Genomic DNA, 112,664 nt, shown 5'->3' with positions numbered 1-112,664 from the left:
ACGCGGCCGGCGCGCTCCGCTTCCAGGTCCCGCCAGAATTTCAGGCCCCACGGGAGCAGCACCAGGGCCACACCGCCAAGGACTGCCACGGAGGCAAGGAGCGCCAGCCAGGTCTGCTCCCAGGAGCCGGAGCCGGACACCATCACCAGTACACCGGCCACCACCAGGGCGAGCCCGGCGGCGAGCCTTGCCCAGCCGCCGGCCTGGTCCGCCTTGGTCTTGTCGAGGAGGCCCGCCCGGCGGGTTTCATCCAGCTGCATCCAGGCGATTGCCGCCCCGCCAAGGATCGCGGCGGCGGGGATCAGCGTCCCCAGGGGGACGTCGACGCCCAGCATGCGCGCGATCAGGATTCCGCCTGCCAGCAGGAGACCGGCTCCCAAGAGTATTTCCTTGCCGTACGGCATGCTCCGGACCCGGAACCACGGCGCGCCGGCGCCCGACCCGGCGGAGGTCCCGCCGTCGGTGCCGCCGGAAATCGCGGCGCCCGGGCCGCCGGAGGTGATGCCGGTGGTGGCTGCCGCACCGGCCGCAACGCCGGACGGAACGGCCGGTGCCGGTGCGTCGTTGAGGGCGGCTGTGCCAGGGAAGGTGGCTGCGGCGGGCACTGGCCCGGGCATGAAATCCGGCGGCACCGGCAGCGGCGCCGGGGCGCTGACGGCCGGGGCAATGGGCGAGGCCGGACGGCGTGCGTTCCGTTTCGCGTTCTCGTCCGAAGTGGGAACCATGATCCAGAGCCATGCGTAGAAGGCCAGCCCGGCTCCGCCTGCGAGCGCTGCCACCACCATGCCGATCCGGACCATCCGCACCGACCAGCCCAGGTGGGCGGCCAGGCCCGAACAGACGCCTGCGATCACGCGGTCGCTGCTGCGGACCAGCGGGGGGCGGGTCATGGCGGTTGTCATGTGTCAATCCAAACATGGATCAGGGTTCCGCACGCCTGATTCCGCACGGAACCGGGGGTCACTCAGGGACGGCTCAGGGTGTTCCCCAATAGAGCGCGGCGGCCGCGGACGGCAGGATCGAAGTATGAACTCGCACAATGCATACCCCGATGAAGATCCGCTGCCGTCCGGCCGTCCCGAGTCCGGGACCGGTGCCGGCACTGATTCCGGCTCCCCGTCCGGAACCGGCTCCACGCCCGGCTCCACTCCCGGCGCTGACTTCCCCGGCGGGCCGCCGCCGCTGTATCCGAACGCGCAGCTCCCCGGCGCCGGGTTACCCGGCGGCCAGGCCCCCGGCGCACACTCGGCCGATACCCGGTACGCCTACCCGCAGTCCCAGCCCCAGAACTTCTTCAACTGGGTCCGGAGCCACGGCATTCAACGCGGACAGGACCGCTGGATCGGCGGCGTCGCCAGCGGCATAGCGCACCGGCTGGGCGTCGACCCGCTGATCGTGCGCGGCGTCTTCATCGTCCTGTCGATTTTCGCCGGCATCGGCGTACTGCTTTACGGCATCGCCTGGGCACTGCTGCCGGAGCCCGACGGCCGCATCCATGTCCAGGAAGCCGGGGCCGGACGCTGGACCACCGGCATGACCGGAGCCCTCATCACCACGGTGATCGGCTTTCCCAGCCTGGGCAGCGGCTTCTGGGGTTGGGAGCGGAACGGGTTCGGCGGCTTCTTCTGGACGGTCTTCTGGATAGCAGGCGCCGTCTACCTCATCTACTACCTCTCGCAGCGGGACAAGGCCTCGAACGGAGCACCTCTCATGAATACCAGCACAGATGCGGGCTCCGCTGCCGGCGGAACCTTCGCAGCGACGTCCCCGGCAGGAACCTCCTCCCCGGCCCCCGGCGGCTCCTATGAGCCCGGCTCGTACACGGGCGCACCATACTCCGGCGGCTCCTACTCCGGTGCCCCGTACACCGGCGGACCGTACGACGGCGGCGTTCCCGGCTCGGGCGGCTACGGCGCCACCCCGCCTTACGGCGGCGGCTACGGCGGACCGTCCAAGTCCGCTCCCAAGGCTCCGAACGTTGGCCCCGGCGCCCCCGCCGTCGCGGTGACGGCAGGCGTGGCCCTGCTGGTGGGCGGCGGAATCAAAGCACTCGAAGCCCTTAACGTCATCAACCTGGGTGACGCCACGAACGCCGTGGTGTGGGCCAGCGGTGCGGCCATCCTGGGTCTCGGCATCCTGATCGCCGGCCTCAGGGGCAGGACCTCCGGAATCCTCGGCTTCTTTGCAGTGGTGGCGCTCATCATCGGCGGCATCTTCAACGTGGTACCCAACGGCGACCGCTTCCGTTTCCAGGACGCCAACTGGAACCCGGTCAGCATCGAACAGGCACGGGAAGGCTTCAACATCACGGGAGGAAGCGGAACCGCTGACCTGACGCGGCTGAACCTCACGCCGCCGCTGGGCACCGACGTCGTCATTCCCATGGACGTCACGGCAAGCAACCTGACCGTGGTCATTCCGGACACGGTTCCCGTGGAGATCCGGGCGGACATGACCCTGGGCAACCTCAACGAGGGTTCGCAGAACCATGGCGGCATGACGTCGCAGCAGAGCAACTACAACACCGACAAGCCGGGGGCCGCGCTCATCCTCAAGATCGACGGCACCATGAGCAACATCACCATCCAGGAAGGAAACTGACATGAGCAGTTACGAACCTGCCCCGGACACTGCCCCGCAGGGACCAACACAGCATGCGGAAGCGGCCCAGCAAGCGGAAGCGTCACGGGGCACAGGAGCGCGGCACGGCGGACCGTCGCCGGCACGGGTGGGCACCGTGGTCTGGGGCCTCATCGTCCTCGCGCTGGCTGCGTTGATCATCATCGGCCAGCTCGGGATCGTGGCCCTCAACGGAACCTACGTACTCATCGGATTGATGATCGGTGCCGGCGCCGCCCTGGTGATAGGCGGGCTCCTCTCAGCCCGCGGACGTGACAAAGAAACCACAACAGGGAAGTCTTGAGGCATGGATAAGTTCTTCAGCATCGTCAGGGGCTTCGGCCTGAAGCGGGGACCACAACGGTGGCTGGGCGGAGTGTGCGGAGGGATCGCCGCGAAGCTCAACGTGGACGTCGCCTTCGTCCGGATCGCGTTCCTGCTCCTCAGCCTCCTGCCCGGTCCGGCCTTCGTCTTCTACCTGGCGGCGTGGCTCATCCTCCCGGACCAGCGAAACGCCATCATCCTCCAGTCGTTCCTGGACAAACGATCGATCAACTGACCTGACCAAGCAGTCAAAGGACCCCTGTTCCCTCCGGAACGGGGGTCCTTTTTGTTTGCCATAGAGCGAGGGCCTTTGTAACCAGTTTGTGTCGTAACCCACACTCACCACTAGAATCTAGGTGAGCTCAGCGTGGCGCTCTGCCTGTACACCCTCTCACCAGGATTTGAGCCGAGACATGAAAATTGGAATTCTCACCAGCGGCGGCGACTGCCCCGGACTGAACGCCGTGATCCGCGGCGCCGTCCTCAAGGGAATCGCCATCCACGGCCACGAATTCGTGGGATTCCTCGACGGCTGGCGCGGCGTCGTCGAAGGCGACATCATCCCCATCCCCCGCACCATGGTCCGCGGCATCGCCAAGCAGGGCGGCACCATCCTCGGCACGTCCAGGACCAACCCGTTCGAAAACGGCGGCGGCCCCGAGGTCATCAAGGCCCACATGGACCGGCTCGGCATCGACGCCATCATCGCCATCGGCGGTGAAGGAACCCTGGCCGCAGCCAAGCGGCTGACCGACGCGGGCCTGAAGATCGTCGGCGTCCCCAAGACGGTGGACAACGACCTCGACGCCACGGACTACACCTTCGGCTTCGACACTGCCGTCCAGATTGCCACCGAGGCCATCGACCGCCTCCGCACCACGGGTGAATCGCACCACCGCTGCATGATCGCCGAGGTCATGGGCCGCCACGTGGGCTGGATCGCCCTGCACGCCGGCATGGCCTCGGGCGCCCACGCGATCCTCATTCCGGAGCAGAAGGCCTCCATGGACCAGATCACCGAGTGGGTGCAGGAAGCCCACGCCCGCGGCCGCGCGCCGCTGGTGGTCGTGGCCGAAGGATTCGTTCCGGAGGGCCAGGAAGCACCGCACTCCGAGCGCGGCCTGGACACCTTCGGGCGCCCGCGCCTGGGCGGCATCGCCGAGATGCTGGCACCCGAACTCGAAGCCCGGACCGGCATCGAGACCCGCGCCACCGTCCTGGGCCACATCCAGCGCGGCGGCGTCCCCTCCGCGTTCGACCGCGTCCTGGCCACGCGCCTGGGCATGGCCGCCATCGACTCCGTGGTGGACCACCGCTGGGGCACCATGGTGTCGCTGAACGGCACCGACATCGTCCACGTCGGCTTCGACGCCGCCCTGGGCAACCTCAAGCGCGTCCCGCAGGACCGGTACGACGAAGCTGCCGTCCTCTTCGGATAGGCAGCGTTCGGATAGGCCGCACCGCGGACGGACAGCTGGGGCCCCTGCGGCACGGGCCCTCAACAGTCCGTTCGCGCGTCCCTCTGCTGGGTAGGGTTGAGGCATGACTCTCGACCCCGGCTCCGCAGACATCATCCAGCTGGCCTGGGCCCGCCACTTGGGCCTTGACGACGGAGCCTTTGCCGCAGTGCGGAAGCTCGACGCCGATGCGGTCGTTTCCGGGGCCGGCCAGCTTGCCGCGGGCACACGGATCACCCGGGCGGACGAGTCCCGGAAGTCCGTGGATTTTGTGCGTTTGTTCGGGGTCTCGGCCCTCGTGGGACCGCAGTGGGCGCTCGACGCCGCCGCGGACATTCCCGACGAGGAACTCGCCCAGCACGTGACGCTCCTGACCATCACCCGGCAGCACGGCGGCCACGGCCAGGGCGCGGCCGCCCTCTTTTTCGCCGATGACCTCCCCCTGCGCCAGCCGGCCGAGGAGCTGACCGTCTCGCACGGGAATCCCGAGGCCATTGAGCTGGAAGGCCTCTGCCCGCCCGACGACGTCAACGAGGTGGGGCTCTCCGATCTCGAGCACCGGTTCACCATCCTGCGTGATGACAACGGCCGCAAGGTTCCGGTGGCCTGCGGCGCGTACTCCGAATGGGAAGGCATCCTGGCCCAAATGGGCGTCCTGGTGGACCCTGACTGGCGGCGCCGCGGACTGGGTTCGCTGGCGGCGTCCATCGCTGCCCACGAGGCACTCGCGGCGGGGCTCACCCTGCAGTGGCGTTCGGACGTCAGTAACAAGGGCGCCCTGTCGATCGCCCGCAGCCTCGGATTCTCAACCGGCGGCATCCACACCCGCGTCCTGCTGGGCTGACCCGGGTCAGCGCGACGTTGCGTCCGCTGCCCCGGCCCCGGCTCCGGCGTCGTCGGAGGCCGGCACGCTGACGGTGCCCCAGCCCTGAACCGGCTTGGGCTTGGCGAAGAACAATGCAACGGCAGCGCCCAGCAGGATCACCGCAGCAGGAAGCATGATGGACTGTCCCATCGCCGTCGAGAACCCCTCGTGCAGTGCCTCCGGCAGTGATCCGCCGAAGGCCATGGGGCTGGCCGTGCCGGAGGCGCCCTGCGCCGCCGGCAGCTCTGCCGCGAGCCTCGACTGGATGAGGACGGCGATGGCGGCGCTACCCAGCACGGCGCCGATCTGACGCGTGGTGTTGTAGACGCCCGAGCCGGCGCCGGCCTGGCGCGGCGGCAGGTTCCGGGTGGCCGTGGAGCTCAGCGGCGCCCAGATGCCCGCGTTCGCGAACCCGAGTACCGCACTGGGCAGGAGGAACAGCCAGATCGGCGTCTCCGGGTGCATCAGGGCAGAGTTCCAGAACAGCGCCACCGACATCAGGACCAGACCGGCTGCCGTGATGTATTTCGGGTTGACCCGGTCAATGATCTTGCCCACCACAGGCGCAAGGCCGCCGGAAATGAGCGCCATCGGGACCATCATCAGGGCAGACTGCGTGGGTGTCAGTCCCCGGACAATCTGGTAGTAGAAGATCAGCGGCAGGGTGAACGAGGTGACGGCGAAGCCCACCGTGGTGATGCCGATGTTCGCCAGGGAAAAGTTGCGGTCCTTGAACAGCGAGAGCGGCAGGAGCGGCTCCCCTTTGTTAAACCGCTGCCATAGGACGAACCCTGCCAGGACTACAACCCCGGCGATGATCAGGCCCCACACCGTGATGGGGCCGGTGATCGTTCCCCAGTTGTACGTCTCGCCTTCCTGGATGCCGAAGACAAGAAGGAAGAGCCCGACGGCGCTGAGCAGCACGCCGGGGATGTCGAACCGGTGCGGGTGCGTGCTCAGCGAAGGAACGAAGCGCAGGGCCAGGATGAAGCCGGCGATTCCGACCGGCACGTTGATGAAGAAGATCCATTCCCAGCCGAGGCCGTCCACCAGGACACCGCCGAGGATGGGGCCCACCAGGGTGGCCACACCGGCGGTGGCACCCCAGATTCCCATGGCCGCGCCGCGCCGGTCCGGCGGGAAGATCCGGGTGATCACTGCCATGGTCTGGGGCGTCATGATGGCGGCGCCGAAGCCCTGGAGCACGCGGGCCAGGATGAGGGTCTGGACGTCGCCGGACAGCCCGCACCAGAGGGACGCGAGGGTGAACACCACCAGGCCGGTGAGGTACAGCTTTTTCGGTCCGAACCGGTCACCCAGCCGGCCGGTGATCAGCAGCGGCACCGCGTAGGCCAGCAGGTAGGCGCTGGTCACCCAGATAACGGAGTTGATGTCCGCGTTGAGGCCTTCCATGATCCGCGGATTGGCCACCGAGACGATGGTGGTGTCGATCAGGATCATAAAGAAGCCGATCACCAGGGACCAGAGTGCCGGCCACGGCCTAGCTACGTTTTCCATGTAAATCCTTCAGGTGTGGTTGTTTGTGTTCCGCTACCACGGGAGTTCCCCGGAGCGGAGCTGGTCCTGCAGGCTGCGTATCCAGCCCATTTCGGACCTCAGCATGGTTTGTTGGTACTCGAGGTCGATCCAGTACTTGCGTGCGACGTCCTTCTTCAGGACGGCCGCCTCGCCCTTCTGCAGGAATTCCAGCTGGCCCTGCAGCAGCACCAGCCGGCGGTCCAAGAGCTCCAGTACGACGGCGGCAGGCAGGTTGTAGGCCTCGGCGACGGCCAGCGGGAACGACGGGTATTCATTCACAGGTTCGGCGAGCATGTCCTGCAGGCGCGCCGTCAGGGCCTCCCGGCCTGCGGGCGTGATCCGGTAGGTGGTCCGTTCCGGCCGGTTGCCTTCGCGGTCCGTTCCGGCTGTTTCCACGAGCCCGCGCTCCTCCAGCCGGCCGACGGCGTGATAGAGCGTTCCGGGGCGCACCTTGACCAGCCGGTCTTCGTGCCTGGCCATCAGGAGCTGGTACATCTCGTACGGATGCATCGGCTCCTCGACCAGCAGCGAGAGTGCAGAGATTCCGAGCGGCGTCAGCGGGGCAGATCGGGGCATGGTTCCGTTCACTCCCCCGTGTTCCATGGCACGTGGTGTCCACGGCCAGCAATTATTCCGCTCCAACTATTCCACATGGAATAGGCGGGTGCAAGAAAGCCCGCGGGTGCAGGACCCGCGGGCTTCCAGGTGCTTTGTCGCCTCAGCCCGTGGTCAGCCCAGCAGGGTCTGGATATCGGATCGGGCAAACATCTCCGCCGCTGCACGGGCGGAAGGCGTTCCGGCGTCCGGGTCAGCGCCCGCCCCCAGGAGCGCCTCGGCCACGTCGGTGTAGCCCTTGAAGGCGGCTCCGGCGAGCGGTGTCTGGCCGCGGTCGTTCACGGCGTTGGCATCCGCGCCATGCTGCAGGAGCAGTTGCACCGCCGGGGCATGCCCGTGGTATGCCGCAAGCATCAGCAGGGAGTCGCCGGCCGAATTGGTCATGTTGGCCGGGGCCCCGGCGTCGAGATAGCTGCCCAGCAGTGCTGCGTCACCCTGCCGCGCCGCGTCAAAAAGCGCGTGGGCAAGGGCCAGGGTTTCGTCGTCGGGCCCAGCGGCGCTGTTGTCCCCCGGGTTGCCGTTCCCCGGGTTGTCAGACTTCGGAGTGTCAGTCATCGGTGTGTTCCTTTCAGGAATCCGGTCTGGCGGCCCACCACCTGGCCGGCGTCGGGAGCCACGATGACTTCCTGCGCGGCCGTGTAGGGTTCGTCGCCGTCTACAACCGTCAGTATTTCATCCGGAGAAACGGAACGCTTTATGACGGCAAGTGCGATCGGACCCATTTCATAGTGCTGCACCACGGAGGTCACTGTTCCCACCTTCCGCTCACCCAGGCGGACTTCGCTGCCCACCGCGGGAAGGGTGTGCTGCGAGCCGTCCAACTGGAGGAACACCAGGCGCCGCGGCGGGTGGCCCAGGTTGTGCACGCGGGCGATCGTCTCCTGGCCCTTGTAGCACCCCTTCGCCAGGTGCACCGCGGTGCGCAGCAGGTCCAGCTCATGCGGGATGGTCTTGTCGTCGGTTTCCGCGCCAAGGCGGGGGCGCCAGGCGGCGATGCGCAGCGCTTCCGATGCCCAGACGCCGGCCAGCGGCCGGTCACCCACGGTGGCCTCGAGATCCGCGGCCGGTACCAGGTATTCAAACCACGGCCGCTCCATGCCGGGGTGGGATTCCTCCCCGACAACTGAGTAGGCGTAGCCGCCGGCGCCCACGTGCGGCCAGGGGTCCGCCCACACCAGCAGGTCCGGCCATTCCTCAACCCGCCGGGTGGTTCCAATGACCGCCCAGTCGTCGGATACATCCGCAATCTCCACCCGCAGCATGAACTTCATCCGGTTCAGCCACTCGGCCAGCGGTGCCGCTTCGGCGGCCTCCACGATCAGCCAGGTGGTCCCGCCGTCGTCAATCACCCGCGCGTCGAACTCAATACGGCCCTGGACGCTGAGAAGCAGCAGTTCGCTTGATTCCCCCGGCGCAAGGTTGGTGACCTGCTGGGATGACAGGGTGTTGAGCCAGCTCAGGCGGTCCGGACCGGTGACGGTGACCACGCCGCGGTGGGAAAGGTCGACGACGGCGGTGCCGGCCGCCAGCGCACGCTGTTCCCGCAGCGGCTCGCCGTAGTGGGATGCGACGCCGGTGTCCGCGCCGCCGGCTTCAACGGCGCCAGGGCGCGACAACAGGGGGCTTTTGGTAGTCATATGTAGTAGAAGTCCTTAGGGGCTAGCGGTATTCCGGATTCTCGAAGTCGAAACGTGTCCCGGCCTTCCATTCCTCCGGCAGGTTGCCGTACGCCGGGATCCCGCCGGCGTCCTTGAGCGTCCTCGCCAGGTGCAGCAGGTTCCACGTCATGAACGTGGTGTTGCGGTTGGTGAAGTCGCTCTGCGGACCGCCGGACCCCTCATCCAGGTAGCTGGGGCCGGGCCCCACGGGGCCGATCCAGCCGGCGTCGGCCTGCGGCGGGATGGTGAACCCGATGTGCTGCAGGCTGTAGAGGACGTTCATGGCACAGTGCTTGATGCCGTCCTCGTTGCCGGTGATGAGGCAGCCGCCGACCTTGGGGTAGAACGCCCATTGGCCTTTTTCGTTGAGTTGTCCGGAGTGCGCATACAGTCGTTCGATCAGCTTTTTCGTCTGGGACGAGTTGTCACCCAGCCAGATGGGGCCGGCCACCACCACAATGTCCGCTTCCTTGACGGCAGGGTAGAGTTCCGGCCATTCGTCGGTTGCCCAGCCGTGCTCGCGCATGTCCGGATACACGCCGCTGGCAATGTCGTGGTCGACGGTCCGGATCACCCGGGTGGCAACGCCCTGCTTCTCCATGATGAGGCGGCTGACCTCGATCAGGCCGCCCGTGTTGCTGGTCTCAGGAGATTTTTTGAGGGTGCCGTTGAAAAAGACGGCCTTCAGATCGCCGTAATTTGCTCTATTGCGCTGATCGGGCTTACCCGGGTCCGGCTGCTGGCTGTTCACGGTCTTGCTCCCTGCACTCGTTGCGGACAACAAAAATCAGTGAGACCTGCCGGCCGGGCTGTCAGGGCCCGGCCAGCCTTAGGACACCTTGCTGAGGATGGCCGAAGCGTGCGCTTCCAGTCCGCCGCCCGCGGTGGAGCTCTTCCCGCTGGCCACATCCCAGCGCCAGAGGAGCTTTCCTTCCACCAGGCCGAAAATCCTCGTGGCGGCCGTGTACTCCTTCGAGTGGCTTCCGCGCATCACCATGTCGGTGCTGAGGTGGATCTGCGGGCCCTTGATCTGGCCGTAGTACAGCTCGGAGATCCCGCCGGGGTGTGAAATGGAAACGGAAATGTCGAATCCGCCGTCGCTGTTGCGCAGCGCTTCGACTTCGTCGGCGCTCTTGAGCACAGGAACGATGTCGGCCGGGATCAGCCCCGGTCCGCCGTCTTCCTCCCGCTGCTTCCGCTCCAGCGCCCAGAACCCGGTCTCCACCGTCAGCGGCCGGAGCCTGGTGCCTTCATCGTCGGTCAGCCAGCTCTCGGCGCGGTACTGGAGGTACGGCAGTCCGTTGTGCGTGAAGGACACGTGCTGGAAGAAGTGCTCGGAATCCTCCTCGCCTGCCCCCAGGCGTCCACTGCCTTCCCACTCACCAATGAGCCAGGACAACGGGACGAGCTCGGGGGTGAGGTCTGTTGGAATTTCAATCGGCACAGTAACTACCTCCGCAGACAACTAACTCTGAACTGGTATTACTTCTGGCCCTTGAAGAGGCGGTAAACCACGAAACCTGCGAACCACGCCATGGAAATACTGGCAATACCAAGCAGGACAAGGAAGAAAATCTCAAATGCAAGTACGGACATGATGCCATCCTAACGCGTTAGTAGATGAGTAGTTTGTCTATGAAGTAGGCGAGCGAACCCACCGCCGCGACGGGCGCGAGGCCCATGCCAAGGGCGGCTGGAAAGTTAATCCGGTCCCCGCGGAGTATAACCAGTCTGCGCAGGCTGACGAGAACCGCACCCACCGCAACACCCACCACGGCGGCTGGTATTACGGCGATGTTAGAGAAGACCAGGCCTGCCAGCGGAGCCGAGAGGCCCGCCAGCACAATGCCCAAAGGTGCCACGATCCGGTCCGGCCAACGGATGAGACCGGCCAGCAACGCAAAGGCGGCACTGACGCCGGCTACCAGCAACATTTCCTTGACGCCGTTGAACCTGGACGCCGCAATCCACCCGGCGCCCAGGCAGGACAGGAGTACGCCGGCGCTCGAACCCAGCGTTGACTCCAGCCGCTGTGCCTGGCCCGTGCCCCGCAGGAGCTGCATCAGGAAAACGGCCATCACGCCGGCGGCGATAAAAGCCGGCGTCCAGTCGAGGAATCCCGGCGCCGGGACATAGGTGGCGGCTACTGCCGACCCGACCCCGGGGAGCCCGATGATTGCCGCGAGGGTTTTCTTGGCGGGAATGTCCAGGAAGTGGGGCCAGCCGAAGCCGACAGCCAGCGCCACGAGGATTGCCACGCCGAGCAGCACTTCCGCTGAGGCGTAGGCACCGCCGATGAAGACAGCAAGCCCGGCCAGCCCTATGGTTCCGATGGTCCACGGCTTCACTATTTACCCGCGCTCACTCTCTGCTGACGTCGTCGCTGCCTCCAATCCTGCCTTATGTGACCTGCTTATGTCGCAAAACGCTCATTGAAACCGGCCGGATCAGTGTCTGTTTAGAGGCGATTGGGTATACTCAAAGCTCAGCTACGCTTCCTTCGGAGGATGCGGGCCCGGCGGAAATTTCCGGCTGGCCGGTACCGACGCTGGGAGCCAGTACCGGCCGGTGAAAGCCCGGTTCAGACGCCCAATGATGCGCGGACAGCCCCTTGGAGGAACAATGTCGCACATCCTGCTACTGACGAACAGCACCGGGTCATCGGTGGACATTCTGCCTGCCTTGGAACTACTCAACCACCGCGTGCACATTCTCCCGGCCGAGCCCACCGCCCTGCTGGAGACCGATCCCTGCGATGTTGTCCTGCTGGACGCCCGCAAGGACCTGGTCGGAGCGCGGTCCCTCACGCAGCTACTCAAGGCCACCGGGCTCAGCGCACCTTTGATGCTGATCCTCACCGAAGGCGGCATGGCAGCCGTCTCCTCAGCGTGGGCCGTGGATGACATCATCCTGGACTCCGCAGGACCGGCTGAAGTTGAAGCCCGGATCCGGCTCTCGGTGGCCCGCGCCGTTCCCGAGCAGGAAGACACCCCCACCGAAATCCGGGCCGCCGGAGTCGTCATCGACGAAGCAAGCTACACGGCCAGGGTCAACGGTGCACCCCTGAACCTGACGTTCAAGGAATTCGAACTCCTGAAGTACCTGGCGCAGCACCCCGGCCGCGTGTTCACGCGCCAGCAGCTGCTCACCGAAGTATGGGGCTATGACTACTACGGAGGCACCCGCACCGTGGACGTCCACGTCAGGCGGCTGCGCGCCAAGCTGGGCGCGGACCACGAAAACCTGATCAGCACCGTGCGCAACGTGGGTTACCGGCTGACCCTGGTGCGGCAGCCCGAAGAGGAACTGACAGAGGCCTAGCCACACAAGAAGCCAAGCCAAAGAAGAAGCCCCGGACCAGCGGTCCGGGGCTTCTTCTTTGGCTTCTCAGCCTGCAGTGGAGGACATACGGGTCGAACGTATCGAGGCCACCCCAGTGGTGGATCCCCCTCAAATCCCGCTTCAGGAAGCCGGACCAGGTAATGACTATACGTGCCTGATCCCGCCTCATCAAATCGGCGCCAATCCCTCCGCCTCCCGGACGGGCCGTATAGCCTGTACACCATGAGTCCTGCGCATCCCGAGAACTGGCCCGTGCTCGTCGTCAAAGGCGGAGTGGACGACGATCTGCTCAGGGACTTCGCCGCCCTGGCCGCAGCCGCCGAGGAGTCGGACGGGAACCCTCCCCTGTCCGAACAGACCTTCGTGACGCTTCGCGCCGGTGAATCCGGCAGCCACTCGCTGCTGAGCCTGGCTCTCTACGCACCCGATGAGGACTCCGATCCTGCCACTGCCCAGGACCTGGCGGGATTCGCCGTGGTGGTGGAGGAGCCGGACGGCACCGGCGTGCTGGAGATCGCTGTTCACCCCAGCTACCGGAATCAGGGAGTGGGCGACCGGCTGGTGGCCACGCTGAAGGCATCGCGCGGTTTTGACGGCCTCACGGCCTGGTCCCACGGCGACCATGAGGCCGCCGCGGACCTCGCAGCCAAATACGGTTACGCCCCCATCCGGGAACTGTGGAAGATGCGGCTCACCACAGCGTCCGCGGAACTGCCCGACGCCGCCCTCCCGGACAACGTGACCCTGCGCGCCTTCGCTCCCGGCCAGGACGAGGAAGCCTGGTTGGCGGCCAACAAGGCCGCATTCGCGCACCACCCCGAACAGGGCAACATGACGCGGCAGGACCTGGAGGCCAGGATGGCCGAGGACTGGTTCGATCCGGCAGGTTTCCTCCTGGCCGTCGACCCGTCCGACCGGATCCTTGGCTTCCACTGGACCAAGGTGCACCCGCGCCACGGCACCCATCCGGCGATCGGTGAAGTCTATGTAGTGGGGGTGGCCCCCGAAGCCCAGGGCATGGGACTGGGCAAGGCCCTCACCCTGGCGGGCATCAAATACCTGCACGGGAAGGGCCTGCACGCGGTCATGCTGTACACCGATGCGGACAATGCACCGGCTGTTTCGCTGTACCGCCGGCTCGGCTTCACCCGGTGGGATGCCGACGTGATGTACGGACCCAAAAACGCCGGTTAATCCAATCGGCTGACGCATGCATCACGGTCCAGGAAATCTACGTATCCCCCGGATCGAATGCTTGTAAGGTTGAAGGTAAACCGCGCCAGCTAAAAGGAGTGACCATGCAACCGGAACCTGCCGGAATCGCCACGTCTGAGGCCAAGGTGCTGCCGGTGCGCGCCCGCTTCGGATCCTCGGAGGTGCCGGCTTCCCGCGCCACGCAGGACCGGATCGACATTCCCGAGTTCGCGCCCAACCCCGAGCCCGCGGGCGACATCAGCCCCGACCGGTTCCTGGACCGTGAACTCAGCTGGCTGGCCTTCAACGCGCGGGTGCTCGAACTTGCCGAGGATCCCGATCTCCACCTGCTGGAGCGGGTCAGCTTCCTCTCCATTTTCGCCTCCAACCTGGACGAGTTCTTCATGGTCCGCGTGGCCGGACTGAAGCGCCGGATCGCCACCGGCCTGGCCGTCCCGTCACCGGCGGGCCTGAGCCCCATGCAGGTGCTGGACCAGATCGGTGACGCCGCCCATCGCCTCGCGCAGCGCCATGCACGGGTCTACGCGGAACAGATCCGGCCGGCACTGGCTTATGAGCACATCCACCTGATGCATTGGGAAGAGCTCGACGACCAGGCCAAGGACCAGCTCAGCGCCATGTTCGCTGAGAAGGTCTTCCCCATCCTGACCCCGCTGGCCGTGGACCCGGCCCATCCGTTCCCGTACATCTCGGGGCTGTCCCTGAACCTCGCGGTGGTGGTCCGCAACCCGGTCAGCGACAAGGAGCTCTTCGCCCGCGTCAAGGTTCCGGACCAGCTGCCGCGCCTCATTTCCATCGACGGCCCGCGCGCCGGATCGGTGCCAGGCCGGGTGGCCCGGTTCATCGCCCTCGAAGAAGTCATCGCCGTCCACCTCGACCAGCTGTTCGCCGGCATGGAGGTCCTGGAACACCACACCTTCCGCGTCACCCGCAACGAGGACGTTGAGGTCGAAGAGGACGACGCCGAGAACCTGCTGCAGGCGCTCGAAAAGGAGCTGCTGCGGCGCCGGTTCGGTCCGCCCGTGCGCCTCGAAGTCACCAACGACATCAACCCGAACATCCGGGCCCTCCTGATCCGCGAACTGGGCGTGGAGGAGTCCGAGGTCTACTCCGTGCCTGCACCGCTGGACCTGCGGGGCCTGTCCGTCATCGCCGGCATCGATCGTGCTGACCTGCACTACCCGAAGCACGTGCCCCACACCTCGCGGTACCTGAACGAATCCGAAACGTCCAAGGCTGCCAACGTGTTCGCCGCGATGCGCCGCCGGGACATCCTCCTGCACCACCCGTACGATTCCTTCTCCACGTCCGTCCAGGCCTTCCTGGAACAGGCCGCGTCGGACCCGAAGGTGCAGGCCATCAAGCAGACCCTGTACCGCACCTCCGGTGACTCCCCCATCGTCGATGCCCTCATCGACGCGGCTGAAGCAGGCAAGCAGGTCCTGGCCCTGGTGGAAATCAAGGCCCGGTTCGATGAACAGGCCAACATTTCCTGGGCGCGGAAACTGGAACAGGCCGGTGTGCACGTGGTCTACGGCATCGTCGGCCTGAAAACCCACTGCAAGCTTTCCCTCGTGGTTCGCCAGGAAGTGGACGGCCTGCGGCGCTACTGCCACATCGGCACCGGCAACTACCACCCGCGCACAGCCCGTTATTACGAGGACCTCGGGCTGCTGACGGCCAACGAGCAGGTGGGCGAGGATCTCTCCAAGCTCTTCAACCAGCTCTCCGGCTATGCTCCGAAGTCCACGTTCAAGCGGCTCCTGGTGGCGCCCCGCTCGGTGCGTTCCGGCCTCATCGACCGGATCGAGAAGGAAATCCGCAACGCCAAGGCAGGCATTCCGGCCAGGGTGCAGATCAAGGTCAACTCCATGGTGGACGAGGCGATCATCGATTCGCTCTACCGTGCGTCCCAGGCAGGCGTAAACGTTGACGTGATCGTCCGCGGTATCTGTTCGCTGCGCCCCGGCATCCCCGGGCTCAGCGAAAACATCACCGTGCGCTCGGTCCTGGGACGGTTCCTGGAGCACTCCCGGGTCTTCGCCTTTGCCAACGGCGGCGAACCGGTGGTGTACATCGGGTCCGCCGACATGATGCACCGCAACCTTGACCGCCGGGTGGAGGCGCTCGTCCAGCTCACCAGCGGCGACGACACGTCCTATGTGCTGGACATGCTCCGCCGCTACATGGACCCGGGAACGTCCAGCTGGCATCTGGACAGCCAAGGCGAATGGACCAGGCACCACCTCGGCGAGGACGGCAAGCTTCTGGAAGATGTCCAGTCCTGGCTCCTCGCTTCACGTTCCCGCCAGCGCCAGACGATAAGGCGGTAGGACACTGGCCTCGAAGAGTGACTCCACAAGCGAAGTCAGCAATGACACGGCGAACGACACGCTTACTGCGGACCAGACGGACCACCCCGGGGAACCCATTGCCGTCACCGCAGCGGGTGCGCTTCCTTGGCGCGTCAACAAAGACGTGCTCGAGGTCCTGCTGATTCACCGGCCCCGCTATGACGACTGGTCGTGGCCCAAGGGCAAGATCGACCCCGGTGAGACCATACCGGAGTGCGCCGTCCGCGAGATCGAAGAGGAGATCGGGATTACGGCCACCCTTGGCATACCCCTTCCTCCCATCCACTACCACGTGTCCGCCGGCCTGAAGGTGGTCCATTACTGGGCCGTTGATGTGGACGGCGCCATGCTTCGTCCCGATGGCAAGGAAGTGGACAGCGTGATGTGGTGTTCACCCGAAAAGGCTGCAACCCTGCTGAGCAATCCCGGTGACATAGCGCCGCTCGAGCACCTGGTGGCGGCCCATGCCCGCAAGGAACTGGACACGTGGCCGCTGCTGGTGGTCCGCCATGCCAAGGCCAAGCCCCGCTCGTCCTGGACCAAGGCGGAGGGGGACCGTCCGCTCGCGGCCACCGGACTGAGGCAGGCGCAGGCCGTCGGGCGGCTGCTCCACGTGTGGAAGCCCCTTCGGGTGCACTCGAGCCCGTGGCAGCGCTGCGTCGCCACGATTGCCCCCTACGCCAAGTCCGCGGATGCCAAGGTGAAACTGCACGACGCCTTGACGGAACACCGCCATGCCAGGAGCCCGAAAAAGACGGCGGCCGTGGTCGAAGCACTCTTCGACAAGCAGCGGGCCATCGCCCTGTGCACCCACCGGCCCGCACTGCCCACTGTCATGTCGCAGCTGGGTGAGCACATGAACGGCCGGCTGCGCGCGATGCTGCCCACCGCGGACCCGTACCTGGCGCCCGGTGAGATCATCGTGTGCCATGTGGCGCGCGGCAACAGCAACAAGATTGTGGCAGTGGAACAGTTCAGGCCCTTCGACGACTGACTCGACGACTGACAGGACGGACAGCGCGGCGGCTGCCGGCCACCCCTGACGAAACCAGTCTTGACCCGGACTTCTTTGTATCAAATACTTAGTACATTGATGCAAAATCTGGGGGGATTTATGCCGGTCCAATTTGAACTGCCGCCGATGCTGCTGCTGGGACCGCTGGTCGCCGCCGTCGTTCTTTACATCATCCTCAGGTGGGTGGTGTGGGAACCGCGGATGGGCGCCTCACCTGAAACTGTTTCCCAGCACGCGCTCTGGGTGGGCGTCATCGGCTGGATGGCGAGTTCACTGCAGGGCGCCATGAACATCGGGATCATTCCGGCAACCTCCGTCAGCAGCCCGGTCGTCAGTCCGTCCCTGACCACCCCGGAGACGATCTTCCCCGCCCTTGCCTGGCCGGTCCTAGGCACGCTCGGCGTCCACGCGCTGGGCCAGCTCAGCTATCCGCGCCCCAGGGGTGCCCGCCGGAAGGCTAGCCTCCACGTGCGGCACGTGCGGGATTTCCTTCCGCTTCCGCTCGCCTGGACCACCCTGGCCGTCGTCATCGCTGCGGCCGCCTACATCGCTTGGGCCGCGACACTGCCGGGGTTCGATGCGTTGCCGTACGGGACAGTGGCTGAAGGCCCGCAGGTCTATCGCACGGTGGGCGGCGACGGCCGCATCCCGGGCACTACTCTGGCGGCATGGCTGGGCGGAGCCCTGGCCGTGCTGGCCGCAGGAACGTGGCTTGTGCTGCTGCTGATCGGCCGCCGCCGCCAGCTTGAGCAGCTGACCGAGCTCGACAATTCACTGCTGCGGACCATCGCCATGAACAGGCTGCTGCGGACCGTCGCCACGGTGGCCTCCGGGCTCGCCGTCATCGCCGGAAACTACGTTGCCCGGCCGGACCCCGCCGCAGGCAGCACATCGTGGACGAATTTCGCAGGCCTGGCGGGAGTCGCCGTGCTGCTGGCCATGCTGCTGTGGTCGCCACCCAAACTGGCGGGCACTGAAGCGGCCGCCGCGGCCCTGCGGAACGCGAAGCACGGGAATTTTCGGTCCGCTCCGCATCCGGCAACCAGGCTGGTGGTGTCCATCGGTGCCGCGCTGGGCGTTGCCACTGCCTTGCCGCTGTTCGTAGGGGTCTTCCTGGTTCCGGCCATCGTGGCAGCCGGCCCGTGGGGTCCCGCGGCCTTCGTGGCAGTGGTGGCGGGGCTGGTGCTGGTGGTCCTTGCCGGCGGAGAGCTGCTGCTCGAGCGCAATTACGCGAACCCGGCGGAACCGCGGACCTGGCCGAGGCAGCCGGTGGGTCCGGCGCTGCTCACCACCCTCATCCTCGCAGTGCTCGCCTTCGTGGCAGCCCTGGCGGTGGCAGCGGCCGGGAACTCCCTCCTCGGTTGGGACGCCGGCTGGACCATGCCGGCAATCTTCGGCCTTGCGGGAACCGGCCTCGCGGTCCCGGCGTTCCTCGCCACCCGCGGGCGGCACGGCATCCCGGATGCTCCCGCCGGACTCGACGCCGCGCTGCGGGCCATCACCGTGAACCGGATCGCGCGGACGCTGTCGGCCATGTTCATGGCGCAGGCAGCCATGGCGCTGCTGGTGAACAGCCACGCATGGGCGGCCGTTTTCGGGGTGGCGTTCGTGCCGTCCATTCCCTGGTTCCCGGCAACACTCGCCGGCACCGTCCTCTCCTTGGCGGCGATCGCCACCGCCCTCGTGCCGGTACGGCCCCGGACCGGATCCGTTGCCCGTCCGGTTCCCCGGCCGGGCAAGGACCGCGTCACATGACGGCCGGCATCGCTGTTGACCTCCGTTCGGCGGTGCCGCCGTATGAGCAGATCCGCCTTCAGGTCACCTCCCTGATTGCCGTGGGCTCCCTGGCCGCCGGCACGCGGCTGCCCAGCGTCCGCAGCCTGGCGGCGGACCTCGGCATCGCGGCGGGAACCGTGGCTCGGGCCTACAAGGAACTCGAGCAGGCCGGCCTGATCGAAACGCGGCGGCGGAACGGCACCGTCGTCGTCGGGATGCCCGACGCCGGCCTGCCCTCGGACGGTGCCGTTACCGCGGACCTGATTGCCGCCGTCGACCGCTATATCGCGAAGGGCCGCACCGCGGGCCTGGATGACGGCGCGCTCGAAGGCATTCTGCGTGTGAGACTCGGCCTCAGTAGACTGGAACAGTGAGCATCCCAACGCCCTATGAAGACCTCCTGCGTGACGTCCTTGCCAATGGCACGCACAAATCTGACCGCACCGGCACCGGCACCCTCAGCGTGTTCGGCCGGCAGATGCGCTTTGACCTGAGTCAAAGCTTCCCGCTGGTCACCACCAAGCGCGTGCATTTCAAGTCCGTGGCCGTGGAACTGCTGTGGTTCCTCCGCGGTGAAACCAACGTGAAGTGGATGCAGGACCAGGGCGTCACCATCTGGAACGAATGGGCCGATGCCGACGGCGAACTGGGCCCCGTCTACGGTGTCCAGTGGCGCAGCTGGCCCACCCCCGACGGCGGCCACATCGACCAGATCGCCGAGCTGGTGGAGAACCTCAAGTCCAACCCGGACTCGCGCCGGCACATTGTTTCCGCCTGGAACGTGGCCGAACTCCAGGACATGGCGCTGCCGCCGTGCCACGCCTTCTTCCAGTTCTACGTTGCGGACGGCAAGCTGTCCTGCCAGCTGTACCAGCGCTCCGCGGACACGTTCCTGGGCGTCCCGTTCAACATCGCCTCCTATGCTCTCCTGACCTGCATGCTGGCCCAGCAGGTGGGCCTGGAGCCGGGTGAGTTCGTCTGGACCGGCGGCGACGTGCACATCTACGACAACCACATGGACCAGGTGCTCAAGCAGCTGAAGCGGGAACCGTACGAATATCCGCAGCTGAAGATCCTCCGCAAACCGGACTCCATTTTCGACTACACGCTGGACGACTTCGAAGTGGTCGGCTACCAGCACCACCCTACGATTAAGGCGCCGATCGCAGTATGAGCACCGACAACGCCATGGATCCCCTGGCCTTCACTGAAAAAATCGCCGACGCCACCACCGGAGTGGGGCTCGTCTGGGCCCAGACCACGGCAGGCGTCATCGGCAAGGACGGCGACATGCCGTGGCACCTGCCCGAGGACATGAAGCACTTCACCCGGCTGACCAACGGGCACCCGGTCATCATGGGCCGCAAGACCTGGCTGTCATTCCCGGACAAGTACCGTCCGCTGCCCGGACGCACCAATATTGTGGTGACGCGGCAGGAAGGCTGGGGTGACACGCCTGAGGCACAGGGCGCACTCGCGGTGAAGTCGCTGGACGACGCGCTCCTGGAATCCCAGTTCGCCCCCGGCCACGAAACCGTGTGGGTCCTCGGCGGCGGGGAAATCTTTGCGCAGACCCTGGACATCGCCGACGTCGCGGTGGTGACGTTCATCGATTCCGAGACCGACGGCGACACGTATGCGCCGGAGCTCGGCTACGAATGGAAGCTGACAGCCAGTGAGCCCGCCACGGGGTGGCTGACGTCCGCCACCGGTACCCGGTACCGGTTCACCATGTGGCGTCGGACCGAGGCCTAGGAAAATGCTGAAGAAACCGGAAACACTCTTTGTCCTGGGCTACATGCTGCTTCCGCTGCTGGCCCTGCTCTCCGCGATCGTGGGGCTCACCATGATCCTGGGCGGCAACAAGATCGCCGGGGCCATCGTTCTGGTGGTGGTCACGCAGGCGTTCGCTTTTGGCGCCTTCTACGCCCTGCGCCTCCGCAAGGCCGCAGTGCTGGAACAGCACGACGCCGAGTAGCCGCTCGGGCGGCACGCGGCACCCGCGATGGGGAGGGCAGCCCATCGCGGGAACTGGGGTTTGACCATTAGAGTAGGGCCCGCAGCCGGACCATTATCTGCTGTTCAGACATTCATTGGGGGATGATGCCTTGTGGCAGGGAATTTGTGGGGCGCGGACGTTGCCCAGCTTCGGACGCTCGCGCAGCAGTTCGGAAAGACGTCCGACAGCCTTCTCCAGCAGTCGACGCAGTTGACCAACCAGATCAACAACAATCCGTCCTGGAAGGGCCAGGATGCAGTCCAGTTCCGGTCCGACTGGAACGGCAGCCACCGGGCACTGCTCCAGCAGGCGGCCTTTGCACTCAAGCAGGAGTCCAAGAAGCTGCAGGCCCAGGCCGACCAGCAGGAAAAGGCGAGCGTTGCCGGAGGTGGCGGCGGCGTGCAGGCCGGCGTGTCCGGTTCGAACGGTGGCGCGGGCGAAGGAGCCAGCCCGTGGGGTCCTGGCTGGATTTCGGACGGAAATTCCGACTTCCGCGGTGGCTGGGATGCCTATAACGGGGTCCTTGGACTGAAGGCAGTTCCTTTGGGGCTAAGGGACATAAGTCGGTTTGTGGTTCTGCACGGTGAAAGTGTCACTGATTTGCTGATGGCTGGCGACGGCTTCGCCGCCGTTAAGCAGTTCATCAACAAGGATCTCTGGGAGGCCGCGGCCCGTTCAGACGACCTTCGGGGCGTTTTTTCCGGTACCGGAGACCTGCTCAGCGGTAAATTCGGCGACTTCGCCGGGATGGCACGCGGCACCGGAGCAGCGGAGATGGGGCCGTGGGCGAAGTTCGGGCTGAACTCCGCCGGACACGTACTTGGCGGGCTAAGCGTTGGCCTTGATGGTCTGGACACCGTCAACGCAATCCGCAGTGGAGAGACTGGGGACGCAATGAAGTCAGGCCTCAAGACCGCACTTGGCGTCGGTTCGTTCTTCCCTCCCCCCGTGGGGGTGGCCTGCATGGTGGCCGGCGGCGCCTGGGCGGCGGTCGAACTGATCCCCGGAGCCAAGGATACGATCGACGATGCCTTCGACATGGTTGGAAACGTTTTCGAGGACCTTGGCGAGGGCATCGACGACACCGTCGAGGACCTTGGCGAGGGCGTCAGGAACTTTTTCGGCTTTTAGGCACAGCTCTCTCATAGGATGAAAATCATGACTATCGCACAAACGACCGTGGACACGTCCATAGGATTTGGCCTGGCTGAAATGGCCTACCTGCTGCAACTGCAATCGACGGCCGGTTCGAAGACAAGCGCCTCGTGGTTACGCCTCAGCGAAGAGTCAGAAGACGTGGACCTGATTCGGGCCGGCTTGTCTTCACTTATTGCCCGCGGTCTGGCATCTGCCAAGGGAACCGCCGTCGAATTCGATGCGCGTGGCGATGTTCTCGCGTACACCCTGGCCAGCGCATCGAAATGGACGCAGCTGGATTTGCTTCTGGATGCCAAGCGCGGCGACTCGGTCCTGCATGTCGAGTCGGACCGGACCAAACTGATCCTGCAGCCGAGGACGATGATGAGTTGGTTTGCGCTGCCTCAGGACCCGGGCATCTCCGCGGAAGCAGCTGAAGCCATCATTATCAAAACCCATCTGGATCAAAATCCGGGCGGTGGCGTCAGAGTCCGCTGCGGACTCCACCCCGGCTCCCGACAGATGCTGGTCCGCAAGGCGGACGGCTGCTGGATTCACGCCGTTGCACTGGACGACGTCGTTGGACCCGAGGTATTGGCCAAGAGCGGAGACGAGCTCACGGAAGCGCTGGCCGCCTTCAGGTCAGCCGCCTTCAGGACAGATGAGGAAACAACCGATGGCAACTGAGCCGACAGTACGCACAGCGGTAGTGAACCGTCCTTACTACTACGCCACCAGCATGGAGAAGACCGTCTACGCCTACACGGCCGCCGAATGGGGTATTGGCGGGTCGCAGCCCAGCGGCAACTATTCGGTTCACACCACCACCGGCCTATACGTAGTCACCATCCTGATGACCGTACCCGCCATATTTTCGCCGGTCCTCCTCGTGATCGCGGTGGCAAACCTGAACATCATTGTTGGCCTGCTCGCGCTCGTGTGCACCGTGCTGTTTACGGGAGGGTGGCTCCTCGGAATCAGCAACCTTCGCCGGGAGCGGCGGGCGTCCAAGCAGCGACAGCTCAAGGGGCTGCCGAAGCCCCGCTTCGCCCTCACCGACGACCAGGCCCGGGACTGGTTTGAATCCCGCCCGTCAGGCATTGCCATCACCCGTGAGAATTTTCCCGACAGCAAACGTCCGTTTCCGGGTGAAGCGATGTAGTTGAAGGCTCGTCTACGGACAGCGGTGCCCCCGTCGTTCGTTCCTGTCGCCGCTCAGGAGTGACGTAACCGACTGCGCCGTGCCGGTTCCGAAGTCTAAACTGGTCGAATGACTACTGCAGCTACCCCCTCCGTCGGCCTGGTCGGATGGCGCGGCATGGTCGGCTCCGTCCTGATGCAGCGCATGCAGGACGAAGGCGACTTCGCCAACATCAACCCGGTGTTCTTCTCCACCTCCAACGCCGGAGGTGCCGCCCCGACTCTTGCCGGTGCCGCCGCAGGCGCGGCCGGCAAGCTCGAGGACGCGTTCGACGTCGACACGCTGGCCAAGCTGCCGATTATCGTCACCGCCCAGGGCGGCGACTACACCAAGCAGGTCCACGGCGAGCTGCGCAGCCGCGGCTGGGACGGCCTCTGGATCGATGCCGCCTCCACCCTGCGCATGAACGACGACTCGATCATCGTGCTGGACCCCATCAACCGCGACGTCATCGACAAGGGCCTGGCCAACGGCACCAAGGACTTCATCGGCGGCAACTGCACCGTGTCCTGCATGCTGATGGGACTCGGCGGCCTGTTCAAGAACGGCCTCGTCGAGTGGGGCACCTCCATGACGTACCAGGCTGCCTCCGGCGGCGGCGCCCGCCACATGCGCGAACTGCTCAGCCAGTTCGGCACGCTCAACGCCGAGGTCAGCTCGGAACTGGACGACCCGGCGTCGGCCATCCTGGAAATCGACCGCAAGGTCCTGGCGCACCAGCGCACCGACATCGACGCGACCCAGTTCGGCGTCCCGCTGGCCGGCTCCCTGATCCCCTGGATTGACGCGGACCTGGGCAACGGCCAGTCCAAGGAAGAGTGGAAGGCCGGGGTTGAAACCAACAAGATCCTGGGCACCTCGGACGAGAACCACATCATGATGGACGGCCTGTGCATCCGGATCGGCGCCATGCGCTCGCACTCCCAGGCCCTCACCCTCAAGCTCCGCGAGGATCTCTCCGTGGCCGAGATCGAGAAGCTCCTGGCCGAGGACAACGAGTGGGCCAAGGTGATTCCGAACACCAAGGAAGACTCCATGGCAGGCCTCACCCCGGTGGCCGCTTCCGGCACCCTGGACATCCCCGTGGGCCGCATCCGCAAGATGGAGATGGGCCCGGAATACATCAGCGCCTTCACCGTGGGCGACCAGCTCCTGTGGGGCGCCGCCGAGCCGCTGCGCCGCATGCTCAACATCGCCACGGGCACGCTCTAGCCGAGGAACTTCACGTACCTCGCGGCCTGCAGCTCAAAGGACCTTTGGGCTGCAGGCCGCAGTCCGTTAACGGTGTCGAACGGTTCGGGTACGACGGCGGCGGTCCGGCCGCTGCCTTTCCGCGCCCAGGTGCCGATCACCTCGCCGCCGGCCACGATGGTCTTCTTGAACACTCCGTTGCCGCCGGGGACTACCTTCTGGGCGTGGTCCGGCGGAAGCACCAGTGACCGGTCCGTGTATCCCAGCAGGAACTCGTCGAACCCCGGCAGCACCAGCAGGGAGCGCTGGCCGGGAACGCCGTCGTCGAGCAGCGCCGCGGTGGCTGGCGCCATCCAGTAACTGGCTCCCTCGAACTCCAGCTCAACGAGCTGGTCCTTTACCGCGGCCAGCGCGCTGCGGACCTCCGTCACCGGGGTGTTCGACCACCAGGCGAAGTCGCGTTCCGTGGCCGGTCCGTGGCTGAGCATGTACCGCAACGCCAGCTCGGCGATGCCCTCGGCGCGGTCCAGTTCCCGGGATTTCGGAATCCACTCGTCGAACGCCTTGATGAGCTGCTGGTTCCCCGCGAGCGGTCCCTGCACGAGCCACGCCCGCTGGCACAGGACCCCCAGCAGGTGGATGCCGCGCTGGCCGGCCGTGGACTGTCCCGCGGCTTCAAAAGCCGCGAAAAGTTCCTGGCGGGTGGCCGCTCCGCCGCCCGAGACGCGTCCCAGAGCGGCCTCGCGGGCAACGTCCACGTCGCGGGCGTCAATCTCCAGTTCACGGTGACGCCCGCCCATCCCGCGCAGCATGCGGTCTGCCGTGATGTCCAGGATCCACCGCAGGTCCTCAGGGGCCAGCAGGTGAAGCGTCCCGCGCATGGGCCAGGAGCGGACAACCAGCCCTTCATCCAGCGCAGCCCGGACAGTGTCAACGCCGGCGTTGGGGACCCTCAGCCCCACGGCCCACAGTGCCGCCTGCAGGTCCTGCGCCTGCATGGCCGTCATCCACCGGACGGCCTCCGGCGCCGTATCGAACCCCGGCGCCAGCAGCCCCTGCGCGGCCAGGCGCAGCCTTCCGATGACGTGGCGGGTGACCCTTGTCCTGACCTTCTTCCGTGCGCCAACTCCCATAACCCCATCGTAGGTCGCGTGCCGGGTGGTGCGGGCCTGTAGCCCCCGGGCAGTACACCGCAGGCTCCCAGCCGTTTTACAGCCGGGGTCCCTACGCTGGGTGGATGACCATCGGAGAGCTCTGGCCGCAGCTGCGGCCCCTGTGCCGGGCCCTTGCCCTGCTGGGCTGGGTCACCACTGCCGCCGGAATGGCAGCCGGGCTCTCCATCGCCGTTGCCGGCGGAACAAGCCTCTCCCCCACCGTGCAGGCCCTGCAGTTCTTTTCCGCGGTGAGCATGGGGGTTGCCGTCCTGAGTTTTGTCGCGGCCGCCCTGCTCCAGCCCCAGCACCGCGGCTGGCGCGCCGTAGACCACGAGGGCGGCGGCGGAGCCCCTGAACCGGGCACCGAGATGCCGCCGACGGTCAGGAGTTTCCTGCTGGCCGCCTTCGCCCTGCTGGCCGGCGCCGTGGTGTTCGCCTGCGCCGGGCTGGTCCTCCGCAACGGCCCCAGTGCGCAGTCCGTGGCGTTTTGCCAGGTGTTCCTGCTGGGAGCCGCGGCTTCGGGGTTCACGTTCATGCTGTTCAGCAAGGTAGTCCCGCGCCACAGCGGGAACTGAGCGGCCAGTCCCTAAAGCTCGATGCCGATCAGTAGCGGTTCCGGGTGCAGTTCGATGCCAAAACGTTCGACGACGCCGGCCCTCACCTCACGTGCCACGGCCACCATGTCGGCCGCGCTCGCACCGCCCCGGTTGGTGATGGCCAGGGTGTGCTTGGTGGACAGCGAGGCCCGCCCGCCGGAGACGCTGCCGGCTTCCATCCCGTATCCCTTCCCGAAGCCGGCGTGGTCAATCAGCCATGCGGCGGACAGCTTCACCAGCCCGTCAGCTCCGGCCGGGTACCGGGGGGCTTCTGCGGGGAGCGAGTCGGCCGCTTCCGCGGGGACGATCGGATTGGTGAAGAACGACCCCGTGGAAAAGGTGTCGCGGTCCGCCGTGTCCAGGACCATGCCCTTGGACGCCCTGAGCCGCAGGACCTCGCGGCGCACGTCGTTGGAGTACGCCCTGTTCCCGGGCTCGACGCCCAGGGACTTCGCCAGCTCCGCATACCTGATGGGGGCGCTCATCCGTCCCAGCGGCAGCTGGAACTCGACCGTGAGCACCACGAAGCGCGGTGAACCCTGGACCGTGGTCTGCTTCAGGATCGAATCCCGGTACCCGAACTTCAGCTCCGAATTCGTGAACGTACGGACGGCGTTCCGTTCCCGGTCCCAGGTCCGGACCGCGGCAATGGTCTGGGAGACGTCCGAGCCGTAGGCGCCCACATTCTGCACGGGCGTGGCACCGGTGGACCCGGGGATGCCGGAAAGTGCTTCGATTCCGGACCATGCGTGGCGCACGGCATGCTCCACGAGGGCGTCCCAGTTGTGTCCGGCCTGGACCACCACGGCGACGCCGCCGCAGGAATCCTCTGCGGTGACGGTGAACCCCTCCGAGGCGATCCGGAGCACCGTGCCGGGGTACCCGTCGTCGGAAATCAGCAGGTTGGACCCGCCCGCGATGATCAGCAAGGGCTCACCGGCGGCGTCTGCGGTGCGGACGGCGTCGATAATTTCCGGCTCCGTGCGAGCTTCGATGTAGTTGCCGGCGGGACCGCCGACGGCGGCAGTGGTCAGGTCGGAAAGCAAAGTCTGGGTCACCTGTCCAGCCTATCGGTCATTCGGAACGGACCGGGATTCAGGGAAGTTTCCGGGCCACCGGGGAGAGCAGGAAACTGACCACGAGCATCACCATCACGGCAAGCAGGGAGTGGAGGATGCCCACGTGTTCGGCCAGCAGCCCCAGGAGGGGAGGCCCGCACAGGAACGCGCCGTAGCCGATGGTGGACACCACGGAGACGCGGGCGGCGGCCTTGACCGGGTCATCGGCGGCCGCGGACATGCCGACGGGGAAGCCGAGGGAAGCACCGAGGCCCCAGACAGCCAGCGCCACGAAGGCCAGCCACGGCACGGGTGCGAACACGAACAGCCCCAGGCCCGCCACTGCCAGCGCAGCGCACCAGCGCATCACGGGAACCCTGCCAAAGCGGTCCAGGACCAGGGTGCCGGCAAAGCGGCCGATGGTCATGAAGGTGACGAACAGCCCGTAGCCTGCTGCTCCGGCAGCGTCCGTCTGACCGTGGCCGTCCGCCAGGGCAAGTGCCACCCAGTCGCCGGCAGCCCCTTCGGCAAGTGCGAGCCCGAGGACCAGGACGCCCAGCAGCAGCGTGCGCTTGTCGCGCCAGGCCTGGGCGATCAGGCGTTTGTTGTCCAGCGGCTGCTCCGGGACGGCGTCCGTCTGCCGGACGATCGGAATGGGCCCGGTGGACGGGTCCTCGAAGGTGTCTGTCCCGGAGGCCTTGAACGGGCGTTCGCCCTGGACCGGCGTGATGTCCGCACGGAACCAGGAAGCGGCGGTTGCCACCGAGCCGGCCACCAGGAGGCCGCCGGCGGCCAGGTGCCAGAACACGGGAATACCGGCGCCCGCGGCCCAGGCGCCGAGCCCGGCCCCGGCCACCGTCCCGAGGCTGAAGGACCCGTGCAGCCGGGGCATGATGTGCCGGCGGACGGCGCGTTCCACGGCGGCGCCTTCGACATTGGACGCGGTGTTCCAGCTGGCGGTGCCCAGCCCGATGATCGCCAGGCCTGCGGCGACGGCCACAGGGCTGGCGAGTACCGACGTGCCGAAGCCGGCCAGCAGCAGCCCGACGCCCACCATGATGCTGCCGATCCGGATGGTCCGTTTGGAGCCCAGCCGAAGGACGATAAGCCCCGAAGCCGATACCGAGAGGAAAGAGCCGGCGGTCATGCAGAGGAGGAGCAGTCCGATGGTGCCCGGCGTCAGGTCCAGTCCGTCCCTGATGGCCGGGAGCCGGGACACCCAGGTGGAAAACGCGATTCCGCTGGCCCCGTAGGCCACCACCACGGCGTTCCGCCAGTGCGTGACCTCGGCAGACGGGACGAAGACGTCCTTGGTCACGGCAGCATCACGGTCACTGGTCACGCAAGCCTGACGACAGCCTGGGCCTTCACAAGGACCTTCTGTCCGGCGTAGACCACGGTGAGGTCCACGCGGACGGTGCCCGCATCGGCGTCGAGCGCGCCAACGGCGCCACTGACCTCGATGAGGGCCCCCGGTTCCTCCGTGCCGGTGGTGTCCGTGACCAGGACCGGCTTGGTGAAACGGGTCTGGTAATCGACGACGGCGGCGGGGTCCCCCGCCCAGTCGGTCACCAGCTGGACTGCCGCCCCCATGGTGAACATGCCGTGGGCAATAACGCCGGGCAGGCCCACGCCGGTAGCGAAGGCTTCGTTCCAGTGGATCGGGTTGAAGTCGCCGGATGCGCCGGCATACTTCACCAGATCCTGGCGGGTGACGGTGATGCTGCGGCTGCCGATGTCCTGGCCGACGGTGAGATCCGTGAAGACGGGGGCGATGGATGCTGTGCTCATGGTTACTGTCCCTCTCCGCGGACCAGGATGGACGAGGTGGTGGTGGAGACGGCTTCCCGGGAAACGCCCGAGCCGGCTGTGCCGTCGCCGGTGAGGACGAAGATTTCTGACCGCGTGGTGATCATCGCACCGCCGCCCATGGCGCGGACACCGTCCACGTGCAGCTCTGCCACGAGCCGGTCGCCGGCAACAATCGGGCGGTGGTGGATAAAGCGCTGGTCTGCGTGGACCACCCGGGAGAAGTCAATGCCGGACTCCGGATCCTCGATCAGCTGGGCGTCTGCGCGCTGGGCAATGATGATGGCGAAGGTGGGCGGCGCCACGAGGTCGCGGTGTCCAAGGGCTTTGGCTGCTTCCAGGTCGAAGTGCGCGGGATGGGTGGCCTTGACCGCCCTGGCGAACTCGCGGATCTTCTCGCGGCCGACGTCGTACACCTCTGCGGCAGGGTAGCTACGGCCCTGCAGATCCGGATTCATAGTCATGGCCTCAAGCCTATCGCTACCCGCCGCAGGGCCAGCGGCCTGTTACACGGGAGGGATCTGGCGGTATGGCGGTATGCCCGAGGCAGCGGTATGATGAATTCATCATTTCATCAACTCATGCGGGGGCCTGCCACCCGGCTGCCGCAAGAACCAGTCGACAGCGGGTCCCCATGATTTCCCCGGCACAGGCACCTTTGTATGAAATCAAGGCCAACCTCTTCAAGGCCCTGGCCCACCCGGCACGCATCAGGATCTTGGAACTGCTCTCGGCCGCCCCGGACAGCGCAGCCCCGGTCAGCTTCCTCCTGGCCGAAACAGGGCTGGAGGCCTCACACCTTTCCCAGCACCTGGCAACGCTGCGCCGGCACAAGGTGGTGACCTCGGTCCGGTCAGCGAACGCCGTGACGTACCGCCTGGCCCACCCCAAGATCGCAGAACTCCTGGCCATTGCCCGCACGTTCCTGCTGGACACCCTGGCGGACACCAGTGAACAGCTCCGTCTGGCCCAGGAGTTGCCTGGCGGGCATCTGGCCGGGCCTGGCGGACATCTTGCCGGGCCGTCCTCGTGATCGGGCTGCGCACACTGCGGGCCTTCCTGCCGTCCCGCCGCGACTACGACGGGCTGCGGTCCTCGTGGAAGTCGGACCTTACGGCCGGCATCACCGTCGGGATCGTCGCACTGCCCCTGGCGCTTGCCTTCGGAGTCAGCTCGGGCGTGGGGGCGGAGGCCGGGCTGATCACGGCGGTGGTTGCCGGGCTGGTGGCCGCTGTCATGGGCGGGTCCAATGTCCAGGTGTCCGGCCCGACGGGCGCCATGGTGGTGGTCCTCGCCCCCGTGGTGGCCAGCCACGGAGCCGGCAGCATTCCGATAGTGTCGCTGCTGGCCGGGCTGATGGTCTGTGCGCTGGGCATCAGCGGACTGGGCCGCGCCGTGGCCTTCATCCCCTGGCCCGTCGTGGAGGGTTTCACCCTCGGAATTGCCGCCATCATCTTCCTCCAGCAGGTTCCGCTGGCCACGGGAACAGAGGGCATCCCGGGCCACAACACGCTCGTCGCGGCAGTCGAATCTGCCTCGCGGGCGGCGCTTCCCACCGTCCTCCAGACCCTCGCCGTGGTGGCCGGAGTGGCGGCCGTCATGTTCGTGGCACCGAAAGTGCACAAGTCACTGCCCGCCAGCCTCACCGCCGTGCTGCTGGCCACCCTCGCCGCAGAAATGCTCCACCTGGACATTCCCCGGATCGGTGCGCTGCCGCATTCCCTGCCGGCCCCTGCAGTTCCGTCGATCGACCCCGCCGCCTTGGGGGGCCTCCTGATGCCCGCGGTATCCATCGCTGCCCTGGCTGCCATTGAATCGCTGTTATCGGCCCGGGTGGCTGCTGGACTGGTGGGGCCCGACGGGAGGCCCGGCGGCCGCTACAGCCCGGACCGTGAGCTCAGCGGACAGGGGCTGGCGTCCATCGCCGCCGGCCTGTTCGGCGGAATGCCCGCGACCGGCGCCATCGCACGCTCCGCCGTCAACGTCCGGTCCGGGGCAAAAACGCGGCTGGCCGCCGTGGTCCACGCGCTGGTGCTGCTGGCCATCATCTACCTCGCCGCCGGGATGGTGGGGCGGATTCCGTTAGCCGTGCTGGGCGGAGTCCTGATGGTCACTGCGACGCGGATGGTTTCGCCCCAGACAGTACGCGCCATTCTCCGCTCCACCCGGTCAGATGCGGCGGTTTTCATCCTCACAGCCCTGATCACCGTGGCCTTCGACCTGATCGTGGCCATCCAGATCGGCCTGGCCGCCGCGGCACTCCTGACCCTGCGCAAGTTTGCCTCACTGAGCGGTGTCCGCCGGGAAACCATTACGGGCGCGGCGTCCGCGGGCGACTCCCGCATCGCAATCTTCAGGCTCGACGGCGCCATGTTTTTCGGGGCGGCGGAACGGATCCTGCAGGAAATCAGTGAGGTCAAGGACATCCAGGTGGCCATCATCCGGCTGTCCCAGGTGCGGATGCTGGATGCCACGGGCGCGCATGCGCTGGTGGAGGTCATTTCAGCGTTGGAACTGCGCGGGATCACCGTTCTGCTCAAGGGCGTCCAGCCGGAGCACTTGGAACTGGTGACGAACGTGGGTGTGATCCGGTCCCTCCGGCACCACAAGCATCTGTTCACCTCGCTGCCGGCGGCCGTGGAGCACGCCCGGAGCCATGTCCTGCGGAACGCCGCCGCTACCGCTTGAGGTTCTTCCGGATCTGCTGGCTACGCACCACGATCCCCACCACGTGCAGGATCAGGCCTGCGCCGATCACGGGCAGGGAGGCCACGGCGAGGCCCTGGTTGCCGGACGTGTTGCCCACCAGGTTGAGGACAATGCCAACGGCGATCAGGCCCATGGCACTGAAAACGAGCACTTTGTAGGCGGTGGACGCGGTGGCCCAGAATTCGTTCAGCACCGTCCTATTCTAGGTGCCGGGCCCGTTCCAGGTGCCGGGCGCGCGTGCGGGGATCAGAACAAAGACTCCTGCACCGCCGGCACCTCCGAGGAGTGGTGGTCTCCGAGCTCCACGGTCCGCGCCTTCAACCGGCCGAGGTTCACCACGAACTCCAGATCGGCGCCGTCCAGCGCGGCCACGGCGATGCTGCCGCTCACTGCGGCAATGCGGAACCCATGTGCTCCGGCGTCCAGGTCATGCGGGTAGGCGTGCCGCGGCGCCGGCGTGCACGCGGCGTCGGCCAGTCCCGGACGGGCCCACCGCTCGTCCACAGTTTCGAAGCCTTCGACGCCGGCGCGCACCAGGACTGCGCGTGCCTCACCGGCCAGCCGCCGGTTCAGTGCGTCCAGTTCGACGGCGGGTGCCGGGGCCACCAGCGAAGCGGCCTTCGGCGCCGAACGGACCTGCTGCGGCAGGCCGGCCTCGCGGGTCAGCATGTCTTCAAGAATCCGGACCACCCTGCCGTCGTCCGCGCGCGCCACATAGCGGGCAACCACCGCCCCCTGCTCGGCCAGCCGGTTCCACTTGCGCAGGTTCGAGGCTGTGCCCACCTTGCTGGCACCGTTGGCGAACGTTGCCACATACAACCAGTGCTGCTGCATCAGGTAGGCGCGAAGCCCCTGCGGGACACCGCCGCCGCGGTGGAAGTCGTGGATGAGCCGGAAATCGTCCACCACGAAGCAGCGCTCGCACTGGCTTCCTTTGACGGCCGGCGCCTTGGCCGGGCAGGGAACGTGGTCCCGGCGGGCCGGCCCGTGAACCTTGTGGTGCCCCAGGCAGGACTTGCCACCGGCGGCGACCCGGAAACCCAGCCGGCTGCCGGCGTCGAGCTCCAGCTCCCGGAAACCGCCGGAAGGATCCTGCAGCCGCATGACCGGCGTCCCGCCGTCGCGCTTTCCGGACGGCGCGCCTTCCGCGGAACCGGGCGCCGGCGGAAAACCGGGCGGGGCACCATCCCAAAAGACCCCGTGCACCAGATAACGGGTATCGGTCACGGGGTCTCCTTTGGCTGGGGGTGCCGGGGGCGTTAGAGCGCCGGCTGCACCCCAAAGGCTACCGCGAGCTTCATGATCTTCTCGGCGCGGCCCAGTCGCGGCAGGTCGGAACCGTCGCGGATGACGCGGCCGTTGGCCTCGAAATCGGCCATGAAGTCCGTGGCCCAGGCGACATCGGACGGGGTGGGGCTGATGACTTCGTTGATCACGTGGGTCTGGTCGATGGCCAGGCAGAGCTTGCCGGTCATTCCCATCATCACGGTGATGCCCGTCTGCTCGCGCAGGATCGGGTGGTTGGTGCCGACGGTGGGGCCGTCGATGGGGCCCGGGAGGTTGCCCACGCGGCTGGCAACAACCAGTTTGGCCCGCGGGTAGGCCATGGCCTCGGGGGTGGCCGCCATGCCGGTGTCGCGGCGGAAATCGCCGGAACCGAAGGCCAGCCGGAACGCGCCCTGGGCCTTGGCAATGTTGTTGGCTTCCTCGATGCCCACGGCGGACTCCACGAGCGGAATCACGGGGGTTTTGCCGTCCATGCGGTGGAAGGACTCGGTGACCTGGTCCGCGGACTCGGTCTTGGCCAGCATGATGCCGAGCAGGCCCGGCGTTCCGCGCAGCCCGGCGAGGTCCGCAGCCCAGAACGGGCTGGTGGCGTCGTTGATGCGCACCCAGGCCCGGCCGCCGGCGGTCAGCCAGTTGATGACGTGCTCGCGGGCGGTGTCCTTCTGCGAGGGGTCCACCGCGTCTTCGATATCCAGGATGATCGAGTCCGCGCGCGACACGGCCGAGACGTCAAACAGCTCGGGCTTCATTGCGTTCACCAAAAGCCACGAACGGGCAATTTCGGCGGGGATGTTTCGTTCGGGCCGTGCGGTGTCGACGGCAGCGGAGGTAGAGGTGGTCATACTCCTACCGTATCCGCCCGGCATGCCCTAACGCGAAGTAACAGCTGTCCGCCCCGGAACAATACCGCGAACAATACGACCAAAATCCGGGACGTCCGGCGCGTCAAAGTCCTTCACGGGCCGTTACGGGGCGAAACCGGGCGTCTTGTGACCCGGCATTTCGTCCTGTTTCCGCTCATTTCCGCGGGTTTCCCGGCGTGACAGCAGCGCTTTTTTTGGCCGGAAAGGTGCGCTTACATCGTTCCAGCGGCAGGCAGACACGCACCGCTGATTCACTCCAAACCTCCCCCGATGCTTACAAAGGATCCCCGAATGAAACGACACCTGACCATCATGAGTGCCGCGGCCGCCGTCGTCATCGCGATGACGGTGTCGGGCTGCGGGGGCAGCGCCGAAGCCGGTGCCGGTGCCGCCGCCGGCGCCACCGAGGTGAAAGAGCTCCGCTACCAGGGCTGGGCCAACACCGTGACGCTCCCCGAACTGGCCCAGGACCTCGGCTACTTCGGCGACGTCAAGCTCAACTGGGTGGGCAACACCATCAGCGGCCCGCAGGACATCCAGTCGGCAGCCACCGGGCAGACGGACTTCGGCGGTGCTTTCGCCGGAGCCGTGGTCAAGCTCGTGGAAGCGGGCGCCCCGGTGAAAGCGGTCATCAACTACTACGGCGAAGACGAGAAGACGTTCAACGGCTTCTACGTCAAGGAAGACAGCCCCATCCGCACCGCCCGGGACTTCATCGGCAAGAAGATCGCGGTGAACACGCTGGGCGCACACGCGGACGCCGTCATCAACACGTACCTGCAGAAGAACGGCCTGAGCGCCGAGGAAATCAAGCAGGTCCAGCTGGTGGTGGTCCCGCCCAACGACACCGAGGAAGCCATCCGCCGCGGCCAGGTAGACGCCGGGTCGCTGGGCAGCATCCTGCAGGACAAGGCAATCGCCAACGGCGGCCTGCGCTCGGTGTTCAGCGACGCCGAACTCTTCGGCACCTTCGCCGGCGGCCCCTACGTGCTGCGAACCGACTTCATCGCCAAGAACCCCAACACCACCCGGACGTTCACCACAGGGGTGGCGAAGGCCATCGAGTGGGAACGGACCACGCCGCGTGAGGAAGTCATCGCCCGCTTCACCAAGATCCTGCAGGAACGCGGACGCAACGAGAACCCGGCCGCCCTGCAGTACTGGAAGAGCGTGGGCGTTCCGGCCAAGGGCGAGATCAAGGACGAGGACTTCACCCGCTGGGGCAAGTGGCTCAAGGACACCGGAATCGTCAAGGGCGAGCTGGACCCGAAGAAGATCTACACCAACGAGTTCAACGGGCTGGTGAACCCGTGAGCCACTCCTCCCCCGCCACCCATGCCGCCACCCGGGACAGCGAAAGGACAGCCATGACGCCGAAAATCAGCCTCCGGAACGTCACCAAGGAATTCGCGGTGCGCCAAGTCAAGACCAGCGGGAAACTGCACAGCCGGAAACAGACCGGCCCGTCCGTGCTGACCGCCCTGGAAGACCTCAGCCTGGACGTCGCCGCCGGCGAGTTCCTCACCCTCGTGGGGCCCAGCGGCTCCGGCAAGACCACCCTGCTGGACCTGCTGGCCGGCCTCTCCCGGCCCACCTCGGGCAGCGTGCTGGTGGACGGCAAGGAAGTGACAGGCCCGGGCCCGGACCGCGCCGTCGTCTTCCAGCAGTACGCACTCTTCCCCTGGCGGACCGCCTCCGCCAACGTCTCCATCGGGCTCGAGAACTCCGGCCTGTCCAGGAAGGAACGGGCCGCGAAGGCCAGCGAATTCCTGGACCTGGTGGGGCTGGCAGGGTTCGAGGACCGCTACCCGCACGAACTGTCCGGCGGTATGAAGCAGCGCGTGGCCATCGCCAGGAGCCTCGCCTATGAGCCGGACATCCTGCTGATGGACGAGCCGTTTGCCGCCCTCGACGCGCAGACCCGGGAGCAGCTCCAGGACGAGCTGCTGCGGATCTGGAAGGCCACGGGCAAGACCATCGTGTTCATCACCCACGGAATAGACGAGGCCGTCTACCTCGGCCAGCGGGTGGCAGTCCTCAGCGCACGCCCGGGCCGGCTCAAGGAGTTCGTGGACATCAACATCCCGGACCGCGACGGCGAGGACGACGTGCGCTCCCATCCGGCGTTCGTCGAACACCGGCACCAGGTCTGGTCCCTCCTGCACGACGAGGTCCGGCTCGCGCAGGGCTCCGGACACCGCAAGATCCTGCCCGACGGAACAGCCCCCGACGAACAACCCAAGGAAAGGAGCGCTGCCTGATGAGCGCTGTGTTGACCCGACCGCCCGAGGCGGCTGCCGCCGTCGACCCTTCCCCGCGGACCGGACCCTCCGGTCCGGAAAACGGACAACGCCCGACGCCGGCGGGCAGGCTTGCTGCCCTGGCCGGGATCGCCGGACGGGCGGGCTGGAAATCGCTCGCCGTGCTGCTGTTCCTCGCGCTGTGGGAGCTCGGCCCGACCTACCTCGCCAGCCCGTCCACCCGGGTGTTCCTGCCGCCGCTGCACGAAGTGCTTGCTGCCGGTGCGAAGCTGGTGGAGAACGGACAGCTGCAGAGCCACCTGCAGGCCAGCCTCACCCGCTCGGTGTCCGGTTTCAGCATCGCGGTGGTGTCCGCCGTCGTCCTGGGGCTGCTGATCGCCTGGTACGGCTGGCTCAGCTCGTTCCTCAACCCGCTGCTGGAACTGTTCCGCAACACGGCCACGCTGGCGCTGCTTCCCGTGTTCACGCTGCTGCTGGGCATCGGCGAGGAATCGAAGATCACCATCGTGGCCTACGCGGCGTTTTTCCCGGTGCTGCTGAACACCATCGCCGGTGTCCGGACCGTGGACCCGCTCCTCATCAGGGCCGCGAGGTCCCTGGGGCTGAACAGCTTCCGGCTCTTCCAGAAGGTCATCCTGCCCTCGGCTGTTCCGACGATCTTCACCGGCATCCGGATGGCCGGCACGTCCTCCATCCTGGTGCTGATCGCCGCCGAAATGGTGGGCGCCAAAGCCGGGCTGGGCTACCTGATCGTCAATTCGCAGATGAGCTTCCTGATTCCGGACATGTACGCCGGCATCCTCACCGTCTCCGTCCTGGGCCTGGCGGTCAACGTCCTCCTCGTTGCCCTGGAGCGGCACTTCTCCCGCTGGCGCACCGCCGTCGGCTCCGGAAACTGACCGTTTCACCCGCGGCCTCTCCGCACTATCCGTCACCGCACCATCAACCAGTAAGGAATAAAGCAATGACCACCATCACCGAAACCAAGCTCGAATTCGCCAAACTGGGCTCCCGCATCGGGGCTGAAATCCGCGGCCCGGACCTGAGCGGGGACCTGTCCGCGGACACCGTGGCCCGGATCCGTGAGGCCCTGAACGAACACAAGGCCCTGGTGTTCCGCGAGGCGAACATCCTCACCGACGAGGCGCAGGTGAAGTTCGCCAGCCACTTCGGGCCCCTGACCAAGGCGCACCCCACCGTGGCCTCCGTGGAGGGTGAAGAGAACGTCCTGCCCGTGGACAGCGAGAACGGCTCCGCCAACAACTGGCACACGGACGTCACGTTCGTGGTCAACCCGCCGCAGGCATCAACGCTGCGGAGCATCGACCTGCCGGCGTACGGCGGGGAAACCTTGATCGCGTCCTCGGCCGGAGCGTACGCCGACCTGCCGGAGGAGCTGCGGAACTTCGCGGACACCCTGTGGGCCATCCACACCAACGACTACGACTACTCGGTGCCGAAGAACCTGGAGCACCAGAACGCCGAGGAACGCCGCAAGGAGTTCACGCGCCTGAAGTTCGAGACCGCCCATCCGGTGGTCCGGGTCCACCCCCTGACCGGCGAGCGCGGATTGTTCATTGGGGGCTTCGCGCAGCGGCTGCGGATCGTGGGCCTGTCCAACACCGAGTCGAAGGACATCATCAGGCTGCTCCAGGCCTACGTCACGCGTCCGGAGAACGTGGTGCGGGTGAACTGGGAGCCGAACCAGCTGGTGCTCTTCGACAACCGCATCACCCAGCACTACGCCCCGGACAACTACGACGGCCAGCCGCGCAAGCTCAACCGCGTCACCATCGCCGGCGACATTCCGGTGGGCGTGGACGGCAAGCAGAGCCAGGCCCTGCAGGGCGACTCCACCACGTACTCGGTGGTGGCGCCGCTGTAGGAGCTCCAAGCCCAACTAGGTCGCAGTTAATGTCGTTTTGAGCCCTGATAACGACATCTGCTGCGACCTAGTTGGGTTAAGCGGCGTTTAGGGGATGTTGCTCCCCCGGGCCGTGACCCACAGCCGGTACCACTCGGCGCGGGTCATGGCAGCGGCAACCCGGGCCGCTCCGGCGCAGGCACGGATGCGGTCCGGGTTGGCCGAACCGATCACGGGCGCGATCCCGGCCGGATGCCGCATGAGCCACCCGAGGAGGATCGCCTCCCTGGTGGTCCCCTTGGCCTTCGCCATCTCCGCGACGAGCACCGCCGTGGCGGCCTCTGCCGGCGTAGGGCTTTCCGGCGGAGCTCCGCTGTAGTGTCCCTGGGCCAGCGCCCCGTAGGCCTGAAGGGTGATTCCCTGCCGGCTGCAGAACTCCACAGTGCCGTGCGGGAAGCTGTAATCCAGCCCTTCACCGTGGTTCACCAGCACGGTGCTTTCCAGCCAGGCCCGCTTCAGCAGGCTCATTTCCAACTGGTTGGCCACCACCGGGGTTTCCAGGTGGTCCTGCAGTGCCTCGATCTGCGGGGCCGACATGTTGGACACCCCCACCTGCCGCACTTTGCCCTCCCGCATTAACTGCCCGACGGCGGACGCCACCTCGGCGGTGTCGGCCAGCGGGTCGGGGCGGTGTAGCAGGAGGACATCCACGTAGTCGGACTTCAACCGCTTCAGGCTGCCGTTGACCCGCTCGAGGATTCCCTCGCGGCTCAGGTCGTAGTGTGTTTCGAGTCCCTGCTCGTTGAGCCGGATCCCGCACTTGGTCTGGAGCCGGATCCGTTCCCGCAGCCCCGGTGTGATCGCCAGGACCTCGCCGAAGACCGCCTCGGACTTGCCGCCGCGGTAGATGTCGGCGTGGTCGAACAGCGTGATGCCTGCGTCGAGGGCGGCGTCGATTGCGGCGGCCGCCTGCTCCACGTGCTCAGCGGCGTAGGGCTCGGCGGACCAGCTGCCGCCCAGGCCCATGCAGCCGTAAATCAGTTCCTGGGTACGGGATGGAGCGTAGTGTTCACTCATTGCGTCACTCTTTCATGAGCTTGGACAGAAGCACAGGTGGCGGGACCCGGCCGGGTCCCGCCACCTGTGCATAAGTCTCAGTTGTTAGCGCAGCCAGACGGTGGTGTTGCCGGGCAGCAGCTTCCCGTCCAGCGGTGCGCTGCTCAGCAGCACCTCACCGGCCGGGAGCTCCACCGGCTCGGCACCGAAGTTGGTCACTGACTGCCAGCCGCCGTGGCGGGTGAACTGCAGCACCTTGGGGTTGCCGGTTTCCACCCACTCCAGTTCCTCGGCGGTCTGCAGTTCGCGGCGCAGCTTCAGGGCCTTGCGGTACAGCTCCAGGGTGGAGCCCGCCACTCCGTCCTGGGCGTCGACGGCGTACCGGCCGAACCAGGCCGGCTGGGGCAGGTGGGACCGGCCTTCGCCGAAACCGAAGGACGTGCCCTCCGTGGCCCAGGGCAGCGGCACGCGGCAGCCGTCACGGCCGATCTCCACGCCCTTGTTGCGGAAGAAGGACGGGTCCTGGCGCTCCGAGTCCGGAATCTCTGCGACTTCCTGCAGGCCGAGCTCCTCGCCCTGGTACAGGTAGGCCGATCCCGGGAGGGCCAGCATCAGCAGGCTGGCCGCACGGGCGCGGCGCAGGCCCAGCTCGACGTCCAGTTCCTCGGCCGGTGCGCCGGCCAGCAGCCAGCCCTTGCCGTCCTGGCCCTTGGCGTGGACGCCGCCTCCCATCGGCAGGCCATAGCGGGTGGCGTGCCGGACGACGTCGTGGTTGGAGAAAACCCACGTGGAGGAGGCGCCGGTGGCCGTGGCTTCGGCGAGGTTCCGGGTGATGATTTCGTGGAACTCGTCGGCGTCGAAATCGGCCTGCAGCAGGTCAAAGTTGAAGGCCTGCCCCAAACCCTGGGGGCTGGCGTAGCGGGCGCGGCGGGTGGCGTGCACCCAGGCTTCGGCGACGGCGGTGCGCGGCGGGTTGTACTCGTTGAACACCTCGCGCCATTCGGCGTAGATCTCGTGGACCTCGTCGCGGTCCCAGAACGGGTGCGAGCCGTCGGCGAAACCGTCGGTCCCCGTGTTGGCTTCAGTGAGTTCGACCTTGGAGAGCAGCGGCTCCGTGAGGTCCTTGGTGAGGGCGTGCGCCACGTCCACGCGGAAACCGTCCACGCCACGGTCGGACCAGAAGCGCAGTGTCTTCAGGAAGTCGTCGCGGATCTCGCGGTTGGACCAGTTCAAGTCCGGCTGTTCCTTGGCGAAGATATGCATGTACCACTGGCCGGGGGTGCCGTCCGGTTCAGTGATGCGCTCCCAGGCGGGACCGCCGAAGACGGAGTCCCAGTCCGACGGCGGCAGCTCGCCGTTCTCGCCCAGGCCGTCACGGAAGATGTAGCGCTCGCGGGCAGCAGAGCCCCGCGGGGAGGCCAGCGCTTCCTTGAACCATTCGTGCCGGTCGGAGGAGTGGTTCGGGACGATGTCCGCGATGAGCTTGATGCCGGCTTCGTGCAGCGCGGCGGACATTTCGGCGAAGTCCTCCAGGGTGCCCAGCTTGGGGTCCACGTTGCGGTAATCGTCAACGTCGTAGCCGCCGTCGGCGAGCGCCGACGGGTAGAACGGGCTGAGCCAGACGGCGTCGATCCCCAGTTCCTTCAGGTACGGAACTTTGGCCGTGATGCCCTTGATGTCGCCCAGGCCGTCACCGTTCGAATCCGAGAAGCTGCGCGGATAGATCTGGTACACGGAGGCCTGGCGCCACCAGTTGGGATCGGCTGCGAGGTTTGAATCGGACAGGGTTGCCAGAGTGGCGGTGGTGGACAAAGGAGATTCCTTTTCTGGTGTTGGTTGTTCTTTGGCAAAGGGAAAGATGGATGAGTGCCCGGTAGGTGCGTCCTACTTCACTGCGCCCCGCATGACTCCGGACAGTACCCAACGTTGGGCAAGGATGTAAACCACCAGCGTGGGCGCCATGGCCATCAGGTAGGACGCGAAGGCGAGGCTGTAGTTGGTGTTGAATTCGCCCTGGAACAGCATCTGCACCACCGGCAGGGTCTGCAGCGCGGGATCCGCAATCAGCATCTGCGGCAGCAGGAAGTCGTTCCAGGAGCCGAGGAAAGCGAAGATCCCGACGGTGGCGTTCATCGGAGCCAGCAGCGGGAAGATGATCTTGCGGAACACCTGCCACGTGGTTGCGCCGTCCATGCGGGCCGACTCCTCGAGCTCCACGGGGATGGAGCGCACGAAGGCGATGTAGAGCAGGGTGTTGAACGAGATGCCGCCGAGGACGTGCAGGAACACGACGCCGGCCGGGTTGTCCAGGCCGAGCAGGGCAGTCTGCTTGATCAGGGGCAGGATGATCACCGGGAACGGGATGAACATCGCGGACAGCAGGTAGACGAAGGAGCCCCGGAAGAACCGGTGGTTCCAGTTCCGCGCAATAGCGTAGGCCACCAGGGAGCTGCTGGCCAGCGAGCCGAGGACGCTCAGCACGGTAACGAACGCCGTGGACATAAAAGCCCGCGGGAAGTTGGTGGCCACGTAAGCGGCGGCGAAATTTTCCCAGTTCATCGGGTTCGGCCAGGCGAGGCCCGTGCCGGTGCCGATCTGGTCCGGGGACTTGAGCGCCATGGCAACGGTGAAATAGAGCGGCAGCAGGACGGTCAACGATGCGGCCAGCATCAGCGCGGTGAGCCACCAGTTGATCTTGAAGCCCTCACGGTTGGACCGGCGGTGGCCGCGGACGGGGGCGTCCGCCGTCCGCTGTTTGGGAGCGGCAAGTGTGGATGCGGTCATTAGAGTGAAACCCCCCGGCGCTGGATGAGGCGCAGCTGGATGACGGAGATCAGCAAGGTGATCAGGAAGTAGATGACGGCGTTCGCCATCTGGTAGGAGTAGTCGCCGCCGGTGAAGCCGGAGAAGATGCGCATGGCCACGGACTGCGTTGCCATGCCGGGGCCGCCGCCGGTGAGGCCCACGATGATCTCGTAGGTTCCGAGGAATCCCTTGAAGCCGAGGATCACATTGATTACGAGGTACCCCATGATCAGCGGGAGCGTCAGGCTGAGGAACTGCCGGAAGCTGCCGGCGCCGTCGAGGTCCGCGGCTTCGTAGACCTCGGAAGGCACGCTCTGGAGGCCTGCCAGGTAGATGATGGTGGCGCCCGGCGCCGCCTGCCACACCGTGACGAGCACGATGGCGAGCCAGGCAAGGTTCTCGTTGGCGAGGATGCTCGTGGCCAGCGGGGTGACGCCGAACCGTTCGGCCAGCACGGGAAGCGTGTTGGAGAACAGGTAGTTGAACACAAAGGAGACGATCAGGGCGGAGAGCACCATGGGGATGAAGAACACGGTGCGGATGCCGGTGCGCCATTTGATCTTCGCATTGAGGCCCAGCGCGATCGCGAGGGCCACGATGTTCACCACCACGGTGGTGGTCAGGGCGAACACAAACGTGAAGATGTAGGACTGCAGGACAGCGGGGTCCTTGAAGATGTTGACGTAGTTCATCAGCCCGATGAACTTCCAGTCGCCGTAGCCGGCGTAGTTGGTGAGGCTGAAGAAGACGCCCACGAGTGCCGGCAGGGTGATGAAGAAGGCGAACAGCGCCAGGACGGGCACCACCATCCAGTAGTACGTGGGGTCGATCCTGCTCCTGGACCGGACGGTGCCGGCGGCCGACGCGGGGCTATTGGGTTCTGCGGGAGGGGCTGTCTGGGCCACCCGGGATGTTGTAGTCATTGAGGCTCCTGGAGTCGGGTGGGGGTCAGACCGCGGTACGCTCGGCGACGCGGCGCCATTCGTCGTCGAGGGCGGCGAGGAACTGCTCGCCGTTCTTGCTGTACACAAAGGACTGGATGTAGTTGTTCACGGGCACCGACGGCGGGAAGTAGGTCACAGCGCCCTGGAAGTAGCGCGCCTCCTGCACCGCCGCGTTCAGTCCGCTGATCTGCGGATTGCTGACGGCGGGGGCGTCCTTGAGCGGCGAGAATGCCGCGTTCTTCTCGTTGTACGTGTTCACCACGGACGGTTCCAGCAGGTAGTTGACGAACCGCTGTGCCGCAGCCATGTTGGGCGTGTTCCGGGTGATGGAAAGCGCCATGTCCACGTTCACGCGGGCCTTGGTGTCCTCCGGGTTGTTGGTCACCGGCAGCGGGAAGCTTCCCAGCCTGATGTTCTTGTTGGCCGCCACCAGCTGTGACAGCGCCCACGGACCCTGCAGGTACATGGCCGCCTGCCCCTTGGCGAATGCCGCGTTGCCGTCCGCGTAGTTCTTGCTGGCCGCGCCGTTCTGCGAGAACGAGGCGAGCTGGAGCATCCTGGGGAGGGCCGGGCCGAAGCTGTTGGCAAACGATTCGGGGGCATCGCTCGTGATCCTGGCACCCTTGGCGTAGAGCTTCGTGAAGAATTCCCCGACATCCAGCGCCCCGCCGGACGCGTAGTCGAACATGCCCTGGGCGAGGGTCCACGGGTCCTTGTACGTTCCATAAATCGGCGCGATGCCGGCGGCTTTGAACTTCTCGCAGGCCGCGACGAATCCGTCCCATGTGGTGGGGACGGAGACGCCCTGCGCCTCGAAAATGTCGCGGTTGTAGATGACGCCGGCTGCCGCAAGCGAGAACGGCAGGGCACTGGTCTCGGTCCCGTTGTACCGGCCCCAGGAGTTGACGAGCTCCTGCATCTTCGGATCGATGGTTTTCGCCACGGGCATGTCCGAGAGGTCGGCGAAGATGCCCTTCTTGACGAAGTCGGCGGTGGCCTGGGCGAAGCCTCGGGTCACAACATCCGGCGGGTCGTTGCGGACGAGGCCCGGAACAAAGTTTCCCTCGTTGAAGTCCTGGACCACGCGGATGTCCGGATTCAGCGCCTCGAAGTCCTTGATCACCTGGTTGAAGTAGTCCACCACTTCGGGCTTGTTCTGCATGAAACGCAGCGTGGTGGTTCCGGTCTGTGCCGCGGGCGATGCGCCGCAGGCGGACAGCGGAACCATCAGGGCTGCTCCGGCGAGGCCGGCGGTCCGGAGCAGGGAACGCCTGCTGAGCAGCGATGCGGGCAGGGCCGCGTTCACAGGGCGGGGGCTGACGTGCGGTGGCGGCTGGGCTGTGCTTGCGGTGCGGGCTGGCAGTGCTTCAGGGTGCGGTTCACAGTTGCTCCTTTGCAAAAGGCTGAGTGAAGGGCTGGAGGTAGAGCCTGCAGTCGGCGGCCGTCCGGTCTACGTTGCTCTAAGTTTATATGGAATCTAAATTTAGTTCCTCAAGTATTATGTGGTGCAAAGCACAGAGAGGTCAACACCATGTCTGAAATGACGGCGGCAACGCCCCAGCTGCTGCGGCGTGTGAGCGCCGGGGCAGTGCTTGAATTCATGCGCGCTTCCCAGGCGGTGACGGTCACGGAGGTCATGGACGCCACAGGGCTCACCCGGGCCACCGCCATTGCCGTCTGCGAGGACCTCATGCAGCGCGGCTGGATCAGGGAGCTGGAAAACCAGCGGGCATTTGGCGGCTACCAGAAGGGCAGGCCGGCGCGCCGGTTCGAGCTCAACGAGCGCGCCGGGTGCGTCCTGGGCATGGACGTGGGCATTTCCAAAGCGACGGTGGTGGTGTCCGATCTCCGCGGCAAGGCCCTGGGCAGGTCCAGCCAGCCCTTCGCCGGTGCCGAGATCACGGCGGAAGAACGGGTCGCCGTCGTCGACCGGACCGCCCTGATGGCCCTCCGCAGCGTGGGCGCCTCCCCCGACTCCGTGCTCGCCGTTGGTGCCGGAATCGCCGCACCCGTGGACCGCAACGGCGATGTGCTGGTGACCCAGCACTTCTGGGGACTGTTCGACGTGGGCCTGCGCTCCGCGCTCAAGGACCTGCACGGCTGGACAGTCCTCCTGGAAAACGACGCGAACCTCGCCGCACTGGGTGAGCGCTGGCGGGGTGCGGCGGCCGGTGTGGACGACGTCGTCGTGATTCTCGCCAGTGAACGCCTCGGTTCGGGAGTGATCGACGGCGGGCGGCTGCTGCACGGCCGTGCCGGCGGCGCAGGCGAGCTTGCATTCCTTGACATGGTGGAGGGGGTCGGAGACACCTTCGGCATCGCTGCCCTGGCCCGCACCTGGGCCGCCGAAGCCCTTGCCGGGAAGGCCAGGACCTCGCTCCGGCAGCACGCAGCCGACGGCGTCGAGGCGGAGCATGTTTTTGCCGCTGCCTCCGCCGGGGATGCCGTTGCCCTGGACATCCTCGACCGGCTGGCGGACAGGATGGCCAGGGTGATCGGGGCCGTGGCCACCATCATCAACCCGGAGCTGGTGGTGATTGGCGGCGCCGTGGCGAACTCGGCAGGCGTGCTGCTGGGGCCGATCGCTGAACTCCTGCCCGGGTACACCGCCACTCCCCCGGCCGTGGCGGCGTCCCCGCTGGGCGACTCGATCGTGACCGTGGGTGCCGTCCGTTGCGCCCTGGACTTCGTGGAGAAGAACACGCTTGACCTGGAGCTCGCGGCACCCGCCTAGCCAACGTCCGCGCTGGTCCTACTCCGGCATGATCATGGTGCGCAGATCCAGCTGGCGCAGCACGCGGTCCGCCACTTCCGGGTCCATGTCCGGTTCGTTCCGGGCAGCCACCACTTCCTGGCGGGCGGCATCGAGCGCAACGGTCTGCACGGCAATGGCCAGCTCCCGCCCGCGCCGGCGCTTCTCGTCCAGGGATTCGTTCCGGAGGCTTCCATCCAGCAGTTCGGCGTGCAGCCTCGTCATCTTTTCCTTGACGAGCGCCACCTTCTCCGGCGGGAGCTCCTTGACGAGGTCGTTGTCCTTGAGGGCGGCGATGGCGGCCTGCTGGGCGCGTTTGGCCAGGACCCGGGCCGCGTCCCGTTCCTCCGAACCGTCTCCGGTGGCCTTCAGGACTTTCATCAGCCAGGGCAGTGTCAGGCCGGGCAGCACCAGGGTGGCCAGCAGGACCGCGCAGGCGATGACCAGCAGCTGGTCCCGGGCCGGGAACGGCGTGCCGTCGGCCAGCGTCAGGGGCAGCGCGAGGGCAAGCGCCAGGGTGGCGAGGCCCCGCATGCCGCACCAGGTCAGGATGAGGACTTCCTTGGCGGATGCGGGCTGCAGCAGGTTGCTGTTCTTCCGCGCCGAGGCCGCCAGCACGGCCAGCCACAGGAACCGGACCGCAAACACGATCACGCACACCACCGCCGCGGTGCCGATCATGCCGTAGATCTCCGTACCCTCGTCGTGGATGACGTGGCGGATTTCCAGCCCCACCAGCCCGAAGGCCAGCCCGGTCACCAGGAGCTCCACCACGTCCCAGAACGCCGTGCGGGTGACCCGTTCAGCGGCGTCCTGCGGCCTCGAGTGCCGCTTCATCTCCAGTGCGGTAACCACGACGGCGATCACGCCTGAGGCGTGCACCTCTTCCGCCAGGATGTAGGCGGCAAACGGCACCACCAGGGTGACCGCGCTGCGCGCCACCATGGAGGTCACCAGCCGTGTGATCAGCGCCGTGACCCAGCCCATGGCGATGCCGACCAGCACCGCAACCGCAGCCCCCACCACAAACTTGAGGACGACGTCGGGCCCTATCCTGCTGCCCGAGACGGTGGCCGCAACGGCGGCCTGGAAGATGACGATGGCGGCGGCGTCATTGAAGAGGCCCTCGCTTTGCAGGACCGTGATGAGCCGCCGCGGCATGTGCACGCGGCCGGCCACGGATTCCACGGCCACCGGGTCCGGCGGAGCCACCATGGCCCCCAGTGCGATCGCGGCGGGAATTCCGATGCCCGGGATCATCAGCCAGGCCGCCCCTGCCACGGCAGCGGTGGACACGACCACCAGGGCCACCGCGAGCATGATCAGCGTGCGCCAGCGGACCCGGAAGACGGCCCAGGAGCTACGTTGGGCCGTCGCGAACAGCAGCGGCGGCAGGAAGATTGGCAGGATCAGCTCCGGCGAGATGTCCATTTCCGGAAAGCCGGGGATGAAGGTCAGCGATGCCGCCAGGATCAGCATGAGCACGGGATAGGGCAGCCGGAGCTTGTCCCCCAGACCCACCGCCACCACTGTGGCAAGCAGCAGTCCGATAATCAGTGCCAGCTGGTCCATAGGCTCACTCTCCCCGAAGTGGAGGCGCCGCAGTGCTCTGCAGGCGCCTCCACCACGATATCGGGTGCGCGCCGGTGGCTACTCTGTGTTCAGTGGGCGGGGCCTACTGCGCCGGCTGCAGTGCTGCTGCGACCGGCAAGGTGCCGTCCCGGAACTCGATGGTTCGTCCGGCGGTGTCCGGCAAGCCCAGGACCGCGGCCGTCACGAGTGCCACGTTGGCCCTTGACGTGGCGGTGCCGGCGGAGGTGTCCGCCGGATCGACGTCGATGAGGCCGTTGCCGGGACCGTCCGTCAGCGTGCCGGGGCCCAGGACCGTCCAGGACAGGTCCGTGCCGCGGAGGTGCTGGTCCGCGGCGGCCTTCGCCTCGGCGTAAGCGTGGAAGCTGTTGTCCGCCGGGACTCCGTGGTCCGGTCCGGCACCGAAGTACGACACCATGACGTAACGCCCGACGCCGGCCTCCGCCGCCGCTTCCATCGAACGGATGGCCGCGTCCCGGTCCACCGCATAGGTGCGTTCGGGGCTGCCCCCGCCGGCACCGGCGGACCACACCACGGCGTCCTGGCCTTTGAGGGCGGCGGCGAGTTCCGCCGTCGTCGAGTGTTCAACGTCCAGGACCGACGGCGTGGCGCCCGTTGCCGCGACGTCCTCCGTATGGTCCGGGTTGCGGAAGAAGGACGTGACGTCCTCTCCTTCCGCGGTGAGAATCCTGGCCAGTTCCAAAGCCACTTTGCCGTGGCCGCCGATGATTGCGATGCGCGTCATTGACCCAGCTTACGAGTACCTGAGGCTGAGGAGCATGGTCTTCAGCTGCGCATACCGTTCGCTAGCCATCCATTCCCTCGCGGCATCGGGCGTCGCGAAGACGGGCTGTTTCTCAAAGTCGAACACGACAGATGCCGACATGACACCGTTGGGCAGGCGGATCTGGTTGGTGCCGGAGGTGTCCTGGGTGGGCAGGAATTCCTGCGCCAGCCTGACGTCCATGAAGTAGTAGGCGGGGGTGCTGTCCGCGGGCCCGGTGGGGTCCGGCATTCCGAGATAAGTCACGGGAAGGATCTGGTCAGCGGCGAAACCGAACTCGGCAGGGTTCCCTGATGTGTCCGTGATGCCGGGTACGGGCGCATGGTCAAGAACGGTGCGCTTAACGCTGCCTGCCGCCCCGTCGCCGTACATCCCGCTGAGGACCCGGGCCACCTCCGCGCCGGTGTCGTCAGTCACCACCGCGACGACGGCCCCGGCCTTCGCCTCCTCAGCCAGGTATGGTCCCTGTTCCGTCCGGACGCTCCACTCGCGCGGGTGCGAAAAGGACAGGTGCCCGTCAGGGAAGGCGAAGGTTCCGAGGGCTGCGGGCTGGGCGGGCGCCGTTGCCTGTGGTGTCGGCGTCGCCGCCGTTGGCGTCGCAGCCGTTGGCGTCGCCGCCGGGCTTTCCGATGAGGTGACGGTGGCGGCCGGCCCTGGCGCGGACGTCACCGGGCCGAGGTTGGTGGCCGCCAGCACACCGGCGGTGACGGCGGCAGCTGCCAAGGTGATCACGCCGGCCAGCCGGGCGCGCCGCAGCCTGCGTTCCTCGAGCGAGGCTGCTCCGGCCGGGAGGCGGTCGCTGAATGCGGCCGGCCCGGACAGCATCCGACGCAGCGCCGCTTCGCCGTCCGGGGTGGATGGATCGTTGCGCACGGGATCGGTCGCGGAAACCATGTTCTTGATCGGATCCATTTCAGGCACCCATCCTCTGTGTGATCGATTCTGCGCCCGCAGGCATGTTTTTCCGGAACGCCGCCCGCGCCCGGTGCAACCGGACTTTGGCGGCGGACTCGCTGCACCGCAGCACACCGGCGATCTCCGCCGCGCCCAGCCCGTCCCAGTAAGCAAGCTGGAGAATGTCCCGGTCCTTCTCCCGCAAACCGGCCAGGGCATCATGCACGGCCAGGTTTTCGGATCCGTCTCCGAAACTCAGGACCGCCGTGGCACGCAGCTTCTCCTGCAGCGCCCGCTGGCGGTCACGGCTCCGGTACGCATTACCGATCAGGTTCCGGGCAATCGTCAACAGCCATGCGATCCCGGGGCACTCCTCGTCGGATTCTTTCTGCCACACCACCCGAAAGACATCGGCAGCGATTTCCTCCGCCACCTCCGGGGATTCCACCCTCCGGCGCACGAACCTAAAGACCGCTGGATAACTGTCTTTGTGTAACGCGATAAACGCCAGTTCACGCTCGGAAAGCACGATATCCCCCTGATGAGTAGTCCTGAGCCGCCGTCTATCCGTATTGTTTCCGGCCAGCTGCCGCCCGTTACGCACGACTCAGGAAATCTTGCGCCATCCCCGGGCCGGCGCTGTCCAGAACTGCGCCGGGTCACCGCTGCCCGGGTCACCGCTGCCCGGGTCACCGTGGCGAGGGAACCGGACCGTTGCCGGGCGCAGCCCGCCGCGTGACGACGAACTGCTGTGCCAGCGTCCAGAGGTTGGAAATGGTCCAGTAGATCAGGACACCGATGGGGAAGATGATCCCGCCGGCCCCGAAGACGACCGGAAGGATGTAAAGAATCATCTTCTGCTGCATCAGCACAGGACCCGTCGGGACTTCCTCGGACGGGGTCCTGGCCATGATCAGCTTCTGCGTGAAGAACTGTGCTGCCGTCATGGCCAGGATCATCACGATCGAGAGCGTCCAAACGGCCACCACGTTGCCGCCCGCAGGTGTGCCGTGAAGCACGGTGGCGGACAGCGGAGCATCGAAAATGCTGGACTGATCGAACTGCACCACCTGCTCGTGACTCATGGTGCCGATGCCTTGACCCTGAGCCGCCGCAGTGGAGATGCCGGAGAGCACCTGGAAGAGGGCCAGGAAGAAGGGCGTCTGGATCAGCAGGGGCATGCACGCCGAGAACGGGTTGGTTCCGTGCTTCTTGTACAGCTCCATCTGCTCCTGCGCCATGGCCTGGCGCGACAGTTGGTCGGTCTTGCCCGTGTACTTGTCCTGCAGCTTCTTCAGGTCCGGTTGCAGGCGGCGCATGCGGCGCTGGGCGTTGACCTGTTTCAGGAACACCGGGATCAGCGCGGCGCGGATGACCAGCACCAGCCCGACGATGGAGAGCGTCCAGGTCCAGCCGCTGGCGGCCTGCATGCCCAGGGTTGCCAGCCCATCGTGGAAGCCCACCATGATGACGGACACCAGCCACTTGAACGGAAGCATGATCGCTTCAATGAAGTCCACTGAGTTCCCCGTCCGCCAGTTGCTGCAAAGCTACTGCGAATTATGGCGCTTGTCACGGTGCGGGCCTGCGGCCCGGCCGCCCGCCGGGACGGGAAGGGAAATCTGCACGGACCGGAACGGAAACCAGGAAAGCCCCCGGAATCTTGTGAATTCCGGGGGCTTGTCCTGTAGCGGTGGGGAGGCTCGATCTCCCGACCTCACGATTATGAGTCGTGCGCTCTAACCAACTGAGCTACACCGCCACGAATGAGAAAAACCTGCATCAAGCCGGTCAAAAACCGCCTTGACACAGGCCCTCATTCAGAGCCCCCCACCGGAATCGATCCGGTGACCTCGTTCTTACCAAGAACGCGCTCTACCACTGAGCTAGGGGGGCAACGAGTAAATACTCTACCGGAAGATTCCGCTCCCAACAAATCGGCGGCGCCACAGCCCGTCGGTGCGGACAAATCACCGGAAAAGCGCGTAAAACAGGGCCAAAAGCTGCCCGGCGGCCCTGGCTAAGGTGCCGCGAGGACGGCCCGCCGGTCCGATGTGACGAAGCGAACACTGACGGATTCGGGGACCGGTTAAACGAAAACGGGCCGGCTCGAAAGCCGGCCCGTTTTCAGTGCCTGGTGCTGCTAGGGCTTACCACTTGCCCTTGCGGTTGAAGTCGCGGTGTCCGCCTTCGTTGCCGTGGCGGGGCTTGCGTGCGCCGTCGCCGTGGCCGCCGAAGCGGGAGTCGCTGGCCTGGCCGCGGTTGGCACCGCTGTCGGCGCCAACGCTGCGCTCCGAGCGGTCGCTGTAGGAGCGGCCGCCGCGGTCAGCGGAGGACCGCTCGCCGTCGGACTTCCGGAATTCCTTCTTGAACCCGCCGCTGCCCTTGAAGTTGCCGCCGCGGTCACCGCCGCCGGAGTACCCGCCGCGGTCGCCGCCACGGTTGCCCTGGTAGCCGCCACGCTCGCCGCCGCCGGACGGCTTGCGGCCGTTGTCCAGCTCGAGGTGGATCAGCTCGCCGCCGATCCGGGTGCGGGACAGTGCGCGCAGCTGCTCGGGGCTCAGGTCTGCGGGGAGCTCCACGAGGGAGTGGTCCGAGCGGATATCGATGCCGCCGATCTGGGCCGAGGAGATGCCACCCTCGTTGGCAATGGCGCCCACGATGGAACCCGGCATTACGCGCTGACGGCGTCCGACGGCGATCCGGTAGGTTGCGTTGCCCTCGGTCAGGGTGCGGGTCGGGCCGCGTGAGCCGAAGCCGTCCTTGGAGCGCTCGCGCTTCTGGAACTCAGGAGCCGCAGGCAGTTCCTTGACCAGGAGCGGCTGGCCGCCCTGGGCCATGACGGCGAGTGCAGCAGCGATCTCCGAGGCAGGCACATTGTGCTCTTCCTCGTAGGAGGAGATGAGGTCGCGGAACGCCGCAACGTCCTCGGACTCGAGGGTCTCCGTGATGCGCTCGGCGAACTTGCCTAGGCGCAGCGTGTTCACGGTCTCGGCCGTGGGCAGGTGCATCTGCTCCACCGGCTGGCGGGTTGCCTTCTCGATGGAACGCAGCAGGTACTTCTCCCGCGGCGTCATGAACAGGATGGCGTCGCCGGAACGGCCCGCACGGCCGGTGCGGCCAATGCGGTGGACGTAGGACTCGGTGTCGTGGGGAATGTCGTAGTTGACCACGTGGCTGATGCGCTCCACGTCGAGGCCGCGGGCCGCGACGTCGGTGGCCACCAGGATGTCGATGCGGCCTTCCTTCAGCGCATCCACAGTGCGTTCGCGCTGCTGCTGCGGGATGTCGCCGTTGATGGCGGCAGCCTGGAAGCCGCGGGCCTTCAGCTTGTCAGCCAGGTCCTCGGTGGCCATCTTGGTGCGGACGAAGGCGATGACGCCGTCGAACTCTTCGACCTCGAGGATGCGGGTCAGCGCGTCCAGCTTGTGCGGGCCCATGACCTGCAGGTAGCGCTGACGGGTGTTGGCGCCGGTGGTGGTCTTCGACTTCACCGAGATCTCGGCCGGGTTGTTCAGGTACTGCTTGGACATCCGGCGGATCTGGCTCGGCATGGTGGCCGAGAAGAGCGCGACCTGGCGGTCAGACGGGGTCTGCTGGAAGATCTGCTCGACGTCCTCGGCGAAGCCCATGCGGAGCATTTCGTCGGCCTCGTCCAGCACCAGGTACTGAAGTTCGGACAGGTCCAGGGAACCCTTGGAGATGTGGTCGATCACTCGGCCGGGCGTACCGACGACAACCTGGGCACCGCGGCGCAGGCCGGCGAGCTGGGGGCCGTAGGCGGAGCCGCCGTAGACGGGGAGGACGGTGAAGTCGTCGATGTGCTTGGCGTAGGAGGTGAAGGCCTCGGCGACCTGGAGCGCGAGCTCGCGGGTCGGAGCGAGGACCAGGGCCTGCGTCTTGCGGGACGGGCCGTTGAGGTCGTGGAGCTCGGCCAGGCGGGACAGTGCCGGTACTGCGAATGCTGCAGTCTTACCGGTTCCGGTCTGGGCCAGGCCCACGACGTCGCGGCCTTCGAGCAGCAGCGGGATGGTTGCTGCCTGGATGGGGGACGGCTTCTCGTAGCCGACGTCCTGCAGTGCGGCGAGGACACGGCCGTCGATGCCGAGGTCGGCGAAACGGACGCCTTCTTCTTCGCTCTCATCGTCGCTGGACGGGTCAGCCTTGGGTGCTGCCTTCGGGGCCTCAGCGGCAGGCGCTTCGGCGGCGGGGCGTTCTTCAGCGGCGGGCGCTTCGGTAACGGGAGCTTCGACGGCGGGCGCTTCGGCAGGTGCCGGGGCCTCGGTGAAGACGGGAGCGGAGCCGGCTACGGGAGCAGCGTTCTCGGGGGTCTCTACGGCCGTCTCGGCAGTTGCTGCTTCGGCCGTGGCGTCGTTGTGATTTTCGGGCATAGGGAAGTTTTCCTCATCCATAGGGGGCCAGGCGGCACAACCCGAGGTGAGCGGAGCCGCAGTGCATGTGCCGTTTGGACGCCGGGCAGACATTGACCGGCCGGTCACGTAGAAGTCCGGCGCTTTCGCAATCCCGTGGCAGGACTTCCCGCTGCATCTCTTGGCTGCTATCCCAGCAGTCTGTACAGCGTTTTCTTTAGCCGGCTCTCCCTATGAAAATGCCCGCATCGCTTGTGCGGGCCCCAACACTTGCCAGTCCTGCCTCAAAAATTGGGCAGGAATAAGGGATTTCCGGAGTGGGGGATATTTCAAGTGTAAGGCATGCTTCCGCGTTGCACTAACCCGCCAGCCATCCAGGGGCGGTGACGTTGCGCACACCGCCTGCCAGGGGTCCTGCAGGGCTAGACGCCCAGGCGCCGCTGAAGCTTCTCGAATTCGTCGTGATACTCCGGCTGCAGGCGGATCTCCCCGTCCGCATCCGCATCACGCAGCGCTTCCACATCCTCGATGGTGGGCTCGCTGAACCACTTGCCGATGGTCACGCCGTGCTTGGGAACGAACAGCCGGTGGATGTGGTCCCCGGCCCGGATTGTCCCCGGCTTGATGACGCGGAGGTAGGTGCCCACCCGGCCGGCCGCCGTAAAGCGCTTCACCCACTGGGGCTCGTCCATGCGGCGCTGGAACGTGGCACAGGGAACGCGGGGAGATGTCACTTCCACTTCGACGTCGAGGCCGATCTTCCACCGTTCGCCGATCACGGCCGTGGTGGTCCCGATGCCGGCCACGCGCAGGTTCTCGCCGAACACCCCCGGCAGGAGGTCCCGTTGCAGCTCCCCCACCCAGTAGTCGGCGTCATCCTGCGAATAGGCATACAGCGCCTGGTCCACGCCGCCGTGGTGGATGCGGCTTGCCTGGATGTCCCCGTGGAGTCCGAGCTTGTGCACCTTGACCGGACCATCGACGGCACGTTTGTCGATGGCCGTGACGCCCACGCTCCCCTCATCACTCAGAAGCTGGTGTACCCGGCAGACGGCAAGCACAGATGCGGTGTCCATGGCTACAGTCTAGGTTCTTCGGCCCGGATTGCCGCGGGCACTGTCCCGCCCGCCCGGGACCCTGTGTCAGGGATCGAAGCGGTAGCCCATTCCGGCCTCCGTGTGCAGGTGGCGCGGCCTCGCCGGGTCCTGCTCCAGTTTGCGCCTCAGCTGGGCCAGGTAGACGCGAAGGTACTGGGTTTCTTTGGCATACGCCTGCCCCCACACCTGGGTGAGCAGCTGCTGCTGGCTGACCAGCTTCCCGGCATTGCGGACCAGGAGCTCGAGGATGTTCCACTCCGTGGGCGTGAGCCGGACTTCCTGCCCGTCCCGGACCACCTTCCGGGCGGCAAGGTCCACCACGAAGTCCGCCGTCTCCACCGTGGGCGCCTCGCGCTGTGCCGGCGAGCGCCGGGAAGCGGCCCGCAGCCGCGCCAGCAGCTCGTCGAGGCCGAACGGCTTGGTCACGTAGTCGTCCGCGCCGGCGTCGAGCGCTTCCACTTTGTCCTCCGACGCGTGGCGGGCGGACAGCACAATGACGGGCACGGAGCTCCACCCCCGGATTCCCCGGATGACGTCCACACCGTCCATGTCCGGCAGCCCGAGGTCCAGGACCACAATGTCCACCGGGTGCTGGGCGGCCAGTTTCAGCCCGTCTGCGCCGAGGCCCGCGGTGATGGCCTGGTAGCCGTGGGCGCGGAGGTTGATCTGCATGGCCCGGGCCAGCTGGGCTTCGTCTTCGATGATCAGTACCAGGGTCACGGCAGCGGACCTTCCCACAGCGGCAGGGTGACCACCATGGTCAGCCCGCCGCCCGGCGTCGGCTCCGCCGCCAGGGTTCCTCCCATGGCTTCGGTGAAGCCGTTGGCAACAGCCAGGCCCAGTCCGATCCCCACGGCCCGGCCACCGCCGGTGCGCTGATAGTCGTTGAGCCGCTGGAACGGCTGGAACATGTCCATCACGGCGGCCGGGGCCACGCCTGAGCCGTGGTCCACCACGCGGAACTCGCCGGCCGGCCTGCCGCCCAGCGCGATCCCCTCCCCCGCACGGGCCGTCAGCACCACATCGGCCTCCGGCGCGTATTTGAGTGCGTTCTCCACCAGGTTCGCCACCACCCGCTCCAACATCCCGGCATCGGCCTCCACCCGCGGGAGGTTGGGCGGCAGTTCCACCCGGATCCGTGCCGCGGGCAGGCCCCTGAGCGCGTCCGGCAGGACGTCCGCCCAGCCCAGTCCGCGCAGGAGCGGGTTGACCGAATCAGCCGTAATCCGGGACATATCCAGCAGGTTGCCGATCAGGTGGTCCAGGCGGTCGGCCGAGTCCTCGATGGTGGCGAGCAGTTCGCGCTCGTCTTCCGGGGAAAACTTCACATCCTCCTGGCGAAGGCTGCTGACCGCCAGCTTGATCCCGGCCAGCGGGGTGCGGAGGTCGTGGCTGACCGCCCGCAGGATGGACGTGCGCATCTTGTTGCCCTCGGACAGGCGCTGATTGTCCTCCATGCTCGCCACCAACTGCCGCCGTTCCAGGATGGCCACCAGGAACGCTCCGAAGGCGGCCAGCATCCGCTGGTGCTGGCCGGTAAAGGGCTGACCGGCCGGCGGCCCGCCGTTGATCAGCAGCGTGTACCGGGAATCGACGACGACGGCGTGGTGGGCGGCCGCGCGGGTCACCGGCGGGCTGGACCCGGCGCTGGCAAGCACTGTCTCCCCGGCGTTGCTGTCCGTCCCGCGTCCAGGACCGCGGATGCCGGCGGCTTCCGGTGCGCGGGAGCCGCCCGGGGCGCTTCCGGCCACCAGCGTGACGGCATCCACTCCCAGCCGGCTGCGGACCTTCTCGAGGAATGTTTCCAGGCTGCCGTCGGAACTGAGGATCCGCAGGGAGAGCTCGCTCAGCGCTGTGGCTTCGGCCCCGGATCTCGCGGCTTCCTGTGCGCGGCGGCTCGCCAGGCCGACGGCCAGGGCCACGCTGCAGGCCACTGCCAGGAACACCAGGAGGGTGAACAGGGTGGAGGGATCGGCGATGGACAGCGAACCTACCGGATCGGCGGAGAAGTAGTTGAGGAGTGTTGTGCCCAGGACCGCTGCGACGACGGCGGGCCAGAATCCCCCGATCGCGGCCACCGCCACGGCGACCGCGAGGTGGAGCAGCATGATGATGGCGAAATTCCGATATCCCGCGAGCGTCACCAGGACTTCCACGGCAGGCGGCAGCACGGCAGCAAGCACCATGCCGAGGAGGAAACGGCGCCGCCCGATTCCCTGGAGCGCAGAGCGTGCCCTCCCGGAACCCGCCGTGTGGGGACCTGCCGTCCCGGAACCTGCCGTGCCCGGACGTGCTGGCCGCGAACGCGGCGTCGCGGACCCGCCGGGGCCGGATCGGGCGGCGCCACCGCGGGCGGATTCAACTGCTGCCATGGCTCCATCTTGGCATGGGCAGTTCTCCCCCGTTTTCCGTTAACAGCACCTCGGTCCAGGCACTAGGCTGACTTCAGGATTTACACAGCTGTGTCTTGCCGGGACGGCCTTCCCGCACGTGCTTCGACGCCGTGGCCGGTCACAGATTGAGCATGGACAACCAAGGGGGACCCATGGAACCGCAGGACCCGAACCAGGATCCTTCAAAGGATCCAACGAAGGATCCGAAGAACACCCGTTCCGGGCAACAGGACGGCACGCCGGCAGGGACCGACGGTCCCGAAGGCCCCACGCCAGGCTGGATGACCGCCCCCGAGGATTTCACGCCGCAGCCCCACGATCCCGCCACAGGGCAGCTGCCGCCCTGGCAGGTGCCCAAACCGGAGCTTCGGCCGGAACTGCTCAACGATTCCGCGGCTGGCGGCCGGACTGCCGAAGCCGGAAAGCCGGACGCCGGGAGGAAGGCCGGGCGGCGGCAAAAGAGCGCGGCTTCAGGGCAGGGTCCCCTGCCGGGACCGGGGATGCCCGGAGCGCCGGGTACCGGCCCGGGCCCTGTGATCGACCCCTTCGAACACGAGCGCGAGCGGGAAGCAGCGGCACGCAAGAAGCGCTCGCAACGCCGTACCGTCGTCGTCGGCCTCGGCGTCACTGCCCTGCTGGCAGGGACCATCACCGCCATCGTGGCCAGCAACGAAGCGGAGGCCGACTACGCGCAGGTCTGCTTCAACGACGAAACCGGCGAGCGCGTGGATGACGCCCAGTGCGACAACAGCAGCAGCGCCGGCCGGAGCTCCGCCATCTACGCCTGGTACTTCTACTCCCGCGGCTCCAGCGTCCCGGCCGTCGGGCAGAACCGCTCGCAGTACCCCAGCTTCACGAAGACCGCGCCGCAGGGGGCGAAAACGTCCAAGGGGTACAGCACCAAGGGCGGCACGGTCAGCAGGGGCGGCTTCGGCAGCAGCTCCAAGGGCGGAAGCACGGGAGGCTAGGCGTGAAGAGACTGAGTGCAACCCCCAGGCCCGACTGGAAGCAGAAGATCGAGGAACAGGGGCTCGTCTTTTCCACCACCACCATGCCGGACGGCAAGAAGATCGAGTACTGGAACGAATCGGCCTACTACGAATTCACCATGGACGAGGTGGAAACCCTCGAGAAGACGGCCGAGGACATGCACCTGATGTGCCTTGAGGCGGCCAAGTACCTTGCCACCGGAGCCATGGGCAATATCGGGATCGGGCCGCAGGCGCTCGAGCTGGCCGCCGAGTCCTTGCAGGCCGGGGACATGGACATCTACGGCCGCTTCGATTTCGTCTACGACGGGCACGGCGGCCCCGCCAAGATGCTGGAGTACAACGCGGACACCCCCACCGGGCTGATCGAGGCTTCGGTGGCGCAGTGGTTCTGGCTGCAGGACGTGTTCCCGGAGAAGGACCAGTGGAACGGCATCCACGAAGCCCTGATCCGGCAGTGGAAGAAGCTTCAGTACCGCACCGGCATGAGCACCCTGCACATCGCCCATTCCGAAGCGGAGCAGTCCGGCGAGGACTGGATGACGGCAGCCTACATGCGCGACGTCGCGGGACAGGGCGGCTGGACCACCATCGGCATCAACATGTCCGATATCGGCTGGGACCCCAACCTGAAACGCTTTGTGGACCTGGACAACTTCATGATCAGCACCATCTTCAAGCTGTATCCGTGGGAGCTGATGATGAAGGAGCCCTTCGGCCAGCGGCTGCTCCAGCGCGCCCACAATCCGCGCTGGGTGGAACCGGCCTGGAAGATGCTCCTCTCCAACAAAGCATTGCTGGCGGCCCTGTGGCACCTGTATCCGGAGCACCCGAACCTGCTACCGGCGTATTTGAACGAGCCCGGGCCGCTGAAGGAATGGGTGGCCAAGCCGCTGCATGGCCGCGAGGGGGACAACATCAAGATCCATGCGGCCGGCATCAACCTGGAGCAGCCAGGCGGCTACGGGCGCGAAGGCTGGTGCTACCAGCAGTTCCATTCGCTGCCCGATTTCGACGGGAACCACCCCGTCCTGGGTTTGTGGGTGGTGGACGGCGAGTCCGTAGGCTGCGGCATCCGCGAATCCGACGGTCCCATCACCGATTACTTCTGCCGGTTCGTCCCCAACACCATCGACGCCCCGGCCCCTCTTTCAGTCCAGGCCGCCTCGGCCTCCTCCAGCAAAGCAGGTATTGCACTATGAGCACAGGGAACTCGACGGCGGGAGTTAAGTCCGGTGGCCAGCCGGCAGTTCCGTCCAAGGGGCTGCGTGCCGGCATCCTGGACCTGGGCGACTCCGTCATGCTTGGCCTGGCTTCCACGGCTCCTGTCTATTCGCTGGCGGCCACGCTGGGCCTGATCGTCGCAGTGAACGGCAACTACACGCCGCTGATCCTGCTCCTGGGCTTTGTGCCGGTGCTCTTCATCGCCTACGCCTTCCGGGAACTGAACAGCGCCATGCCGGACTGCGGCACCACCTTCATCTGGGCCCGCCGGGCATTCGGCCCGTGGGCGGGGTGGCTGGGAGGCTGGGGTGTTGCCCTGGCCGGCATCGTGGTGCTCGCCAACCTGGCCCAGGTGGCCGGGCAGTACCTGTGGCTGCTGATCGGCGACGGTTCGCTGGCCGAAAACGACCTGCTGGTGACGGCCACGGGAGTGGTGTTCATCATCTTCATGACGCTGGTGAACTACCGCGGCATCCGGCTCGGCGAGCACGTCCAGCGGGTCCTGACCTACGTGCAGTATGTCTCGCTGGGCATATTCGCGCTGGCGATTGTCTTCCGGATTACGGGCGGGGCACCCGAGGGCCAGGCTTTCGACATTGAGTGGTTCAACCCCGCAGGCGCCTTCGCCGATCCCGGCGCAGTGGTCCACGGCGCCCTGCTGGCACTCTTCATCTACTGGGGCTGGGACACCTGCTTGGCTGTGAATGAAGAGACGGAGAATCCGGCCACGACGCCCGGCCGCGGCGCCGTCATCTCCGCCTTTGTCCTCATGGCCATCTACGTCTCGGTGGCGCTGCTGGTGATGATGTATGCCACGGTGGGCACGGACGGCATCGGCCTCGGCAACGCCGAGAACCAGGACGATGTCTTCCTGGCCATGAAAGACGTTGTGCTGGGCCCCTGGGGCTGGCTGATCGTGGTGGCGGTGCTGGCGTCGGTGCTGTCCTCGACCCAGACCACCATCCTGCCCACCGCCCGCGGCACGCTGTCCATGGGTGTCCACGGCGCTCTGCCGGCCAGGTTCGGCGAAGTCCACCCGCGCAACCAGACGCCGGGGTTCTCCACGCAGGTGATGGGGGCCGCCGCGGTCGTGTATTACGTGGCCATGAGCTTCCTCAGCCAGAACCTGCTCTCCGACTCGATCAGCGCCATCAGCCTGTTCATCGCGTTCTACTACGCGCTGACCGGCTTCGCGTGCTTCTGGTTCTTCCGCGGGACGCTGCGCGATTCCGCCCGCAACCTGTGGTTCCGCGGCCTCCTGCCGCTGCTCGGTGCCCTGATGCTGACCGCCGCGTTCTTCATCTCCGCCGTTCAGATGTGGGATCCCGCCTACGGCGACACGGAGATCTTCGGCGTGGGCGGCGCCTTCGTCAGCGGCGTGGTGCTGCTGGCTCTGGGCGTCGTGCTGGCAGTGGTGTGCCGCTTCGCCCCGGCCACCCGGGACTACTTCCTGGCGAAGCGGCCGGCGCCCAGCACGCTGTAGCCGCAGCCGGATGAAGCCTCGCGAAAGGCGTAAGCCGTAGGATGCTCCAATGAGCAACGCCGCTGACCTGCCCTCTGTTTCGGACACCTCCGATGTCCTGGCCCTGGATGCCCTGCTGACCGCCGAGGAGCTTGCGCTCCGGGAACGGATCCGCGATTTCACGGAGCAACGGATCAAGCCGGACATTGCCCGCTGGTATGACGACGCCGTCTTTCCGCTCGACCTGGCCCCCGAACTGGGCGAGCTGGGCGTGCTCGGCATGCACCTGGAGGGGTACCGCTGCCCGGGACGGTCCGCCGTCGAGTACGGCCTGGCCGCAATGGAGCTTGAGGCCGGGGATTCCGGGATCCGCACCTTCGTCTCGGTCCAGGGTTCCCTGGCCATGACGGCCATCCACCGCTGGGGCTCGGAGGACCAGAAGCAGGCATGGCTCCCCCGGATGGCCGCCGGCGAGGTGATCGGCTGCTTCGCCCTGACCGAACCCTCGGCGGGTTCGGATCCTTCCTCAATGACCACCGTCGCGCGCCGGGACGGCTCCGGGGATGACGCCGGGTGGGTGCTCGACGGCGCCAAGCGCTGGATCGGGCTCGCATCCGTTGCCGGCGTGATGGTGGTCTGGGCCAGGACGGACGACGGCATCCGCGGCTTCCTTGTCCCGGCCGGAACACCCGGGGTCACCGCCACACCGATCGGCCGGAAGCTTTCGATGCGCGCCTCGATCCAGTGCGACGTGACGTTCGACGGCGTGCGGCTGGGACCGGAGGCCCTGCTGCCGGGTGCCCGCGGCCTGCGCGGCCCCTTCACCTGCCTCAACGAGGCGCGGTACGGGATTGCCTGGGGTGCGATGGGGGCCGCCCGCGATTCCTACGAGGCCGCGCTGAAGTACTCGCAGGACCGGCTCCAGTTCGGCAGGCCACTGGCCGGGTACCAGCTCACCCAGGAGAAGCTGGTGAACATGCTCCTGGAGATCCAGAAAGGCACCATGCTGGCGCTGCACCTGGGCCGGCTCAAGGACGCCGGCACGCTGAAGCCGGAACAGATCTCCCTCGGGAAGCTGAACAACGTCCGCGAGGCGTTGGCCATTGCCCGGGAGGCCCGCTCCATCCTGGGAGGCAACGGGATCACGCTGGACTACTCGCCGCTGCGGCACGCCGCCAACCTCGAGTCGGTGCGCACCTACGAAGGCACGGACGAGGTCCACACACTGATCCTCGGCCAGCACATCACCGGCATCGGCGCCTTCCGATAACCCCGCTCCCACCCAACTAGGTAGCAGCAGGTGTCGTTTTGCGGGCCCATAACGACACCTGCTGCTACCTAGTTGGGCTGGGACGCGAGTGCGCGAGCCTAGGCCGAGAAGCCGCCGTCGGCCTTGATCAGCTGCCCGGACACCCAGCGGCCCTCGGGCGAGAGCAGGAACGCCACCGTTCCGGCCACATCGGCTGGGGTTCCGAGCCGCCCGCCGGGCTGGCGCCGGCTGAGCTCCTCGCGCAGCTGTTGGTCCATCCAGCCGGTGTCCACGGGGCCGGGATTGAGCACGTTTGCCGTGATGCCCAGCGGACCCAGCTCCCGTGCCGCGGCAATGACGGTCCGGTCCAGCGCCCCTTTGGACGCGCCGTACGGCAGGTTGAACGCTGTGTGGTCACTGGTCAGCGCCACGATCGCGCCGCCGTCGTGCGCCGCCTGCCGGGCAAAGGCAGCGATCAGCTGCCAGCTGGCCCGGGTGTTCACGGCGAAGTGCCGTTCCCAGCTTGCCAGGGAGGTGTCCAGGATGCCGGAGTCCACGGACTCGGCGTGGCTGAGCACCAGCCCCTGCAACGTGCCCGCCTGCTCCGCTACCGACTCCATGAGCCGGTCCACGGCCTGGGGATCCTCCAAGTCCGCCGGAAGGGCAAGCACGCGGGCGCCGGTGGCTTCCAGCTCCGCTGCGAGGCGTTCGACGTCGTCCGGCTGGACTCCCCAGGGCATCCGGGAGTCGTAGTCCTGCCAGTACGTCAGGACCAGGTCCCAGCCGTCGGCAGCCAGGCGCCTGGAGATGCCGGCACCGATTCCGGCGAGGCGGCCGACGCCCGTCACCATTGCCGTCCTGTTCATGCGGGCACGTCAGCCAGGGAACCACGCCGGAGCACCACGAGCCAGCAGGCCAGGATGGCCACCGCGCAGAAGACGCCGGCGCTGGAGGCCATGAGCCAGGGCTCGGGCACCTGGAAGTCCAGGTTCTCCGCTCCCAGCGCTTCGCCGATGCTCTTGGGCGAAAAGAAGAACACGATGATGGATGCCCCGAGCACACCGCCCATGACCCAGCGGGTTGCCCGGTAGCGGTGCGGTGTCTCGCGGAGGGTCCAGGCGAAGGCCGGAAGCACAGCGGCCATCCAGACCCAGTGATGGGACCAGGAGACGGGGCTGATGAGCAGCATGGTGAGCGCCGTCGCGGAAATCGCCACCACTCGGGCGCCCTGGTCGCTGGCAGCCTTGATCACCAGGGCACCCCCGCCCGCCACCAGCAGGCTGAGCAGGAGCCAGGGAACGGTGACGCCGGCTTCGGGAACCCCGAAATGCAGCAACGCGCCCTTGATCGAGAGGTTGTCCACATAGCCCGCCCCGCCGATCCTGGACGTGTCGGGGAGGATTTCCAGCCAGAACGTGAACGACTCCGCCGGGCGGACCAGCCAGCCCAGCAGCACGGTGAACGCGAACCCGCCGGCCATGTTGAAGAGACCGCGCCAGTCCTTGCGCACCAGGAAGTACAAGCCGAAGACCAGCGGCGTCAGCTTGATGCCGGCGGCCATGCCCACCAGGAAGCCGCGGCCCGGGAAACCCTGGTTCCAGCGCTGGTTCCCGGCCAGGAGGTCGGCGGCCATGAGCCCCATGAGCAGGATGTTGATCTGGCCGAACGCCAGTGTCTCGCGCCAGGGGCCCAGGTTGATGACGGCGAGCAGCAGGATAACGGCGCCCCACCGGTTGCGGGTTGCCTTGAACCCGGCGCCTCCGAAGGTGCTGCGCCAGTCCTGTTTGGCGCTCCAGTACCTCACGCCGCGCACGGCGACCCACACAGCAACGGCCGCCCCGGCGGCGTTGAAGAGCATCAGGGCCGATTCCTCCGGCAGCCTGGCCAGCAGGCCGAACAGCAGCGCGGCGAACGGCGGGTACGTGAAGGGCAGCTCCGGCCCTCCGGCCCAGCCCACGGTCCTGCTGTAGAGGTCCGACGGCGACTGGCCGGCTTCGTTGAGGATCTTGCCGCCGTGCCAGTAGACGCTGAAGTCCAGGCCCTGCTCGCCCCAGGCGTCAAGCCTTGAGGACATAAAGACGGCAGTAGCCAGGATGGCCAGCAGCGTCACCAGCTCCCCGGGGATGCCCAGCACCAGCCGGCTGCGATACCACGCTGCGGTGCTTGGAGCGGCGGTTCCTGGTGCGGTGGTCCCCGGCGCTGCGGTTCCCTTGCCGGCGTCGAGCTCTTTTTCGGCGTCGAGCAGTGCCATCCGTGTCCCCAAACATTTGTTCCTGCAGAGCGGCGCCACTGTAGGCGCGTTGAGCGCGTATCGCGATGTTGTGCCGGCTGACTCGCGCCGGATCAGGCGCGTCCTCCCCACATCCTACTGAAGCAGCGGGCCCGTCCGCTGTTACCCAGCCCCGGCGTGGCACCGCACTCAGTGCTCAGTGTTCAGCACTCAGTGCGCAGCGGTCAGTGCTCCGCAGCCCTGGCCTCCACCAGGACCGGTTCCCGCGCTCCGGCGTCCTTGCGGATGGTGGCGCTGATGACGGCGGCAATGGTGCACATGGCGGCAGCGCCGAACCAGGCGTAGGTGTACTGGCCGGTGGCGTCACGGATGGCGCCGGCGGCCAGTGCGGCGGCGGCCGCGCCGAGCTGGTGGGCGGCGAACACCCAGCCGAACACCACACTGCCGTCGGCGCCAAAGACCTGGCGGCAGATGGCGGCGGTGGGCGGAACGGTGGCCACCCAGTCCAGTCCGTAGATCACCACGAACACGATCATGCTGGGCTGGACCGTGGCGCTCAGCAGCAGCGGCAGCACCAGCAGTCCGATGCCGCGGAACTGGTAGTACACCGCCAGCAGGATCCGCGGGTTGAAGCGGTCTGTCAGCCAGCCGGAGGCGATGGTGCCCACGATGTCGAAGATGCCGACGACGGCGAGCAGGCCCGCCGCGGTGGTCTCCGCCATGCCGTGATCGTGCGCGGACGGGATGAAGTGGGTGCCGATAAGCCCGTTGGTGGTGGCACCGCAGATCGCGAAGCCGGCCACCAGTGCCCAGAATGTCCGGACCTTGCTGGCGCGTTTGAGCACCTGGAGTGCGCGGATTGCCGCGTTCCCGGCGGGGGCTGCGGCTTCCCCCGGCACAGTTGAACCAGTCTCGGGTGAACCAGTCGCGGTTGACCCCGCCGCCGGTTCCGTGCCCTGTTCCGGGGCGGCGTCGGCGCCGTAGGGCAGCACACCGGCGTCGGCGGGTGAGTTCTTGAGGAATTTGAGCACCAGCGGCACCACCGCGAGGGCGCCGGCGGCGATGAGCAGTGATGCCTGCCGCCAGCCGGGATCCTGCGCGAGCATGGCGATGAAGGGCAGGAAGACCAGCTGCCCCGCGGCGCTGCCGGCCGTCAGGATGCCGATCACCAGGCCGCGGCTCTTGCTGAACCAGGTGTTGGCGATCGTGGCGGCGAAGACCAGGGCCATGGACCCTGTGCCCAGTCCGATCAGCAGCCCCCAGGTCAGCAGGATCTGCCACGACTGGTTCACCAGCACGGTCAACGCACTGCCGGCGCCGATCAGCACCAATGCCACAGAGGTCACGGCGCGGATGCCGAACCGTTCCATGAGCGCGGCGGCGAACGGCGCGGTGAGGCCGAACAGCACCAGGTTGATGCTGACGGCCGCGGAAAGCACCGTGGTGGACCAGCCGAATTCGTTCTGCAGCGGCACCATCAGGACGCCGGGGGCCGCCCGGAAGCCGGCGGCGCCCACCAGTGCGAGGAACGCAACAGCGGCCACAATCCACGCCGGGTGCAGCTTGCGGCGTGTCCGTTTGCCGGGTGCGGGCTGCAGGGCTGTCTCGGGGGCGTTCATGCTGCGGGTCCGTTCTGTGAAAGTGCGTCGCGGGCGGGAGGCGGGGCGGCGGTGGCAAGGCGGACCGGCTCCGGCGTTCGGGTGAGGCTGTGCCAGCTGGTGTTTTCGGCCGTGAGCCGTTCGCCGCAGGCCGTGCAGCTGTCCGCGGAGGTGGTGCGCTGCCCGCACCTTGTGTGGATGACAAACATATGAGCCTGTTCGGACGGCGCCGGGAGGTGTTTTTCGGCCCAGATCACGACGGCGTTGAGCACCGGCAGGGCGTCCTCACCCTTCTCGGTGAGCACGTATTCCTGCCTGGTGCGGCCGCCGTCGTCGTACGGTTTGCGCTCCAGCAGCCCGGCGTCCACCAGGCCCGCGAGGCGTTTGGTGAGCACGGAGTCGGCCACCATCAGCCGATTCTTCATGGCGTCGAAGCGGCCGTTGCCGAAGAAGACCTCGCGGAGCACCAGCATGCTCCAGGGGTCGCCAAGGATATCCAGGCCGCGCGCCATGGCGCAGGTGCGCTGGGACCAGTCAGAACGGAGTGCCATGCAGGCAACCGTAGCTGACTTTCTTGAAGAAAGCTAGGGTCGAGGGCGGAGCGCGGCCCTCGAGGGCCGGTATGCGAGCGCCCAGTAGGCAAGCATCGCGATGCCGCACACTACGCCCAGGCTGGACACGGTGAGTTGCCACTGCGTCTGCGGGTCCTTGCCCCATTCGGCGGCGCCGGCCCAGACGGCCAGGTTCTTTGGCGTCATGTAGAAGGCGATGGTGGAAAAAACCACGATGACCCAGCCGGCGGTGCGCATCCTGCCGTTTCGTGAGGGCACGCGGTGCATCGCGAAAGCCATGCTGGGCAGTGCAACAGCAACCCAGACCCAGTGGTGCGACCAGGAGACCGGGCTGATCAAGAGCATCAGGACGGCGGTGGCGGACACTGCAATGAAGTTCTCGTCAGCGTCCACGGCCCATTTGATGACCAGGCCGGCGAGAACCACCAGCGCCAGCGAGAGGCCCAGCCACACCAGGCTGGTCAGTGTCGAATCCGGCATGCCGATGTGCAGCAGCAGCCCCTTGACGGACAGGTTGTCCACGTATCCCGGACCGCCGATCCGCCCGGTGTCCGGCAGGATCTTGGTCCAGAAGGTGAGCGACGCATTCGGCAGCACCGCCCAGGACAGCGCAATGGACCCGAAGAAGCCGGCGGCCATCCAGCCCAGCGCCTTGAAATCGCGGCGGACCAGGAAGTACAGGCCGAACGCCAGCGGGGTGAGCTTCACGCCGGCGGCCAGACCGATCAGCAGTCCTGCGGGCCAGCGGATTTCGCCCGCACGGGATTTCCCGTACAACGCGAAATCAGCCAGGATCACGCCCATCAGGATGATGTTGATCTGGCCGAAGACAAACGTGTCCCGCCACGGGCCCAGGAGCAGGATGGCCCCGGTTCCCACCAGGGCGGTGGTCCTGAAACGGTAGTCCGCGAAGGCCGCCCGCCATGTCCTCATGCCGAAGTAGTGCCGGGCCAGCCAGCCGGCCACCACCGCGGCGCCGGCCAGGGCGGCACCGATGAAGAGCATGCTGCTGGCGCCAAAGTCCATGGTGGCCAGGGCGGCAAAGAGCAGCGCGGCGAAAGGCGGGTACGTAAACGGCAGCCCGTCCCGCGGTGCGTAGAGCTCGTTGACGCCGCCTTCGCCCGTTTCCAAAACGCGGCCGCCGCCGTAGTAGTAGACCTCGAAGTCGTTCATGAACGGCTTGTAATCCGTGTACAGGAACCATACGGCGATGGCCAGGGTCAGGGCGCCCGCCGCCGTCGCGAGCCAGCCGCGGGTGGTGGGCGATACGGCCCGAAGCGAGATGGTCACCGGCTGCTAGCTGCCCGTCCCGATGAAGGTGAAGGCGTGCTCCAGGTCCGCGATGAGGTCTTCCACGTCCTCGATGCCGCAGGAGAGCCGGATCAGGTTGACCGGAACAGCCAGCTCGGTGCCCTTGACGGAGGCGTGTGTCATTTCGGAGGGGTAGTTCATGAGCGATTCGATGCCGCCGAGGGATTCGGCCAGGGTAAACACCGAGGTGTTCTCCGCGACTGTGCGGGCCGCGGCTTCGCCGCCCTTGAACTGCACGGAGATCATGCCGCCGAACTTCTTCATCTGCTTCTTCGCGAGCTCGTGGCCGGGGTGCGAGGGCAGGCCCGGGTAGAGCACAGCCTCCACTTCAGGACGCTCCAGCAGCCATTCGGCCACTGCCTGGGCGTTGTCGCTGTGCCGGTCCATCCGGACACCGAGGGTCTTGAGCCCGCGGGTGGTGAGGAAGGCGTCCATCGGGCCGGACACCGCACCAACGGCGAACTGGACGAAGCCGATCTTCTCGGCGAGCGTGGCGTCGTTGACGACGATCGCACCGCCGACGACGTCGGAGTGGCCGCCGATGTATTTGGTGGTGGAGTGCACCACGATGTCGGCGCCGAGCGCCAGCGGGGTCTGCAGGTAGGGGGAAGCGAAGGTGTTGTCCACCACCAGGAGGGCACCGGCGTCGTGCGCCAGCTTGGCCAGGGCAGCGATGTCGGTGATCTTCATCATCGGGTTGGACGGAGTCTCCACCCAGACGAGGCGGGTTTTGTTGGCCGCGACGGCTTTCCCGACGGCGTCGAGGTCCGCCATGTCCACGGGCGTGTTGCCGATGCCCCATTCGCCCAGCACGCGGCTGATCAGGCGGTAGGTTCCGCCGTAGGCGTCGTTGCCCAGCACAATGTGGTCCCCGGGCCGGGTGAGGGCACGGATGAGGGAGTCCTCCGCGGCCAGGCCGGAGCTGAAGGAGTACGCGTGCGAGCCGCCTTCCAGCGCGGCCAGCTGCTCCTGCAGGGCGTCGCGGGTGGGGTTTCCGCCGCGGCCGTATTCGTAGCCGTCACGAAGCCCGCCGATCCCGTCCTGGGCATACGTGGAGCTGAAGTGCAGCGGCGGCACAACGGCGCCGGTCCGCGGCTCGAAGGCCTGGCCGGCGTGGACGGCGCGGGTGTTGAAACCTTGGTTTTCAGAAACAGACATTGAAGGTCCTTTCATACGGTGTTGGGGCTAGTCGACTTCCGGTTTCGACAGGCCCAAGCACCGGAAATTAGTTGCTGAGGTAGGCGAGCAGGTCGTGGCGGGTCAGGATGCCCACGGGGGCGCCGACGAAGGTGACCATCACGGTGTCGACGTCGGAGAGCAGTTCGCGGGCGGCGGAGATGGTCTCCAGGGACCCGATCACGGGCAGGCGCTCCCCCATGTGTTCGGAGATCTTGTCGGTCAGCTTCGCCTCGCCGCGGAACAGCTTGGAGGTCAGGCTCCGCTCGTCCACGGCGCCCAGCACTTCGCCCATGACCACCGGCGGCTCCTGGGACAGGACCGGGATGTGGGAGACGCCGAACTCGTTCATGATGTTGATGACGTCGCGGACGGTTTCGTTCGGGTGGATGTGCACCAGCGCCGGAAGTTCACCGGTCTTCGACTTGAGCACCTCGCCGACGGAGGCCTCCTCGCCGCCGGACAGGAAGCCGTAGGACCGCATCCACTGGTCGTTGAAGATCTTGGCGAGGTATCCGCGGCCCGAGTCGGGCAGGATCACAACTACCACGGCGTCCTCGGGCAGGTCCTTGGCCACCTGGAGGGCGGCCACTACGGCCATGCCTGAGGAACCGCCCACCAGCAGGCCTTCTTCGCGGGCCAGCCTGCGGGTCATCTCGAAGGACTCTGCGTCGCTGACGGCAATCACGGCGTCCGGGACGGCCTTGTCGTAGTTCGCCGGCCACATGTCCTCACCGACGCCCTCCACGAAGTAGGGGCGTCCGGTCCCGCCGGAGTAAACCGATCCTTCGGGGTCGGCACCGATGATCCGGACGCGTCCGCCGTCTGCCTCGGCACGGTTGGCGGAAACCTCCTTCAGGTAGCGGCCGGTTCCGGTAATGGTGCCGCCGGTCCCGGCGCCGATCACGCAGTGCGTGACCCGGCCGTCGGTGTCGCGCCAGATTTCGGGACCGGTGGTCTCGTAGTGGCTGCCGGGCGCGGCGGGGTTGGAGAACTGGTCCGGCTTGTAGGCGCCGGGGATTTCGGTCACGAGGCGGTCCGAAACGCCGTAGTAGCTCTGCGGGCTGTCCGGGGCGACGGCGGTGGGCGTCACCACTACTTCGGCGCCGTAGGCCTGCAGGACGGCGCGTTTGTCCTCGCCCACCTTGTCCGGCACCACGAAGACGCACCGGTACCCCTTCTGCTGGGCCACAAGGGCGAGCCCGACGCCGGTGTTCCCCGAGGTGGGTTCAACGATGGTGCCGCCAGGGAGAAGCTTTCCGTCCCGTTCGGCCTCCTCGATCATCTTCGCCGCGATGCGGTCCTTGATGGATCCGCCCGGGTTCAGGTATTCGACCTTCGCCAGGACGGTGGCTTTGATGCCGTCGGTGACGTGGTTGAGCTTGACGAGCGGCGTGTTGCCGATGAGGTCCAGGACGGACTGGGCGTACTTCATAGGTACAAAGTTACCGTCTCGGGACCGCTGCACCCGTTTTGGCTCCCGGCCGCACCCCTGAGCGGCGGGTGCGCAGGAGCGCGCCTGAGCGGCGGTGCACGCGCTCGGCAGGCGAGGGTGGGACGATGGGGCAGTGCATCGGTTTGCGTGGCTGACAAAAATCAAGAGTTACCTCCTGCCGGGAGCCACGCTCGCGGCAGGCATGGCCGCCCTTGCCGTGGGTGCCCTCCCGGAGCCTGCCTTCGCTGAACTGGCGGACCGCACCGTTCCCATCCTGTCCTTCGTGCTGGCAATGTCACTCGTCACCGAACTCCTGGACGAGGCCGGTCTGTTCCGGGTGGTGACGGACCGTCTGGCTGCCCTGGGCCGCGGCCGCGTTTTCATCCTGTGGCTCCTGGTTATTGCGGTGGCCACTGTCTCCACGGTGTTCCTGTCCCTGGACACCACGGCGGTGCTGGTGACTCCGGTGGTGGTGCTCCTGGCTGTCCACGCCCGGATTCCGCCCCTGCCGTTCGCCCTGACCAGCATCTGGCTGGCCAACACGGCCTCCCTGCTGCTTCCGGTGTCCAACCTGACCAATCTGCTGGCCCAGGACAGGCTCGGACTCAGCCCCCTGGGATTCGCCGGCCTTGTCTGGGCGCCTGCCGTGGTGGGACTGCTGGTTCCCCTCGCCCTGTTGTGGCTGGCATTCCGCAAGGACCTGCGCGGAAGGTACGGGCCGCAGCCGGTCCACCGTGTCCGGGACCGCGGCCTGCTGCTGTCCGCTGCTGCCACGGTGCTGGTGCTGCTGCCCGCACTGGTGTCCGGAGTGCCGGTGCAGTACCCCGCCATGGCGGCCGCGGCCTTCCTCCTGGCAGTCTTCCTGCGGCGACGCCCTTCCGCGCTGCGGTGGTCAATGGTTCCGTGGCGTCCGCTGATGCTGACGGTGGGCCTGTTCATGCTCGTGGAGGCACTCCACGCCAATGGCCTGACAGAACTCCTGGCGGGGGCGGCCGGATCGGGCGACAGCCTGCCCGCTCTCCTGCAGCTGGCCGGACTGGGCGCGGGTGCCGCCAACGCGGCGAACAACCTCCCCGCCTACCTGGCCCTGGAACCGGTGGCGGGATCGCCTGTGCGGCTCGCCGCCCTGCTCATCGGCGTAAACCTCGGCCCGCTGGTCAGTCCGTGGGCGTCCCTGGCGACGTTGCTCTGGCACGAGCGGCTCCGGGCGCTGAACGTCCGGATCAAATGGGGTGGATTCGCGCTCGCAGGCCTGGTAGCCGTGGCGCTGACGGTTCCCTTGGCTGTCGTGGCGCTGTGGACGGTCTCAGGCATGCACTGAGGGCATGCCAGACGGGCATGCCCCACGGGATGCGCTGAGGCGCTACGCTCCGATGTCGTTCGCTGCGGCGTCGGAGCTGCCGGCAGGATTGGAACCGGGTTCGGCGTTCTGCCACAGGCCCACGATGTTGCCTTCGCTGTCTTTGAAATACGCGTTCCATCCCATGCCCGGAACCTCCATTTTGCCCCGGTGGACCGCACCGCCCAGGGCCGCGATCTTCTCCAGCGCCGCGTCAATGTCCTCGACGTCAACAGTGACAACCGGGGCGGTCAGGTCCCCGCGCCTGAACAGCCCGCCGTTGATGGACCCGGGAACAGCGGGCCTGCCCGTTTCGTCCATCGGCGTTGTCGTCGCAAGGCTGTATTCCATTTCGGGCATGACCTGAAATTCCCATCCGAAAGCGGATGTGTAGAAGTCCCGTGCGCGGTTTTCGTCGTCCGCGGGGATCTCGAAGTGCACCACTCCTCCGGCCACTGTTCTCACCTGGTATTCCACAGTCCGGCCCCACAGGGCCAGGCGCGGGCGGTCCGCGCCACAACTGGAGTCTAGGCCCGGGCACACCTGCCGGGCAGGGCCGTTTGGCCTTGCCCGTTTCCGGCACTGCTGATTCCGGCACTGCTGTTTTCCGGCACTGCTGTTTTCCGGCGCTGCTGTTTTCCGGCGCTGCTGATTTCTGGCGCTGTCAGCCCCGCGTGGGACGATTGTTCAATGACCATCGCAGACGTCCCCGCCGGCCTGGCCGTCGCGGCGGACGCCTCGCTGCGGTGGCATCCCGGCGGCCCCTTCAGCCTGCTGCAGTCCCTCGGAACACTGATGCGCGGCAACGGTGATCCGGCTTTTGCCTCGGGGCCGGACGGGCTCTGGATGGCGTTCACGACGGCGGGGGGCCCGGTGTCCCTGCGTCTGTCCACTTCCGGGGACCCCCGCGAACCGGCAGTCGACGTTCAGGCCTGGGGCCCGGGTTCCGAGGAGGCCGTGGCCGCCGCGCCGCGGCTGCTGGGCAGCGGGGACGACTGGTCCGCTTTTGACCACCCGGAGTTCCATGCCACGCTCCCCCGGATGGTGGTGGAGGCCCGACGCCGGAACCTGGGGCTGCGGCTCCCGGCCACCGGCCGGATGATTGACTCGCTGGTGCCCACCATTCTTGAGCAGAAGGTCACGGTCATCGAAGCGCGGCGGGGTTACCGCTACCTGGTGTACCGCTTCGGCACCGCGGCGCCGGGCGCGGGCACGGCCGCACCCGCAGGGCTTCGGCTTCAGCCCACCCCGGAGCAGTGGCTGCGGGTCCCGTCATGGGAGTGGCACAAGGCCGGTGTGGGACCGCAGCGTTCGGCAACGGTCATGCGGGCGCTGCGTTCCGCCGTCGCCCTTGAACGCCTGGCGAAGGTGCCCGCTGCGGAAGCGTCGGCCAGGATGCAGACCATTCCGGGCATCGGCATCTGGACCACGGCGGAGGTGGTCCAGAGAACCCACGGCTGCCCGGACTCCATCGCGGTGGGCGACTACCACCTCGCGGCCTACGTGGGAGCCGCGCTGACCGGGCGGAGGACTGATGACGCCGGGATGCTGCAGCTGCTGGCGCCGTGGCAGGGACACCGTCAGCGGGTGGTGCGAATGATCGGGCTCAGCGGCTTCCGGAAACCCACGTTCGGCCCCCGCATGACCATCCAGGACCACCGCCAGCACTAGACCCACAGACCGCGAACCACAGAGGCACGGACTACGGCGGCGCGAACCACAGGCCGCGGACGGGCACTTGCGGCCCGCTCCTGTGGACGCCCCCGCCGGACGGGTATAGCGTGGCGCCATGGCGTCCGGCAGCCGGAACGCCGGTGACCCGCAGCCTGGAGCACACCGTGATTCACACCCGGAAACTCACCAAGAACTTCACGGTCAAGAAGGAAACCATCGAGGCCGTCAAGGGCGTCGACATCGACGTCGCCCCGGGCGAACTCGTGGCCTTCCTTGGCCCCAACGGCGCGGGCAAGTCCACCACCCTGCGGATGCTGACCACGCTGCTCCGGCCCACCTCGGGCACGGCGGCTGTAGCCGGCGTCGACGTAACGGCAGACCCGGCCGGGGTGCGGGCCCGGATCGGCTATATCGGCCAGGGCAACGGCGGCGGCCACAGTTTCCGGGTGATTGACGAACTGGTCATGCAGGGCCGCTTCTACGGGATGAACACCACCGATGCCGCGGCCCGCGCCCGGGAACTCCTGACGTCCCTGGACCTGGCCGACCTCGCCAAACGCACGGTCATCAAGCTCTCCGGCGGGCAGCGGCGCCGGATGGACGTGGCCCTGGGCCTCATGCACTCACCGCACCTGCTGTTCCTCGACGAACCCTCCACCGGCATGGACCCGCAGAACAGGGCCAACCTGTGGGAACACATCATGCGGCTGCGCGCCGAGCACGGGACCACCGTCGTCCTCACCACGCACTACATGGACGAGGCCGATTCGATGTCCGAGCGGGTCATCGTCATCGACCACGGCCGGATCATCGCCGACGACACCGCAGCCCGCCTCAAGGCCAACCTGGCCGGGGACCTGCTGGCCGTGGAGGTGGCGGCCGGGGCAGCGGCAGGCGTCCGCGGGCTGCTGGGGCGCGCCGCCGCCGGCGGTGACGTCCAGGAAAACACGCACGACGGCGTGGTCAGCTTCCGTCTCCGGCTCACCGAAGGCGCCCGGCTGGCGCCCGCCTTGCTGAAGGAAATGGACGACGCCGGCGCTCCCGCCCAGTCCCTGGAGCTCAAACCGCCCACCCTGGACGACGTGTTCCTCGAGCTGACCGGCCGGAACCTCAGGGAAGGAGCAAACCGCTGATGACCGCGCAGCCAGTTCCGGAGGTCCTGAAGAAGCCGGGCCTCGGCCGGGTCCTGCATGACACGAAGTACGTGTTCTGGCGTGAGATGCTGCTGCCGCTGCGCGACCCCTTCTCGCTGGTCTTCTCGCTGCTTCAGCCCCTCGTCTTCCTGGGACTGTTCGGCCCGCTGCTCGGCTCCGCCGTGGGCGCGCCGGCGTTCGGCGGACAGTCCACGCTGCAGTGGTTCCTGCCCGGCGTGGTGGTGATGATTGCCCTCTTCGGGACGTCCATGACCGGCTCCAACCTGCAGTACGAACTGATGACGGGCTCGTACGAGCGGATCCTCGCCACGCCGCTGTCCCGGTCATCCCTGATGATCGGGCGGGCCCTGAAGGAATGGGCGCCGCTCGTGGTGCAGGGCTTACTCATAGCCCTCGTCTGCATCCCGTTCGGCTTCGTGTTCCATCCGCTGCACGTGTTGTTCGGGCTCGTTGTCCTGTGCATCTTCGGCATCGGGCTTGGCGCACTGTCCTACTCGCTGGCCCTGGTCTCGCAGAACAAGGAGTGGATCTTCTGGGGCGTGCAGCAAACGCTGCTGTTCCCGCTCATGATCCTTTCCGGCATCATGCTGCCCATCGAAGCCGGCCCGGGCTGGATGAAGGTGGCCAGCCAGTTCAATCCGCTCACCTACCTGGTCAACGCCGAGCGGGAGCTGTTCGCGGGCAACGTCGGCGCGGACACGCTCCTGGGACTCATCGCCGCGGCGGTGACTGCCGCCGTCGGACTTGTGGTGGGAGTCCGTGCGATCAACCGCAACATCAGCTAGGGGTCACAGTCCCAGCCGGGCCACGGCCTCCTGCCGCATCTCCACCTTCCGGATCTTTCCGGAAACGGTCATCGGGAAGCTGTCGCGGACCTCCACGTAGCGCGGGATCTTGTAGTGGGCCAGCCTCCCCCGGCAGAACTCGGCGACGGCGGGTACGTCCAGCGGCTCCGCGCCGGGCTTGAGGATGATGCAGGCCATGAGTTCCTCACCGTACTTGGCGTCGGGGACGCCGATCACCTGGACGTCCTGGATCGAGGGGTGGGTGTACAGGAATTCCTCGATCTCGCGCGGGTAGATGTTCTCGCCGCCACGGATCACCATGTCCTTGATCCGGCCCTCGATCACCACATACCCGTCCTCGTCCATGCGGGCCAGGTCGCCGGTGTGCATCCAGCCGTCCGCGTCAATGGCCTCGGCGGTCTTGTCCGGCTGGTTCCAGTACCCCTTCATCACCGCGTAGCCGCGGGTGCACAGCTCGCCGATCTGCCCGCGCTCCAGCACGCTGCCCGTCACCGGGTCAACTACCTGGCTCTCGAGCTGCGGCATGGTCCGGCCGACGGTCTCCGTGCGCTGCTGCATGGTGTCACCGGCCCGGGTCATGGTGGACACCGGGGACGTTTCCGTCATGCCGTAGCAGATGGCCACATCCGTCATGTTCATCTCCGTGATGACCCGGTTCATCACCTCGATGGGACACGGGGACCCGGCCATGACGCCGGTGCGGAGCGTGGACAGGTCGTACGAGGCGAAGTCCGGCAGCGCGAGTTCGCCGATGAACATGGTGGGCACGCCGTACAGGGACGTCCCGCCGAAGTCCTGGACCGCTTCCAGCGCCGCCGCCGGAGTGAAAGAGCGTCCCGGAATGATGGTGGCCGCGCCGTGGCTTAGGGCGTTGAGGTTCCCGATCACCATCCCGAAGCAGTGGTAGAAGGGCACCGGAATCACCACCCGGTCATGCTCCGTGTATCCCAGCAGCTCACCGATGGAATACCCGTTGTTCAGGATGTTGCGGTGTGTCAGCGTTGCGCCCTTGGGGAACCCGGTGGTGCCCGAGGTGTACTGCAGGTTGATGGGGTCGTCCGGGTCCAGCCCCGCCAGGCGGGCCTTCAGGACGGAATGCCCGACGTCGTCTGCCCGCTTGAGCAGCTCGGCATACGTCATTTCCGCCTCAGTTTCAGGATCCCCCGCCTGCAGCTGAGGCTGGCCGCCGTCCGGCAGGAAGACAAGTTCCTTCAGTTCCGGGCATTCGGCGAGGGCCTGCCGGGCCATCCCGGTGTAGTCGCTGCTCCGGTCCGACGGTGCCGCCACCAGCATCCTCATGCCGTTCTGCCTGACCACGAACTCCAGTTCATGGCTCCGGTACGCCGGGTTCACGTTGACGAGGATCGCGCCGATCTTGGCCGTGGCGTACTGCAGGATGGTCCATTCCGCGCAGTTGGGACTCCAGATGCCGATCCGCTCCCCCGCCGCGACGCCCCGGGCGAGCAGCGCGCGGGCCAGCCTGTCGACGTCGTCGTTCAGTTTGGTGTAACTCCACCGGCGGGCATCGGCGCCGGGGACGGGAGCCGCCTCAATCAGGGCGTCGTGGAACGGAAAGCTGGCCACGATCCGCTCGAAGTTCTGGCCGATGGTCTCGTCAAGCAGCGGGACGTCAGTGTCCCCGGCTGTATAAGCGCGCATGCTGGCACGCTACCAACAGACCACCGGTAAAAGAAGCGTAAGGGACGCGAAAAACTAGGAAGCCCTACAAAATATTTCGGGACGGCAGGCCGCGGCCCGGTAGGGTGAAACGCATGAGTGCACCGATTGACCTGAAGGCAACGTTCATCCCCAACGACGGCGAATTCTTCCGCGTGAAGCTCGCCCTCGAAATCGCGATCGACGAGGTGGTGAATGAGCCCGGCTGCATCCGGTATGAACTGACGGAGGCCACCGAGGAAAAGCTGGTGCTGACTGAGCAGTGGGCCTCGGAGGAGGACCTGGCGAAGCATTCCAAGGGCACCGCCGTCCAGGACCTCAACGAGTCGCTGAGCGCGCTGCTGGCCGAACCTGTCCAGCTCGAACGGCTGTAGCGCCCGCCGCCTTCCTGAACTACTTCCCGAACAAAACAACGCGGGGCCGCTTCGCCGGCATGAACCTTGGGTTCATCGGCTGAAGCGGCCCCGCGTTGGATTTTAAGTCATTGTGCAGCGGGGTTTTAGGCCTCGGGAATCTGCGTGCCGTCCTGCTTGCCGGCAGCCGCGGCCGCCTCAGCCTGCGAGCGTGCCACGTGCGCGTGGACTTCTTCCATGTCCAGTGCCTTGACGGCGTCAACCACCTGTTCCAGCTGCTGGGCGTTCAGCGCGCCGGGCTGCGAGAACACCAGCACCTTTTCGCGGAAGGCCATCAGCGTGGGGATGGACGTGATTCCTGCCTCGGCGGCCAGCTGCTGTTCGGCTTCGGTGTCCACCTTGGAGAAGACGACGTCCGGGTGCTTCTCGGATACTGCGGAATAGGTGGGTCCAAACTGCTTGCAGGGACCACACCATTCGGCCCAGAAATCAACGAGGACGATGTCGTTGTTCTCGACGGTTGATGCGAACTGTTCACCTGTAATGTCTACGGTAGCCATGGGTCAACGGTACGCGAGCCGCCCGGTGATGTCCCGATCGTTTCGCTCATGGCACACCTCCTGGCGTGCGAGCGCTGTCGCCCGGCGCCCGCGTCCCGGCCCCCGCGTTCCGGCGCCCACGTCCCGGCGCCGCGCCAGCTGCAAGGCTTCAGTGCCAGACGTGGGGGGCCTCGCGGCGGGAGCCGGGCAGCGCGTTGGTTTCGCGCCACTCGTGGATCCACTCCGGCAGTTCGAGTCCGGCCGGCGGCTCGCCGAACTCCCGGAAGATCTCTTCCTGGCTGACCGGTTTCCCCTTGCTGACCAGCCTCGTGGCAATGTAGGCGCGGGCATAGATTTCGCCGTCCGCCACCATGCGCTGCTCGAAGTAGATGGCCTTGGTGTCCAGCCCGATGATGCGGGTTTCGATGGTGTACTGCTGCCACAGCTGCAGGGACTTCCGGAAGGCGATGGTCTCCCCCGCGGCCACGGGCGACCAGCCACGCCGGCGCATCTTCTTCCAGGTTCCGCTCCGCGCCATGAGGTCAAACCGGCCCAGATCCATCAGCGAGAAGTACATCCCGTTGTTGACGTGCATGGCGATGTCGATGTCTGTGGGCAATACGCGCAGCTGCAGCGAGGAGCTGCCCCAGATACTCAGGGGCGGCCTGCGGGAAGAAGTGAAAAGGAGCAGGAGTGTTCGCAAGAGGAGGTGCATGAACCCATGTTACCCACCAGTAATATCAGTGGCCAAGAGCCGCCGCCCTTAGGATTTCAGCATGACGCAGCAACGCTACAGGGACATCGCCGAGTGGCCCCTGATGGGAACCGCACTCGTTTTCCTGACTGCCTACGCCTGGCAGGTGATCGGCCACATCGAAGGGCGGCAGGCCGACGTCCTTGAAGGCGTCATGTGGATCACCTGGGCTGTCTTCGCTGCCGACTATGCCGCCAACCTGTGGCTCGCGGACAACAGGAAGCGCTGGTTCATCCTCAACCTGCACGAGCTGCTGATCGTTGCCCTGCCGTTCTTCCGGCCGCTCCGGCTGCTCCGGCTGGTCACCCTGCTCTCCGTTCTGCACCGGACGGTGGGCGAGACACTTCGTGGCCGCGTGGTCACTTACGTGGCCGGCTCCGCTGTCCTGCTGGTGTTCGTCGGCGCCCTGGCCGTCCTCGACGTCGAACAAAACGCCCCTGACGCCAAGATCCTCACATTCGGGGACGCCGCCTGGTGGGCCATCACCACCATCACCACAGTGGGCTACGGGGACCTCTTTCCCGTCACCCCGATTGGCCGCATGGTTGCCGCGGCCCTGATGATGAGCGGCATCGCAGTGCTGGGTGTGGTCACGGCCTCCATTGCTTCCAGGCTGGTGCAAAGGGTCGAGGAAAACACGGAAGCGGCGGTGGAATCGGCCGAACTTCCCGTCCGCGCGGACGTCCGCGAACTGCTGGTGGAAGTGGCCGCCCTGCGCCAGGAATTGGCGGAACTGCGCCGCGAACGCCAAAACGAGACTTAATTCCCCGCAGGGAGTGCGAATTCCAGAAAGGCAGTCATCGGACATCCGGATCCGCTGACTGCCTTTTTCGTGCAATTAGTCCAAACGGGTGAATTAGATAAACCAGCAAGATTCCGTCAATATTCTGCATTAGCCCCCGGGCTAACTAATTAACCAGCCAGGCCGCACTCACGTAGGCGAGGCGCCCGCTGGCCCTGGATAGCATGAAAGTACAGGCATACCTGCGTCGGGGCGAGTAGCCTTCCGCCCCTTTGCGAGTGTTCCCGCCGTCGAATAGCGAAGCCGTTAGGTACCCACCGCACGGCCGCGGGTGCCGCGCACAAATAGTCGGGTAATTCCCACTCGTGCAGTGATTACACCCCATTCATAGACTCGATATTCCTAGGGAAAGCAGCATTCCGGAATTACACATGGCCACCACGTGGGCATGGGTCTAATCACTCGGCCTCCGAAATTACTCAACGTTTCGGCAGGTCACTTCATGCGCCTCCATGCAGCGGCCGCACTATCACGCGGCCGGCTTCCGGCGCACCGCCACCCTGGGGCCCGCTGTCCTGTTGACCCCAAGGCAATTGACTCTCGGGGGGAACCGATGGATCAAAACGAGCTTTACTCCGGGGGCAGCTCACCTGCCCCAACCACCACAAAAAGTAGCGCCACCGCCACCAGGCTGAGGACACTGCTGGCCGCGGGCGCCGTAGTCACGGCAGTCGCATTGACTGCCGTCGGCTACTCCGCCGCAGCGCAGACGTCCCGCGTCAGCGACGCCCAGGCAGTGACGGCACCCGCACCAGAAGCAGACAAATCCGCAGACAGGCCGGCGACAGCAGGTGCGGGGACGCCGGAGGCGGCCGTCGCCGCCGTCCCCGAAGCCGCTGCGCCGCCAGCCCCGGCCGCCGAACCGGCACCTGCCCCGGAACCGGCTCCAGCCCCGGCTCCGGCTCCGGCTCCGGCTCCGGAAGAGTCCAACCTGTACACCGTGGCAGCCGGCGACACCGTGGGGGCCATAGCAGCCCGCTTCGGCGTCGACATGAACGCCATGCTGGCGGCCAACGGCCTGGGCGTGTACTCACCGATCGTGCCCGGGCAGGTGCTCAAGCTGACGGGACCCGCCGTCGCCGCACCGGCACCCGCACCCGCGGCTGCTCCGGCACCAGCGGTGGCGCCGGCCCCGGCCCCGGCGCCAGCCCCCGCTCCGGCACCTGCCCCGGCTCCTGCCGTCCGCACGATCTATGTGGCGGGTGCCGGCGGCCAGTCCATGGTGGACGCCTGCATCGGCCCCATCCATTTCACCCCGACCGATGCCTACGCCCTTTTCATCACGGAGCACGACTTCTGCGGCGGGTGGGCACGGTTCTCGGGGATCGGCGTCGGCGAAACTGTCAGCATTCCGGGCTACGGGACCTACACCGTCGTCGGACGCGGACAGGTGCCGAATCCGGGCACCACCAACAATGTCTCTGCGATCTTCGGCGGCTTCCCGCGGGTCATCCTGCAGACCTGCATCCCGGGAACCAACCAGATGCTGGTGATCGGACTCAACTAGGGTCCCCTCAACCAAGGGTCCTAGGCTTGTCCGCGGTTCCGAACCTTCAAGGCCGGGAGCCACGGACAAGGCTCTGCCGGAAGGCCGCCCTGGCCCATAAGGTCCAAGCGCTTAAACAGAAAAGTCTCCGGAACCTGGTGGTTCCGGAGACTTTTCCTTGGGTGGCAGATGAGGGATTCGAACCCCCGTAGGCGTTGCCAGCTGATTTACAGTCAGCCCCCTTTGGCCGCTCGGGTAATCTGCCGAACTTCAAAAGAAGATCACTCGCGGCTGCTATGTTCAGAACGGCTGTTTCCAGTCCGTTTCGCTTCCAGTAACCGCGGGCAAGACAACTTTACAGAACTTCTGCCGAAGAATCGAATCGAGCAGCGAAGGCCGCCAAATACCCCGGAATTCCGCCAAAAATCAGGCTTCACCAAGAATGCGTCCGGCCAGTTTCGCTTCGAACTTCGCAGCCTGCTCCTCGGTGATCTGGTTCAGCTGCACCGCCCGCATCAGATCCGAGTGGACGCCGTCCAGCCGGGAAGGAGCATCTGCTACGGGGCTCAGGATGATGGAGGCAGCCACCGCGGCGGCTGCGACGGAGGTGGCTGCGGTGGCGAGCGTGGTGGCGGCCGCGGCAGTCGAGCGGGTGACGTAGCGGACGGCTTTCTGGTGCATGGCGGGTTCCTTCCGGGGCAACTCTTCCAACACCTCCAACTCTGGGGCCCAAGACTTCGTTCCCGCCATGTGTCCGCTATGAGGAAACTGTGAATCGGGCGGAGCGGACCCGGGCCTTCACTTGGACGCCATCCGTACTAGGCTGGAATGCAGACAGCACCGCCCCTGAAGGGGCATCCAGGCGATCAGCAGGAGGACAGTTATGGCAGGCGAATCCACATTCGACGTCGTCAGCAAGGTAGACAAGCAGGAAGTTGCCAACGCGCTGAACCAGGCGCAGAAGGAACTGGCCCAGCGCTACGACTTCAAGGGCGTTGGCGCAGAGGTCGATTTCAGCGGTGAAAAGATCCTGATGAAGGCCAATTCCGAAGAGCGCGTGCTCGCCGTCCTGGACGTTCTGCAGTCCAAGCTCATCCGTCGCGGGATCTCCCTGAAGTCGCTGGACACCGGCGAGCCCTACGCATCCGGCAAGGAATACCGGCTGGAAGCCTCCATCAAGGAGGGCATCGCCCAGGACCTCGCCAAGAAGATCAACAAGCTGATCCGCGACGAGGCGCCGAAGTCCGTCAAGTCCCAGATCCAGGGCGATGAACTCCGGGTGACGTCCAAGTCCCGCGATGATCTCCAGGCCACCATGGCCCTCCTGAAGGACTTTGACGAGGCCGACCTGCAGTTCGTCAACTTCCGCAGCTAGACCGCGGCCGCCGTTTTCGACGCGCAAAATTCCACACGCCACGCAAAAAGGCTGGCGACACCGATATACGGGTGTCGCCAGCCTTTTTGCGCGTCGGGAACCACTTTGCGCGTCGGAAGTACGACGGCGGCAGCTCAGCTGAGGGGTCCGCGCGCCATCAGTTCCAGCCGGGCGATGCGGTCCTGCATGGCCGGATGCGTTGCGAACATCCTGCTCATGCCGCCGCCACGGAACGGGTTGGCGATCATCAGGTGCGAGGTGTTCACCAGCTTCTGGTCCTGCGGGAGCGGCACCATCTGGACGCCCTGATGGATCTTGCGCAGGGCTGAGGCGAGCGCCAGCGGATCGCCGGTGAGCGCGGAGCCGTCCTCGTCGGCGTCGTACTCCCTGGTCCGGGAGATGGCCGACTGGATCACCATCGCCGCCAGCGGGGCAAGCAGGGCCATGGCGAGCATCGCGAACGGGTTGGAGTTGCGCCGGTCCCCGCCGCCGAAGAACAGCAGCATCTGCCCCACCGAGGTGATCACACCGGCCACGGCCGCAGCCACGGACGACGTGAGGATGTCCCGGTTGTAGACGTGCATGAGCTCGTGGCCCAGCACGCCGCGAAGCTCGCGGGTGCTCAGCAGCCGCAGGATGCCCTCGGTGCAGCAGACCGCGGCGTTCTGCGGGTTCCGTCCGGTGGCAAAGGCGTTCGGCGCAGGCGTGGGCGAAACATAGATCCGCGGCATGGGCTGGCTGGCCTTGGCCGAGAGCTCACGGACAATCTGGTAAAGCTGGGGGGCCTGTTCCTCGGTGACGGGGTAGGCCTGCATGGACCGGAGGGCGATCTTGTCGCTGTTCCAGTACCCGTAAGCTGTGGTGCCCACGCCCACCAGCGCCATGATCCAGATGGGGGTGGTGCTCCGCATGCTGCTGCCGATCACGGCGCCCAGCCCCAGCAGCACCGCCCAGAGCACCCCGAACAGCGCCGCGGTCTTCAGTCCGTTGTGGTGATTATGCACTGTGCCTCCTCACGAAGTTCCCCCGTTGTTCCTGACTAACGTGCCGCTACGGAACGGGGTTCCGCGCGTCGTACTTCAGGAAACCGGACTGCCAGCGTGCCACCGCCCAAGCCACGGCGATGCACAACAGGCCGCCCAGCAACAAAACCCAACCTTCACTCAAAAGTTTAGTGCCGCCGCCGGCCAGCATGTCGCCGATCCTCGGGCCGCCTGCCACCACCACCACAAACACGCCCTGGAGCCGCCCGCGCAGGTGGTCCGGCGTCGCCGCCTGGAGGATGGTGGTACGGAAGACGGCGCTCACGGAATCCGAAATGCCAGCCAATGCGCAGCAGAGCGCGGCGGGCAGCAACCACCACGTCACACCGTCCACCCCGGAGCGCCCGGCCAATACCACCACCAGCCCGAAGCCGGCGATGGACGCACCCCAGCCCATAACGGACCACACCACCGCGCTGCCCTGCCGCCGGATACCGCCCAGCGGCCCGGAGAACAGCCCGGCCAGGAACGCACCAACAGCCGTGGACGCCAGGAGCACGCCCACGGTGGCTTCGCCGCCCCCGATCATCACCGCGCCGATCGCCGGCATCAGTGCCCGCGGCTGGGCGAAGATCATGGCCACGAGGTCGATCACGAACGTCATCCGCAGGTTCGGGCGCGTGCCCAGGAAACGGAAACCCTCGACGACGGAACGGAGGCCGGCGCGGTGCGCCTCCTTGCCCGGCGGCATGGGCGGCAGCTTCAGCAGTGCCCAGAAGGCAAACACGAAGCTCACCACGTCCAGCGTGTAGGTCCAGCCGAAGCCGACCCACGCCACCAGAACGCCGGCCAGGAGCGGACCGGCCGTCATGGCCAGGCCGAAGCTGATCAGGCTCAAAGCGTTGGCCGCCGGCAGCAGTTCCTTGCGGACCAGCATCGGGATGATGGCGCTGCGGGCCGGCTGGTTGATGGCCTGCGCGCCGCTCTGGACGGCCACCAGAGCGTACAGCAGCCACACGTTCCCCACCGCCAGCCAGGCCTGTGCGGCCAGCGCGGCCGTGGTCAGCCACAGCACGCTGGTCGCCAGGAGGGCCACCCTGCGGCGGTCGTGGGCATCGGCGATGGAGCCGCCCAGCAGTCCGCCCAGCACCAGGGGAACCAGCGCGAAAATACTCAGGAGCCCCACGTAGAGGCTGTCCTGCGTCAGCCGGTACACCTCCAGGCTCACCGCAACCAGGGTCAGCTGGCTGCCGAGGTTGGAGACGGCGGATCCGAGCCAGAGCCGGCGGAAATCGGGGCTTTCGCGCAGCGGGGTGAGGTCAGCCAGAAGTTTTGCCACTGGGCAACTCTAGCCGCGGGCGCCTGCGGAACCGGGGCTCCCGGGTGTTTACCTTGGCCTTGATAGTCTCGGGGTGAGTCCCGGGCGGGAATCACCACGGTGGAGGGAGTGCGCATGCAGTTGTCCAGGCGGCTGCTTTTCGGCTCGTCGGTCTGGGAGGTCACCCGGCCGCGCACTCCGCTGACTTCCGGCCACCTGATGATCCGCCTCAGCGATCCGGCAACGGCCCTGGACCACCGATCGGCGGCCGACTGGCTGCGCTGCCACAATGCTGCCCGCAGGGCATTGGCCGACGTCCTCGGCGCTGATACCTGCACTTTGCTCTTCGCACACCGCTGGCATTCGCTCGGCGCTTCGATCGGCGAGCCGGCGGCGGAATCCTCCACCCCCACGTTCCACCTTTTCGGCCGCTGGGACGGTGAACCGGTCACCCCGGCGGAACAACTCTCCCTGCCTGCGCAGCGCAGGAAGCCCGCGTCGGACCAGGACCTGGACAAGTACGACGCCGGCCTGCGCACCGCGTTGCTGAAGGCGGCAGCTTCTGCGGCACGCCCGGAGGCGAGCCCGGATTCCGGTGCGCCGCTGCCCGCCATCCGCACATGGCCGCCGTCGACCCCGGCAGGGTCCCACCACACGGTACTGTCCCCGGAACGGCCCCTCGGGTCCGTCGAGGATGTGGCCCCGGCGGAACTACTTGCGCTGGCCGCAGCGTTGGAAGGCCTGGCGCTTCGCCAGGCCGTCGCCGGCCTCAGTTGCATCGTGCCGGATACCGCCGTCACGGACGGGCGCCTGGAGCTGCACGCGCTGGGCCGCTCCGCCGGTGAAGCCGTGAACCCCTTTGAAATGTTGCTCCATTCTCCGGAGATTAGCCTCGCCTTATTGTGATTTAGTCATAATAAGTGCTTGAATGGGGCTATGACAGTTCACGAGGCCGGCCAGGATGCATGGGCAGCCGCCCTGCGCGCCCACGGCCGCCGGGTGACCAAACAGCGGCTGGCGGTCCTCACCGCCGTCGAACACCACCCGCACTCGCCGGCCGAAAGCATCCTTGCCGCCGCCCGTGAGGAGCTGCCTGAGATGACCGCGCAATCCGTGTATGTAGTCCTCGGGGACCTCACGGACCTGCATATGCTGCGCCGGTTCGAACCGCCCCACTCCCCTGCGCTCTACGAGACGCGGGTGGGCGATAACCACCACCACGCCATCTGTATCAGTTGCGGGCGCGTGGAAGACGTGGACTGCGCCGTGGGCCATGCGCCCTGCCTCACGCCGCACTGGGACGAAAACTCCGAGCCGATGACCATCCAGATCGCTGACGTTATGTACCAGGGCATCTGCCAGGACTGCCAGCGCACCCAAAAGCTACCCGCCGAACGAAACTAAGCAACAAACCCAAACATAGGAGAAAGATGACCTTGAACATCTCTGCGCCCGCTGTGTCCACCACACAGTCCGGTGCTCCCGTCACGTCCGATGCACACTCGAAGGCTGTCGGCGCTGACGGCGCCATCATCCTGACCGACCACTACCTGATCGAGAAGCTCGCCCAGTTCAACCGCGAGCGTGTCCCGGAGCGTGTCGTGCACGCCAAGGGCGGCGGCGCGTTCGGTAAGTTCACGGCGTCCGAGGACGTCTCCAAGTACACCAAGGCCGCGTTCCTGCAGCCCGGCGTCGAGACCGAGATGCTGATCCGCTTCTCCTCGGTCGCCGGCGAGAACGGCTCCCCCGACACCTGGCGGGACCCCCGCGGCTTCGCCGTGAAGTTCTACACCTCCGAGGGCAACTACGACCTCGTGGGCAACAACACCCCGGTGTTCTTCATCCGCGACGGCATCAAGTTCCCGGACTTCATCCACTCCCAGAAGCGCCTCCCGGGCACCCACCTGCGCGACGCGGACATGCAGTGGGACTTCTGGACCCTGTCCCCGGAGTCCGCGCACCAGGTCACCTGGCTCATGGGCGACCGCGGCCTGCCGGCTTCCTGGCGCGAAATGCAGGGCTACGGCTCGCACACCTACCAGTGGATCAACGCCGAGGGTGAGCGCTTCTGGGTCAAGTACCACTTCAAGTCCAACCAGGGCGTGAAGACCATCACCGGCGACCGCGCCGAAGAGCTGGCCGGGTCGGACGCGGACTTCTACATCCGCGACCTGCAGGAAAACATTGCCGCCGGCAACTTCCCCTCCTGGGACCTGCACGTCCAGGTCATGCCCTACGAGGACGCCAAGACCTACCGCTTCAACCCGTTCGACCTCACCAAGGTGTGGCCGCACGCGGACTACCCGCTGATCAAGGTCGGCACCATGGAACTGAACCGGAACCCGGAGAACTACTTCGCGCAGATCGAGCAGGCCACCTTCGCGCCCTCGAACTTCGTGCCGGGCATCGCCGCGTCGCCGGACAAGATGCTGCAGGCCCGCATCTTCTCCTACGCCGACGCGCACCGCTACCGCGTGGGCACCAACCACGCCCAGATCCCGGTGAACCAGCCCAAGAACCAGGTCAACAACTACAGCCAGGACGGCGCCGGACGTTACCTCTTCAACGCCCCCTCCGTCCCGGTCTACGCCCCGAACTCGGTCGGCGGCCCCGCCGCCGTTGAGCCCGCGGTCGCCGGCGGCGGCTGGGAGAACGACGGCGAGCTGACGCTCTCCGCACACTCCCTGCACGCAGAAGACGGCGACTTCGGCCAGGCCGGCACGCTGTACCGCGAAGTGTTCGACGACGGCGCCAAGGCCCGCCTGCTGGACACCATCACCGGTGCAGTCGGCGGCGTCAAAACCCCCGAAATCAAGGAACGCGCCATCCAGTACTGGACCAACGTCGACGCCGACCTCGGCGCCAAACTCCGCGCCAACCTCGGCGCCGGCCAGACAGAATCCGACGCCGAGGCAGCCAACAAGCTGTAGCCTCGTTGTCCTGCGGCGCCCCCGGTCCCGCTGACTGCGATTCACCTGAACACCCCGCTGCGGACCATCCGCGGCGGGGTGTTCTGCGTCCGCATGCCGTTTTCCACATACGGGACCCGGGCCACTGGCCCGGCAGGCGACGCCGCCCTAGGCTCCCTACATGAACACATTCGCCGGTATCCCCGCCGCTGCTTTCGGCTTTTATGCCGATCTTGAGCAGAACAACAACCGGGAGTGGTGGCTGGAGCACAAGCCCAGCTACGAAACGCTCGTCCGGGAACCGCTGACTGCCCTGTTGGCCGGGCTGGAGCCGAGGTTCGGGCCCGCGAAGATTTTCCGGCCCAACCGGGACGTCCGGTTCTCCCCGGACAAGTCGCCGTACAAGACGGCCCAGGGCGCCCTTGCATCGTTCCAGGAGGGGGTGGGCTACTACGTGCAGATCAGCGCCGACGGGCTCCTGGTGGGCGGCGGCTGCCATTCGAGCTCACCGGCCCAGCTTGCCCGTTTCCGGAATTCCGTGGACGCCACCGCAACGGGCGAATCCTTGGAGCAGATCGTCCGCAGGGTTGCCGAGGCCGGCTTCACTGTGGAAGGGGAACGGCTCAAGACCGTGCCCAGGGGCTTCCCGCGCGACCATCCCCGGGCGGAGCTCCTCAAACACAAGTCGCTGTCCGCCAGCCAAGGGCTGGGTGAACCGGACTGGCTGTCCACGCCTGCGGCCACTGAGGAAATCGGCCGCCTCTGGGACGAGCTGAGGCCGCTCGTTGAATGGATGGGCCGCCACGCCGCGCCCTAAACTCACACCGCCTAAGGCGTCAGACGTGCCCTTGGGCGTCAGACGTGCCCTTGGGCGTCAGACGTGCCCTTGGGCGTCAGACGTGCTGGCCGTCGGTGGCCAGGCGGTGCTCAAGGTTCGAGAAGAACACGGCCACCATCAGTTCGAAAGCCTTGGTCGCTTCCTCGGGCTGGTTCATCACCACAAAATCGAACTGCAGCCCGTAGAACGTGGAGGTGAAGAGGCGGGCGTCGGTGTCCGCGTACTCGGGTCGGATGCCCTGTACCACCAGCCAGTCGCGCGCTTTGTCGTGGAGCATGCGGAAGTGGTCCTGCGCTGTTCCGCGGGGCGAGGCCGCCACGACGTCCTGCGCGGTGGCCTCGAACTCCAGCCTTGCCAGGTGCCGGTTCCGCTGGGCCATGGTCCACTGCCAGGATTCCATCAGGAAGGACCGCCAGGCCTCCCGGTCAATGTCGCGCACGTCCGTGGTGCGCATGCTGTCCAGCCGGGACTCGATGGAGCGGATGATCTCGTTGACCAGCTGTTCCCGGTTGCCGAAGTGGTAGACCAGAACGTAGGAGCTGATGCCCAGGCCCTCTGCGAGGCTCCGGAACGTGAGCTCGGCCAGGGTCTTGTCCATCAGGTAGTCCTGGATGGCGGACAGCAGCTCCGCCTTGCGCTCGGGTTTAACAGCTCTGGCCATGACTCCATCTTATGGAGTCATGGCCAGAGCGACTTCCGCGGGGCCCGCGGGACGGCGTGAGATCAGTTACGCGTGAGCGCTTCCTCGTCCTCGTCCTTGTCCTCCGGGTTGGCCTTCGAAGCGGCCTTGGGGGCGGCTTCCGGGGCGGTTTTCGGGGCGCCGTTGACGGCGGCCTTGGCTTCCGCGAACTTCTCGTTCAGCCGGGAGTGCCGCTGGCCGTAGGAGAAGTAGATGGCCACGCCGATGACCAGCCAGATGGCGAAGAAGATCCACGTCTCGACTGCCAGGTTGGTCATCAGGTAGAGGCACAGCAGCGCGGAAACCACCGGGAGGACCTTGCCGAACGGGACGCGGAAGGCCGGCTTCAGGTCCGGGCGCTTCTTCCGCAGGACCAGGATGCCCAGGCTGACCATCACAAAGGCGGACAGCGTGCCGATGTTGATCATTTCTTCGAGCAGGTCCACGTTGGTCAGGCCTGCCACGACGGCCACGGCCGCGCCACAGATGATCTGGAGGCGGACCGGCGTCGCACGGATGGTGCTGGTCTTGGACAGCGAGCGCGGCAGCAGGCCGTCGCGGCTCATGGCCAGGACCACGCGGGACAGGCCCATCAGCAGCACCATGATCACCGTGGTGAGGCCCACCAGAGAGCCGAACGCGATGACCTTGGCGGCGTCGGTGTTGCCCACGGCTTCGAAGGCGGTGGTCAGTGTGGGGTTCTTGGCCTCGGCCAGCTCCGTGTAGGACACCATGCCGGTCAAGGCGAGTGACACCAGGATGTAGAGGACGGTGACAATCGCCAGGCCGCCGAAGATGCCGCGCGGCAGGGTCTTCTGCGGGTTCTTGACCTCTTCGGCCGAGGTGGCCACGACGTCGAATCCGATGAAGGCGAAGAAGACGAGCGCGGCGCCGGCGAAGATGCCCAGGGTGCCGTACTGCGCCGGAACGGCTCCGGTCAGGAACCCGAAGAAGGACTGCTTGAGTACGTCGGCGGTGCCCGAGGCGGCCGTGGGTTCGGAGGCCGGAACGAACGGCGAATAGTTCTCGACCTTCACGTAGGTGAAGCCGACCACGATGACGAACAGCACGACGGCGATCTTGATCAGGGTGAAGATGTTGCCAACGCGGGCGGACAGCTTTGTCCCCAGCACCAGCAGGACGGTGAAAACGGCCACGATCAGGAAGGCGCCCCAGTAAAGGTCGATGCCGCCGAGCGAGATGGCGGGCGGAATGTCCACGCCCATGAGCGCGAAGACCTTGCTGAGGTAGATGCCCCAGTACTTGGCGATGACGGCACCGGCGGTGAAGAGTTCCAGGATGAGGTTCCAGCCGATGATCCAGGCCAGCAGTTCACCCATGGTGGCGTAGGTGAAGACGTAGGCGGAACCGGCCACCGGAATGGCGGTGGCAAACTCGGCATAGCACATGATGGCCAGCGCACACGTGACGGCGGCAATGGCGAAGGAAATTGTCACGGCGGGGCCGGCGAAATTCGCGGCGGCCTTGGCTCCGACAGAGAAGATCCCGGCACCAACGGCGACGGCGACGCCCATGATCATGAGGTCCCACGTGCTCAGGGAACGCTTCAGCTTGCGTCCGGGTTCATCGGCGTCGGCAATCGACTGCTCGATGGATTTCGTCCGGAAAAGGTTCATAGGAAAGTCCACAATCTCGATAGCTTGCTGGAAACAGACTTATCAAGAGTAGTGTCCATCCAGTGGACGGTCACATTTATCCCAGATAGTGAGACGCGCGTAACGGCTCGGAACGACGATCTCGGCGGTCCGGACCGGCGATTCCGACGCGGGAACGAGACGCGGGAACGAGACGCGGGAACGAACAGTTGCGGCCCCTCGGGAGAGGGGCCGCAACTGTTCGTTCGCGCTGTGTTTCGGCGCCGTGTTCGGGCGGGGCCGCTACCGGGCGGGGCGGCTACCGGGCGGGGCCGCTCAGGACGGCCAGTCCATCAGTGTTGACCGGATGAGGAACCGCTTCCCTTCCGGCGCCTCCACCGAGAACCCGCTCCCCCGGCCCTGCACCACATCCACTGTCAGGTGGGTGTGGCTCCAGTAGTTGAACTGCTCCCTGGACATCCAGAACTCGAGCGGCTTCGGCTCCACACCGTCGGCGATGTCGAACAGCCCCAGGAGGACGTCCGCCTCCGCCGTGATGAAATCACCCGCCGGGTAGCACATGGGCGAGGAGCCGTCGCAGCAGCCGCCGGACTGGTGGAACATCAGGGGACCGTGCTGGCCCCACAACATCCGGAGTAGTTGGACGGCCTCCCCGGTGAGCGCCACCCGGGAGAAGTCCTCCCCGGGCAGCGTCACCGCGGCTTCGAGCCTGGTATCGGGCATCAGAACCTCAGCACCACACGGCCGTCGATCTTGGCGTGCTTCATTTCGTCCAGGACCGCGTTGACTTCGGAAAGGTCCCGGGTGGAAACCGTGGGGTGGATCTTGCCCTGCGCGTAGAACTCCAGGGCTTCCTCGAGGTCCTGCCGGGTTCCCACGATCGAGCCCCGGACGGTCAGGCCCTTGAGCACAATCTCGAAGATCGGTGCCGGGAAGTCGCCCGGCGGGAGGCCGTTGAACACGATCGTGCCGCCCCGCCGGGCCATCCCGATCGCCTGCCCAAAGGCTGACGGGTGCACTGCCGTGACCAGGACTCCATGGCAACCTCCGGTTTCACGCTGAATGACTTCCACCGGGTCCTCATGGAGGGCGTTGACGGTCAGTTCGGCGCCGTGTTTCTTGGCTAAGGCGAGTTTGTCGTCGGCGATGTCCACTGCGGCAACCCGCAGGCCCATGGCCACGGCGTACTGGACCGCGATGTGGCCCAGGCCGCCGATACCGGAAATGGTGACCCATTGGCCCGGCTTGGCCTCCGTCATCTTCAGGCCCTTGTAGACGGTGACGCCGGCACAAAGCACCGGGGCGACCTCCACCGGGTCCGAGCCCGCGGGGATGCGGGCGGCAAAGCGGCTGTCCACCAGCATGTACTGCCCGAAGGAGCCGTCCACGCTGTACCCGGCATTCTTCTGCGCTTCGCACAGGGTTTCCCAGCCGGTGCGGCAGTACTGGCAGTCGCCGCAGGCGGACCAGAGCCAGGCGTTGCCTACGAGGTCTCCGACGGCGAGGTCGGTGACACCGTCGCCGAGCGCTACCACTTCGCCCACGCCTTCGTGGCCGGGTACAAAGGGCGGCGACGGCTTGACCGGCCAGTCCCCTTCGGCGGCGTGCAGGTCCGTGTGGCACACGCCCGTGGTGATGACCTTGACCAGCGCCTGTCCGCGGCCCGGGGTGGGGACGGGGATGTCCTGGATCTGGAGGTCTTTTCCGAATTCTGTCACTACGGCTGCTTGCATTGTCGTCGTCATTGGCGAAATCCTTGCGTCGTTAAAGCGTTGCTTTAGGGATCGGGCTGTAGGGGTGTTGCTGCCTTCCTGAGGGGTGTCCAGGTGGTGCGGGCGGGAACGGATGCGTGCAATCCGTCCCCGCCCGGGCTTGGTGCGGCCTAGAAGAAGCCGAGCTTGTTTTCGTTGTAGCTGACCAGCAGGTTCTTGGTCTGCTGGTAGTGGTCCAGCATCATGGAGTGGTTCTCACGTCCGATGCCGGAGGACTTGTAGCCGCCGAACGCGGCGCCGGCCGGGTAGGCGTGGTAGTTGTTGACCCAGACGCGGCCGGCCTGGATCTCGCGGCCGGCGCGGTAGGCCACGTTGCCGTTGCGGGACCAGACACCGGCGCCAAGGCCGTACAGGGTGTCGTTGGCGATGCCCATGGCGTCGTTGTAGTCGCTGAAGCGTGTCACGGAAACCACCGGGCCGAAGATCTCCTCCTGGAAGATCCGCATCTTGTTGTGGCCTTCGAAGACGGTGGGCTGGACGTAGAAGCCGCCGGCCAGGTCGCCGGGCAATTCAGCGCGGCCGCCGCCGGTGAGCACCTTCGCGCCCTCCTGCTTTCCGATGTCGATGTAGGAGAGGATCTTCTCCAGCTGGTCGTTGGAGGCCTGGGCGCCCACCTGGGTTTCGGTGTCCAGCGGGTTGCCCTGGATCATCTTCTCCACCCGTGCCACGGCGTCGGCCATGAAGGAGTCGTAGATGTCCTCCTGGACCAGGGCGCGGGACGGGCAGGTGCAGACTTCGCCCTGGTTGAAGGCAAACAGGGCGAAGCCCTCCTGCGCCTTGTCGTAGAACGCATCGTTGTTCTCGGCAACGTCGTTGAAGAAGATGTTGGGGCTCTTGCCGCCCAGTTCCAGGGTGACCGGGATCAGGTTCTGGGACGCGTACTGGCTGATCAGCCGGCCGGTGGTGGTTTCACCGGTGAAGGCGATCTTGCGGATCCGCGGGCTGGAAGCGAGCGGCTTTCCGGCTTCGACGCCGAAGCCGTTGACCACGTTGACGACGCCTGCAGGCAGGATGTCGCTGATGAGCTCCATCAGGACGAGGATGGACGACGGCGTCTGCTCGGCCGGCTTGAGGACCACGGCGTTGCCGGCGGCGAGTGCCGGGGCGAGCTTCCAGACGGCCATCAGGATCGGGAAGTTCCACGGGATGATCTGGCCCACGACGCCGAGCGGCTCGTGGTAGTGGTACGCGGTGGTGTCGTCGTCGAGCTGGGACAGGCGGCCTTCCTGGGCGCGGACGGCGGAGGCGAAGTAGCGGAAGTGGTCTGCGGCCAGCGGAATGTCCGCATTGAGCGTTTCGCGGATCGGCTTGCCGTTGTCCCAGGACTCGGCGACGGCGAGCATCTCGAGGTTTTCGTCGATGCGGTCCGCGATCTTGTTCAGGATCGCCGCGCGCTCCGCAACGGACGTCTTGCCCCAGGAGGGTGCGATCTTGTGTGCGGCGTCCAGTGCCAGTTCGATGTCCTCGGCCGTGCCGCGGGCCACCTCGCAGAATGCCTTGCCGGTGACCGGGGTGATGTTCTCGAAGTACTGGCCCTTGACGGGGGCAACCCACTCGCCGCCGATCCAGTTCTCGTAGCGGTCCTTGAACGTGACCTTCGAACCCTCGGTACCGGGCTGTGCGTAGACAGTCATTGCTAGCTCCTTTGCTGTGCAAGATGATTGGCGGCCAGTGCTGGCGGCCGCCGTTGCATTCAGCGTAGGAGCGGGGAGGTTGCAGTCAGGTTGCAACCTAAGTGACCCGGCTCACGTTGCGGGAGGTCAGGCGCTCAGTTCGGTTTCCAGCCGTTCAAGATCGGCGACGACGGCGGCCCGCTTGGGCGAGCGCGGCGGAAGGAGCCGCAGCGCGGCGGTGCGGACGCCGACGTCGTTCTTGGCTTCCGGCAGTTCCGCGTACTTCAGGAGCGCATCGGCGCTGCCGTCGGTGAGCACCGCTTCGCGCAGCAGCGAGGAGACGCGGTCCCTGAGGTCGACGATGCCCGGCGCTTCCGAGCGGGGCAGCACGGCGCCGCGGTAGATCTCCAGGGCGATGCGGTGGGCCCCGCGCTGCAGGCAGTTGAGGACCTGGCCGGAGTCCGGCATCAGGTCCATCGGCAGCCGGTAGGGGCGGGAGCCGGGGACGGCCTCCGGGCTGAGCTGTTGGAGGACCTTGCGCAGGCGCACCATCTCGGGCCGGAGCGTCATGGAGGAGCCTTCGCCCGGATAGAGCAGCGTGCAGAGTTCCTCCGCGCTGAGACCGTCCGGGTGGACGCTGAGAAGCGCCAGGATTTCGCTGTGCCGGGCCGAGAGCGCCACGGTGCGGCCCTCGATGCTGAGCAGTGCCTGGTCCCGGCCCAGGATCTGGAGGCTGTTGCGGTAGAGGCTGCCGGTGCCGGCAGCGGACGCCGTCCGCCCGGCGGAAGCCGCGGACCGCCGTCGGGCCGGTGCCGCCTGGCGCGCGGCCGCCAGCTGGAGCCTCTCCACGCGCAACTGGGCCTGGGCCGCGGCAACGGTGGCCTCCACCAGTGAGAGTGTGTGCGGTGCGACGGCGGATTCGGTGCCGGTAATGTCCACCACCCCCAGCAGGGCGCCGGAATCGGGATCGTGGAACGGCACAGCCGTGCAGCTCCAGGGGTGGACGGAGCGCTTGTAGTGTTCAGCACCGGAAATCTGGATGCTGCGGCCCAGGGCCAGGGCTGTGCCGGGAGCGCTGGTTCCCACGCTGGCCTCGGACCAGTCGGCGCCGGCCACGAACATCATGCCCTCGGCCCGGCGCTGCGTCACGGCGTCGCCCTCCACCCAGAGGAGCCGGCCCACGTCGTCACCCACGGCGATCAGCAGTCCGCTGTCGTGGCTGGGCAGGACCAGGAGCTTATGGATGACGGGCATGATGGTGGCCAGGGGATGCTGGCTGCGGTATTCGTCCAGCTCTTCCCGGTCCATGGCCAGCGGCGCTTCCGGGTTGTCCGGATTCGCCCGGAACTGGACTGAGCGCTGCCAGGATTCCTCCACGAGGCTGCGCAGTCCGGGCACACGAACGTTATTGGCCTGGCCCGAGGTGCCGGCACTGAGCGGGCCGGGTCCGGCCAGCAGCTCGTGGCCCGCGAGGGCATGCCGCTGGAGCAGTGCCGCAGCGTCGCGGCTGTCCGCGCTGCCGGGGACGGCCGGCTGCATTGTTTTCCTCATTGGACTCCCCTGCCGGCACAACAGTGTGCCAGGCGTGACGGCATGCCGAAGTGGCTTGGTCCGGACAGTCTAGTTCCCGCCCCGCGCCGCCGCCACCGGTCAGGGGGCACCGGTCAGTGGGCACCGGTCAGTGGGCGCCGGTCAGTGCACCCTCCAGGAGCGGGGTCAGTCCCCGGCGCTGCGGGAGATGCGGATCATTTCCTCGCGCGGCACAACCTTCACCCGTTCACGCACGACGCCGGTATCCGCTTCCGCTTCCGTCCACGCCTTCCCGAGGGCTACTTCGTGCGCGTCGAGCCTGTTCCAGCCTTCCCAGGTGGTGTACTCCACACCGCGCTCCTCGAGCAGGGCGATGATGGCGTGCGGATCCGGGTTCTGCGCCGGCGGCAGGGTCAGCCGGTCCTCGAGCAGACAGCCGATGGTCTCCAGGGCGTCGCCCTTGGTGTGCCCGATGAGGCCGACCGGACCGCGCTTGATCCAGCCGGTGGCGTAGATCCCCGGGACGGGATTGCCGTCCCGGTCGAGGACCCGGCCGCCCTCGTTGGGGATGACGCCTGCCTTGGCGTCGTATTCGAGTTCGTCCAGCGGCGATCCGTGGTACCCGATGGCCCGGTAGACAGCCTGGACGGGGTAGTCGATGTACTCCCCGGTGCCTTTGACGTTGCCGGTGCCGTCCAGCTGCATCCGCTCAAACTTGATGCCCGCAACCTTGCCGGCGGCAGCACTGTTGCCCGCGGCGGCCGGTTCGCCGCTGTAGATTTCGACCGGGCTGTGCAGGAAGTGCAGGTGAAGCCGGCGGGAGGAGGGGACTTCGGCTTCGGCGTGCTCTTCGACCAGCCAGTTGGTCATGGTGTTCACCATGGTCTTGGTCTGGTTGTTCGTGCGGATGGCTTCCTCGGAGGCTTCGTCGAACTCAAAGTCCTCCGGGTACAGCACGATGTCCACGTCCTTGGCGTGGCTCAGTTCACGCAGTTCCAGCGGGGTGAACTTCACCTGGGCCGGGCCGCGGCGGCCGAAGACGTGCACGTCCGTGACCGGGGAGTTCTTCAGCGTCCGGTAGACGTTGTCCGGGATTTCCGTGGACAGCAGCTCGTCGGCGTGCTTCACCAGCATGCGGGCCACGTCCAGGGCCACGTTGCCGTTGCCGATCACGGCGATTTCCTTGGCGTCCAGCGGCCAGTCACGGGAAACGTCGGGGTGGCCGTCGTACCAGGAAACGAAGTCGGCGCCCCCGTAGGAGCCCTCGAGTTCGACGCCGGGAATGTTCAGGTCCGCGTCCTTGATGGCGCCCGTGGAGAAAATCACGGCGTCGTAGAAGGCACGGAAATCATGGAGTTTCAGGTCGCGGCCGTAGGTCACGTTGCCGAGGAAGCGAATGTCGCCCCGGTCCAGGACTTTGTGCAGGGCGTTGACGATGCCCTTGATGCGCGGATGGTCCGGAGCCACGCCGTAGCGGATCAGGCCGTACGGCGCAGGGTAGGCCTCGAAGAGGTCGATGCTGACTTCAAAGTCGCCGTCCTTGACCTCGTTGGACTTGGTCAGGATGTCCGCAGCGTAGACGCCGGCCGGCCCGGCGCCGACGATCGCGACGCGGAGTGGACGTTTGGGGGTGGTTTCGGCCGAATTGGACACCGGGAGCCCTTCCAGAACTGAGAGACTGCGCCAGGTCACTTAGCGCACAATTCCCCCATTCTAAGTGGTCAGCCCGCTTTCCTCGGGGAGTTATTGAGGGATACGACGTCGCCCTCCCGGTACAGCAGGGCGCGCAGTTCGGATTCGGCCGAGCCCGTCCGGTGCGGGTCGATGGTCTCCCCCGCGGAAAAATGATCCAGCAGCCGGGGATCCACATAGCTTTTCCGGGCGATCGACGGCGTGTTCCCCAGCACCGCCGCAGCGTCCTGCATCGCCAGGCTGATGGCCCGTTTCTTCGCGGCCACCGTCGCCTGCGGCCCGGACCGGGCGAGGCTGACGGCTGCCGCCACCGTGCCCCGGAGGGTGCGGAAATCCTTGGCCGTGAAGTCGGCGCCGGTGCGTTCCTTCACGTAGTCGTTGATCTCCGCACTGCCCACGGGATGCCAGCTGCGTCCGTTCTTGTACGCCAGGAGCCTGGCGTTACCACCGCGGCGCTTGAGCGAACGGACAAGGGCGGCGAGGTCGGCGTCGTCGATTTCCGAGTCCCAGGTTTTGCCGCTCTTGGCGGGGAAGCTGAGCCGGAGGGCCTCCTGCTTCACTTTCACGTGGGCGCACAGCAGGGTGGCCAGGCCGTGGCTGCCGTTCTCGTTGGTGTACCGTTCCGATCCGACCCGCAGCGATCCGCTGTCCAGCATCCGGAAGGCACCCGCCAGGACCCGTTCGCGGGAGAATCCCTCGCCGCGGAGGTCCATGGTGACCAGCCTGCGCGCGCCCGGCAGGGATTCGGCGAGCTGAAGGGCACGGTCGAACTTGAGCCGGTCCTTCTTCTCGCGCCAGGCCGGGTGGTAGATGTACTGCCGGCGGCCCACGGCGTCCAGTCCGGTGGCCTGGATGTGGCCGTTGTCGTAGGGCGCAATCCACACGTCTGTCCAGGCCGGCGGAATGCCGATGCTCTCCAGCCGCTCCCGGACAGGACCCGGGGGGAGGGTGGAACCGTCCAGGTCGCGGTACGTGAAGCCGGTGCCCGCGGCCAGCCGCCGGTAGCCCCTCCCCGAGGCGTTGCTGTGGCGGAGCCTCACCGGGGGGCCCGCTCAGGATGCGAGTTCATAGTGGTAAGCGTACTGAGTACCGCAAGCCCCTGGGATACCGTTCCCGGAGTATCGGCACCGTGTTGGCGGAATACCGCCGGCGGAGGTGGTGTTATTGATCGTGTGCCTACACCCGACGGAACCGCCACCCCCACTGCCATGACCGCACCGGGCCGCCATGTTTCCGGTGCCGCGTCCCACGGCGCGTCCGGCGGACGGCCGCCACGCCCCGGCGTCGCGCTTAAGGCAGTGGACAAGGATACGACGGCGGGTGTCCTCTTCGGGATCGGCGCGTACGGACTCTGGGGGCTGCTGCCCCTGTACTTCTTCGTGCTGCAGCCCGCCGGTGCAGTGGAAATCGTGGCAAACCGGGTGGTGTGGTCGCTGGTGTTCTGCACGCTGCTGGTGACGGTTACCCGTTCCTGGGGCGTCCTGGCGGCAGCGTTCCGTGACCGTGCCATTTTCGGCACGTTGTCCATCGCCGCAGCCCTCATCGCAGTGAACTGGCTGACGTATACGTACGGCGTGACCACCGGCCAGGCCGTGGAGGCTGCCCTGGGCTACTTCATCAACCCCCTCGTCTCCGTCCTGCTGGGCGTGTTCGTGCTGAAGGAAAAGCTGCGGCCGCTCCAGTGGGCCGCCGTCGGCATCGGTTTCATTGCTGTGGTGGTCCTGACGTTTTCGTACGGCAAACTCCCGTGGATCGCGCTGACGCTGGCGGTGAGCTTCGGGCTCTACGGCTTCGTGAAGAAACGGATCGGTCCCAAGGCTGACGCAGTGACCAGCCTGACGATGGAGACGGTGGTGCTCACTCCCCTGGCGGCCGCCACGATGATCTTCCTTGCCGTCAGCGGCACCAACACCCTCGGAACCCAGGGCTCCACCCACTTCTGGCTGCTGGTTTCCTCGGGCGTGATCACGGCCGTGCCGCTGCTGTTCTTCGGAGCGTCCGCCCGCCGCCTGCCCATGACCACCATCGGGCTGCTGCAGTACTTCGCGCCCGTGCTCCAGTTCATCGTTGCCCTGGTGGTGTTCAGGGAGGCCATGACCCTGGACCGCTGGATCGGCTTCGGCGTGGTGTGGCTGGCTCTGCTGGTGCTGACCGTGGACATGCTTGCCGCGACGCGCCGGAACTCCGTGGCCCGGAAGCGTGCGCTGCGGGAAGCGCGAGCGGACACTTAAGCCCCGCCCGCTCAGCGCGAACGGGCAGATAATGCCCTGTTTTTCGCTTTTTGAGGGCATTATCTGCCCGTTCGCGCTCTGCTTCGGGGCCGCAAATGCCCGTTCGCGCTCTGCCCGTTCGCGCTGGAGGTGCCGCGGCGGGTCAGGGCGCCATGGCCGTGTCCACCCGCTCGTACTCGCGCGGGATGACCACCATGGGCACGGGCAACGCGCGGAGCACCTTGTTGGCCGTGCTGCCAATGAACAGCTTATTCTTCTCCGCCAGGCGCGAGGACCCCACAATCAGGATCTCGCCGTCGTCCCATTCAAGGTCGTCGATGCACTCCTCGATGGTGCGGCCGTGCGCCACTTCCACCGTGACGTGGTGCCCCTCAGGCAGGCGGCGCGACGCTTCGGTGAGCACGGTGTTCGCGTGGATGTGAGCCGCGTTGACCACTTCGCCCGGGTCCCCTTCGGCGTCGAGCTCCACCAGGGAGACCATCCGCAGCGGCACGCTCCGGCGTCCGGCCGCCCCGATGGCGACGTCGATCGCCGCTTCCGCGCCGGCACGCTGGCCGACGGCGAGGGTCAGCCGGGTGATGGCCTCCGTACGGCGGTAGCCGCGCGGAGCCAGCGCGACGGGCACGGGCGAAGCATGCAGGAGTCCGTTGGCCACGCTGCCCACGGTGTGGCGCTTGAACAGGCCGTTGCTCGCCGCCCCCACCACGATCAGCGCGGCGTCGTGGTCAACGGCGGCTTCGATCAGTCCCGCGGCGAACGAGTCCGCGTGCCGCGCGTGGAACTCCACGGGGACATCGTCCGGGACCAGGCTGAGTCCTTCGCGCTGTGCGTCCTGCACGGACTTCTCGTTGGCGAGGACATGCCCGCTCGCCACGTCCTGGGCAACATGCAGCCCCTTGTCCACTACAAAGACCAGATCCAGCTGCGCGCCCTGCGCCCGGGCCAACGCGGTGGCCAGGGCAACGGCATCCGCGCCGCGTTCGTTTGGTGTGTAGCCAACTACGTATCGCATGGGTGAACCCCTCTTTGGGTCTGGGGCAGAATCCAGCCTCGCCCGGGGTTCCCGGGCGACGTCGGCCGGTCTGCGTTCCTGCAGTGGTACTGCTGACTCTAGCCCACACGGGCACCAATGAGGGGGGACATTTTCCACCGGAAAACACGGAGAGCCGCGGACCATCGGTCCGCGGCTCTCCGGCTGTCATGACAGTGGCTAGGCGTGCGCCATCACTGGCTAGGCGTGCGCCATCACTGGCTAGGCGTGCGCCTTGATGGCGGCGGCCAGCACCTCGAGGCCGTCCAGCAGCAGCTCGTCGCCGATGACCAGCGGGGGCAGCAGCCGGATGACGTTGCCGTACGTGCCGCAGGTGAGGATGATGACGCCTTCCTTGAGGCAGGCGGCTGCAACGGCCTTGGTCAGCTCCGGGTTGGGTTCCTTGGAGCCGGCCTGCACGAGCTCGATGGCCAGCATGGCGCCGCGGCCGCGGATGTCGCCGATCACGGACTTCTCCGAACCGGCAAGCTCAGCCTGCAGTTCGCGAAGGCGGCCGGTGGCCAGTTCCTCGATGTGCTTGGCACGGCCGTTGAGGTCGTATTCCTCCATGGAGCCGATCGACGCGAGGGCCGCGGCGCAGGCCACCGGGTTGCCGCCGTAGGTGCCGCCGAGGCCGCCCGGGTGGACGGCGTCGAGCAGGTCTGCGCGGCCGGTGATCGCGGAGAGCGGCATGCCGCCGGCGATGCCCTTGGCCATGGTGATGATGTCCGGGACAACACCCTCGTGGTTCACGGCGAACCATTCGCCCGTGCGGCAGAAACCGGACTGGACTTCGTCGGCAATGAAGACGATGCCCTTGTCCTTGGCCCAGGCGGCCAGTGCCGGCAGGAAGCCGTCGGCCGGGACGATGAAGCCGCCCTCGCCCTGGATCGGTTCGATGATGATCGCAGCCACGGACTCGCCGCCGATCTGCTTCTCGATCATGGTGATGGCGCGCTTGGCGGCCTCTGCACCGGTGATCGAGGGGTTTTCCTCGCGGAACGGGTAGCTCATGGGCATGCGGTAGACCTCGGGCGCGAACGGGCCGAAGTTGGTCTTGTACGGCATGGCCTTGGCGGTCAGGGCCATGGTCAGGTTGGTGCGGCCGTGGTATGCGTGGTCAAAGGCGACGACGGCGTCACGTCCGGTAGCGAGGCGGGCCACCTTGACGGCGTTTTCCACTGCTTCGGCACCGGAGTTGAACAGGACCGTGCGCTTCTCGTGGTCGCCGGGGGTGAGGCGGTTCAGCTGCTCGGCGACGGCCACATAGCCTTCGTACGGGGTGACCATGAAGCAGGTGTGGGTGAAGTGCTCCACGGCTTCCTTCACGGCGCCGACGACGGCGGGATCGGACGCCCCGACGCTGGTCACCGCGATGCCCGAGCCGAGGTCGATGAACGAGTTGCCGTCGACGTCGTGGATGATTCCGCCGTCGGCGTCCGCCACGAAGACGGGGACGCTGGAGGCGACGCCGGCTGCCACAACGGCCTTCCGGCGTTCGGTCAGGGCGACGGACTTGGGGCCCGGGAAGTCGGCCTGGACGCGGCGTTTCTGCTCGAGACGGAAGGTGAGGTCATGGGCGGTTGCAGTCATGGGAATGCCTTTCTGGACTGGGTGGGGCCACGCCGGCCGGGTTCCCTGGCCGAAGCGAAGCGAGGTTAGGGTGCCGGTGGGGATTATGCGTCTGAGTTATGCGTCGAGCGCAGACATCACGTGCTTGATGCGCGTGTAGTCCTCGACGCCGTACATGGAGAGGTCCTTGCCGTAGCCGGACTGCTTGAAGCCGCCGTGCGGCATTTCAGCGGTCAGCAGGATGTGGGTGTTGATCCACACCGCGCCGAAATCCAGGTCGCGGCTGACGCGCATGGCCGTGCCGTGGTCGGTGGTCCAGACGCTGGAGGCCAGGGCGTAGTCGACGTCATTCGCCAGCTCCACGGCTTCGGCCTCGGTGCTGAACTTCTGCACGGTGATGACCGGCCCGAAGGTTTCCTTCTGGACAATGTCGTCGGTCTGCTTGGCGCCGGTGACGATGGTGGGCTCGAAGAAGAAGCCCTTGTCCCCCGCCCGGTGGCCGCCGGTGACAATATTGCAGTTCGCCGGCAGGTGCTCCACCACAGACGTCACGGCGTTGAAGTGGTTCACGTTGTTGAGCGGGCCGAAGTAGTTGTCCTCGTCGTTCTGCGAGCCCGTGTGCAGGGTCTTGGTGTGTTCCACCATGGCTGCCACGACGTCGTCGTGAACGGAGTCTTCCACCAGAACGCGGGTGATGGCGGTGCAGTCCTGGCCGGCGTTGAAGAACGCGAACTCGGCGATGGCCGCGGCGCTCTTCTTGATGTCGGCGTCCTTGAAGACGATGGCCGGGGCCTTGCCGCCGAGCTCCAGGTGGGCGCGCTTGAGTCCCTTGGCGGCACCGGAGGCCACGGCGATGCCGGCCCGGACGGAGCCGGTGATGGAGACAAGGCCGGGGACCTTGTGCTCCACCATCATGGCGCCGGTTTCGCCGGTGCCAAGCACCACGTTGAGGACGCCGGCCGGGAAGATCTCCCCGGCGAGGCGGGCGAGGACCAGGGTGGACTCTGGAGTGGTGTCCGAGGGCTTGAGCACCACGGTGTTGCCGGCGGCGAGCGCGGGGCCGATCTTCCAGATGGCCATCAGGAACGGGTAGTTCCAGGGGGCAACCTGGGCCACGACGCCGATGGGCTCGCGGCGCACGTAGGAGGTGTGGCCCTCGAAGTACTCGCCGGCCGACTTGCCTTCGAGGATGCGGGCGGCGCCGGCGAAGAAGCGCAGCTGGTCGGCACCGGCGGCCACTTCCTCGGAGGCGATCAGCGAACGGACCTGGCCTGTGTTGCGGTGCTGGGCTTCGACGAGTTCATCGCTGTTGGCCTCGACGGCGTCCGCAAGCTTGAGCAGCATCAGCTGGCGCTGCGCCGGGGTGACGTGCTTCCAGGTCTTGAAGGCATCCTTGGCAGCGGTCATGGCGGCATCGACGTCGGCCTGGACGGAGATGGGCGATTTCGCCACCACCTCACCGTTGGTGGGATTCACGATGTCCAGCAGACCGGTTCCGGCGGGCGTGACGAACTCGCCATTGATGAAGTTCTGCAAGGTTTGGACCACGGTGTTCAACCTCTTTCATGCTGGTTTCTGTAACCGGTTCTGCCACCGGCCCAGTGTTGCGACTGCTCCTGAGCCTATGCCAGGGCCACTACGCAGGGAATAGCCACCTGCACACCATCCGCCGAATCCTTTAGTGCGGTTGCCCAGCGCGCAGTTATCCTGAATCCATGGCAATTTCCCTCGCCGCCCTGCTGGGCGTCCAATCGCTCAAGCTCGTCAAATCCGGCCTTGCCGAGACGACGTGGCACCAGGACATCCACTGGGTTGCCGTCACCGAGCAGGAGGACCCGCAGCGCTTCCTCAACGGCGGCGAACTGGTCCTCACCACCGGGATGCGACTGAAGTCCGCCCCGGACCAGCGCCGCTTTGTGCGGCAGGTGCAGCGGGCAGGCGCAGTGGGGATCGGCTTCGGGATCGGGCTGACGCACGACGCGGTTCCGCCGGCGCTGATTGCCGAGGCCAACCGCTGGGGCCTTCCCGTGGTGGAAGTCCCGTACGAGACGCCGTTCATTGCAATCACCAAGCTGGTGGCGGATGCCCAGTCCGCGGACCACTACGCGAAGCTGGAACGGCTCATCGCGGGACACCAGATCCTGGCGCGCGCCCTGCTGACCGGCGGGGGACTCTCCGAACTGCTCAAGAATCTTGGCTCCATGCTGCGCACGGACATTATCCTGACCCAGTTCACCGCCCAGCTGTACAACAGCGTTGCCGGCAACCCCGCCCCCACAGCCGATACGTGGGCCTCCTACCCCATCCCCACCGGCCGGCGTGACGCGTGCACCCTCTGGGTCCGGCAGCCGTTCGAGGACTCCGGCATCGTGGGTTATGCCCAGAACCTCATCAGCGTCGAGTTGAACAACATGGTCAAGCAGCGGCAAGCGCAGCGGGCGCTGTCCGGCCAGGTCCTGGAGGACGTGATCCACGGGACCCTGGAGTCCAGTGAGGCGGCCCGGCGGCTTGCCGGCATCGGCATCAACAGCACCCGCAAAAGCGTGGTTATCCTTGCCGAGTCCGCGGCGCATCCCAAGCAGCTGGTGAGTTCCTCGATGCCGCGGCCGCTGGAGCACGGCGTGACCGCCGTCGTCGGGAAGGACCTGATCGTCGTTGTCCAGGACGACGGCAGCGGGGCGGCAGCCCTGGCCAAGCACCTCAGCGACCACCTGGCCGAGGCCGGCATCCACGCCACCATCGGCATCGGCGGCGCCTACACCAAACCCAACGGGGTGCGCTGGAGCTACTTCGAGGCGCGCGACGCCGCCAGCCACGGCCTGCCCGTCAACGAGCCCGAGCGCCTCAGCCTCACGTCGCTGCTCCTGGCCAGCGAGGATGTGCCGCTGGCGGACATGGCGAACGAGTCCCTCAACCCGCTCCGGAACTTCGACGCCCTGCACGGCGCCGAGCTGATGGCCACGCTGGAAAGCTACCTGAACAACAACGGCTCGGTGGCTGCCGTCGCCGAAGAGCTGACGCTGCACCGCAACACCGTGCGGTACCGGCTGGCGCAGATCACCGAGCTGACCGGCTATGACCCCGCCCAGACCCAGGACCGTGTGCAGCTCTGGCTGGCCCTGGCGGTGCAGCGGCTGAACCAGCGCCAGCAGCGTTAGGCGCCGTCCAGCCGTCCGGCCGTCAGGCCGTCCGGCCGTCAGGCCGTCCGGAGATGTTTGCCACATCTTTACAAACATCAAACGTCTAACGTCTAATGTTTAAGTATGGCAACCACGACGACGGCGGCACCGCCCGGAACTGACACCCCACCTGCCGAGCGGGCAAAGGCAGCCCGGCCCCGCGCCGTCGTCGTCTTTGGAATCATTGCCTTTGTGCTGATCGGACTCAACCTCCGCGCCGGAATTACCGGGGCCTCGGCCCTCCTCCACGACCTCCAGGAAGTCCTGGGCTACGGTGCGTTCGTTGCCGCCGTCATCCCCTCCGTTCCCACGCTGTGCTTTGCGGTGGCGGGTGCGGCCACATCCTGGCTGACGCGCCGGATGGGCGTGGAAAAAGCCATCCTTCTGGCCCTGGGAATGCTGGCCGCCGGGCTCCTGGTCCGCGGCATCCCGTCCACGGGCATGCTGCTGACCGGAACCGTGGTGGGGATGTCCGGGCTCGCCGTCTGCAATGTGGCTATGCCGTCCTTCATCCGCGAGCACTACGCGGACCGCACCTCCCTCATGACGGCCCTCTACACGGTCACCATGACCACGGGCGCCACGGCCACGGCCGTGATGGTGGTCCCGGTGGCCCAGCTCCTGGGATCGGCGTCGGCGGGGCTTGGCTCCATCGGGCTGCTCTCCGTGGCCGCCTTCCTCGGCTTCCTCCCGGTGGCACTCCACGCGCACCGGAACGCCACCCCCGGCCAAGGCGCCAGCATCTCCCCGTGGCCGCTGATCCGGACGCGTAAAGGCGCACTGCTCACCGCCATCTTCACGCTCCAGGCACTGCTCGCCTATGCAGTGCTGAGCTGGTTCCCGTACATGCTCACCACCACCGGGCTCACCGCGACGGACAGCGGCCTGATGTACGGGCTGATGCAGCTGGTCTCCGTGCCGGCGGGCATGGTGCTCCTGGCCATCGGCTCCCGCCCGCGGATGCTCCGCCCGGCCTTCTACCTGGCAAGTGTCACCATGCTCCTGGGCATTACCGCCCTGATGCTGCTGCCCGCAGCGCTTGCCGCCGTTCCCGCCGCGCTGCTGGGGTTCGGCCTGGGCATCTTCCCGCTGGTCATGGTGATGATCAGCCGGAGCGGCCGGTCGACGGCGGAAACCACCGCCATGTCCACGCTGGCGCAGTCCGTGGGGTACCTGCTGGCCACAGCGGGCCCGTTCGGCATGGGCCTGCTGCACAGCGCGACGGGCGGCTGGACCGTGCCGCTGATCCTGCTGCTGGCCATCGCCCTGACCCAGATCGTGGTGGGGCACCTCCTGACGGCAAGGACCAAGCCATGACCCTCACCGCCTCACCCCGGCCTGTACTGGCAGACGAAATCACGGACAAGCTCCGCGAGATGATCCATTCCGGCGAATGGCAGCTGCAGCAGAAGATCCCCGCAGAGCCGGAGCTGATGGCCCGGCTGGGCGTGTCCCGGGGCACGCTCCGCGAGGCCATCAAGGCGCTGGCCCACAGCGGCATGCTGGAGGTCCGCCGCGGCGACGGCACCTACGTCCGGGCCACCAGCGAGATCTCCGGCGCGGCCCAGCGCATGTACAAGGACCACACCCAGGAGCACATCCTCGAAGTCCGGGTGGGGCTGGACACCCAGGCGGCCCGCCTGGCCGCCCGCAACGCACAACCCGAACACATCGCCGCCATGAAGGCGCTGCTGGCGGAGCGACGCGACGCCTGGAACGCTGAGGACTACCCCGTCTGGGCCCGCGCCGACTGGGACTTCCATGTGCTGGTGGCGCAGGCTACGGGGAATCCGCTGCTGCATGAGCTGTACGTCAGCTTCGGCGGCGTGTTCCATGCCGACCTGCTTCGGCAGCAGCGCCGCAGCGGCTTCAACGGGCTCCCCGACGAAGGGCACGGCGAGCTGGTGGATGCCATCGAGGCGCACAACGAAGCGGCTGCCGTGGACAGCGTCAACCGGAACCTGAACTCCTGCGCCGAGTGGCTCGGCGTGTAGCCGGAGCCGTAACTCAGTAGGCTTAGCTATTTGGGGAGTTCCTATCCCGGCCGCAGCCGGTCCGGGCGTCCCGTTCCTGCACGCTGACGAATTGGAGTACCCCTTGGCCAGATCAGTCGACATCACGGCGGACGGCAAACGCCCGGACCCCTGGACAGACGGCCTGGGCAGGGTGGGCGTACGCTCGGCCCAGATCCTGCTGATCCTCACCGTTGTGGTGGTGTCCGTCTTCGCTCTGCTGCAGATCCGGCTCCTGGTCATTCCCGTGCTGATCGCCCTGATCCTGGCGGCCGCCATCATGCCGTTCGTCAACCTCCTGAAGCGCCGGGGCCTGCCGGCCTCCGCGGCCACTGCAGTGGCCTTCGTGGGCTTGCTCGCCGTGCTGGCCGGTGTCACCACCGTGATTGTCGCCTCCATCCGCAGCCAGTGGGCGGACCTTGCAAGCCAGGCGTCGTCGGGCCTGGACGAACTGCAGTCGTTCCTGCTCAACGGCCCCATCCCCGTGGACGGGGAGCAGATTGAACAGGCACGGGCGGCCATCGTGGAATTCGCCGCCAGCAGCCAGGTCCGCTCCGGAGCCATCACGGGACTGTCCGTCATCACCGAGTTCCTCGCCGGAGCCAGCCTCATGGTGGTTATCCTTTTCTTCTTCCTCAAGGACGGGGCGGCGATCTGGAACTTCTTCCTGCGGCCCTACACCGGCGCCCGCGAAGCCAAGCTGCGCCGCTCGGGCGCACGCACCATTCAGGTTCTGGGCGATTACGTGCGCGGGACAGCCATGGTGGCCCTGGTGGACACGGTAGCCATCGGCACGGCACTGCTGGTCCTCGGGGTCCCGCTGGCCATCCCGCTAGCCATCATCGTCTTCATCGGCGCTTTCGTCCCGATCGTGGGAGCCACCGTGGCAGGCATCCTCGCGGCGCTGGTGGCACTCGTAGCCAACGGACCCGTGGTGGCGCTGATCGTGGTGATCGTGGTGATCGCCGTCAACCAGCTCGAGGGCAACCTGCTTCAGCCCGTCGTGATGGGCAAGTCGCTGCAGTTGCACGCCCTGGTCATCCTGCTGGTTTTGACGGCAGGGACCATCCTCGCCGGCATCATCGGCGCCGTACTCTCCGTCCCGCTGGCAGCCGTCATCTGGGCGATCGTCCAGGTCTGGACCACTGACGCCAGGGAACCGGAACCGGCAGGCTCAGCAGCGGCCGATGACCAGGCAGATCCGGCCGACGCCGACCCGGATCTTGCTGCCGCGGACACCGGCCGGTCCTAGCAGCACCCGCCGACTGATAGTAAGCACCCTTATCAATATCTTGGTAGGGTGGGGCATGCGTAAAATCAGCACCATGAACGGAACGGGAACTCTCTTTGGCTGGGCCTTCGGCGACCCGGCACGGTCCGGCGATAAGTCGTACGTCGAGGAACTGCGCCGGGAAGCTCTCGCCAACGCCAGCCAGGACGCCAAGTCGCGGGGTTTCGGCGTCGAGGAAGGCACCGAAAGCTACACGGTCATCAACCCGGCCGACACCCTCGCGGACGTCCACACGGCACCGGACCGGCTCATCGTGCGCTGCACCGTGAAACTGACCGGCCCGGGCGCCGAAAACATCCACGCCGAAGGCCCCATGAACGGCTAGCGATGCCTGATGACGATACGGCCCTCGGAGAAGCCGCCAACGCGGCCGAGGCGGCGTCCAACACCAAGGTGCTGGACGTCGTCGCACGTTCCGGGTTTGCCGTAATGGCCCTGCTCCACATCGTGATCGGGGCCATCGCCATCGCCTTGGCGCTGGGCCAGCCGGGGCAGGCCGAGCCGACGGGGGCCATCGAACAGCTCGCGGCGAATCCGTGGGGCCCCGGCGTGATGTGGGCCTGCCTGGTGGGCTGCGCCGGCTTGTCCCTGTGGCAGCTCAGCGAAGCCACCCTGCGCGCCCGCCACCTGCCGGCAGGCCAGCGGATCGGCAAGCTCGTCTCCTCCGGTTTCCTGGCCGTGGCCTACGGCAGTGTGGGGCTCACGTTTGCAGGGTTCGCGGTCGGCCTCCGCGGCGACTCGGGCGATTCCACCAGGGACTTCAGCACCGCCCTGGTCCAGGGACCTGCCGGTGTGCCGGCACTCATCGCGCTGGGCCTGACGGTCACCGGCGTCGGAGTCTATTTCATCGTCAAGGGCGTCCGGAAACAGTTCAAGGAGGAACTGCATCACTTCGAGGGCACCCGGCGCGGACGCATGATCAGTGCGCTGGGCGTGGCCGGCCACGTGGCCAAGGGCATCGCCCTGATCCTCGCGGGCATGCTGTTCGTGGTGGCAGCCGCCACCAACCGGCCCGGCGACGCCACCGGGCTGGACGGCAGCCTCAAGGCGCTCCGGGACCATCCGGCGGGGCCGTTCCTACTGCTGGCCATTGCCGCCGGCCTCATCAGCTACGGGCTGTTTGCGTTGCTCCGGGCCCGGTTCGGGCGGATGTAGCCGGATGTAAACAGCGCGAACCGGCAGCTGATGACGCCAAACCCGTGGTTTGCGGTCATCTGCTGCCGGTTCGCGCTAACGATTGGGCCTACAAGCGAAAGCCCTAGACCTGCGCGGCTACTCCGTCGCGGGAAATGGACACCATGTCTTCGCGCGGCACAACCTTGACCCGTTCGCGGGCAACCTCGACGCCGTGCGAACCGGTCTCGGTGGCCTTTTCGCCGAGGGCGCGCTCGTGCGCGTCCAGGGCCAGCCAGCCTTCCCAGCTGGTGTACTGCACGCCGCGGTTTTCCAGCAGTTCGACGACGGCTTCCGGAGCCGGCGCGGCTGCCAGCGGCAGGTTCGCGCGGTCTTCCAGCAGGTAGGTCACGGTCTCGAGGGCGTCGCCCTTGGTGTGGCCGATGAGGCCCACCGGGCCGCGCTTGATCCAGCCGGTGGCGTAGATGCCCGGCACATGGGTGCCGGCCGCGTCCAGCACGCGTCCGCCGTCGTTCGGTACAACACCCTTCTTGTGGTCGAATTCGACCTCCGGGAGGGCTGAACCGAAGTAGCCGATGGCGCGGTACACGGCCTGGACCGGGTAGTCCACGAACTCGCCGGTGCCGCGGGCGTTGCCCGTGCCGTCCAGCTCGGTGCGCTCGAACTTCATGCCGGCAACCTGGCCCGGGTTTTCCGCGGAGTCGTAGATTTCCACCGGGCTGTGCAGGAAGTGCAGGTGCAGGCGGCGGGAGGCCGTGAGCTCGGAGAGCTCTTCCGGCTGCTCGGCGATCCAGTTGGTGAGGGTGCCCACCATGGTCTTGGTCTGGTTGTTGCTCTGGACCTGGCGGTCGGATTCTTCGTCGAACTCGAAGTCCTCCGGGTAGAGGATGATGTCCACGTCCTTGGAGTGGGCCAGTTCGCGCAGTTCCAGCGGGGTGAACTTCACCTGGGCCGGGCCGCGGCGGCCGAAAACGTGCACGTCAGTGACCGGGGAATCCTTCAGGCCGCGGTAGACGTTGTCCGGGATTTCGGAGACCAGGAGGTCGTCGGCGTGCTTGGAGAGCATGCGGGCCACGTCCAGGGCCACGTTGCCGTTGCCGATCACGGCGATTTCCTTGGCGTCCAGCGGCCATTCGCGGGACACATCGGGGTGGCCGTCGTACCAGGAGACGAAGTCGGCGCCGCCGTAGGAGCCCCCGAGTTCGATGCCCGGGATGTTCAGGTCCGCGTCCTTGATGGCGCCGGTGGCGAAGATGACGGCGTCGTAGTGGGTGCGGAGGTCCTCGATGGAGAGGTCCGTGCCGTAGTCAACGTTGCCGAAGAATCGGATGTCGCCGCGGTCCAGGACCTTGTGCAGGGCGTTGACGATGCCCTTGATGCGCGGGTGGTCCGGAGCCACACCGTAGCGGATCAGGCCATAGGGCGCCGGGTAGCGGTCAAAGAGGTCGATGCTCACGGTCAGCTCGCCGCTCTTGACGGCTTCGCTCTTGGTGAGGATGTCGGCGGCGTACACGCCGGCGGGGCCGGAGCCCACGACGGCGACCCGGAGCGGGCGGGCGGCAGAACCTACGGTGGTGCTAGTTGACACGGCTGTGTTCCTTTTTTCTGTCACGGCCCAACTAGGTCGCAGCAGATGTCGTTTTGAGGGCTCAAAAGGACACCTGCTGCTACTTAGTTGGGAAGGGGCTACGGGGCTACTTGGTCAGTACGCGGGGACGGTTCGGGGTGGTGGTGCTGTAGTCGGCAGTCTTGAAGTGCGACGGCGCGAACGGGCTGACGCGGACAACGTCACCGATCACGATCACCGCGGGATTTGCGACGCCGGCGGCCTCGGCCTGGTCAGCGATGGAACCGACAGTGCCGATGGTCACGCGCTGGTTGGGCAAATAGCCATTCTCAACGATGCCAACTGGAGTGTCCTGAGGCAAACCGGCACCCACCAGGGCGGCGGCGGATTCGCGGAGCTGGCCCACTCCCATGAGCAGCACGATGGTGTGGTCCGCCCGGGCCGGGACCTCGGAGAGTTCTTCGTGGCCGGTGACCACGCTGAAACCCTTGGCCAGGCCGCGGTGCGTCACGGGAATGCCGGCTGCTGCGGGAACGGAGATCGCCGAGGTGACGCCGGAGACCACTTCAACCTCGACGCCGTGCTGCCGGCAGAATTCTGCTTCTTCGCCGCCGCGGCCCAAAACGTAGGGGTCTCCGCCCTTGAGCCGGACCACACGGTGGCCTTTGAGTGCCTCGTCCACGAGGATCCGGTTGATGCCGGCCTGCGGCACGGGATGGTGGCCGGGGGTCTTGCCCACCTCGATCACGCGGACGTCGGGGGCGAGTTCGTTCAGGAGGTCGCGGGGTCCGAGGCGGTCTGCCACCACGACGTCGGCCTGGCCCAGGAGCCGGCGGCCGCGGACGGTGATGAGCCCGGTGTCGCCGGGGCCGCCGCCCACAAGGGCGACGCTTCCCCGGTGGGCCCGCTGGCGGCGGAGCGGGAGGTCGCCGGTTTCCAGTGCAGTGGCCACGGCGTCGCGCAGGGCCATGGCGCGGCGCGGGTCTCCCCCGGCGTTCACGGCGATCTGCACGTCGTCAACGACGGCGACGGCGGGGGTCCAGGCGGCGGAGGCTTCGTGGTCGGAGGCGTTGACGCACCAGACGCGCTGCGCCTCGGCGTCGGCCGAAACCTGGGCGTCCACGGCGGAATCGCCGGTGGCTGTCTGGACGAACCAGACGCCGTCGACGTCGGACGTACGGTAGGGGCGCTGCTCCCAGGTGAGGAGGCCGGCGCCGGCCAGTTCCTCAAGTCCCGCGGAGGAAACGGGGGCAACCACGGTTACCCGGGCACCGGCGTCGAGCAGCCCTTTGGCGCGGCGCGTGGCCACCGGCCCGCCGCCCACCACCAGTACGGGGCGGCCCAGCAGGCGCAGTGCCGTGGGGTAGATGTCCTGAATTGCCATGGATCAACGGTAGGGCCGCGTCATATACCGGAACAACGGCGCGGAAACACCAGTTCACGTAAGGTAACGCTGCGTCACATTGCTGTGGCGCTCATTCGGCGGACGGGGCCTCCTCAGCCTGCGGGCGGCGGGCCCTGGGTCAGGGCCTGGTTCAGCAGGGCGTTGGCCGTCCACCGCATCGAGGCAATGGCAGCGTCCCTGCTGAGGCCGCCCACATCGGTCAGCCACACCAGCGACTCGATTCCGATGGCACTGCGGATCGCCAGAACCAGCCGACGGATCTCCGCGTCGGACAGCTCAGGCTGCAACGGGGCAAGCGCCTCGGCGATCCACGCGATAGCGCGGCCCTGGCGCAACGGCAGGCCCCGTTCCTGGCCGTCCGCCGGTTCCAGCGAGAGCCGCAGCATGGTCCGCTGCTGCGCCTCGGTTTCGATGATCATTCCGGTGAACTCACGCACCACGGCATCCAGGCGCTCGGCCACATCCTCCGGCGGATTATCCGGCAGCATCGATGTC

107 protein-coding genes and 3 tRNA genes (2 of these 110 running past the window's edge) are annotated in these 112,664 nt (G+C 66.8%); 49 read left to right on the top strand and 61 right to left on the bottom strand.

Features of this window, described 5'->3' with window-relative positions; genetic code table 11:
* A protein-coding gene (locus tag AC6JAC_RS06735; protein WP_028269600.1) for an ATP-binding protein crosses the window boundary here: on the bottom strand, positions 1–902 show its 5' portion. The gene continues 574 nt to the left of window position 1, outside the view; only the first 902 of its 1,476 coding nucleotides appear in the window; the start codon lies at positions 900–902; its stop codon lies off the left edge, out of view.
* A gap of 124 nt (positions 903–1,026) precedes the next feature.
* On the opposite strand from AC6JAC_RS06735, the gene AC6JAC_RS06730 reads away from it, so the two are divergent.
* The 5 genes from AC6JAC_RS06730 (at position 1,027) to AC6JAC_RS06710 (ending at position 5,244) form a co-directional block, all read left to right on the top strand.
* Positions 1,027–2,601: a PspC domain-containing protein gene (locus tag AC6JAC_RS06730; RefSeq protein WP_028269601.1), complete on the top strand. Its 1,575-nt coding sequence runs from the start codon at positions 1,027–1,029 to the stop codon at positions 2,599–2,601.
* A gap of 1 nt (position 2,602) precedes the next feature.
* Positions 2,603–2,923 carry a hypothetical protein gene (locus tag AC6JAC_RS06725; RefSeq protein ID WP_028269602.1) on the top strand — a complete coding sequence of 107 codons (321 nt, stop codon included), beginning with the start codon at positions 2,603–2,605 and terminating at the stop codon, positions 2,921–2,923.
* Positions 2,924–2,926: 3 nt separating this feature from the next.
* A complete protein-coding gene (locus tag AC6JAC_RS06720; RefSeq protein WP_028269603.1) occupies positions 2,927–3,178 on the top strand; it encodes a PspC domain-containing protein in 252 nt (83 codons plus the stop codon).
* 178 nt (positions 3,179–3,356) lie between these two features.
* Positions 3,357–4,382 carry a 6-phosphofructokinase gene (locus tag AC6JAC_RS06715; RefSeq protein ID WP_028269604.1) on the top strand — a complete coding sequence of 342 codons (1,026 nt, stop codon included), beginning with the start codon at positions 3,357–3,359 and terminating at the stop codon, positions 4,380–4,382.
* 103 nt (positions 4,383–4,485) lie between these two features.
* On the top strand, positions 4,486–5,244 hold the full coding sequence (locus AC6JAC_RS06710; RefSeq protein WP_028269605.1) for a GNAT family N-acetyltransferase: 759 nt from the start codon (positions 4,486–4,488) through the stop codon (positions 5,242–5,244).
* 6 nt (positions 5,245–5,250) lie between these two features.
* On the opposite strand, the gene AC6JAC_RS06705 is transcribed toward AC6JAC_RS06710, so the two are convergent.
* From AC6JAC_RS06705 to AC6JAC_RS06675, 7 genes are all read right to left on the bottom strand, one after another.
* Complete coding sequence (locus AC6JAC_RS06705; RefSeq protein ID WP_043437559.1) at positions 5,251–6,783, bottom strand: DHA2 family efflux MFS transporter permease subunit; 1,533 nt, start codon at positions 6,781–6,783, stop codon at positions 5,251–5,253.
* Positions 6,784–6,816: 33 nt separating this feature from the next.
* A complete protein-coding gene (locus AC6JAC_RS06700; protein WP_028269606.1) occupies positions 6,817–7,380 on the bottom strand; it encodes a PadR family transcriptional regulator in 564 nt (187 codons plus the stop codon).
* 153 nt (positions 7,381–7,533) lie between these two features.
* Entirely contained in the window at positions 7,534–7,974 is a 441-nt protein-coding gene (locus AC6JAC_RS06695; protein ID WP_028269607.1) for an ankyrin repeat domain-containing protein, read from the bottom strand.
* Complete coding sequence (ygfZ, locus tag AC6JAC_RS06690) at positions 7,971–9,056, bottom strand: CAF17-like 4Fe-4S cluster assembly/insertion protein YgfZ (RefSeq protein WP_028269608.1); 1,086 nt, start codon at positions 9,054–9,056, stop codon at positions 7,971–7,973. Before ygfZ ends, AC6JAC_RS06695 begins: the two co-directional genes overlap by 4 nt.
* Before the next feature lie 22 nt (positions 9,057–9,078).
* A complete protein-coding gene (locus AC6JAC_RS06685) occupies positions 9,079–9,828 on the bottom strand; it encodes a flavodoxin family protein (protein ID WP_231511037.1) in 750 nt (249 codons plus the stop codon).
* 78 nt (positions 9,829–9,906) lie between these two features.
* Entirely contained in the window at positions 9,907–10,521 is a 615-nt protein-coding gene (locus tag AC6JAC_RS06680; protein ID WP_028269610.1) for a nitrobindin family protein, read from the bottom strand.
* 169 nt (positions 10,522–10,690) lie between these two features.
* Positions 10,691–11,425 (bottom strand): hypothetical protein, encoded by a 735-nt coding sequence (locus tag AC6JAC_RS06675; protein WP_028269611.1) that lies wholly within the window; start codon positions 11,423–11,425, stop codon positions 10,691–10,693.
* 274 nt (positions 11,426–11,699) lie between these two features.
* Between AC6JAC_RS06675 and AC6JAC_RS06670 the strand changes: the two genes are divergently transcribed.
* The 13 genes from AC6JAC_RS06670 to asd all read left to right on the top strand — a co-directional run bounded on the left by AC6JAC_RS06670 (position 11,700) and on the right by asd (position 24,328).
* Entirely contained in the window at positions 11,700–12,398 is a 699-nt protein-coding gene (locus AC6JAC_RS06670) for a winged helix-turn-helix transcriptional regulator (RefSeq protein ID WP_028269612.1), read from the top strand.
* Positions 12,399–12,641: 243 nt separating this feature from the next.
* Positions 12,642–13,613, top strand: a complete 972-nt coding sequence (gene mshD / locus AC6JAC_RS06665) for a mycothiol synthase (protein WP_028269613.1) — start codon at positions 12,642–12,644, stop codon at positions 13,611–13,613.
* Positions 13,614–13,717: 104 nt separating this feature from the next.
* Positions 13,718–15,967, top strand: a complete 2,250-nt coding sequence (locus AC6JAC_RS06660) for an RNA degradosome polyphosphate kinase (RefSeq protein ID WP_028269614.1) — start codon at positions 13,718–13,720, stop codon at positions 15,965–15,967.
* 97 nt (positions 15,968–16,064) lie between these two features.
* Positions 16,065–16,982 (top strand): NUDIX hydrolase, encoded by a 918-nt coding sequence (locus AC6JAC_RS06655; protein ID WP_028269615.1) that lies wholly within the window; start codon positions 16,065–16,067, stop codon positions 16,980–16,982.
* Positions 16,983–17,102: 120 nt separating this feature from the next.
* Positions 17,103–18,758 (top strand): hypothetical protein, encoded by a 1,656-nt coding sequence (locus AC6JAC_RS06650; RefSeq protein ID WP_497964034.1) that lies wholly within the window; start codon positions 17,103–17,105, stop codon positions 18,756–18,758.
* Positions 18,755–19,153 carry a GntR family transcriptional regulator gene (locus tag AC6JAC_RS06645; protein WP_497964032.1) on the top strand — a complete coding sequence of 133 codons (399 nt, stop codon included), beginning with the start codon at positions 18,755–18,757 and terminating at the stop codon, positions 19,151–19,153. The genes AC6JAC_RS06650 and AC6JAC_RS06645 overlap by 4 nt, the downstream gene beginning before the upstream one ends.
* On the top strand, positions 19,150–19,953 hold the full coding sequence (locus tag AC6JAC_RS06640) for a thymidylate synthase (RefSeq protein WP_028269617.1): 804 nt from the start codon (positions 19,150–19,152) through the stop codon (positions 19,951–19,953). The genes AC6JAC_RS06645 and AC6JAC_RS06640 overlap by 4 nt, the downstream gene beginning before the upstream one ends.
* Complete coding sequence (locus AC6JAC_RS06635) at positions 19,950–20,534, top strand: dihydrofolate reductase (RefSeq protein WP_028269618.1); 585 nt, start codon at positions 19,950–19,952, stop codon at positions 20,532–20,534. The genes AC6JAC_RS06640 and AC6JAC_RS06635 overlap by 4 nt, the downstream gene beginning before the upstream one ends.
* Before the next feature lie 4 nt (positions 20,535–20,538).
* Entirely contained in the window at positions 20,539–20,757 is a 219-nt protein-coding gene (locus tag AC6JAC_RS06630; RefSeq protein ID WP_028269619.1) for an NF038396 family protein, read from the top strand.
* 132 nt (positions 20,758–20,889) lie between these two features.
* Positions 20,890–21,909 (top strand): WXG100 family type VII secretion target, encoded by a 1,020-nt coding sequence (locus tag AC6JAC_RS06625; protein ID WP_497964029.1) that lies wholly within the window; start codon positions 20,890–20,892, stop codon positions 21,907–21,909.
* Positions 21,910–21,936: 27 nt separating this feature from the next.
* Entirely contained in the window at positions 21,937–22,602 is a 666-nt protein-coding gene (locus AC6JAC_RS06620) for a hypothetical protein (protein WP_497964027.1), read from the top strand.
* Positions 22,592–23,077, top strand: coding sequence for a hypothetical protein (locus AC6JAC_RS06615; protein WP_497964025.1), 486 nt, complete (start codon positions 22,592–22,594; stop codon positions 23,075–23,077). The genes AC6JAC_RS06620 and AC6JAC_RS06615 overlap by 11 nt, the downstream gene beginning before the upstream one ends.
* Positions 23,078–23,185: 108 nt before the next feature.
* Positions 23,186–24,328, top strand: a complete 1,143-nt coding sequence (gene asd / locus AC6JAC_RS06610) for an aspartate-semialdehyde dehydrogenase (RefSeq protein WP_028269623.1) — start codon at positions 23,186–23,188, stop codon at positions 24,326–24,328.
* Here asd and AC6JAC_RS06605 read toward each other — a convergent pair.
* Positions 24,325–25,440 (bottom strand): winged helix DNA-binding domain-containing protein, encoded by a 1,116-nt coding sequence (locus AC6JAC_RS06605; RefSeq protein ID WP_028269624.1) that lies wholly within the window; start codon positions 25,438–25,440, stop codon positions 24,325–24,327. The two genes, asd and AC6JAC_RS06605, sit on opposite strands and share 4 nt — an antisense overlap.
* A 104-nt stretch (positions 25,441–25,544) precedes the next feature.
* On the opposite strand from AC6JAC_RS06605, the gene AC6JAC_RS06600 reads away from it, so the two are divergent.
* Positions 25,545–26,036, top strand: coding sequence for a hypothetical protein (locus tag AC6JAC_RS06600; RefSeq protein WP_028269625.1), 492 nt, complete (start codon positions 25,545–25,547; stop codon positions 26,034–26,036).
* Positions 26,037–26,047: 11 nt separating this feature from the next.
* Here the strand turns inward: AC6JAC_RS06600 and AC6JAC_RS06595 are convergent, their stop codons facing one another.
* The 4 genes from AC6JAC_RS06595 to AC6JAC_RS06580 are packed head-to-tail and all read right to left on the bottom strand — an operon-like array spanning position 26,048 to position 29,388.
* Positions 26,048–27,115, bottom strand: a complete 1,068-nt coding sequence (locus AC6JAC_RS06595) for a UDP-N-acetylmuramate dehydrogenase (protein ID WP_028269626.1) — start codon at positions 27,113–27,115, stop codon at positions 26,048–26,050.
* 37 nt (positions 27,116–27,152) lie between these two features.
* The gene (locus AC6JAC_RS06590) at positions 27,153–28,433 is read right to left on the bottom strand and encodes an MFS transporter (RefSeq protein ID WP_497966778.1); all 1,281 of its coding nucleotides are present in this window, start codon (positions 28,431–28,433) and stop codon (positions 27,153–27,155) included.
* A 20-nt stretch (positions 28,434–28,453) separates the two neighbouring features.
* On the bottom strand, positions 28,454–28,906 hold the full coding sequence (locus tag AC6JAC_RS06585; protein ID WP_081818799.1) for a MaoC family dehydratase: 453 nt from the start codon (positions 28,904–28,906) through the stop codon (positions 28,454–28,456).
* Positions 28,907–28,908: 2 nt separating this feature from the next.
* The gene (locus AC6JAC_RS06580; RefSeq protein ID WP_028269629.1) at positions 28,909–29,388 is read right to left on the bottom strand and encodes an FAS1-like dehydratase domain-containing protein; all 480 of its coding nucleotides are present in this window, start codon (positions 29,386–29,388) and stop codon (positions 28,909–28,911) included.
* 170 nt (positions 29,389–29,558) lie between these two features.
* On the opposite strand from AC6JAC_RS06580, the gene AC6JAC_RS06575 reads away from it, so the two are divergent.
* Together AC6JAC_RS06575 and AC6JAC_RS06570 are read left to right on the top strand one after the other, a co-directional pair.
* Positions 29,559–29,957 (top strand): ArsR/SmtB family transcription factor, encoded by a 399-nt coding sequence (locus tag AC6JAC_RS06575; protein ID WP_454699083.1) that lies wholly within the window; start codon positions 29,559–29,561, stop codon positions 29,955–29,957.
* Positions 29,958–29,962: 5 nt separating this feature from the next.
* On the top strand, positions 29,963–31,612 hold the full coding sequence (locus tag AC6JAC_RS06570; protein ID WP_497966776.1) for a SulP family inorganic anion transporter: 1,650 nt from the start codon (positions 29,963–29,965) through the stop codon (positions 31,610–31,612).
* On the opposite strand, the gene AC6JAC_RS06565 is transcribed toward AC6JAC_RS06570, so the two are convergent.
* Genes AC6JAC_RS06565 through AC6JAC_RS06555 form a run of 3 tightly spaced genes read right to left on the bottom strand, consistent with a single transcriptional unit; the run spans position 31,602 to position 33,762 of the window.
* Positions 31,602–31,826: a DUF3188 domain-containing protein gene (locus tag AC6JAC_RS06565; RefSeq protein WP_497964021.1), complete on the bottom strand. Its 225-nt coding sequence runs from the start codon at positions 31,824–31,826 to the stop codon at positions 31,602–31,604. The genes AC6JAC_RS06570 and AC6JAC_RS06565 overlap by 11 nt on opposite strands.
* 53 nt (positions 31,827–31,879) lie before the next feature.
* Complete coding sequence (locus AC6JAC_RS06560) at positions 31,880–32,860, bottom strand: DUF2797 domain-containing protein (protein WP_497964019.1); 981 nt, start codon at positions 32,858–32,860, stop codon at positions 31,880–31,882.
* A gap of 32 nt (positions 32,861–32,892) precedes the next feature.
* Complete coding sequence (locus AC6JAC_RS06555) at positions 32,893–33,762, bottom strand: HpcH/HpaI aldolase/citrate lyase family protein (protein ID WP_028269633.1); 870 nt, start codon at positions 33,760–33,762, stop codon at positions 32,893–32,895.
* 312 nt (positions 33,763–34,074) lie between these two features.
* Between AC6JAC_RS06555 and AC6JAC_RS06550 the strand changes: the two genes are divergently transcribed.
* From AC6JAC_RS06550 to AC6JAC_RS06535, 4 genes are all read left to right on the top strand, one after another.
* Complete coding sequence (locus AC6JAC_RS06550) at positions 34,075–35,097, top strand: ABC transporter substrate-binding protein (protein ID WP_347894733.1); 1,023 nt, start codon at positions 34,075–34,077, stop codon at positions 35,095–35,097.
* A gap of 53 nt (positions 35,098–35,150) precedes the next feature.
* A complete protein-coding gene (locus tag AC6JAC_RS06545) occupies positions 35,151–36,044 on the top strand; it encodes an ABC transporter ATP-binding protein (RefSeq protein WP_454699087.1) in 894 nt (297 codons plus the stop codon).
* Positions 36,044–36,943, top strand: a complete 900-nt coding sequence (locus tag AC6JAC_RS06540) for an ABC transporter permease (protein WP_497964016.1) — start codon at positions 36,044–36,046, stop codon at positions 36,941–36,943. The genes AC6JAC_RS06545 and AC6JAC_RS06540 overlap by 1 nt, the downstream gene beginning before the upstream one ends.
* A gap of 65 nt (positions 36,944–37,008) precedes the next feature.
* Positions 37,009–37,929, top strand: a complete 921-nt coding sequence (locus AC6JAC_RS06535) for a TauD/TfdA dioxygenase family protein (RefSeq protein WP_497964014.1) — start codon at positions 37,009–37,011, stop codon at positions 37,927–37,929.
* A gap of 87 nt (positions 37,930–38,016) precedes the next feature.
* Here AC6JAC_RS06535 and AC6JAC_RS06530 read toward each other — a convergent pair whose 3' ends face one another.
* The 5 genes from AC6JAC_RS06530 to AC6JAC_RS06510 form a co-directional block, all read right to left on the bottom strand.
* Entirely contained in the window at positions 38,017–38,985 is a 969-nt protein-coding gene (locus AC6JAC_RS06530; protein ID WP_497964012.1) for an aldo/keto reductase, read from the bottom strand.
* Between the two features lie 84 nt (positions 38,986–39,069).
* Positions 39,070–40,776, bottom strand: a complete 1,707-nt coding sequence (locus AC6JAC_RS06525) for a glycoside hydrolase family 13 protein (RefSeq protein ID WP_497964010.1) — start codon at positions 40,774–40,776, stop codon at positions 39,070–39,072.
* 72 nt (positions 40,777–40,848) lie between these two features.
* Positions 40,849–41,748: a carbohydrate ABC transporter permease gene (locus tag AC6JAC_RS06520; protein WP_028269640.1), complete on the bottom strand. Its 900-nt coding sequence runs from the start codon at positions 41,746–41,748 to the stop codon at positions 40,849–40,851.
* Positions 41,748–42,692, bottom strand: coding sequence for a carbohydrate ABC transporter permease (locus AC6JAC_RS06515; protein ID WP_028269641.1), 945 nt, complete (start codon positions 42,690–42,692; stop codon positions 41,748–41,750). Before AC6JAC_RS06515 ends, AC6JAC_RS06520 begins: the two co-directional genes overlap by 1 nt.
* A gap of 25 nt (positions 42,693–42,717) precedes the next feature.
* Positions 42,718–44,019 (bottom strand): ABC transporter substrate-binding protein, encoded by a 1,302-nt coding sequence (locus AC6JAC_RS06510; RefSeq protein ID WP_497964007.1) that lies wholly within the window; start codon positions 44,017–44,019, stop codon positions 42,718–42,720.
* Between the two features lie 225 nt (positions 44,020–44,244).
* On the opposite strand from AC6JAC_RS06510, the gene AC6JAC_RS06505 reads away from it, so the two are divergent.
* The gene (locus tag AC6JAC_RS06505) at positions 44,245–45,447 is read left to right on the top strand and encodes an ROK family protein (RefSeq protein ID WP_347894716.1); all 1,203 of its coding nucleotides are present in this window, start codon (positions 44,245–44,247) and stop codon (positions 45,445–45,447) included.
* Positions 45,448–45,465: 18 nt separating this feature from the next.
* On the opposite strand, the gene AC6JAC_RS06500 is transcribed toward AC6JAC_RS06505, so the two are convergent.
* The 11 genes from AC6JAC_RS06500 to AC6JAC_RS06450 form a co-directional block, all read right to left on the bottom strand.
* Positions 45,466–47,037 (bottom strand): Na+/H+ antiporter, encoded by a 1,572-nt coding sequence (locus tag AC6JAC_RS06500; protein ID WP_497964005.1) that lies wholly within the window; start codon positions 47,035–47,037, stop codon positions 45,466–45,468.
* Between the two features lie 103 nt (positions 47,038–47,140).
* Positions 47,141–47,800 carry an SDR family oxidoreductase gene (locus AC6JAC_RS06495; protein WP_347894712.1) on the bottom strand — a complete coding sequence of 220 codons (660 nt, stop codon included), beginning with the start codon at positions 47,798–47,800 and terminating at the stop codon, positions 47,141–47,143.
* A gap of 9 nt (positions 47,801–47,809) precedes the next feature.
* Complete coding sequence (locus AC6JAC_RS06490) at positions 47,810–48,751, bottom strand: hypothetical protein (RefSeq protein ID WP_497964003.1); 942 nt, start codon at positions 48,749–48,751, stop codon at positions 47,810–47,812.
* Position 48,752: 1 nt separating this feature from the next.
* Positions 48,753–49,262 carry an RNA polymerase sigma factor gene (locus tag AC6JAC_RS06485; RefSeq protein ID WP_028269647.1) on the bottom strand — a complete coding sequence of 170 codons (510 nt, stop codon included), beginning with the start codon at positions 49,260–49,262 and terminating at the stop codon, positions 48,753–48,755.
* 160 nt (positions 49,263–49,422) lie between these two features.
* Complete coding sequence (gene yidC / locus AC6JAC_RS06480) at positions 49,423–50,253, bottom strand: membrane protein insertase YidC (protein ID WP_497964001.1); 831 nt, start codon at positions 50,251–50,253, stop codon at positions 49,423–49,425.
* Between the two features lie 168 nt (positions 50,254–50,421).
* A tRNA-Met gene (locus AC6JAC_RS06475) sits at positions 50,422–50,495 on the bottom strand.
* 62 nt (positions 50,496–50,557) lie between these two features.
* Positions 50,558–50,629 (bottom strand) — tRNA-Thr (locus tag AC6JAC_RS06470).
* A 254-nt stretch (positions 50,630–50,883) separates the two neighbouring features.
* Complete coding sequence (locus AC6JAC_RS06465; protein WP_454699095.1) at positions 50,884–53,124, bottom strand: DEAD/DEAH box helicase; 2,241 nt, start codon at positions 53,122–53,124, stop codon at positions 50,884–50,886.
* A gap of 401 nt (positions 53,125–53,525) precedes the next feature.
* The gene (locus tag AC6JAC_RS06460) at positions 53,526–54,179 is read right to left on the bottom strand and encodes an MOSC domain-containing protein (RefSeq protein ID WP_454699096.1); all 654 of its coding nucleotides are present in this window, start codon (positions 54,177–54,179) and stop codon (positions 53,526–53,528) included.
* Between the two features lie 66 nt (positions 54,180–54,245).
* Complete coding sequence (locus AC6JAC_RS06455; protein WP_055799635.1) at positions 54,246–54,920, bottom strand: response regulator; 675 nt, start codon at positions 54,918–54,920, stop codon at positions 54,246–54,248.
* On the bottom strand, positions 54,917–56,572 hold the full coding sequence (locus AC6JAC_RS06450; RefSeq protein ID WP_028269651.1) for a sensor histidine kinase: 1,656 nt from the start codon (positions 56,570–56,572) through the stop codon (positions 54,917–54,919). The genes AC6JAC_RS06455 and AC6JAC_RS06450 overlap by 4 nt, the downstream gene beginning before the upstream one ends.
* 173 nt (positions 56,573–56,745) lie before the next feature.
* On the opposite strand from AC6JAC_RS06450, the gene AC6JAC_RS06445 reads away from it, so the two are divergent.
* The 4 genes from AC6JAC_RS06445 to AC6JAC_RS06430 are packed head-to-tail and all read left to right on the top strand — an operon-like array spanning position 56,746 to position 61,538.
* Positions 56,746–57,561, top strand: a complete 816-nt coding sequence (locus tag AC6JAC_RS06445) for a hypothetical protein (protein WP_028269652.1) — start codon at positions 56,746–56,748, stop codon at positions 57,559–57,561.
* A 2-nt stretch (positions 57,562–57,563) separates the two neighbouring features.
* Positions 57,564–58,784 (top strand): glutathionylspermidine synthase family protein, encoded by a 1,221-nt coding sequence (locus AC6JAC_RS06440; protein ID WP_028269653.1) that lies wholly within the window; start codon positions 57,564–57,566, stop codon positions 58,782–58,784.
* Positions 58,781–60,289, top strand: a complete 1,509-nt coding sequence (locus AC6JAC_RS06435) for an APC family permease (protein WP_028269654.1) — start codon at positions 58,781–58,783, stop codon at positions 60,287–60,289. Before AC6JAC_RS06440 ends, AC6JAC_RS06435 begins: the two co-directional genes overlap by 4 nt.
* Before the next feature lie 49 nt (positions 60,290–60,338).
* Positions 60,339–61,538 (top strand): acyl-CoA dehydrogenase family protein, encoded by a 1,200-nt coding sequence (locus AC6JAC_RS06430; RefSeq protein ID WP_497963997.1) that lies wholly within the window; start codon positions 60,339–60,341, stop codon positions 61,536–61,538.
* Positions 61,539–61,636: 98 nt separating this feature from the next.
* Here the strand turns inward: AC6JAC_RS06430 and AC6JAC_RS06425 are convergent, their stop codons facing one another.
* From AC6JAC_RS06425 to AC6JAC_RS06395, 7 genes are all read right to left on the bottom strand, one after another.
* Positions 61,637–62,383, bottom strand: coding sequence for an SDR family oxidoreductase (locus AC6JAC_RS06425; protein ID WP_497963995.1), 747 nt, complete (start codon positions 62,381–62,383; stop codon positions 61,637–61,639).
* Positions 62,380–63,768 carry a glycosyltransferase 87 family protein gene (locus AC6JAC_RS06420; RefSeq protein ID WP_497963993.1) on the bottom strand — a complete coding sequence of 463 codons (1,389 nt, stop codon included), beginning with the start codon at positions 63,766–63,768 and terminating at the stop codon, positions 62,380–62,382. Before AC6JAC_RS06420 ends, AC6JAC_RS06425 begins: the two co-directional genes overlap by 4 nt.
* A 203-nt stretch (positions 63,769–63,971) precedes the next feature.
* Complete coding sequence (locus AC6JAC_RS06415; protein ID WP_028269658.1) at positions 63,972–65,366, bottom strand: MFS transporter; 1,395 nt, start codon at positions 65,364–65,366, stop codon at positions 63,972–63,974.
* Positions 65,363–65,896 carry a winged helix-turn-helix transcriptional regulator gene (locus AC6JAC_RS06410; RefSeq protein ID WP_347899725.1) on the bottom strand — a complete coding sequence of 178 codons (534 nt, stop codon included), beginning with the start codon at positions 65,894–65,896 and terminating at the stop codon, positions 65,363–65,365. The genes AC6JAC_RS06415 and AC6JAC_RS06410 overlap by 4 nt, the downstream gene beginning before the upstream one ends.
* 33 nt (positions 65,897–65,929) lie before the next feature.
* A complete protein-coding gene (locus tag AC6JAC_RS06405) occupies positions 65,930–67,207 on the bottom strand; it encodes a glycosyltransferase 87 family protein (protein ID WP_028269660.1) in 1,278 nt (425 codons plus the stop codon).
* Positions 67,208–67,213: 6 nt separating this feature from the next.
* Positions 67,214–68,386 (bottom strand): cystathionine gamma-synthase, encoded by a 1,173-nt coding sequence (locus AC6JAC_RS06400; protein WP_497963990.1) that lies wholly within the window; start codon positions 68,384–68,386, stop codon positions 67,214–67,216.
* 67 nt (positions 68,387–68,453) lie between these two features.
* A complete protein-coding gene (locus tag AC6JAC_RS06395; protein WP_028269662.1) occupies positions 68,454–69,839 on the bottom strand; it encodes a cystathionine beta-synthase in 1,386 nt (461 codons plus the stop codon).
* A 133-nt stretch (positions 69,840–69,972) separates the two neighbouring features.
* Here AC6JAC_RS06395 and AC6JAC_RS06390 point away from each other — a divergent pair, with 133 nt between their 5' ends.
* Positions 69,973–71,160, top strand: a complete 1,188-nt coding sequence (locus AC6JAC_RS06390) for an ArsB/NhaD family transporter (RefSeq protein ID WP_497963988.1) — start codon at positions 69,973–69,975, stop codon at positions 71,158–71,160.
* A gap of 42 nt (positions 71,161–71,202) precedes the next feature.
* On the opposite strand, the gene AC6JAC_RS06385 is transcribed toward AC6JAC_RS06390, so the two are convergent.
* Positions 71,203–71,634: a VOC family protein gene (locus tag AC6JAC_RS06385; protein WP_347899742.1), complete on the bottom strand. Its 432-nt coding sequence runs from the start codon at positions 71,632–71,634 to the stop codon at positions 71,203–71,205.
* 234 nt (positions 71,635–71,868) lie between these two features.
* Here AC6JAC_RS06385 and AC6JAC_RS06380 point away from each other — a divergent pair, with 234 nt between their 5' ends.
* From AC6JAC_RS06380 to AC6JAC_RS06370, 3 genes are all read left to right on the top strand, one after another.
* Positions 71,869–72,849: a DNA-3-methyladenine glycosylase family protein gene (locus AC6JAC_RS06380; RefSeq protein ID WP_497963986.1), complete on the top strand. Its 981-nt coding sequence runs from the start codon at positions 71,869–71,871 to the stop codon at positions 72,847–72,849.
* A 167-nt stretch (positions 72,850–73,016) separates the two neighbouring features.
* Entirely contained in the window at positions 73,017–73,985 is a 969-nt protein-coding gene (locus AC6JAC_RS06375; protein WP_497966773.1) for an ATP-binding cassette domain-containing protein, read from the top strand.
* On the top strand, positions 73,985–74,791 hold the full coding sequence (locus AC6JAC_RS06370) for an ABC transporter permease (protein ID WP_497963984.1): 807 nt from the start codon (positions 73,985–73,987) through the stop codon (positions 74,789–74,791). Before AC6JAC_RS06375 ends, AC6JAC_RS06370 begins: the two co-directional genes overlap by 1 nt.
* 3 nt (positions 74,792–74,794) lie before the next feature.
* On the opposite strand, the gene AC6JAC_RS06365 is transcribed toward AC6JAC_RS06370, so the two are convergent.
* Positions 74,795–76,471, bottom strand: a complete 1,677-nt coding sequence (locus tag AC6JAC_RS06365; protein WP_028269668.1) for an AMP-binding protein — start codon at positions 76,469–76,471, stop codon at positions 74,795–74,797.
* Positions 76,472–76,584: 113 nt separating this feature from the next.
* On the opposite strand from AC6JAC_RS06365, the gene AC6JAC_RS06360 reads away from it, so the two are divergent.
* Positions 76,585–76,863, top strand: a complete 279-nt coding sequence (locus AC6JAC_RS06360; protein ID WP_028269669.1) for a putative quinol monooxygenase — start codon at positions 76,585–76,587, stop codon at positions 76,861–76,863.
* Between the two features lie 125 nt (positions 76,864–76,988).
* On the opposite strand, the gene trxA is transcribed toward AC6JAC_RS06360, so the two are convergent.
* Both trxA and AC6JAC_RS06350 read right to left on the bottom strand, forming a co-directional pair.
* Positions 76,989–77,402, bottom strand: coding sequence for a thioredoxin (gene trxA, locus AC6JAC_RS06355; RefSeq protein WP_390244796.1), 414 nt, complete (start codon positions 77,400–77,402; stop codon positions 76,989–76,991).
* Between the two features lie 148 nt (positions 77,403–77,550).
* Positions 77,551–78,096: an acyl-CoA thioesterase gene (locus AC6JAC_RS06350; protein ID WP_497963981.1), complete on the bottom strand. Its 546-nt coding sequence runs from the start codon at positions 78,094–78,096 to the stop codon at positions 77,551–77,553.
* Between the two features lie 61 nt (positions 78,097–78,157).
* Between AC6JAC_RS06350 and AC6JAC_RS06345 the strand changes: the two genes are divergently transcribed.
* Both AC6JAC_RS06345 and AC6JAC_RS06340 read left to right on the top strand, forming a co-directional pair.
* Entirely contained in the window at positions 78,158–78,898 is a 741-nt protein-coding gene (locus AC6JAC_RS06345) for a potassium channel family protein (RefSeq protein ID WP_497963979.1), read from the top strand.
* 592 nt (positions 78,899–79,490) lie between these two features.
* Positions 79,491–80,444: a LysM peptidoglycan-binding domain-containing protein gene (locus AC6JAC_RS06340; protein WP_497963977.1), complete on the top strand. Its 954-nt coding sequence runs from the start codon at positions 79,491–79,493 to the stop codon at positions 80,442–80,444.
* Positions 80,445–80,606: 162 nt separating this feature from the next.
* Here the strand turns inward: AC6JAC_RS06340 and AC6JAC_RS06335 are convergent.
* Together AC6JAC_RS06335 and AC6JAC_RS06330 are read right to left on the bottom strand one after the other, a co-directional pair.
* A tRNA-Tyr gene (locus AC6JAC_RS06335) sits at positions 80,607–80,688 on the bottom strand.
* Positions 80,689–80,849: 161 nt separating this feature from the next.
* Positions 80,850–81,104 (bottom strand): hypothetical protein, encoded by a 255-nt coding sequence (locus AC6JAC_RS06330; protein WP_497963975.1) that lies wholly within the window; start codon positions 81,102–81,104, stop codon positions 80,850–80,852.
* 202 nt (positions 81,105–81,306) lie between these two features.
* Between AC6JAC_RS06330 and AC6JAC_RS06325 the strand changes: the two genes are divergently transcribed.
* Complete coding sequence (locus AC6JAC_RS06325) at positions 81,307–81,798, top strand: YajQ family cyclic di-GMP-binding protein (protein WP_003804256.1); 492 nt, start codon at positions 81,307–81,309, stop codon at positions 81,796–81,798.
* A 134-nt stretch (positions 81,799–81,932) separates the two neighbouring features.
* Here AC6JAC_RS06325 and htpX read toward each other — a convergent pair whose 3' ends face one another.
* Together htpX and AC6JAC_RS06315 are read right to left on the bottom strand one after the other, a co-directional pair.
* Complete coding sequence (gene htpX / locus AC6JAC_RS06320; RefSeq protein ID WP_028269675.1) at positions 81,933–82,802, bottom strand: zinc metalloprotease HtpX; 870 nt, start codon at positions 82,800–82,802, stop codon at positions 81,933–81,935.
* Positions 82,803–82,848: 46 nt separating this feature from the next.
* Positions 82,849–84,120 (bottom strand): MFS transporter, encoded by a 1,272-nt coding sequence (locus AC6JAC_RS06315; protein ID WP_028269676.1) that lies wholly within the window; start codon positions 84,118–84,120, stop codon positions 82,849–82,851.
* A gap of 114 nt (positions 84,121–84,234) precedes the next feature.
* Here AC6JAC_RS06315 and AC6JAC_RS06310 point away from each other — a divergent pair, with 114 nt between their 5' ends.
* From AC6JAC_RS06310 to AC6JAC_RS06295, 4 genes are all read left to right on the top strand, one after another.
* Entirely contained in the window at positions 84,235–85,005 is a 771-nt protein-coding gene (locus tag AC6JAC_RS06310; protein WP_497963972.1) for a hypothetical protein, read from the top strand.
* Positions 85,006–85,035: 30 nt separating this feature from the next.
* The gene (locus AC6JAC_RS06305) at positions 85,036–85,503 is read left to right on the top strand and encodes a Fur family transcriptional regulator (protein ID WP_028269678.1); all 468 of its coding nucleotides are present in this window, start codon (positions 85,036–85,038) and stop codon (positions 85,501–85,503) included.
* Positions 85,504–85,529: 26 nt separating this feature from the next.
* The gene (locus AC6JAC_RS06300) at positions 85,530–87,029 is read left to right on the top strand and encodes a catalase (protein ID WP_497963970.1); all 1,500 of its coding nucleotides are present in this window, start codon (positions 85,530–85,532) and stop codon (positions 87,027–87,029) included.
* 160 nt (positions 87,030–87,189) lie between these two features.
* A complete protein-coding gene (locus AC6JAC_RS06295; protein WP_497963968.1) occupies positions 87,190–87,825 on the top strand; it encodes a DUF2461 domain-containing protein in 636 nt (211 codons plus the stop codon).
* 76 nt (positions 87,826–87,901) lie between these two features.
* Here AC6JAC_RS06295 and AC6JAC_RS06290 read toward each other — a convergent pair whose 3' ends face one another.
* The 8 genes from AC6JAC_RS06290 to AC6JAC_RS06255 all read right to left on the bottom strand — a co-directional run bounded on the left by AC6JAC_RS06290 (position 87,902) and on the right by AC6JAC_RS06255 (position 97,788).
* On the bottom strand, positions 87,902–88,507 hold the full coding sequence (locus tag AC6JAC_RS06290; protein WP_028272762.1) for a TetR/AcrR family transcriptional regulator: 606 nt from the start codon (positions 88,505–88,507) through the stop codon (positions 87,902–87,904).
* A 62-nt stretch (positions 88,508–88,569) separates the two neighbouring features.
* Positions 88,570–90,162: an amino acid permease gene (locus tag AC6JAC_RS06285; RefSeq protein WP_497963966.1), complete on the bottom strand. Its 1,593-nt coding sequence runs from the start codon at positions 90,160–90,162 to the stop codon at positions 88,570–88,572.
* 294 nt (positions 90,163–90,456) lie between these two features.
* Positions 90,457–90,864, bottom strand: coding sequence for a DUF779 domain-containing protein (locus tag AC6JAC_RS06280; RefSeq protein ID WP_028272764.1), 408 nt, complete (start codon positions 90,862–90,864; stop codon positions 90,457–90,459).
* Positions 90,864–91,886, bottom strand: a complete 1,023-nt coding sequence (gene adhP / locus AC6JAC_RS06275; protein WP_028272765.1) for an alcohol dehydrogenase AdhP — start codon at positions 91,884–91,886, stop codon at positions 90,864–90,866. Before adhP ends, AC6JAC_RS06280 begins: the two co-directional genes overlap by 1 nt.
* A 137-nt stretch (positions 91,887–92,023) precedes the next feature.
* Positions 92,024–93,547 carry an acetaldehyde dehydrogenase ExaC gene (exaC, locus tag AC6JAC_RS06270; RefSeq protein WP_028272766.1) on the bottom strand — a complete coding sequence of 508 codons (1,524 nt, stop codon included), beginning with the start codon at positions 93,545–93,547 and terminating at the stop codon, positions 92,024–92,026.
* 126 nt (positions 93,548–93,673) lie between these two features.
* The gene (locus AC6JAC_RS06265) at positions 93,674–95,077 is read right to left on the bottom strand and encodes a helix-turn-helix domain-containing protein (protein WP_497963963.1); all 1,404 of its coding nucleotides are present in this window, start codon (positions 95,075–95,077) and stop codon (positions 93,674–93,676) included.
* Positions 95,078–95,242: 165 nt separating this feature from the next.
* Complete coding sequence (locus tag AC6JAC_RS06260; protein ID WP_497966771.1) at positions 95,243–96,709, bottom strand: FAD-dependent oxidoreductase; 1,467 nt, start codon at positions 96,707–96,709, stop codon at positions 95,243–95,245.
* 68 nt (positions 96,710–96,777) lie between these two features.
* Positions 96,778–97,788, bottom strand: coding sequence for a DNA topoisomerase IB (locus AC6JAC_RS06255; RefSeq protein ID WP_347899672.1), 1,011 nt, complete (start codon positions 97,786–97,788; stop codon positions 96,778–96,780).
* Between the two features lie 258 nt (positions 97,789–98,046).
* On the opposite strand from AC6JAC_RS06255, the gene rarD reads away from it, so the two are divergent.
* On the top strand, positions 98,047–98,979 hold the full coding sequence (rarD, locus tag AC6JAC_RS06250) for an EamA family transporter RarD (protein ID WP_454699964.1): 933 nt from the start codon (positions 98,047–98,049) through the stop codon (positions 98,977–98,979).
* 142 nt (positions 98,980–99,121) lie between these two features.
* On the opposite strand, the gene AC6JAC_RS06245 is transcribed toward rarD, so the two are convergent.
* The 3 genes from AC6JAC_RS06245 to AC6JAC_RS06235 form a co-directional block, all read right to left on the bottom strand.
* Positions 99,122–99,991 carry a universal stress protein gene (locus AC6JAC_RS06245; protein ID WP_028272771.1) on the bottom strand — a complete coding sequence of 290 codons (870 nt, stop codon included), beginning with the start codon at positions 99,989–99,991 and terminating at the stop codon, positions 99,122–99,124.
* Between the two features lie 240 nt (positions 99,992–100,231).
* The gene (gene gabT / locus AC6JAC_RS06240; protein ID WP_028272772.1) at positions 100,232–101,602 is read right to left on the bottom strand and encodes a 4-aminobutyrate--2-oxoglutarate transaminase; all 1,371 of its coding nucleotides are present in this window, start codon (positions 101,600–101,602) and stop codon (positions 100,232–100,234) included.
* Positions 101,603–101,698: 96 nt separating this feature from the next.
* Complete coding sequence (locus AC6JAC_RS06235) at positions 101,699–103,129, bottom strand: gamma-aminobutyraldehyde dehydrogenase (RefSeq protein WP_497963960.1); 1,431 nt, start codon at positions 103,127–103,129, stop codon at positions 101,699–101,701.
* Between the two features lie 167 nt (positions 103,130–103,296).
* On the opposite strand from AC6JAC_RS06235, the gene AC6JAC_RS06230 reads away from it, so the two are divergent.
* The 6 genes from AC6JAC_RS06230 to AC6JAC_RS06205 all read left to right on the top strand — a co-directional run bounded on the left by AC6JAC_RS06230 (position 103,297) and on the right by AC6JAC_RS06205 (position 109,218).
* A complete protein-coding gene (locus tag AC6JAC_RS06230; RefSeq protein ID WP_028272774.1) occupies positions 103,297–104,739 on the top strand; it encodes a PucR family transcriptional regulator in 1,443 nt (480 codons plus the stop codon).
* 105 nt (positions 104,740–104,844) lie between these two features.
* Positions 104,845–106,077 carry an MFS transporter gene (locus AC6JAC_RS06225; RefSeq protein ID WP_497963958.1) on the top strand — a complete coding sequence of 411 codons (1,233 nt, stop codon included), beginning with the start codon at positions 104,845–104,847 and terminating at the stop codon, positions 106,075–106,077.
* Complete coding sequence (locus tag AC6JAC_RS06220) at positions 106,074–106,754, top strand: FadR/GntR family transcriptional regulator (RefSeq protein WP_028272776.1); 681 nt, start codon at positions 106,074–106,076, stop codon at positions 106,752–106,754. The genes AC6JAC_RS06225 and AC6JAC_RS06220 overlap by 4 nt, the downstream gene beginning before the upstream one ends.
* A 103-nt stretch (positions 106,755–106,857) precedes the next feature.
* Positions 106,858–108,024, top strand: a complete 1,167-nt coding sequence (locus AC6JAC_RS06215; protein ID WP_497963956.1) for an AI-2E family transporter — start codon at positions 106,858–106,860, stop codon at positions 108,022–108,024.
* Between the two features lie 73 nt (positions 108,025–108,097).
* Positions 108,098–108,388 (top strand): hypothetical protein, encoded by a 291-nt coding sequence (locus AC6JAC_RS06210; RefSeq protein WP_497963954.1) that lies wholly within the window; start codon positions 108,098–108,100, stop codon positions 108,386–108,388.
* Between the two features lie 2 nt (positions 108,389–108,390).
* Complete coding sequence (locus AC6JAC_RS06205; RefSeq protein ID WP_497963952.1) at positions 108,391–109,218, top strand: DUF1206 domain-containing protein; 828 nt, start codon at positions 108,391–108,393, stop codon at positions 109,216–109,218.
* 103 nt (positions 109,219–109,321) lie between these two features.
* Here the strand turns inward: AC6JAC_RS06205 and AC6JAC_RS06200 are convergent, their stop codons facing one another.
* From AC6JAC_RS06200 to AC6JAC_RS06190, 3 genes are all read right to left on the bottom strand, one after another.
* Entirely contained in the window at positions 109,322–110,785 is a 1,464-nt protein-coding gene (locus AC6JAC_RS06200) for an FAD-dependent oxidoreductase (protein WP_028272780.1), read from the bottom strand.
* Between the two features lie 106 nt (positions 110,786–110,891).
* Entirely contained in the window at positions 110,892–112,148 is a 1,257-nt protein-coding gene (gene cobA / locus AC6JAC_RS06195; protein WP_028272781.1) for a uroporphyrinogen-III C-methyltransferase, read from the bottom strand.
* Between the two features lie 113 nt (positions 112,149–112,261).
* Positions 112,262–112,664 carry the 3' portion of a TetR/AcrR family transcriptional regulator gene (locus tag AC6JAC_RS06190; RefSeq protein WP_028272782.1) on the bottom strand. Its footprint extends 212 nt past the window's final position, so the window shows 403 of its 615 coding nt (coding positions 213–615); its start codon lies off the right edge, out of view; its stop codon occupies positions 112,262–112,264.

It is taken from the genome of Arthrobacter sp. KUASC02 (genome assembly GCF_059739395.1).
The sequence above is the reverse complement of the archived record's forward strand: the minus strand, read 5'-3'. Positions and strand labels throughout refer to the sequence as shown.

What these genes read in the sequence shown, in the direction of transcription:
- AC6JAC_RS06425 (WP_497963995.1), bottom strand. Translation starts at nt 62,383, where the DNA reads ATGAACAGGACGGCAATGGTGACGGGCGTCGGCCGCCTCGCCGGAATC.
- AC6JAC_RS06300 (WP_497963970.1), top strand. Translation starts at nt 85,530, where the DNA reads ATGACCTTGAACATCTCTGCGCCCGCTGTGTCCACCACACAGTCCGGT.
- AC6JAC_RS06605 (WP_028269624.1), bottom strand. Translation starts at nt 25,440, where the DNA reads ATGGGAGTTGGCGCACGGAAGAAGGTCAGGACAAGGGTCACCCGCCAC.
- ygfZ (WP_028269608.1), bottom strand. Translation starts at nt 9,056, where the DNA reads ATGACTACCAAAAGCCCCCTGTTGTCGCGCCCTGGCGCCGTTGAAGCC.
- AC6JAC_RS06450 (WP_028269651.1), bottom strand. Translation starts at nt 56,572, where the DNA reads ATGGCAGCAGTTGAATCCGCCCGCGGTGGCGCCGCCCGATCCGGCCCC.
- AC6JAC_RS06415 (WP_028269658.1), bottom strand. Translation starts at nt 65,366, where the DNA reads ATGAACGCCCCCGAGACAGCCCTGCAGCCCGCACCCGGCAAACGGACA.
- AC6JAC_RS06580 (WP_028269629.1), bottom strand. Translation starts at nt 29,388, where the DNA reads ATGACTATGAATCCGGATCTGCAGGGCCGTAGCTACCCTGCCGCAGAG.
- AC6JAC_RS06445 (WP_028269652.1), top strand. Translation starts at nt 56,746, where the DNA reads ATGGAACCGCAGGACCCGAACCAGGATCCTTCAAAGGATCCAACGAAG.
- AC6JAC_RS06585 (WP_081818799.1), bottom strand. Translation starts at nt 28,906, where the DNA reads ATGAGCACAGCATCCATCGCCCCCGTCTTCACGGATCTCACCGTCGGC.
- AC6JAC_RS06305 (WP_028269678.1), top strand. Translation starts at nt 85,036, where the DNA reads ATGACAGTTCACGAGGCCGGCCAGGATGCATGGGCAGCCGCCCTGCGC.
- AC6JAC_RS06345 (WP_497963979.1), top strand. Translation starts at nt 78,158, where the DNA reads ATGACGCAGCAACGCTACAGGGACATCGCCGAGTGGCCCCTGATGGGA.
- AC6JAC_RS06650 (WP_497964034.1), top strand. Translation starts at nt 17,103, where the DNA reads ATGCCGGTCCAATTTGAACTGCCGCCGATGCTGCTGCTGGGACCGCTG.
- AC6JAC_RS06370 (WP_497963984.1), top strand. Translation starts at nt 73,985, where the DNA reads ATGACCGCGCAGCCAGTTCCGGAGGTCCTGAAGAAGCCGGGCCTCGGC.
- AC6JAC_RS06535 (WP_497964014.1), top strand. Translation starts at nt 37,009, where the DNA reads ATGACCACCATCACCGAAACCAAGCTCGAATTCGCCAAACTGGGCTCC.
- AC6JAC_RS06620 (WP_497964027.1), top strand. Translation starts at nt 21,937, where the DNA reads ATGACTATCGCACAAACGACCGTGGACACGTCCATAGGATTTGGCCTG.
- AC6JAC_RS06230 (WP_028272774.1), top strand. Translation starts at nt 103,297, where the DNA reads ATGGCAATTTCCCTCGCCGCCCTGCTGGGCGTCCAATCGCTCAAGCTC.
- AC6JAC_RS06695 (WP_028269607.1), bottom strand. Translation starts at nt 7,974, where the DNA reads ATGACTGACACTCCGAAGTCTGACAACCCGGGGAACGGCAACCCGGGG.
- trxA (WP_390244796.1), bottom strand. Translation starts at nt 77,402, where the DNA reads ATGGCTACCGTAGACATTACAGGTGAACAGTTCGCATCAACCGTCGAG.
- AC6JAC_RS06430 (WP_497963997.1), top strand. Translation starts at nt 60,339, where the DNA reads ATGAGCAACGCCGCTGACCTGCCCTCTGTTTCGGACACCTCCGATGTC.
- cobA (WP_028272781.1), bottom strand. Translation starts at nt 112,148, where the DNA reads ATGGCAATTCAGGACATCTACCCCACGGCACTGCGCCTGCTGGGCCGC.
- AC6JAC_RS06410 (WP_347899725.1), bottom strand. Translation starts at nt 65,896, where the DNA reads ATGGCACTCCGTTCTGACTGGTCCCAGCGCACCTGCGCCATGGCGCGC.
- AC6JAC_RS06670 (WP_028269612.1), top strand. Translation starts at nt 11,700, where the DNA reads ATGTCGCACATCCTGCTACTGACGAACAGCACCGGGTCATCGGTGGAC.
- AC6JAC_RS06325 (WP_003804256.1), top strand. Translation starts at nt 81,307, where the DNA reads ATGGCAGGCGAATCCACATTCGACGTCGTCAGCAAGGTAGACAAGCAG.
- AC6JAC_RS06495 (WP_347894712.1), bottom strand. Translation starts at nt 47,800, where the DNA reads ATGACGCGCATCGCAATCATCGGCGGCCACGGCAAAGTGGCTTTGGAA.
- AC6JAC_RS06285 (WP_497963966.1), bottom strand. Translation starts at nt 90,162, where the DNA reads ATGAACCTTTTCCGGACGAAATCCATCGAGCAGTCGATTGCCGACGCC.
- AC6JAC_RS06220 (WP_028272776.1), top strand. Translation starts at nt 106,074, where the DNA reads ATGACCCTCACCGCCTCACCCCGGCCTGTACTGGCAGACGAAATCACG.
- AC6JAC_RS06630 (WP_028269619.1), top strand. Translation starts at nt 20,539, where the DNA reads ATGCTGAAGAAACCGGAAACACTCTTTGTCCTGGGCTACATGCTGCTT.
- AC6JAC_RS06725 (WP_028269602.1), top strand. Translation starts at nt 2,603, where the DNA reads ATGAGCAGTTACGAACCTGCCCCGGACACTGCCCCGCAGGGACCAACA.
- AC6JAC_RS06340 (WP_497963977.1), top strand. Translation starts at nt 79,491, where the DNA reads ATGGATCAAAACGAGCTTTACTCCGGGGGCAGCTCACCTGCCCCAACC.
- AC6JAC_RS06520 (WP_028269640.1), bottom strand. Translation starts at nt 41,748, where the DNA reads ATGACCGCATCCACACTTGCCGCTCCCAAACAGCGGACGGCGGACGCC.
- AC6JAC_RS06265 (WP_497963963.1), bottom strand. Translation starts at nt 95,077, where the DNA reads ATGAGGAAAACAATGCAGCCGGCCGTCCCCGGCAGCGCGGACAGCCGC.
- AC6JAC_RS06645 (WP_497964032.1), top strand. Translation starts at nt 18,755, where the DNA reads ATGACGGCCGGCATCGCTGTTGACCTCCGTTCGGCGGTGCCGCCGTAT.
- AC6JAC_RS06730 (WP_028269601.1), top strand. Translation starts at nt 1,027, where the DNA reads ATGAACTCGCACAATGCATACCCCGATGAAGATCCGCTGCCGTCCGGC.
- AC6JAC_RS06600 (WP_028269625.1), top strand. Translation starts at nt 25,545, where the DNA reads ATGACCATCGGAGAGCTCTGGCCGCAGCTGCGGCCCCTGTGCCGGGCC.
- gabT (WP_028272772.1), bottom strand. Translation starts at nt 101,602, where the DNA reads ATGACTGCAACCGCCCATGACCTCACCTTCCGTCTCGAGCAGAAACGC.
- AC6JAC_RS06350 (WP_497963981.1), bottom strand. Translation starts at nt 78,096, where the DNA reads ATGCACCTCCTCTTGCGAACACTCCTGCTCCTTTTCACTTCTTCCCGC.
- AC6JAC_RS06225 (WP_497963958.1), top strand. Translation starts at nt 104,845, where the DNA reads ATGGCAACCACGACGACGGCGGCACCGCCCGGAACTGACACCCCACCT.
- AC6JAC_RS06660 (WP_028269614.1), top strand. Translation starts at nt 13,718, where the DNA reads ATGCAACCGGAACCTGCCGGAATCGCCACGTCTGAGGCCAAGGTGCTG.
- AC6JAC_RS06555 (WP_028269633.1), bottom strand. Translation starts at nt 33,762, where the DNA reads ATGACCACCTCTACCTCCGCTGCCGTCGACACCGCACGGCCCGAACGA.
- AC6JAC_RS06435 (WP_028269654.1), top strand. Translation starts at nt 58,781, where the DNA reads ATGAGCACAGGGAACTCGACGGCGGGAGTTAAGTCCGGTGGCCAGCCG.
- AC6JAC_RS06295 (WP_497963968.1), top strand. Translation starts at nt 87,190, where the DNA reads ATGAACACATTCGCCGGTATCCCCGCCGCTGCTTTCGGCTTTTATGCC.
- adhP (WP_028272765.1), bottom strand. Translation starts at nt 91,886, where the DNA reads ATGACGACGACAATGCAAGCAGCCGTAGTGACAGAATTCGGAAAAGAC.
- AC6JAC_RS06280 (WP_028272764.1), bottom strand. Translation starts at nt 90,864, where the DNA reads ATGCCCGATACCAGGCTCGAAGCCGCGGTGACGCTGCCCGGGGAGGAC.
- AC6JAC_RS06720 (WP_028269603.1), top strand. Translation starts at nt 2,927, where the DNA reads ATGGATAAGTTCTTCAGCATCGTCAGGGGCTTCGGCCTGAAGCGGGGA.
- AC6JAC_RS06540 (WP_497964016.1), top strand. Translation starts at nt 36,044, where the DNA reads ATGAGCGCTGTGTTGACCCGACCGCCCGAGGCGGCTGCCGCCGTCGAC.
- AC6JAC_RS06500 (WP_497964005.1), bottom strand. Translation starts at nt 47,037, where the DNA reads ATGGACCAGCTGGCACTGATTATCGGACTGCTGCTTGCCACAGTGGTG.
- AC6JAC_RS06515 (WP_028269641.1), bottom strand. Translation starts at nt 42,692, where the DNA reads ATGACTACAACATCCCGGGTGGCCCAGACAGCCCCTCCCGCAGAACCC.
- AC6JAC_RS06505 (WP_347894716.1), top strand. Translation starts at nt 44,245, where the DNA reads ATGTCTGAAATGACGGCGGCAACGCCCCAGCTGCTGCGGCGTGTGAGC.
- exaC (WP_028272766.1), bottom strand. Translation starts at nt 93,547, where the DNA reads ATGACTGTCTACGCACAGCCCGGTACCGAGGGTTCGAAGGTCACGTTC.
- AC6JAC_RS06705 (WP_043437559.1), bottom strand. Translation starts at nt 6,783, where the DNA reads ATGGAAAACGTAGCTAGGCCGTGGCCGGCACTCTGGTCCCTGGTGATC.
- AC6JAC_RS06365 (WP_028269668.1), bottom strand. Translation starts at nt 76,471, where the DNA reads ATGCGCGCTTATACAGCCGGGGACACTGACGTCCCGCTGCTTGACGAG.
- AC6JAC_RS06615 (WP_497964025.1), top strand. Translation starts at nt 22,592, where the DNA reads ATGGCAACTGAGCCGACAGTACGCACAGCGGTAGTGAACCGTCCTTAC.
- AC6JAC_RS06245 (WP_028272771.1), bottom strand. Translation starts at nt 99,991, where the DNA reads ATGCGATACGTAGTTGGCTACACACCAAACGAACGCGGCGCGGATGCC.
- AC6JAC_RS06400 (WP_497963990.1), bottom strand. Translation starts at nt 68,386, where the DNA reads ATGTCTGTTTCTGAAAACCAAGGTTTCAACACCCGCGCCGTCCACGCC.
- AC6JAC_RS06700 (WP_028269606.1), bottom strand. Translation starts at nt 7,380, where the DNA reads ATGCCCCGATCTGCCCCGCTGACGCCGCTCGGAATCTCTGCACTCTCG.
- AC6JAC_RS06205 (WP_497963952.1), top strand. Translation starts at nt 108,391, where the DNA reads ATGCCTGATGACGATACGGCCCTCGGAGAAGCCGCCAACGCGGCCGAG.
- AC6JAC_RS06360 (WP_028269669.1), top strand. Translation starts at nt 76,585, where the DNA reads ATGAGTGCACCGATTGACCTGAAGGCAACGTTCATCCCCAACGACGGC.
- AC6JAC_RS06575 (WP_454699083.1), top strand. Translation starts at nt 29,559, where the DNA reads ATGATTTCCCCGGCACAGGCACCTTTGTATGAAATCAAGGCCAACCTC.
- AC6JAC_RS06465 (WP_454699095.1), bottom strand. Translation starts at nt 53,124, where the DNA reads ATGCCCGAAAATCACAACGACGCCACGGCCGAAGCAGCAACTGCCGAG.
- AC6JAC_RS06330 (WP_497963975.1), bottom strand. Translation starts at nt 81,104, where the DNA reads ATGCACCAGAAAGCCGTCCGCTACGTCACCCGCTCGACTGCCGCGGCC.
- AC6JAC_RS06380 (WP_497963986.1), top strand. Translation starts at nt 71,869, where the DNA reads ATGACCATCGCAGACGTCCCCGCCGGCCTGGCCGTCGCGGCGGACGCC.
- AC6JAC_RS06635 (WP_028269618.1), top strand. Translation starts at nt 19,950, where the DNA reads ATGAGCACCGACAACGCCATGGATCCCCTGGCCTTCACTGAAAAAATC.
- mshD (WP_028269613.1), top strand. Translation starts at nt 12,642, where the DNA reads ATGAGTCCTGCGCATCCCGAGAACTGGCCCGTGCTCGTCGTCAAAGGC.
- AC6JAC_RS06395 (WP_028269662.1), bottom strand. Translation starts at nt 69,839, where the DNA reads ATGAAGTACGCCCAGTCCGTCCTGGACCTCATCGGCAACACGCCGCTC.
- AC6JAC_RS06550 (WP_347894733.1), top strand. Translation starts at nt 34,075, where the DNA reads ATGAAACGACACCTGACCATCATGAGTGCCGCGGCCGCCGTCGTCATC.
- AC6JAC_RS06715 (WP_028269604.1), top strand. Translation starts at nt 3,357, where the DNA reads ATGAAAATTGGAATTCTCACCAGCGGCGGCGACTGCCCCGGACTGAAC.
- AC6JAC_RS06310 (WP_497963972.1), top strand. Translation starts at nt 84,235, where the DNA reads ATGCAGTTGTCCAGGCGGCTGCTTTTCGGCTCGTCGGTCTGGGAGGTC.
- AC6JAC_RS06530 (WP_497964012.1), bottom strand. Translation starts at nt 38,985, where the DNA reads ATGAGTGAACACTACGCTCCATCCCGTACCCAGGAACTGATTTACGGC.
- AC6JAC_RS06290 (WP_028272762.1), bottom strand. Translation starts at nt 88,507, where the DNA reads ATGGCCAGAGCTGTTAAACCCGAGCGCAAGGCGGAGCTGCTGTCCGCC.
- AC6JAC_RS06420 (WP_497963993.1), bottom strand. Translation starts at nt 63,768, where the DNA reads ATGGCACTGCTCGACGCCGAAAAAGAGCTCGACGCCGGCAAGGGAACC.
- asd (WP_028269623.1), top strand. Translation starts at nt 23,186, where the DNA reads ATGACTACTGCAGCTACCCCCTCCGTCGGCCTGGTCGGATGGCGCGGC.
- AC6JAC_RS06710 (WP_028269605.1), top strand. Translation starts at nt 4,486, where the DNA reads ATGACTCTCGACCCCGGCTCCGCAGACATCATCCAGCTGGCCTGGGCC.
- AC6JAC_RS06210 (WP_497963954.1), top strand. Translation starts at nt 108,098, where the DNA reads ATGAACGGAACGGGAACTCTCTTTGGCTGGGCCTTCGGCGACCCGGCA.
- AC6JAC_RS06490 (WP_497964003.1), bottom strand. Translation starts at nt 48,751, where the DNA reads ATGGATCCGATCAAGAACATGGTTTCCGCGACCGATCCCGTGCGCAAC.
- AC6JAC_RS06545 (WP_454699087.1), top strand. Translation starts at nt 35,151, where the DNA reads ATGACGCCGAAAATCAGCCTCCGGAACGTCACCAAGGAATTCGCGGTG.
- AC6JAC_RS06460 (WP_454699096.1), bottom strand. Translation starts at nt 54,179, where the DNA reads ATGGACACCGCATCTGTGCTTGCCGTCTGCCGGGTACACCAGCTTCTG.